The organism is Vibrio sp. AIC-3 (assembly GCF_013114515.1).
GTDB lineage: Bacteria > Pseudomonadota > Gammaproteobacteria > Enterobacterales > Vibrionaceae > Vibrio > Vibrio crassostreae_C.
Map to the genome: position 1 here is coordinate 57672 of NZ_VTXG01000004.1, position 115343 is coordinate 173014.

Sequence of the window (115343 nt, forward strand, 5' to 3'; positions counted from 1 at the left end):
AGATCTTCACGATCTGGCAGTTGCTCTTGCATCTCTTTAAGCTCAGCGACTAAGAACTTACGCGCATCGAGTTTACGTAGTACATGGCCTTTATCTTCCAGCAAGTCTTCGAAGTGATCATAGCTTTTCAGCCAGTCGAGCTCTTGCTCAAGCCACTTCAACTCTTGACGTAAAATAGCACTCGCACGTCTAGGGACAATGCCACCATAAATGGTGAAAGTCTGGCGGATAAAGCTCAGTGAATGACTGATCTCATGTAGCGCTTCAATCGATTGACGCTCAGTGAAAATCTGTTCGTGATAGTGCCAATGAGCGAGAGCATGCTCTAAAGATTGAATGAAACACGATTCAACGGTATCACTTTTGTCAGTATCAACTAAGGTCAAAGGAGTGACTTCATCTCCTTGATAACCTTGAGCAAGGCGGTAACCCTTAGCTGCTTTACTTAGGTTACCCAAACGCATGCCACCTTGTTCGCAGAATTGGCGAGACAATGTAAATAGCGCATCCGTTTGACCGGATTTAAGTTCCAATTCGACTTCGCAAATCGGTTCTTGCAGGTCGCCTGATTCAACAAAGCCTTGATCGAATGCGACCTCGACTTGGCTACCATCAGGCATACCAATCAACCACTGCTCACGCGTGAAGTTGGTAGAGAACAGAGGAGTCAGCTCAGCTTGCAACGTTTCGATGTCTTTACCTGCTGGCCAGATATCCTCTGGGTGCAGGGCTAACTTAGGTTCGTTGCTGTCGTGTTCAGCATTGTATTCAGGCCTTTGATGCAGGCCAGCAACCACACGACCAGCAGTCTTTACGGTTTGTACAAATACGTCATCAAAGCGTCGAATGCGTAAGCCTGTATCGTGCTTACGTAGCCAGTTGTCAGCGGTGTCAAAGTAGATGTTACCTAGCTCACGACAACTGTGCTGAAGTACTTTAGTTTCAGCAATTTTATTGCGTAAAGTCTCTGAAAATTCAGGAGAAACAAAAAACTTCAGTTCTATCTCGGTTTCCATAGTTATACCTTTCTGTGAAGATAGGGACAGGATATTGCCAATTTGAAAAGTCGGCAAGTCAGAAATATCGCCCTTATGATGATCTAAAACAGTTTTAATGAGAGATTGATTAGGTTAACATGCGCGACTTTGTAGCCATCGCTTAACATTTCACCATGAATATGGTGTATGTTGTTTTAAGGTTATTATTTATTAGGTTGGATGACCATGCCAGTAAATACAATTATGGGGTTATTTGCAAAGTCCCCAATTAAACCTTTGCAGCGTCACGTAGTATGCGTGAACGAATGTTGTTCTCACCTAGTTAATTTCTTTGAAGTTTCTTCAAAAGGTGACTGGGAAAAAGCATCAGAAATTCGAGCTCAAATTTCTCACCTTGAGAAAGAAGCTGACGTACTAAAACGTGAAATTCGCCTTAAACTTCCTCGTGGTTTGTTTATGCCAGTTGATCGCACCGATATGTTGGAGCTATTAACGCAACAAGACAAACTCGCAAACCTAGCGAAAGACATTGCTGGCCGTGTATATGGTCGTCAACTTGTCATTCCTGCTCCTATGCAAGAAAACTTCATCGCTTACGTTAAACGTTGTCTAGATGCAGCGAACCAAGCACAAAACGTAATCAATGAATTAGACGAATTACTTGAGACTGGCTTTAAAGGCCGTGAAGTAACACTCGTTGCCGAAATGATTCATCAATTAGATGTAATTGAAGATGACACGGATGCGATGCAGATCGAACTACGCCAACAACTAATGGCAATTGAAGGCGATCTGAATCCAGTTGATATCATGTTCTTATACAAAATTCTTGAATGGGTTGGTGGTATTGCAGATCAAGCACAGCGTGTAGGCGCTCGTCTTGAAGTAATGCTTTCTCGATCTTAAATCATACGTTAACCATATAACGAAGAGCATTTTTTGAACAAACCACTTATGCGCTGAGTATTCCTCTCGCTGAGCGGTTTTTTGCGTCTAAATTTGTTCCGCTTGTTATCAAACAACTAGGTATTACGATGGATATCCTTGCTAACTACGGCACTGTCCTGATTATTGTTGCAGCAGCTTTCGGTTTCTTGATGGCTATTGGTATTGGTGCAAATGACGTTGCGAACGCAATGGGCACCTCAGTAGGCTCTAAAGCTTTAACCGTTAAACAAGCGATCATTATCGCAATGATCTTTGAATTCGCAGGTGCTTACCTTGCGGGCGGCGAAGTAACAGACACGATCCGTAAAGGTGTTATCGAAACGTCTCTATTCGCTCATCAACCAGATGTACTTGTGTACGGCATGATGTCAGCACTTCTTGCTGCGGGTACATGGCTACTTCTCGCTTCTTACATGGGCTGGCCGGTTTCTACGACTCACTCAATCATCGGTGCAATCATCGGCTTCGCTTGTGTGTCTGTAGGTACTGAAGCGGTAGACTGGAACAGCGTTCAAGGCATTGTGGGCAGTTGGATTATCACACCGGTTATTTCCGGTTTCTTCGCTTACGTCATATTTGTAAGTGCTCAACGACTGATTTTTGATACAGAGAACCCGCTATTTAACGCGAAACGCTTTGTACCGGTATACATGTTCATTACAACAATGGTAATTGCACTTGTAACCATCAAGAAAGGCCTTAAGCACGTTGGTCTTCACCTAAGCAACACTGAAGCATGGGTTTGGGCTGCTGGCGTTTCTGCGCTTGTAATGATCGGCGGTTACCTATACATCCAGAAGAAATTCGCTAACCGCGAAGAAGACCACGGCTTTGCAGGTGTTGAAGGCATCTTCTCTGTACTCATGGTTATCACAGCTTGTGCGATGGCATTTGCACACGGTTCAAACGACGTTGCGAACGCGATTGGTCCACTGTCTGCTGTTGTATCAACCGTTGAGCACATGGGTGAAATCACAGGTAAGAGTACTATCGCATGGTGGATTCTTCCTCTAGGTGGATTCGGTATCGTTGTTGGTCTTGCAACAATGGGTCATAAAGTAATGGCAACCGTTGGTACTGGTATTACAGAACTAACACCAAGCCGTGGCTTTGCTGCACAACTTGCAACTGCATGTACGGTTGTACTAGCTTCAGGTACTGGCCTTCCAATCTCTACTACACAAACACTCGTTGGTGCTGTTTTAGGTGTTGGTTTTGCTCGTGGTATCGCAGCACTAAACTTAGGCGTTGTACGTAATATCGTGGCTTCTTGGATTGTGACACTACCTGCAGGTGCTCTACTTGCTGTTGTGTTCTTCTACGGAATTCAAGCTGCGTTTACTATGTAATCGCGACTGCGTTAGTGAATACTAGCGTCAGAACAGTGTGAGCTTCAGTAACGATATGTAAATGCCATGTCATTATTGACTCAAACGCACAGAAAGGGAGGCTTTGCCTCCCTTCTTTGTTGCACCGCATAAAGAAACTAAATATTATTTGCTGATTGAGGCTGACTCATACGCCTACCCAATTTGAATCGTTAAGGGATTTACTGTGAAAAAACTGATTAGCTTAGTTTTGTTCGCAATGCTTGCGGCTCCAGCTGCCTTTGCACAAGACCGTTATATTGCTGACAAACTATTTACTTATATGCATTCTGGCCCAAACAACACATTCCGTATCATCGGTAGTGTTGATGCTGGTGAAAAGATTACATTCCTACAAACTAACAAGAGTACGGGTTACACCCAAATTCAAGACAACCGTGGCCGTAAAGGTTGGGTTGAAAGCAAGTTTGTAAGCACTCAAGAAAGCATGGCACTGCGTATGCCTAAGCTAGAGAAAGAGCTGACGGAAGTTAAAGGCAAGCTAGCGAATGCTCGTCAGAGTGCTGACAGCGAAAAAGCTGGCCTAGCAAGCTCTCTAGATTCTCGTAACAAGCAGATTGCTGAACTAGAACAGAACTACAGTGAAATTAGCCAACAGCTAACGAGTTCTCAAACAGAGAACCGTGAACTGCGCGCTAAGCTAGACACTCAAAAAGACGACCTACTATTGAAGTACTTCATGTACGGTGGTGGTGTTGCGGGTATTGGTCTACTTCTAGGCCTTGTTCTGCCACACATCATGCCTCGTCGCAGAAAATCACCAAACGGTTGGGCGTAGACGTAACGCTTGTATTAGGTACAGTAAATTCAGTATCGAAGATCAAAAAGGAGCACCGAGGTGCTCCTTTTTATTTGTCTGTTATCTAAATACGTATAGAAATCGCTAACCTTTCCACTCGTACAGAGCCGGGATTTCTATCTTCTGTTGATTGAACTCTATGATCACTGATTGTGGCTTAATCTCTAGTAATTGAATGTCTTGTCCAATCCAATCTCCTTGCGCCACTTCTTGGCCGTTCACTTTTACCCAACGTTTGGTCTCGCTGCTCGAGTACATATGAGTTTGTAGGTCTAACTTAGGAAGGACTCCTGATAAGCTATTGGTGTGCGTTTCCAACTCAATAACCTGAGAGCCTCTTTGCCCTGCGGGTCTAGAGTCCATCGGCTCAGGAGTGCTTTGTTGCTCCCCCATAATGGATTCAAGCTTCAATGCCAAATCAGGTGGCAACTCACTGAGGTCTAGCCCTTGCAGCAGATCACTGTCCGATTGCAGAGCAGTGTTTTTATTGCTGACACCAGGCTGAACCTCAGGCTGAGCCAGTGACAGTTCTGATTCCTCTGACGCTCGAGCACTGCTCTCTGAGCTAGCCAAAGGCACAATAGATCCGCCTGCGACATTTGTACTTTCAGAGTCAACCTGTGCATACATCTCTTGACGTGGCAGAGCTTTCAAAGTTTGGCTAACTGGCGCAGGACGAACCACAAACAAGGGGTCATCTTTAACCTCTTCCACAGCATTCAAGTCTGCAGTATCCACATCAGAAATTTGAGATTCAATAACTGGCTGTGTTTGTGTATTAGGAAGCATCGCGGATAATAGCTGAGGCGCAGTTTGATGTTGATTGTATGATTGATAAACCAAGGTACCGCCTACCAACAAAGAAGGCACAAGCAAAAGAAGTAACCCCATGGCTAACGACGAACCACGTTTGTTACTGATGCCCTTTGCCGAGTTCGGCACATGATGATTTTGGTAGCCTTTAAAGCTAGGTTTATTGATAGATGATTGTGTAACCGAAGACTGATTCAGCTCGTGCATAATGCGTGACATTAGCTTGCCCCTCCACTTAATGACATCAACTTCGGAGAATCAAGCTGAGCTAATCTTTGCAACCTTGCTAATGTTCGTTGACCTGCGATGCCGTCGACCGACATACTTTGCCAAGTTTGAAACGCTTCAACCTTCATTTTTAATTCGTAATCAAATACATCACTACCAGACACAACCTCTCCCAACACCTCAGAAAGCAACAAATCAAGCAAAGCCACAGCTTCACCTTGGTAACCCTCTTTCAGCGTCTCTCGCAGCGGCTGTTTCCAAATCGCGACATAATCACCCTGCCAGATCTGCTCTAGAGATTGCTTCGGCATGACTAAGAGTTTTTCGTTAACCAGTAGTTCGACAGAATCTTGTGATACGCCATAAAGCACCGCAAACACAGATTCTTGTTCTATGTCTAAGTTCAACACCACAGGAACGCCTAACTCAAGTAAGTCATCCAAGCTAGATTGTTGCTGTTCACATACGAAAACACTTTGCGGCTCGCTTAGGCATAAACCGTCTCGCAATGAAGACTGGTATCCCCAAAGGGTGTATAAATCCTTGATAGCCAGCGAGCGGTTAGTCCCTTGCATCAAGTGTTGTTGAATATGTGGTGGCAGCGCGAACTTGTCTGTTTCTGGCTCAGCAACAGCCTTAGGCATATCCACCACTAACGACCGCTGCATCTTGGCTGAGCTTACTGTTTGGGCTTCATTTGAAGGCTCGGTTGTTAACCATGAATCTATGTACGTTGGGGCAAAGTTAAAAGTTGCCATCGCAAGTGCGACACTCAAGGTGGCTGCACCAGCGTACTGAACGAGCTTTGGTATCGCGCTCGCTGCGCGAGGTTTATCGACATGGTAAACCTCGGCTTGAAACGCCATCACCTGCTGGCAGGCTTTATTGACCGTTTCATTGCTCGGTGTTAGCTCTCCATCATGAAAAGCTAACTGTAGGGCCTTGTCGCACACCAAGTTAATGAGCCTTGGAATACCATGAGTATATTGGGCGATCAGCTTAACGGAGCGATTCGAGAACAACATCTGCTCGCCACCTGCCGTCTCCAGACGAAACGCGATGTACTTACCGGTCTCTTCAATATTGAGAGGCAATAAATGATAACGCCCTGTAATACGCTGCGCCAATTGACGCAGTTGTGTAGTCTGCAAATGCTGTTGTAATTCAGGTTGACCAACCAACAATACTTTTAATAGCTTACGACTGTCGGTTTCCAAATTAGTTAAAAGGCGAAGCTGCTCCAACACATCGGCAGCAAGGTGCTGAGCTTCGTCTATCACCAATAAGGTTTGAATGCCCTCTGCATGGCTATCCAATAAGAAGTAGTAAATCGCCTGACTCAGCTGCTTCAAGGATGCTTGTTCTGGATACTCGACCTCAAACTCATCGCAGATAGCTTCAAGTAAATCCGTATTGGAAAACGTAGGGTTAAGTATAAGGCCAGCCTGAGTATGACGATCCAAAGAAGACAACATCGCCTTAGCAACCGTTGTTTTCCCTGTACCCACCTCACCAGTGAGCATTGCAAAGCCCCCACCTTCGCCTAAACCGGCTTGTAGGTTCTGCATCGCTTCTTGATGGCGTTGACTCAAAAACAAATAGCGAGAATTTGGTACAATCGAAAATGGCATCTCAACGAAGCCAAAATATTCCTTATACATGTGCTGCCCTATAATTACGATTAATGGAAAGTACCATTGCTTGCCGTAAAGTCCAGCAGTGATAAAACATTTCGAGGTGATAAGTTGCAAATATACGATAGCCTACCAGAAGAGAATGGGCTACAGCGCTATCTAGTCGGTGGGGCAGTGCGCGATAAGCTACTCAATATTGATAGCTATGATAAAGATTGGGTCGTGGTCGGCAGTACGCCTCAACAGATGGAAAGCCTTGGCTTCACTGCGGTGGGTAAAGACTTCCCGGTATTCCTGCATCCAAAAACCAAGGAAGAGCACGCACTGGCTCGCACCGAGAGAAAATCAGGCTCTGGTTACACAGGCTTCGAATGTTACTTCGCTCCAGACGTGGGTTTGGAAGAAGATCTGATGCGCCGAGATCTAACCATTAACGCCATCGCACAAGATGATGCAGGCAACCTTCACGATCCTTACCATGGCCAACAAGATCTCTCCGATCGTATTCTTAGACACGTATCCGATGCCTTTGTTGAAGATCCGCTTCGTGTGCTGCGTGTTGCCCGTTTCGCTGCCAAGCTTCACCACCTAAACTTTACGATTGCACCTGAAACCATGACCATGATGGCGACAATCGTTGAATCAGGAGAACTGGCACACCTTACAGCCGAACGAGTTTGGCAAGAGTGGCACAAATCACTTAGTACGCCACATCCAGAAGTGTTCCTTTCAGTGTTGAAAGAGTGTGGTGCATTAGCGGTTGTTTTGCCAGAGATTGACGCTCTATTTGGTGTCCCTCAACCTGAAAAATGGCACCCTGAAATCGACACCGGGATTCACACACTGATGGTTGCTCAACAAGCTGCGCTATTAAGCCCATCGTTACCAGTACGCTTTGCTGCTCAAGTGCATGACTTAGGTAAAGGCGTTACACCTAAAAGTGAATGGCCAAGCCACAAAATGCACTGCCATACAGGTGTTAAGATCATCAAAAAGCTATGTGAACGAGTCAGAGTACCTAATGAGTTCAGAGATCTTGCGCTGTTAGTGTGCGAGCAGCATTCTAATATCCATCGTGCAGGTGAGTTAAAGCCAACCACCTTCCTTAAAGTTCTCAACAAGTTCGATGTTTGGCGCAAACCAGATCGACTTAACGACATCTTGCTTTGCTGCCAAGCTGACCACGCTGGCCGTAAAGGGTTACAAGATCAGCCTTACCCTCAAAAGGCTCGTTTTGAAGCAGCCTATAAAGCGGCACTTCAAGTTGAAGTCAAAGCAATCATTGCCGATGGTTTTAAAGGTAAAGATATTCGAGAAGAACAAGAGAAGCGCAGAGCAGCGGCCATCGAAAACGCGTTATCAGAACTCACTGATAATTAGTCTTCATTCCGTTAGTAAGCACGCATTAAAAAACCCGCGACTAGCGGGTTTTTCCGTTTCAATCTGTAAGAAGAAACATTTGTCTTCGAAAGTCGAGCGCTACTGCATCATCAAGAAAGCAAATAGACCAAAACCTAGAATCAGGCGGTAGATAACAAACGGTGTCATACCCATACGAGAGATAAGCTTCAAGAAGAAGTGAATACAGATATAAGCACTAATGAAAGAAACCACGATTCCCGTTAGCAAAGTGCCAGCATGGATTGGGTCACCACTGGTCACTAACTTCAGACCCAAGTAACCACCAGCCAGAGTGATGATTGGGATAGACATCAAGAAAGAGAATCGAGCTGCCGCTTCACGAGTAAAGCCAAGGTAAAGTGCTGCCGTAATCGTAGCGCCTGAACGAGAGGTACCAGGAATGATTGCCATTGCTTGAGCAAGGCCTATAAACAGCGCCTTTTTCCAACCTGCTTGGTATTCGTCATCACGCAAGCTTGAGTTCTTATCCACCCACCATAACAACAAACCAAAGATAATCGTTGTGGTTGCGATCACCCACGCACTGCGTAAGTAAAGCTCAACAATATCTTTTATCAACAAACCAAAGATACACGCTGGAATCGTCGCGAGAATGATCATCCACGCTAACTTCGCTTCCTTGCTGCGATCGCCTTTAAACACTGAACCAAAGAATGCGCTCAACAGAGAGACCACTTCTTTACGGAAATAGATCACTACCGCGGCCAAAGTACCGACATGGACAGCAACATCAAAAGCCAAACCTTGATCTTCCCAACCTAAAACAGCAGAAGGAAGGATTAAGTGTGCAGAACTGGAAATAGGTAAAAACTCAGTAAAGCCTTGCACCAACGCCAACATAAACGCTTCAAAATAACTCATTACTTACCTTAAAAATTATAGTTTTATATCTACGACAGAGAGCGAGTCTAATTGCTGCATCTTCTGCCATATTTCACTGACGGTTCTTCCGTCTTGCGGGATCACTCTCGCAGGACAAAGATCATAAAGCGGTTGTGTTACAAAAGGATATTTGTAGATATCACTGCGTGGTAATTCTGGTTCGCGCTCAGAAACCACCTCTCCAAACAGCACAATATCAAGATCGAGGTTTCGATCTTGAAGTTTGTGCGCATCTTGAGAGCGACCCCATTTAAACTCAATTTTACGCAGCTGCTGTGAAAATTCAGTCAATGAGAGTGACGTGTCGAGCTCTATCACAAAGTTATAAAACGGATGGCTATTAAAACCCACGGGCTCACAGTGATAGATTTTAGAGCATTTAAGGTTAGTCCCTAACGATTGAAGCTCTGTCCATGCCACCCTTGCATGCTTGTCGCGGTCTATGTTCGTGCCAACACCAACATAGGCTACTGTCATGCTCGGCCTCGTTCGATGATCACGCCAACAGCTTTTGCTTGTGGTACTGCGCCCGGTTTAGCCAAGCGGATTTTGATCCAAGGCACAGAGAATTGAGTCATGATCAATTCAGCGACTTCTTCAGCCACACGCTCCACTAGCAGGAATCGGCCATTCGCAATGTGGTCAAGCACGGCAGTACTCACAGTCGAGTAATCCAAAGCATCAACCACATCATCACTCTTACCTGCAGGGCGGTTGTCATGAGCCATTTCAATATCAAGCACAAGTTTTTGTTTAATCTCTTGTTCCCAATCGTAAACACCGATCGTTGTAATTACTTCTAGCTGTTCAATGAAAACTTTATCCAGTGCCATGACTTGTCCTTTTAGAGGTCGGATACCCATATTGGGGAAAAAAACGTATTATTTGCGTAATTCGAGATATGATATCAATTACTCTTGGATTGAGCATTATTTTCCCATCGTTAGGCTTATAACCGTTTAAGGAAAGACATGACCCCATTGGCACTAATCATGATCATTGCAGCCTATTTGCTAGGTTCAATCTCTAGTGCGGTCTTGATATGTCGAGTCTTAAGGCTTCCTGATCCAAGAACGGTGGGCTCCAATAACCCTGGTGCCACTAATGTACTGCGCGTTGGCGGTAAAGGCGCAGCTGCAGCAGTCCTCCTGTGTGACATGCTGAAAGGCACTACCCCTGTCTGGCTTGGCTACTACCTCAAGATCGACCCAATCATTCTTGGGGTTGTGGCAATTGCGGCGTGTCTTGGCCATATGTATCCGATCTTCTTCCACTTTAAAGGTGGTAAAGGCGTCGCAACCGCACTGGGTGCTATCGCCCCAATAGGATTCGATCTAACCGGTATGATCATGGCGACTTGGTTAGTTGTGGCGTTTTTGTTTCGTTACTCTTCTTTAGCGGCACTGGTTACTGTGCTACTTGCCCCTTTCTACGCTTGGTTAGTCAAACCTCAATACACATTGCCAGTAGCCATGCTGTGCTGTTTGATCGTGTTACGTCACCACCAGAATATCCGCCGCCTACTCGATGGCAGCGAACCAAAACTCGGACAAAAAAAATCGGCTTAAACTGTCACGTCTAAGCCGAACCATAGTATTCAGTATTTAAAGCTTACAGCAGATGTTTATCTAAAAACGTCTTCAGCATTGTGTTCACAAACTCTGGTTGCTCTAACGAGCTAATATGACCTGCGCTAGGAATTACCACTAATTCACTGCCCGTAATGCAATCGTGCATTAGGTATGACTCAAGTACCGGACGTGGTTTGTCTTCTTGTCCTACCGCAATCAACACAGGTAGCGCGAAGTTCTCTACTGATTCGATCATATCACGACGTCCAAAGACCATTCGACCGATGCGCGCCACTTCTTCCGCTTTATCACCCTTAAGTTCAGATAACTGCTGAGTAAAACCTTCCACTAAAGCTGGCGTGTGGGTTTGAGCATCGTTTGCGAAGAACAGTGGAACCACAGCTTCAACAATCGGTTGAGGAACCATCTTAGTTTGAGTGATGGTGTCTAACATGTGGAAGTATTTAGCGTGTGCAACTTCTGGCTCTAAACCCACAAAGGTATCCATTAATACCAATGACTTGATTCGAGCAGGTGCTAACTCCGCAAGCTCCGTTCCCCACATACCGCCAACCGATAAACCTACCACTGAGAATTCATCGATCTCTAAATGATCAAGCAGAGCCAAGACGTGCTGAGCGTAATCTTTCAAGTTACGCATCGAAGCTGGTGCAGCTTGAGATTCACCATGAGACCAAAGCTCAGGCACAATACAACGGTACTGAGTTTTCAACGCCTCAATCTGTGGCTTCCACATGGCACTATCCCAAAGGTAGCTGTGGCCTAATACAACAACAGGGCCTTGACCTTCATCTAGGTACGCCATCGATTGATTGTCTACTGTGAACTTGTTCATCTTCTTCCCTAATCTCTATCAGCAATTATTTATCGACATACAGTCGGTAAGCTAAGATATAAAAACGGCCGCACAAGGCGACCGTTTATCGAAACACTATATTCAATTACGCAATTGGCTCTAGCTGGTCAATAGGCCAACGCGGAGTGGCATGAACAGACAAATCAGCCGTTTCGCCATTCTTCAAGCGCTGCATACCCGCATAAGCGATCATCGCACCATTATCTGTACAGAATTCTGTGCGTGGGTAGTACACCTCACCACCGACTTTCTTAGCAAGAGCTTCAAGCTCAACACGCAGTTGTTTGTTGGCACTTACACCGCCAGCAATCACTATACGTTTCATGCCCGTTTCAACCAAGGCTCGCTTACACTTGATTACTAAGGTTGCACAAACAGCTTCTTGGAATGCATAAGCGATATCAGCGCGAGTTTGGTCATCATTATCGTTATCGCGAATGGTATTCGCTGCGAACGTCTTCAAACCAGAAAAGCTCATATCTAGACCCGGACGATCGGTCATTGGACGCGGGAACTTAAAACGACCCGGAGTGCCTTTTTCCGCCAAACGAGATAACAGTGGACCACCAGGGTAATCTAAGCCCATCAGTTTCGCGGTTTTATCAAACGCTTCACCCGCTGCATCATCAATCGATTCACCAAGGATTCGGTATTCACCAATGCCTTTCACTTCTACCATCATGGTATGGCCGCCAGAAACCAGCAGAGCCACAAATGGGAATGGTGGTGGGTTATCTTCTAGCATTGGCGCAAGAAGGTGACCTTCCATATGGTGAACAGGCACTGCAGGCACTCCCCACGCATAAGCAATACTGCGACCAATCGTTGCACCAACCAGCAGTGCACCCACTAAACCAGGGCCAGCCGTGTAAGCCACACCATCAATGTCTTTCGACGTTAGGTTCGCTTCAGCTAATGCCGCTTTAATAAGAGGAATTGTTTTTTTCACGTGGTCACGTGAAGCTAGCTCAGGTACCACACCACCGTAATCGGCGTGCAGCTTTACTTGGCTATATAATTGATGAGAAAGCAGCCCTTGCTCATCATCATAAATCGCGATTCCTGTTTCATCACAAGAGGTTTCAATACCAATAATGCGCATAATTTTCTCGGCACGCTTTCGTCTAAAATGGGAAATTAGCGCAATATTACCCTGCCTAAGCTCTTCAAACAAATATTGTACAGACTATAATCGACAAAGTGCTTTACAAAGCCACTGTGATCGGATTAAAATTCCGCACCATTTTTGATCAAGCTGGTTAATGGCCAAACGCGAATAGAGAGTTAGCTCGATGGGTAACTTCTCTGATTTGGTACTGAGTAGCCAGCGATAATGAATAACCCCTGAGGTGAAAGGCATATGCCAATAGTTAAAGTACGTGAAAACGAACCGTTCGACGTTGCACTACGTCGTTTCAAGCGCTCTTGTGAAAAAGCAGGTATCCTTTCTGAAGTTCGCCGTCGCGAGCACTACGAAAAGCCAACTACAGTTCGCAAACGCGCTAAAGCAGCAGCTCAAAAGCGTCACGCTAAGAAGCTAGCTCGCGAAAACGCACGTCGCGTTCGCCTGTACTAATAACTTAATCCATAAGGACTGAGTTATGGCTCTTATTGAACAACTCAAAGAAGAGCAAAAATTAGCGATGAAAGCCAAGGACAAACCGCGCCTTGGCACTATCCGCTTAGCTCTTTCAGCAATTAAGCAACGTGAAGTTGACGAACGGATCACTCTGAACGACGACGACATTCTTGCTGTATTAGTTAAAATGGTTAAGCAACGTCGCGATTCTGTTGCTCAATATGAATCAGCAAATCGTCAAGATCTTGCTGACGTGGAAAAAGCAGAAATTACGGTACTTGAAGGCTTTATGCCTCAACCGCTAACTGATGAAGAAGTTATTGCACTACTTGATAGCGCAATCGCCGAAGCTCAACCAGCGGGCATGCAAGACATGGGTAAAGTAATGGCTATCTTGAAACCACAAATTCAAGGGCGTGCAGATATGGGTAAAGTTAGTGGTTTAGTTCGTTCTAAACTCGCTTAATCCCAAATCAAATTGCAACAAGCCGTGCAATCCTTCGGAACGCACGGCTTGTTTGTATCTGTAACCTATTCAAACTATTATTATCCACACTCTCAGTTAGTGCATTTTTCTAAGGTTTTATGGCAGGACACATCCCGCGTAGTTTCATTGATGATCTCCTAGCGCGTCTCGACATTGTCGACATAGTGGACGCACGCGTGAAACTTAAGAAAAAAGGCAAAAACTATGGTGCTTGTTGCCCATTCCACAACGAAAAGACCCCTTCTTTTAGCGTAAGCCAAGAAAAACAGTTTTATCACTGCTTTGGTTGTGGCGTACACGGTAATGCTATCGACTTCATTATGGAGTTCGAACGCCTCGATTTTGTTGAAGCTATTGAAGAGCTAGCCTCTTTCTTAGGCCTCGACGTTCCTAGAGAACAGCGCAGCGGCGAGATATCAACAGCACCAAGAGCCAACAGCGAACAAAAACGTAACCTCTACGATTTGATGGGCGGCATCAGTAATTTTTACCGCTCTCAACTGAAAATATCAGCCAACAAACCTGCGATTGATTACCTAAAGAATCGTGGCCTTTCGGGCGAGATCGTCCAGAAGTTTGGTATTGGTTATGTGGCCGATGAGTGGGACTTAGTTCGTAAGAACTTTGGCCAACAGAAAGAAGCCCAAGACATGCTCGTGACTGGCGGCATGCTAATTGAGAACGATAAAGGTAACCGATACGACCGATTCCGTGGACGCGTAATGTTCCCAATTCGTGATCGTCGTGGCCGTGTGATTGGTTTTGGTGGTCGTGTATTAGAAGACGGCACACCAAAATACCTCAACTCACCAGAAACGCCTATCTTCCATAAAGGTAAAGAGCTTTACGGCCTTTATGAAGTGCTGCAAGCCTACCGTGAACCGCCGCAAATACTTGTGGTTGAAGGTTACATGGATGTCGTGGCACTCGCGCAATATGGTGTCGATTACTCAGTAGCATCACTGGGCACCTCGACAACCGGCGACCATGTTCAAATGTTGTTCCGTCAAACCAGCACTGTGGTTTGTTGTTACGATGGTGACCGAGCAGGTAAAGAAGCCGCGTGGCGCGCACTAGAAAACGCACTTGAGTATCTCAAAACCGGTAACACGCTTAAGTTTCTGTTCTTGCCCGACGGTGAAGACCCAGACAGCTATATTAGAGAGCATGGCAAAGCCGCTTTTGAACAACTGGTCCACAATGCGACGCCGCTTTCGACCTATTTGTTCGATAACCTGATTGAAATACACAAGTTAAACTTGGGAACAACCGAAGGGAAATCAGCACTGCGTGCACACGCCAGCGCCTTGATTAACAAAATTCCAGACAGTTACTTCCAAGAATTACTCGAAAAACTGCTCGATGAGCGAACTGGATTTGATAATCAATTGCGACGTGCGCGTGTTCATACACAGAACCCGACACCTCAACCGCATAAAGAGCTGAAGCGCACTCCAATGCGTGAAGTTATCGCTTTGCTTATCCAAAATCCGAGCTATGCTGATATGGTACCGGATTTATCAAGTGTCAAAGGCTTACAATTGCCTGGGCTAAGTTTATTCGTCGAAGTACTTGATAAATGCCACGCGCATCCCCATATCAACACAGGCCAATTATTAGAGCATTGGCGACACAACAAACATGAGGCTCTTCTGTCTCGTCTCGCGAGCTGGGAAATCCCCCTCGACGAAGACAATCAAGAAGACATATTTTTAGACTCATTGGACAATATACTTGCCCAGTGCGTTGAAAAACAAATTGAAAACCTGCAGGCCAAAGCAAGAAGCGTCGGTTTATCAGCCGAAGAAAAAAGGGAGCTACTAGCTTTAATGCTAGATCTAAAAGCGTAACCCTGTTTGATTAGTCAGCATTTAATAAATTTGTTAACATAATTGGTTTGCATTTGAGAATGCAACGTCCTTCACCAGACCTGAAGTTGGATATCATCTATGGATCAAAATCCGCAGTCACAGCTTAAATTACTTGTTATTAAAGGCAAGGAACAAGGCTATCTGACCTACGCCGAAGTAAACGACCACCTACCTGCAGAAATCGTGGATTCTGAACAGGTAGAAGACATCATTCAAATGATTAACGACATGGGTATCAAGGTAGTTGAAACTGCACCTGATGCTGATGATCTAGCACTTAATGATGACGATGCCAATATAGATGAAGATGCAGCCGAAGCTGCAGCTGCTGCGCTTTCAAGCGTAGAAAGCGAGATTGGCCGTACTACTGACCCAGTTCGTATGTACATGCGTGAAATGGGTACAGTTGAACTACTGACTCGTGAAGGCGAAATCGACATTGCGAAGCGTATTGAAGATGGTATCAATACAGTTCAACTATCGGTTGCTGAGTACCCAGGCACTATTCCATACATCTTGGAACAGTTTGACCGCGTACAAGCAGAAGAGATTCGCTTAACAGACCTAATCAATGGCTTTGTTGACCCAGACGACGATGGCACAGCTGCGCCAACAGCGACTCACATCGGTTCAGAACTTGCTGAAACTGATCTGGAAGACGAAGACAAAGAAGACGCAGAAGACGACGAGGAAGAGGAAGAAGAAGATACAGGTATCGATCCTGAACTTGCTCTTGAGAAGTTCACAGCACTTCGTACTAGCTACCAGAATCGTCAACTAGCGATCAACGAGTACGGCCATGAAAGCCCGAAAGCAATGCTTGCAACGACAATGATGCAAGACGTATTCAAAGAGTTCCGTCTAACACCAAAACAGTTTGATTTCCTAGTAAACGAACTGCGTAACTCTATGGATCGTGTACGTACTCAAGAACGCCTAATCATGCGTCAAACGGTTGAGTACGGCAAAATGCCGAAGAAATCTTTCATTGCTCTATTTACTGGCAACGAATCTAGCGAAGCATGGTTGGATGAAGTTCTTGCTTCAGACAAGCCATACGCAGAAAAGATTAAACGTAACGAGCACGACATCCGTCGCTCTATCCAAAAGCTGGATATGATCGAACGTGAAACGTCTCTTACTGTTCAAAGCATCAAAGATATCAGCCGTCGCATGTCTATCGGTGAAGCGAAAGCTCGTCGTGCGAAGAAAGAGATGGTTGAAGCGAACTTACGTCTAGTAATCTCGATTGCTAAGAAGTACACAAACCGTGGTCTACAATTCCTGGATCTAATCCAAGAAGGTAACATCGGTCTGATGAAAGCGGTAGATAAGTTTGAATACCGTCGTGGTTACAAGTTCTCTACTTACGCTACTTGGTGGATCCGTCAAGCAATCACTCGTTCGATTGCCGACCAAGCTCGTACTATCCGTATTCCGGTTCACATGATCGAAACGATCAACAAACTAAACCGTATCTCTCGTCAAATGCTACAAGAGATGGGTCGTGAACCACTTCCGGAAGAACTGGCTGAACGCATGCAAATGCCTGAAGACAAAATCCGTAAAGTACTGAAAATCGCTAAAGAGCCAATCTCAATGGAGACACCAATCGGTGACGACGAAGATTCGCACCTAGGTGATTTCATCGAGGATACAACGCTGGAACTACCTTTAGACTCTGCAACGGCAACAAGCCTACGCGGCGCAACTAAAGACGTTCTTGCTGGCCTAACGCCTCGTGAAGCTAAAGTACTACGTATGCGTTTCGGTATCGACATGAACACTGACCACACTCTTGAAGAAGTGGGCAAGCAGTTCGACGTAACTCGTGAACGTATCCGTCAGATCGAAGCAAAAGCACTGCGTAAACTTCGTCACCCAAGCCGCTCAGAAACTCTGCGTAGCTTCCTAGACGAGTAATCACATACTTTAGTGTGGTTAGCTTTTAAGCATAAATAAGAAAAGGTGAGCGTTGGCTCACCTTTTTTTTATCCGTGTGATTTAAGTGGCTAAGATGTAAGCGGAATTGCCCCTTATAGTGTCTAGACACCACTGAATGCTTCCCCTATAATCTATGCCCTACGGCCCCTTAGCTCAGTGGTTAGAGCGCACGACTCATAATCGTTCGGTCCCCAGTTCAAATCTGGGAGGGGCCACCAAATTAGAAAAGCCAGAACAGTTCACGCTGCTCTGGCTTTTTGCTTTTCTGATTCAGTACCAATCACACCCTGCACTTCCGAACCAAAAACGAATCATCCCGCACACAATACCAATTGCCTCTCTGTGACTAAACATACTTTTCTTTTATAAAAAAATCGGCAATATGAGAGTACATAAATCGCTCAATAGTTCAGGGAAGACTCATGAAAGACGAAACACTCTCGATTCACTTCGGTTACGACACTGATCCAACAACCAAATCGGTTGCCACTCCAATCTACCAAACCGTCGCGTACGAATTCGATGACGCACAACACGGCGCCGACCTCTTCAACCTTGCGGTGCCAGGCAATATCTACACTCGCATAATGAACCCAACCAATGATGTGTTAGAAAAACGCATGGCCGCCTTAGAAGGAGGTATCGCAGGCTTAGTGGTAAGTGCGGGCAGTGCTGCGATCAACTATGCGATTCAGACGTTGGCGCAAATCGGTGACAACATTGTTTCAACACCTCAGCTTTACGGTGGTACTTACACCCTATTTGCTCATATGCTGCCAAACCAAGGGATCGAAGTTCGTTTTGCTAAAGACGATAAACCAGAAAGCTTAGCGGCACTGATTGACGAAAAAACCAAGGCGGTTTACTGCGAAAGTATCGGTAACCCAGCAGGTAATATTATCGACTTAGAGCGTGTTGCTGAACTTGCTCACGCACAAGGTGTACCTGTGATTGTTGATAACACGGTGGCGACGCCTGTACTGTGTAAACCTATCGATTTTGGTGCTGACATCGTGGTGCACTCACTAACTAAATACGTGGGTGGTCACGGTACAACGTTAGGTGGCGTGATTGTCGACTCAGGTAAATTCCCATGGGCACAGCACAAGGACCGCTTCCCTGTGTTTAATCAGCCAGAGCCTTCTTATCATGGCGTGGTTTATACCGAGGCCTTTGGTGAGGCTGCGTTTATTGGTCGTGCTAGAACGGTTCCCCTACGTAATACAGGTGCAGCACTGTCACCAATGAATGCTTTCATGTTGATGCAAGGTTTGGAGACGTTGTCGCTACGCATGGAGCGACACACAGAGAATGCCTTGAAAGTAGCGGAATACCTCAAGCAACACGAGAAAGTCAGTTGGGTAAGTTACGCTGGCCTGCCTGATTCAGAATTCTATCCACTCGCTGAAAAGTACATGCAAGGTAAGCCATCGGCCATTCTATCTTTTGGTTTAAAAGACGGTTATGAAGCCGGTGTTCGCTTCTATGATGCACTGCAAATCTTCAAGCGCTTAGTTAACATTGGCGATGCGAAATCTCTCGCTTGTCACCCAGCTTCGACGACACACCGTCAACTAAGCGAAGCTGAACAGAAACAAGCCGGTGTATCACCGGAGATGATTCGCCTATCAGTAGGTATCGAGCACATTGACGATATCTTGGCTGACCTAGAGCAAGCACTAAGCGCTTAATGACGCTACAGCTAGCTCTAACACTGATCGTTAAGTAACAGACATAAAAAAGCCCATCACAGGATGGGCTTCTTATTATCTATTGTCGGTAGACATTAAAGTTTGATCAAAAAACTAAGCATATAGCTTTTCTAAGAAAGTGCTAATACCTATAGTTTGATCATTTCTGTATTAGATTACATGAACGAAAGCTCAATATCTGACAATAAAGTTTGATCAAAAATATGTTCCCGCATCGCTTTGTGATCACACAGAGGGATATTCATCAGTTAGATCATAAAATCTGAACAATCCTTTTTTCATTACATTCTTTTTACTAAAAGATATAACCATCAGGTTTTGCATTGACCTACTAATACGTGAATATTCAAAATGCAACGTAAAGCTTGCCTTTGTCGCGACTGATACCAGCCCTCCACTTTGCTTTAGCACAAGCTTAATTACCACTAACGCCGCATCTGCTGGGTACTTACCCAACAACACAACAAACATCGAACAAGATTACTTATTCTCGCTGGAACACTTTCCTGTTTAGTTAGCTCAATAGCCACTTTGCGCCAAGCATCGTCACCAAACTCACGAACCGAATACTCATTTTCAACCAAAGCACGATAGAAAGCTATCTCATCAACGGAAAGCTTCAACTTATCCAGAAGTTCGGAGCCCTCTTGCATCTCTTTCGCCCACAGGCGCAGTTCTTCAATGACCTAAACGGTTTCGATAATGCATTTGTGGTATTTGTTCAATGTTGTCAAAATGCGGTCTGAATATTTATTTGTCGCTGTGCCAAACGAATAGTACAACCAGTGAGAACAGGAGTAGCAAGTATGGCTATTAAAGCGGTCGGGATCGGTCAACAATAGTTCGCGAAGCTTAACGACCAAGATTCGACAAAAATAAAGCCAGTAATTCACACAGACTGGAAAGCGTAATTAATCTGTTATGGGGTCCGGCGAGGTAGCCTTTACATTCCCATACCGACAGAAATAAGTCCCTGCCAACAAAATAACCAAACCGATTAAAACAAACACGCTAGCGTCAGGCATCGAATCTGTCGTTATCGAGATTAATGCAACAAGAACGCCTAATATTTGACACATACGCCCAAGATAAGCCCCTTGTCGTGTATCCACTTTAGCCTCTTCGAACGGACTAATAGGTGTTTCTAAATTAGCTTTTAGCTGCGTGATTTCAGAGCCTCGCTCATCAGAAGACTCTCGATAGAACAATTGTGTAGAGATGAAAAAACCACCTGTAATCAGAATATGCGCCAATAATGTCATTGAAACGAGTAAATCAACCGACTCACGACTTGTAAATCTATCGGCATCGAACCAAGGCAGTAACCAATCCACATTGAACACAAACTGCATAAAGAACGACACTGCTAAACCTACGCAAATAGTCGCCCAGCCAGACCAATCTGGAGTTCTAAGCGTAACCAATGCCAGCAAAGATGGGATAGCCAACGGCGTTTGCAACAGAGCGCCAAATAGCATCATGATATCGAAAAAACTGTATTCCTTAATTGAGGCAAATAGTAAAGCCGCCAAGATACAGAGCAAACCATTAACTACGGTTGCCACCTTCCCTACTGACAATTGTTTATGTTCCGTGGTTGTAGGATTAAACACCGATTGATAAACATTTCGAACAAAAATACCCGCATTACGATTTAAAGCCGTTGTCATAGGAGCGATTGTGGCCGCAAGCATGGCAGCAAGGACCAAACCCAGCATGCCGACAGGTAGAAAATGATCAATGTAGTAGACATAAGCCGCGTTATTTGCACTTTCCGCAAGCTTGGGATAATACGCCACAAGATCCACTCCCATAGCGGCCGTCACCCAAGGAGGAATAAACCACATGACTGGACCGAATATAAACAAAACCCCAGCAAACAGTGCCGCTTTTCTAGCCTCTCGCTCATTCGTGGTCACCAAAAAACGATAGCAAGAAAGTGCATTGTTCGCGCTAATAGTCTGCTTTAGTAGCATCATCACTACCCAAAGCCAAAACACTTGCCAATAGCTAATGTCCGCCCCCATATAACTATCCGTTGGATAGCTATCAATGAGGGGCACTACCCCACCAACGTCCAGCAGCGCAAATCCTCCGATCGACATGGTAATTGCAACCAACAAAATTAACTGTATAACATTGGTTGCAGACACCGTCCATGAGCCGCCGCTCGCGGCAATAAAGGTTACTAATAGGCCAACACCAACGATCGTAACCACAAGTTCAATGTTAAAAACTGCGGCCGCGAAAAGCGCTAAACCGTTTAGCCATATCGCCGCTGACATGATTGTTAAAGGAAACGAGAGCCAAGTATAAACTTGCTCAGATGTACGTCCGAACCGAACCTTGATAGCTTCCATAGCCGTCTCAACGCGCATCTTGCGATAACGGACAGCAAAATACGAAGCCGCCACGAAAAATCCTACAGCGTTGCCCCAAAAAATGAACAACACTGTCAGTCCATCCTCGTAAGCCTTGGCAGCAGCTCCGGTGAAGGTCCACGCAGAAAACTGTGTCATAAAAGCAGTAGCACCCGCCATCCACCACATCATTGCTCCACCACCGCGGATGAAGCCCGAACTATCTGTAGTAAAGCGCTTGAAAGCCAAAGCGGCGAACAGTACAAAAGCAAAGTAACCGCCAACAATAACACTATCAATGAGTTCCATACTTCCCCTTCTGCATCAAAACCTATTCATTCACCGTGGTTAGTTCAATTAGTTTCATCTTCTATACAGGACTCAATGACACGCAACAATGAAACTCGACCTAAATCACACTTAGTCGCGTTAAGTAGAAATATTACTACCACGGCTTGAAGTTATACTGGTAAGTTTCATTACATTGAAACAGCGTTTCAAATAAAATATAATTGGCAAATTATTTACTATAAAGAAGCGGGGGATGGTAAACATGACACCCTTGGGTCAAAGCCTACGCTCTAGGCTTAGCAACACAACAAACATAGAAACAAATAGTTTCTCTTTTAAAGTTAGACATTTAATAAAACATCAACTCAGTGAATACTGATAAATCGAGTAACTCTCAAGCTGGATATTTGACTATGAGCCAATACAAAATAGCGATCATCGGTGAATGCATGGTTGAGCTACAACGCAAGAAAGACCTACTGAAGCAAAGTTTCGGTGGTGATACTTTAAACACTGCACTTTACCTTTCTCGTTTGACAGAAAATTACAACATTTCAGTGAGCTACATTACTGCACTAGGTAACGACCCTTTCTCGACTGAAATGCTAACAACGTGGTCGGAAGAAGGCATCGATACTAAGCAAGTACTACGTCTAAACGACAAAATGCCAGGCCTTTACCACATCGAAACAGATGAAACCGGTGAACGCACTTTCTTTTACTGGCGCAGCGACGCGGCAGCTAAATTTGTATTTGATCAGCCAGAAAGCCAATCCCTAGTGGAATCACTAATGGATTACGATGCGGTTTACTTAAGCGGCATTACCTTGGCTATTTTGACTGACTCTGGACGTGACACCCTGTTTAGCTTCCTAGAAAAATTCAAAGCCAAAGGCGGCAGCGTTTTTTTTGACAACAACTATCGTCCAAAGCTATGGCCAAACCGAGAGGCCGCTCAGCGCACCTACCTTGCGATGCTCAGATTCACCGATACCGCACTTCTTACGTTCGAAGATGACCAAGACTTATTTGGCGACACATGCTTAGAAGAGTGCATTGAGCGCACTCAACAAGCTGGTGTTACCGAAATTGCCATTAAGCGTGGCGCGAAAGAGTGTCTCGTACTCAGCGAAGGTCGCGCAGAGTACGTCGCGCCAAAACCAGTAAATTCCGTGATTGATACCACAGCCGCAGGTGACTCATTCAGCGCCGGTTATCTTGCGAAACGCCTAACCGGTGGTGACGCGTTTAACTCAGCAGCAATGGGACACAAAGTCGCAGGCACAGTGATTCAATATCGCGGTGCGATCATTCCTAAAACAGCAACGCCAACTCTTGATTAGTAGGACAAAGACAAATGACAACCTTAAACGAACAGCTAGCAAGCCTTAAAGTAATCCCTGTAATTGCAATCAACAAAGTTGAAGATGCTATTCCTCTAGGTAAAGCACTCGTAGACAACGGCATGCCATGCGCAGAAATCACATTCCGCACCGAGTGTGCAGCAGACGCGATCGCAGCAATGCGTCAAGCATACCCTGATATGCTGATTGGCGCGGGTACCGTTCTTACTAACGAGCAAGTCGATCAAGCGATTGAAGCTGGTGTTGACTTTATCGTAAGCCCTGGCTTCAACCCGCGCACAGTTCAATACTGCATCGACAAAAACGTACCCATCGTACCGGGTGTTAACAACCCAAGCCTTGTTGAGCAAGCCATGGAAATGGGTCTGCGCACACTGAAGTTCTTCCCCGCAGAGCCATCTGGCGGTGTGGGTATGCTAAAAGCACTAACCGCTGTTTACCCAGTGAAGTTCATGCCAACAGGTGGTGTCAACCTTAAAAATGTTGATGACTACCTATCTATCAAATCGGTACTAGCGTGTGGCGGTACTTGGATGGTTCCAACCAACCTTATCGACAAAGGTCACTGGGATGAGCTTGGCCAACTGGTTAAAGACGCGGTTGCGCACGTTAACTAGTTCGGTCTTCAATTAACGAAAATCAGCCCCACGAGCTTCGGCCGTGGGGCTGACTGTTTTTACAAGAACAAAAACGATACAAGGACGAGAAGATAACGAATGGTATGGAGAAAAGATGTCGCTAGATTTGTTGATAGCTGAAAACAAAAAAAGTATCCACCGACAAAGCCGGTGGTATCTCTAAAAGCATATGAATATGATCTGCACAGCACTCTGCTTCAATAATATTCACGTTTTTCAATTCACATAGTTTTCTAAGCATTTCGCCTACTGCCCTTCGTTTCTCTCCATAGAACACCTGACGTCTGTAATTAGGTGCAAAAACTACATGATATTTACAATTCCATCGCGTGTGCGCTAAGCGCTTTTCGTCCCTTATTGGGACCCGCTTTCAATTCTTAATTAGCTCTTGCAGTTAGCAGACCACAAGACGTTTTTATCAAATTGAAAGGGGTTATATAACTGGCTTATAGCTGTATGCTTTGCGGCCCCCCAGCCTAGCTGAGGGTGTACTCTATACAAAAAAAACCAGTGATAACACTGGCTGGAGTAATCCCGATATGGCCACCAAAACAATAAATAAAATGGCTACCAAGTGGTGCAACGTTTGATTAAAGTAACCCCAGAGACAAGGATTCTAGGGGGCTGAGGTAACTTGGAGTTAAATCAAACTAGTCAATCAAAGTGCGAACGTATTCTGCAATCTCAGTAACTTGGCAGTTTGCAAAGAAACACTCTTGGAACTGAACACTACCAACAGCTTGCTTAACAAGATCTTGGTCAATCGCACGTAGAGACTCAACAACGTCTTTACATACTGCCTCTTTCACGTTGTTCAGGATTTCAGCGTTCGCTTGCTGAGGTGCCGCACGCTCGATTGGGTAACCTTCGCCACGAGCGCCAGTGAACGCTTTTTCGAAGACGTAACGAACGTTCAGTTCGCCAGCCCAACCAAAGCCTTTTGCGAACGCTAGAGAAATCGCGTTGCCGTTGTTGATTTGGTTGAATAGGAATGCGTCAGATGGCTCTAAGCAGTAACCACATACCACACCTGGGTGTAGGTTGCTTGCCATTAGTGCGCCTTGACCTGTACCACAACCAGTCACGATGAAATCCACTGCCTTAGAGTTCAGTAGGATGCTCGCTTGGATACCTAGGTGGATATACGTTAGGTGATGATCGTTTTCGTCAGTCATACCTACATTGAATACTTCGTGACCTAAACCACCAGCAACCGTGTTTAGCTCAGCAGCAACCATAGCGTTTTTAGGTGCTTGGCTGTTTTCCATAGTTAGTGCAATTTTCATAATAGTTCCCCGACGAGAAGGCTCGTCAATAATTTAGTTTTAAACAAAATCTTTGCGCATTGGTGTGAACGTATCGATGAGCGTACCGGCCTCGACACAGACACAACCGTGTTCAATATCTGGCTGCTTATACATGGTGTCACCGGCCTTAACGATGTGTTTTTCATCGCCAATCGTGAACTCAAAAGCGCCAGACAATACGTAAGTAAGCTGCTCATGTGGGTGCGAGTGCATCGCGCCAATAGCCCCTTTCTCAAAGTGGACTTCAACTGACATCATGTTGTCGTTGTGTGCAAGCACCTTGCGGCTCACACCTTCACCTAAGTTTTCTAATTGAACATCTTTGTTGAATACGAACATGTGTATAAACCTATTATGTTTGTGATTCGCTAGATACCAAATCTGTTGATTTGCGTAATCGATAAATGGTGACTAGGTTCGTCACTATCAGCGTTGCTTCCAGTAAGGTGCCCCCAATTGAGCCAACCAAAATATTGTTGATTAACCAACATGTCGCCCCAACCAAAAAACCAACGCGCATTGCAACACCGCTAAGAACAAACATTGAGAATGTCCCGATCATTGTGCCAACGATGGACCATAACTGCCCGATACCATCAGCAATCCAATACCCAAAACCACCTGCAACAACAATGAAAACGGCTGCTACAAGTTTGGAACGTGTATGTATTGATGCCAAGGTTCTCGCTGCAGATAACCCGGCAGCCACGGCAGATACGGTTGAACCTAGTAATAAGTAATGAAGAAGATGATTGATATTAAAGACCAACATTAGTATTTTGAGCTGCCTGTCATTTTTTTGGTAAAAGGTCGAAATGCCTAAACCAAAACTCAAAAAGCCTAATACCTGTCCGACAGAAAATAGATCAATCATCCTCTCTCAGCCTATTAACGAGATAGCCAACCACCATCTACAGCAACAGTGTAACCATTGATGTAAGACGCAGCGTCAGACGCTAAGAATACACATGGGCCAGCAACATCTTCTGGAGTACCCCAACGGTCAGCAGGAATACGCTCTAGGATAGCTGCGTTACGATCTTCATCTGCACGTAATGCCGCTGTGTTGTTGGTTGCCATGTAGCCAGGTGCAATTGCGTTGACGTTGATGTTATGACGAGCCCACTCGTTTGCCATTGCACGAGTGATACCCATAACCGCACTCTTAGATGCAGTGTAAGAAGGTACACGGATGCCGCCTTGGAAAGAAAGCATAGAAGCGATGTTGATGATCTTACCGCCAGTGCCTTGAGCAATAAACTGACGCGCTACTGCTTGAGACATGAAATAAACAGTTTTCGAGTTGATGTTCATAACGTCATCCCAGTTTTGCTCTGAGAAGTCGATCGCATCTTCACGACGGATGATACCTGCGTTGTTTACTAGGATATCCACTTTACCGAATTCAGTCACAGTGCTGTCGATGATATGAGGGATATCGTCTTGTTTTAGTAGGTTAGCGCGAACATCTAGGAACTTGTAACCTGCTGCATTCATTTTTTCGATCGTTTCGGTTGGTTCAACATAGTTAACGCCAACGACGCTACAACCAGCCGCTGCAAGACCAAGTGCCATACCTTGACCTAGACCAGTATCACAACCAGTTACCACTGCTACTTTGCCTTCAAGGCTAAATGAATCAAGAATCATAGTCTGTTCCTTTGTAGTGAATGTGTGGTGAACAAATAAAAGGGGCTGCTCACTCTGTTAAAACCAACACTACACAAAAAATGACACCACTGAAAGTTATTTTTGAAATTGCGTTTTATTTTTTTGGATTCACCACCTCAAATGTGATTAATGTCTCAAGTGTTGGTTTTAAATAAATGAAATGGCTTTTCGAAACTACTGACTCGTCCAAGTATGTCAGGTATAATTTGACGTTATCAACAATGACTCAGAGCGTGAAATGGAAAAATCAACTCAACCGGAAGCTGTATCGTCAGTATTAAAAGTGTTCAACATTCTCTCAGCGCTAGCTGACCAAAAAGAGATTGGTGTATCAGAACTTTCTCAACGCTTGATGATGTCAAAGGCGACGACTTATCGTTTTTTGCAAACCATGAAGACACTCGGGTTTGTTGAGCAAGAAGGGGAAGCCGATAAATACTCCCTAACTCTAAAACTGTTTGAGCTGGGCTCAAAAGCTCTAGAGCATGTCGATCTGGTTGATCTCGCCAATGCTGAAATGGCGAAAATCTCAAAGATCATCAATGAAACTGTTCACTTAGGCTCCATTGACGAAGACTCTATCATCTATCTGCACAAGATAGACTCCAGTTACCATCTACGTATGCACTCACGCATTGGGCGTCGAAACCCGCTCTACAGCACAGCAATTGGTAAGGTATTGATGTCTCATATGGAAGACCAAGACGTTCGAGATCTTTTGGCTAATGTTGAATTTAAAAAGCACACACAGCGCACGCATGAGAATGTAGACCAACTACTTGAAGAGTTAGACCTTGTTCGTGAGCAGCACTTTGGTGAAGACAATGAAGAGCAAGAACCAGGTTTGCGTTGTATCGCCGTACCAATTTACGATCGTTTTGGTGATCCTATTGCAGCCATCTCCGTTTCGTTTCCTACTATTCGATTTGAAGAGAGCCGCAAGCGCGAGTACATCGCTCTTCTCCACTCAGCTGGTCGCAATGTATCGGAGCACCTGGGCTACCACAATTACCCTGTCTAAAAGTAATAAAGAAAAAAGCAGCATTCGTGCTGCTTTTTTTACCACCCAATAATTTAATGAAACACCGTTTCAACTAAGGATTTATATGGGCACTTCAGCTTCAAATAATATTTTCGACTTTTTGATTCACCTTGATCCCTTCGACCTTCTTCCAAGACAGGTAGTCAAATCACTGGCAAGCTCCGTAACGGTCAAATATCTCGCTAAGGGAGAATGTATTGAGTTTCACTCGATGTGCCAAAAAAGGTATCTATATGTAATCCGAAAAGGTGCAATCGAACAGCGAACCCAAATTAATAAACTAAGGGCTCGTCTTGGAGAAGAAGATCAATTTGGGTTTACTTTTCTGGAACCACTCAAAGAAGCAGAAGATGGCTATCGAGCAGAAGCTATTGAAGACTCACTACTTTACTTAATCCCCCACGCAAATATCCAAGAAACGTGCGAACTGCATCCCGAGTTCAAAGATTACTTTGCCGCAACCGCAAAAACGAGATTGAACTCTGCAATACGCTCTATCGTCAATAAAGAAGAGAAAAGCCTGTTCTTTCGAACGGTTGGCGAAGTTGCCAGCGAAAACATCACTGTTTCTGACTATTGCGACTCCATCATGGACGTCGCTAAAGCCATGTGTGGCAAACGCCGCAGTTCGTGTGCCGTCGTACTAAAAGGGCAAGAAATCGTCGGCTTAGTTACCGATCGAGATATGACACAACACGTTGTCGCTCGAGGGGTAGACACCCAGCGCCCAATTCATGAAGTCATGACGCGCAATCCCATTTTGATAAACAGCGAGGATAAGGTAATTCAAGCGATTTCACTGATGCTGCAATACAACATTCGCTGCCTACCAGTCATTGCCAAGCAAGAAGTAAAGGGCTTATTGACCACCACTCACCTAGTTCACAATCATCGAACGCAGTCGTTATTTTTAATTGAAAAGATCAAGTATGCGAACTCGATAAGTGCTCTCGCGAACCTTCGAGATGAAAAGGAAACCATTTTCCAGGCCTTAGTCGAAAGTGGCGTGAGTGCCGAGATTCATGGCCAAGTGATGTCGATGATCATGGATGCGTTCAATAGACGAATAATCCAACTAACCGAAGAGGTGCTCGGTCCGCCGCCTTGTGACTATGCATGGATGGTAGCCGGATCACATGCACGGAACGAAGTTCACATGCTATCGGATCAAGACAATGCTCTGGTTCTCGCGGAAGGTGCCACTGAGGATGACCGATTCTACTTCGCCTACTTTGCGATGCGCGTTTGTAATGGATTAGCGGCCGTGGGCTACCCTTTATGCAGCGGTAAATACATGGCCGCGACAGCCAAATGGAATCAGAATGTCGGTCGCTGGAAGGACTACTACACTAAATGGGTGGCGAGTCCTGAGTACAACAAACTGCTTAGTATCAGTGTCTTTATGGAGATACGCTGCGTTTACGGAAACGCGGAGCTAGTCGATACGCTTCAAAACCACCTGCACGAAACCATTCATGCAAATCCTCGCTTTATCCCAGCACTGACACGCGATGCTATCGAAACGTCACCCCCACTTGGCATTTTCAACAGTTTGGTTCTTGAGAAAAGCGGAGACAATACCAAATCACTCAATATCAAAAAGTTTGCCTTGAACCTAATTATCGACCTCGCTCGCATATACAGCCTATCAGCTGGAGGCTCTTTAACAGGCACGGAAGAGCGTTTTCGATATGCCGTCGAGCAAGGTACCTTATCTCAAGACAGCTGCGATAACATTATTGGCGCTTACCGTTTTCTTATGCAGGTGCGATTTAGACACCAACTCAACGCGCAGCTTCGTGGTGATTCTCCTGACAATAATATACGTCCGGACGAGTTCAGCAGTTTTGAACGCAAACACCTTAAAGAAGCCTTCAAGATCATTAGCGAACTGCAAGACGTCGCTAAACTCAAGTTCATGAGTGGGTTCTAACATGCTGGCCAAAACGTTACATAAGCTATTTTCTAAGGGCGACAACATTGAAGATTTGCACCAGTCCATGAGGGCCAAGCGTTGGCCATCTCGTGCACTAGAGCACTACTTTGCCCACCCGCTTCCCAATGCAGAGCGCCCAGTTTCCGAGCAACAGTTCGTCGCTCTCGATTTTGAAACAACAGGGCTGGAAGCAGACTCGGATCGAATCCTGTCTATTGGAACGGTGGAATTGAGCTACGAAGAGATAGAACTAACCAGTGTCAGCGAAGTGATTTTGCGCCAAGATGTCACTATCCGACCGGAAAGCGCGGTCGTTCATGAAATTATGCCAATGCAGGTTCAAGAACAAGGAGTTGAGGCTGAGCTTGCGCTCGATAGCTTGATCGAGCATCTTGCAGGTAAAATTATCATCGCTCATAGTGCATGCATTGAATATAGCTTTTTATCGTCGTATCTAAAAAGGCACTACCAACTGCAAAAACTGCCGTGCTATATGATAGACACTCTATTGCTTGAGAAGCGATTTAGCTACTTGGGTAAGAATCGCGGCCATGCCAGCTTCCAACTTGATGACCTGCGCCAACACTATAACCTTCCCGATTATCAAGCTCATTCAGCAGCCAGTGATGCACTCGGTTGCGCTGAGCTCTTTTTGGCACAAGTAAAAAGACTTAAACTCTGCCATCGCCCACTCACCGACGTGATATATAAGCCTTGTTAAGTGTGGCAGCTTGAGCTGCCACATGCTGTTATTTTTCAAAGCCATGGCTATTGGATTGTAGATCTTCCGATAGCTGTTTAAGCTCACTTGAGCTCAAAGAAAACTGTTCTATTCGGCTCAAGTTTGCCTCTTGAATCTTGAGAAGTTGCTCAATAGAAAGATAAACCTGCTCAGAAATAGCCAGCTCAGTCTTTGTTGACCGTTTTAAGTCAGAAACGATGCTCTGAACGTCACTCGCACCTTGCTTCACTTGACTAAAAATCACACCTACTTGTTCCGATTTCTCTTCGCTTTGAGAGATTTTTTCGAGAAGCGATCTCAATTCATTGGAAACATGTTCAGACTCCGACAAGATATGCGCGCTCATATTAGATATTTCTACCGTTGCATCGGACGTTCTGGCGGCAAGACTTCGAACTTCATCAGCAACGACAGCAAAGCCACGCCCCTGTTCGCCAGCTCTCGCGGCTTCGATCGCAGCGTTTAGGGCAAGCAAGTTTGTCTGTTCAGCGATGCCTTGGATCACCTCAACAACCCCGGTTATCTGTTCATACTTTGCTGCCAACAGGCCAAAGCTTTGTAGTGAACTATCAAGGCTAGTACGAATGTCCTCGACAGAACCCTCCATCAGTTGAATAGCCTCTACTCCTTCTTCAGACAATGATTGAGACTGCAAACTATTCGATTGTGCTTTATCAATGCCTGTATTGATTTCCTCTATACTCAGTTCAAGCGCTTTCATAGAATTGAGCGTATCATCCGAAATCGAGCGTATTTGCCCTAGGCTTTGCGTCGTCGCAACAACATTTCGATCTAGACTGTCTGTAGACTGATTAACCATTGATGAAACCGAGGCGATTTTATCAACAAACTGTTTGAGGGACGTTTGCATCTGGCCTACGGATTCTAAAATACTTCCCTGCGGAGCGGATTTCGTCACAGAGTGAGTTAACTGCCCATTTGCAATACGCTTCGTCAAAGAAACAACAACGCTTGGCTCTCCACCCACCGAGCGAAAAATACTGCGCGCAATAAGACTGCTAATCAGCAATATTACCGCTAGAATCCCACCACTGTAGATTAGAAGGCGCATCACGAGTTGTTGATAACTCTCTTCAACATCGTCCATGTAGATCCCAAGCCCCATAACCCATTTAAGCTCGGGAATCATGGTGATCGCACTCACCTTGGTCACCTTTTCCGACGAGTTAGGCTTACTCACTTCACCGATTACGTAATTGAACTCATTATCTTTAAGCAGATTTACATGGCGAGCGTAGGAGCTTTGAAACGTTCCCAGTTTTTCGCTACGTACATGCACGCGAGCAATGGCATTGTGGTCATTCGCCCAAATGTAAGCATTTCCCAGACGATAGGTAGACAACACAGTCATTACACGCTGCTCAGCTTCTTCCGGAGAACGACTTTGTAAAATAGCATCTGATGCTTGTTTCTTTGCAAATGAAAGTAACGAAGCAACTTCATGCTTTTTAGTCTCAACCAATGACGTCTTGATTGAGTCCAAGCTTACAAAAACAATCAGCGCGATGCCCAACATGGCTGTTACTAACAGCAGTGCACCTCTTTTTATTAGTGTCATAATCCCTCACAATAAAAAATGGCCACACTAACAACCTAGTGTGGCCAAACGGACAGTCAATTACAGCAAACGCCTAGAAGCTATAAGTAATGCCGATACGGCTTCGAAGTTGACGATCGCTTGAAGAGCTCGAAACTGAAACATTGGCGAACTCCACATATGGACGCCAGCTCCAGTCTTCGCCTTTGTAGCCAAGTTTGAAAAGTGCATCCCAATTGGTGTCGCCGTTATCAAAGAATACTTGATCATCCAAACCTTTCTCGTAGTTCGCTTCTAGACCAAACTGAAAACCGTTGTATTTGTAATCGACGTTGGCCGTGACTTTGCTCTTTTGCTCGGCAGAGCGATCATCAGAGAAGTTACGGAACTCATGGCGGTAGCGAAGCTTAGTAACAACCCCTGAATCAAAAGAGTACTGAGCGCGAAGCTGAGGTTTATAGGTCACGTGACCAGGGAAGAAGGTAATTGGCATACCTGGAATCAACATCCAATTATCATCAATTTTATATTTATAGCCGAAGTCAAATTCATTGCCTTTCGATTCCCATTCTGAAAACGGCTTACCTTTCTGCATTGCTTCAACACCAAAGTACATATTTCCTACGCCCGCACCAAGTTTAACGCGGCTCGCATAAGTTTCACTTTCGTGTTTGTATTCTTGACGAAAATCAAGAGATGCAGCAGAAACAGAGGCACTCGAAACTAATGCCAAAACCGCAATTGAAGCTATTTTATAAAACTTAGACACAGTATAATTCCTTTTTATTTAAACAATAGATTAGCTACTTTTTTGCTATTTACTTTCTCTTTACTTAATTCAGAGATTGCATCAGTAAATAACGGTTCACCGTATGCTTTTTGCGCATAAAGTAAATTTACGAAAGCTTTAGAACCATCAAATCCTTTTAGTTCTTTGTATTGCCATTTATCAGGTTGATTGGCATGCTTTGCAATATATTGATAACCTTTCGCTAGAGAGTGTTTATCAATTTCATAATTCCAAACATCAACACCGAGCTTATCTCCGAAGTGCCCTAGGTGATTGTAAGCTTCAAGATTGAAGTTTGAATAATGCCAAGGACGCGTGCGTTCTAGCTCTCCATGCTGACGACCATTCATATCAAACTGACTACCAATTCGGCGCATTTGTGTGATTCTCAGACGCTGCTTAGCAATATCGTCGTTACCCACAAAGATGGCAAAGGCAGCGACTTGAGCGTCATACCATGTGCCATGATTGTTATGCCAATTGTCCTCTTCAAAACCATGATTACTGGTTAGCAACCAGTGATTAAAATCACTAAACCAATCAACCATAGCCTGATAATCTTGTGGGGTAAGCTGTTGTTTTAAAATATTGATACTATCTAAAACTGGTATCAGCAAGCGGCTATCAATAATGCCGATACCACGCCCATCAACAATTCCAGGTATCGCTTGTGCATGATTTAAGTTTGGATTCATTCGTGTATTCGGGTCGACAAACCAGGCGATAAGCTGAGCTTTCGCTTTGTCAGCGTAGGCTTGATTGTCAGTGAAGTAATAAGCAAGACTCAAGTCTGTCACGTCTTTGGTAAAACGGATAAAGCGCTGTTTGTCCGTTGCTGCACTTTTGGTCGCCATATTATATTCACCGTCGCGGCGGACATAAGGTAGACCATCTTTGGTATCAGGATTCGGCCACCAATAAGGTCCGAAGCTGAAATAGTCATGCTTGTCGCCACTCGCCGGTAATAACGTTTTATTAGTCACAGGATCTATTGATGCAGCCAGTGCTTTTTCAGCCTTTGCGATTAACTCGTCAATTGAATCTTGCTTCACCGTTATATTTTGCTTGTTATATTCAAGTGCAACTTCATCGTATGAGATGAAATCTATATTACCAGCTATTGCCCCCCAAGAAAGAACAAGAGAAACAGCAATCATACTTTTCTTGATAATCATAAAAACCCCTTAATGAAATTAAATTCAATATTAATTGAAACAATGGTTCAAAAACACGATCAAGATCATTTAATTACATAGATGTTATATACACTCTAGTAATTGTGATTTTTATCAAACTTTTTAAATCTTATGAGTGGGGGTTATTAAATAAAAAAAGGAGCTCTCGATGAGCTCCTTTTTTATTTAATACCCATTTAAAATCAATAGGACCTAAACTTAACATACTGACAATTATTATTTTCTATCATTTTAATCAGCTTACCTGTAAGAACATTGCTGCTCACATAGTTTGACGTCACGCTAATTGAACCACTACCATCCACACTGGATAACATACCTCTGAAGTCACAACTACTGTTTGCATCACTATCCCAAACTTGTACCGTTTTCCCAGAGAGATCTCTATCAATCGCTATACAATTGGCTTGAGAAAGGTCTATTTCCATTTGCTGCTTCCAACTATATTGGGTCACCGAATCACACCCCTCAGAAACCGGCGGATCGACCGGATCAACAGGCTCTTCCGGATCCACACCTTCTGGTGGCCATGACCCGCCTGCAACGGTAACACCAGACTGCGGGATCTGCTGATAAACGCCCTCTGCCAATGTTTGATTCCAAGTCGCTATTGGCTCCCCGTTGATATTCAGGTGTTTATATTGGCTACCATCCCAATTGAGCGCGTACTCGACATCCGGTTCATCAAACAGCCCCCATCGAGTAATGCTGTCACCCGAGTTCTTTGCTTTCTTCAGCGTGTTATTAACTAGGACGTTATTTGGTCCAGTTGGCCCTGACCACTTGCTTGCATGATCGCCAGAGCCGACCCAAATAGGTTGCCACGTTGCTCCAGACTCTGGCGCTCCATTTGACCAACTGCGATGTTCAAACGGCACTGCAATATGATTAGAACGAACCAAATTGTTACGCTCCCAGCCGCCGTGGAAGTTCATATCAACATTCAGTGTATTGTTCTCAACGATATTTCCTGTTGCTGACCACTGTAGAGCAAGGTGTCGAATGTTTCGAATATCGTTATTGTGGATCCAGCTATTGTATAACTTTGAACCACGTACATAACCATTACCACCAGCGCCTTTGTTCCATGAACCGTCGATAGTATTGTTGGAAATGGTGACTGCTTTGGCAAACTCACTAACAATAGGGTGCGAGCCAATCATGTCGATACGGACATTATCGACCCAGCCGTTATACGCCCACTTGAGTATGATGCCGTGAATCGCATCTTGTGCACATACGTTCTCATAACGATACAAGACACCATTAGGGTTGCTTGCCGAGAATTGGTTGCGGTTGTACCCTTCACAGTGACTACCTTCTATGTCCATAGTTAGAAAGAAATCTTGCAAACCAAAATTTTCTATTGCACTCACTGGCATAACACGGCTGTTATAACCACCCTCATTGTTTAGCGGAATATCAAATTCAAGCGCGCCATCAAGGGTGACTGTATTACTGCTGGTATTTACCGCCGTTACTTTAAAAATCTGTGTGCGCATGTGCCCAGTTTTAATGTGACTAGCACTTCTTCTCGATTCCGGCACTTGTCCTTCATCCAAAAACGCTCGGTCAGTAGCGGCGCCAACATATATAAGATCACCCTGACTAAATTCGCCAACTTTTCCTGATTCTAAGACAATTTTGGTATCACCCATTTTCGCCGGCTGTGCAAACTCAATGCTATGTTTCCAATGAAAGTTAACACTCCCCTCGTAAGCAGGCTCTTTGGCATGTTTTTCTCGAGTCTCGACACGGAATACGCCAAAACCAGGCCAGTATTTCTTATCAAAATCAGGCGCATTGCTGGCATCCACTCCGTAAGGGGACCAAGATTTGACGACAATTTGCGTACCCGTATCGGGATCGCTGCCCGCCCCTTTGATTACCACCCCTGACTTGTCGATATGGATTTCATCGCTCAGGTTGATAGTGCCCTTTGGCAGTACAATCAAAGTATTGTTACTCGTCGAGGCAGTAACCTCATTATCGATGATGGCTTGCAGTGCTGCAGAATCATCGATCCCGTCATCTGCGATAATGCCATGATCAACAGCATAAATAGTGTTTGGAAATGTCGTAGGTAACGTTGCACCTTGTTTATAACCTGGAGCAGAAAGACCAGGGGCACTATATAGAGTAAGAGGTATAAGTATGGCGAGTGTGTTCACGTTCATTTTCACGTTTGGATCTCCCTTCCGTGTTTAAGGTGTACTTCGTTTCATTACTGGTTAAAAAAGGAGCTACTGTGAACTGCGTAGCTCCTCAATCGGGGTTAATCAGGCTATGTGGCACGACTTGCTGTTAGCTTATCCGCCTGTTTGGCACTCTTAAGAAGCAAACTACCTACGGTCACAATGACCGCACCACAGAAGACAAAGGCCATTCGTCCCCAGAATGGATTAGGGATAAGTACCATTAGTGTCACTAGAAGGCCAAATACAAGAATCAATTTGCCTAGCATATTGCGTTGTTGACGATCTAGCTCGTCTTGACCAGCTTCTTCTACAACTGGAGTCGCAACATCATTCCAGAACTCCGTCAGTTCAGACTTACGTTCACCCACTGGCTCTTTGTAGAATCGAGTTGTGAGGCAGAAGAAACCACCAGTGATGAATAGGTGACCCATAATGCCTAGTAGCACCTTAAGATCTTTCGCTTCACGACCGGTAAATGGTGTATCTAGGTTCAGCCAGTTTGCCACCACGTCAGCCGTAATCACAAAGCTAACTAGGTAAGAGACCACGATACCGACGGCCAGTGTCGCCCATGCAGCCCAATCTGGTGTCTTCTTAATGAAGATACCGAAGAATAGTGGTACAAGAATTGGCATCTGCAGCAATGTACTCACGTACATCATGGCATCAAATAGACTCAATCCACGAAGCGAGTTGATAAACAGTGCGACGAGAATAATAAGACCACCAAAACACATAGTGACAATTTGGCTTACGCGCATTAGTTTTTTGTCGTCAGCCTTTTTATTAAGGATTGGCGCATAGAAGTTGCGAACAAAGATGCCAGAGTTACGATTAAGACCTGAATCCATTGACGACATGGTCGCTGCAAATACCGCAGACATAAGCAGGCCAACCATACCAACAGGCATTGCGTTCTCTACGAACACTAGATATACCGCATCCGCAGCTTTTTTACCCAGTTCTGCAGCATGAACAGTAGCTGCATCTGGGTACATGACTGCCGTTACCCAAGGTGGTAGGAACCAAATTGCAGGACCAATTAGCATAAGAACAAACGCCAGTAGTGCGGCTTTGCGCGCATTGGTCGAGTCTTTCGCAGTTAGGAAACGATATGAGTCTTGCATATTGTTAATGTTTTGAAGCTGCTTAACAAACATGAAGATGAACCATGCCACGAACAGTAGTGGATAATTCATATCTGAACCCATAATTGAATCAGCGGGGAACTGCTCAATAAGGTTTGTTGGACCGCCAATCTTAACTAAAGCAGCAACGGCACAAACGACGGTGACCGCCATAATGACGACCATTTGCACAAAGTCGGATGCAACCACACCCCAAGCACCGCCAATTACAGAGATGAATAGAACGATAAGGCCGGTCACAACAATGGTTGTCTCGATGTCCACTTTAAATACCGCGCTTACGAAAAGTGCTAGACCGTTGAGCCAAATACCCGTGTAAACGATGCTGGTTGGCATGGTCGCCCACGTAAATACCTGTTCATTGGTGCCACCAAAGCGACGACGGACCCCCTCTATAGGTGTCACAACGCGCATTTGACGGAAACGGTACGAGAAAAACAACCAAGAAAGTAGGAAACCAAATGCGTTGGCCATAAAAACAACCATGATAGGAAAACCATCGGTAAAGGCTTTGCCTGCTGCTCCAGTGAACGTCCATGCACTGAATTGGGTCATAAAGGCCGTGGAGCCCACCATCCACCACAGCATTTTACCGCCGCCTCGGAAATAGTCGCTGGTGGAACTACCCGCAAAGCGCTTAAAGATGACGCCTATCGCTATCATGAAGATAAAGTAAACGCCCACGACGAGCATATCGACATTCATTCTGAACTCCTTTTACATTTCTTTATTTTTCAAGGTTAATTTTTAAAACTCCGTTTCATTATTTGGCAAATGACGTTTTTATAAAGCGCGTTTAGGTCATTATGTGACTTGTGTAACTAATTATTTCTGGGCGTGTTGTTTTATGTTAACTCGGTCAAAGAATGCGCAACATGCACAACCAGGCGTTACTGATACAGTTGTAAAAAGGTCAAATAGGCGTCCGCAAATGAGTCCGTACTGTGTAGTTAACGAGCAACATAAAAGAAAAGTACGAGTCTATTACTGCCTGTGTAACAACCACACCCAAGACTCATTGAGGGTAAAATTGGGGGATCTCTTTAAGTTAGACATAAACCATGAAAGAAAAAGCACCAATCCGACTAAAAAAAATGAAAAACCGTTTCATTCATCACAAAAGCGCACAGTTTTTTTGGTAATCAACACCTACCTGAAGCAATATTGAACCATCGTTTTATTTTTTAGAATTGATCAATTTAACTTTAGAGGTAAGTGTTATGAATATTGACATTGTTGTTGTCGGTGTCTACTTCGTCTTCATGATCGCTGTAGGTGTCATATTCAAGCGTCTAGCAGGCAACTCAACCAGCGATTACTTTCGTGGGGGAGGCAAAATGCTGTGGTGGATGGTGGGCTCCACGGCCTTTATGACCCAATTCAGTGCATGGACGTTCACTGGAGCAGCCGGCAAAGCCTTTACCGATGGTTTCCCTATCATGGTCATTTTCATGGCCAATGCATTCGGCTTCCTACTTTCTTGGTTGTTTTTCTCCTACCGTTTCCGTCAAATGCGCGTTGTAACTCCAGTAGAAGGTGTACGACGCCGATTTGGCACGACAAACGAGCAAGTCTTTACTTGGGCAACCATGCCAACCAGCATCGTTTACACGGGTATTTGGCTCAACGGTCTAGCGCTATTCGTTAGTGCAGTATTCAAAATCGATATTGAGACAACCATTGTTGTGACCGGTCTGATTGTTCTATTCATCTCTGTAATTGGCGGCTCTTGGGGTGTGGTTGCGTCCGACTTTGTGCAAATGGTCGTCATTATGGCGGTCACCGTCGTGTGTGCCGTTGCAGCCCTTATAAAAATTGGAGGCCCGAGTAATCTAATTGAACAGTTCCCAGCAGACTCAATTATGGGTGCGAACATGAACTACCCGTTACTGTTCGTGGCATGGTTCATCTTCATGTTTGTTAAGCAGCTTCAAAACATCAACAACATGCAAGACTCATACAGATTCTTGACGGCCAAAGACTCGACCAATGCGCGTAAAGCGGCGCTGCTAGCCTTCGTTCTTATGCTAATCGGTCCTGCGATTTGGTTCATGCCGCCATGGGTGACAGCGGTTCTTTACCCTGATGCTGCACTAGCCCACGCTGACGCGCTTGGCGGCAAAGCAGCAGATGCGGTTTATCTGGTATTCGTTGAACGTGTGATGCCTGTCGGTATGGTCGGTCTTCTTATGTCAGCGGTATTTGCGGCAACCATGTCGTCAATGGACTCAGGCCTAAATCGTAACGCGGGTGTTTTTGTTCGTAACTTCTACAGCCCAATCATCAACAAGAAAGCATCTGAGAAAAAACTGATGCGTGTCAGCCAGGGCGTCACCATGGTGTTTGGCGCTCTGATTATCGCGGTAGCTCTATTCATCAACTCGCTTCGTGGATTGAGCCTATTTGATGCCATGATGTACGTGAGTACATTGCTACAAATGCCTATCCTAGTTCCTCTGTTCTTCGGCATGTTCATTAAGAAGACACCAGATTGGGCAGCTTGGGCAACGCTAGCTGTCGGTATGGTGGTCTCTTACATGGTGAGCTTTGTCATCACACCAGATGTCATCGCGAACCTAATCGGTATCGAGGACGGCTTCACCAGTCGCGAGGCATCAGACCTAACGGTAATGAATGGCATCATCGGTCACCTTGTGTTCACTGGCGGCTTCTTCTGCCTAACCACTAAGTTCTACAAAGAGCCACAAGGCGAGCGTAAAACAGAACTTAACGAGTTTTGGACGGATGTGGCAACGCCTGTTATCGAGGAAGAGGGACAAGATGCAGTCGACCGCCAGCAGCGCAGCATGCTTGGTAAACTCATCTTAATCTTTGGTGTGTTGGTTGTCTGTATGGTACTGATACCAAATCCATTCTGGGGTCGCATGGCATTCTTGTTCTGTGGCGGCGTGGTACTAACCGTAGGTGCTTTACTGCTAAAAAGCGCCAAAGAGACCAAAGTACTCAACCTGCAAACTCAAAGTTAATCTAGTGATAAGGGGCTGGCCACCAGCCCCTATTTTGCGTTTAGCAAACCGCTAATGTCATCAAAGTATTTCGAGATGAAACCCATGAACCAATACATCCATGACGATTTTCTTTTAACCTCAGATTTGGCTCGCCGCTTGTTTCATGACTACGCCAGATCCATGCCGATTATTGATTATCACAATCACCTAGATGCGAAGCAGATTTGGGAAAACCACCGTGCGAGTAACATCGCTGAATGCTGGCTGCATAGTGATCATTATTTATGGCGAGCGATGCGCAGCAATGGAATAGAAGAGCGCTACATCACTGGCGATGCATCCGATAAGGAAAAGTTCGAAAAGTGGTGTCAAACGGCCCCTTATCTGCTCGGAAACCCACTTTATCAGTGGTCTCACCTAGAGTTGGAACGATTCTTCAACTGCTCACAGCTATTAAACCCAGACAATTGCGATGCTATCTGGTCACACTGTGAAGCCGCGCTTGCTACATCAACACTCACAACTCAGAATGTATTAAAGCAGTGCAACGTCACCGCCCTTTGCACGACAGACTCGCCACTCTCCGATCTTCGCTATCACCAACTGATTGCCGAGTCCGACTTTGACGTTGAGGTGCTTCCTACATTTAGAGCAGACGATCTCTTTGCGTTTGGCTCGCCAACTGCTTTTCGCAATATGATTGATAAATTAAGCACAATCACCGCTTTACATATTGCATCGATCAATGAGTTCCTCAACGCGATTTCAAAACGAATCGAAGCATTTCATGACTCTGGCTGCCGATTGTCCGATCTTGGGCTCACTCAGGTGAATTTTGTACCTTGCTCACACAAAGCGGCGCAGCAACTGTTTGAGAAACTGCTAACCGGGCAAGTCCTAAAAGATACCGAAAGCACACAGCTTAGCTCTTATCTTTTCAACCAATTGGGTCAACGCTATCACAGCCGTGGCTGGACAATGCAACTTCATATTGGCGTTCTGGTGAATGTCAACGAGCGCAGAAAACAGGAGCTTGGCGGTGGCACCGGATTTAGCGTGATGAATGATCGCCTCATTGCCGAGAATCTCACCCAGCTTCTCAGTCAATTAGATTTAACCAACCAACTGCCAAAGACGGTGCTGTACAGCATCAATCCGAATCACAATGCGTTACTCAGTTGTATTGCTGGCGCTTTTCAAGACAGTGACTCTGCCGCTGGAAAAATCCAATTTGGCGCAGCATGGTGGTTTAACGACCACAAAGATGGCATGGAAGCGCAGCTCACCACGTTAAAGAACCTAGGCGCCCTAGGTCGATTCATCGGTATGTTAACAGACTCTCGCAACGTATTTTCCATGAGCCGTCACGAATATTTCCGCCGTGTACTGTGCAACCAACTCGCATCATGGGTTGAAAATGGCGAGCTTCCAAATAATGACGCTCTGCTCAAAGAAACCATCGAAAACATCTGTTATTACAACGCAGAGCGCTACTTTAATTTTCCTCAATCCGAACTCACAGGGGATGCTCAATGATCCAGTTTAGCGAACAACAAATCCAATCCATCAAACAGCGCGCTTCTGAGCAAACCATCGCCCAACTAATAGAAGACAATAGTGTTGTGCTTAATAGCGACACCTTGGTTCCGCCTGATGGCCGTGCAACTTGGAACCTCTATTACTTTTGCCCTGACCATGGCGTTCGCCTGACCTGGGATCGTGAAAAGCCACTATCGCACTGCTGCCCTATTGACGGCAAAGAGTTCACGGGTGAACCTTATGACGGCGCTTGGTGGCGATGGCTAAATGGACTGAATGCAAAAGCGTGCTACGATCTCGGCTTACTGTGGAACCTAACCGGTGAGCAGCGTTTCTTCAACAAGGTAAAAGACATCCTACTTCAATCCGCTAAATACTATCCGGATTACGAAGTTCATGGCGGTATCCCATACAACGGCCCCGGTAAAGCCAATGCGCAAACCCTATGTGAGGCTAACTGTCACTTAGATCTTGCTCGCGGTTATGACTTTATTCGTGAGCAACTAACACCGGACGAGCAGTTGTACATCGAACAGCGCCTACTTCGTGAAGGGGCTGAGTTTTTAATGGAGTACCGAACTGACCAGATCCACAACCATGAGATGAAAATAAACGCCACCATTGGTGTAATTGGGCTCATCTTGGAAGAGGGCCGCTACATTGATTTTGCTCTGAATACTGACTACGGTATCCACTATCAACTCAACCACGGCTGCTCAGAAGAGGGGATGTGGTTTGAAGGCTCAATTCACTATCACTACTATGCCTTACAAGCGCTGTTGAACTTTGAAAAGATCGCATACTCAACGCCTCATTCAGTAAGCTCAAACCCTAACTTTGTAAAGATGCTCAAATTCCCACTTAACCTGGTGCTGAATACGGGTGACTTCCCCCGTCTCAATGACTGCATTGCCGGCCAAGAGCGTATTACTCATTCACATCTGTTTGAGTTTGCCTACGCGCAGTACCCTTGTGATGAGTTTGCGAGTGTTCTAACCAGCATCTATCAAAATATCTCTAGGGATAACATCGATGCATTACTTTATGGTGTCGATGAGCTTCCAAAGGCAGTGCCACTGCAATGTCAATCTATTCACACCGCTCAAGCGGGCGTGACGATTCATTACGACCAAAACAATGACCATTCACTGCTTGTTAAGCACAGTCCGTATGGTGGTGAACACGATCACTACGATCGATTAGGCTTGATCATTGTTCGCAATGGCAAGGAGATCCTGCCCGATCTCGGGACAACCGGATATGGCGCAGAGCTGCACTACGGCTACTACAAGAATACCGCTACGCATAACACCCTCGTTGTGAATCAACAGAACCAGTCGCCAATCAACCCTACATTGCTTCACTTCTCTGACTCACCTGGTTGCAAAGTTATTGATACGCTTGCCGATTGGAATCAGCCACCAGCGGAAGTCGATAGTCACACCATCGAGCAATGGGATAGTCAGGCATATCAGAACGTTATGTTCAGACGTATCTTGTTCTGTGTTGGCGAAGCATATATTGAAACCAACCTGATCGCCAATCCACATCAACAACAGTTGGATCTGACCTACCACATACGTGGTGAACATATCGATATGGACGATTTTGAGATCTGTTCCAATCCGTTGCCAGGAGCACTAAACCGAATGATCAATACACGTCAGTTAAGTTCGGTCGCGGCACATTCCCGTCGTTACGCCATTGAGGGACAAACACCATTTAACCAGAGGATGATGTTAAGCTCTCCGTGTGATATTTTGATTGGTGAAGCGCCTGATAACCCAGCAACATCAAACCTTGCGTATACTTTGATTCGCTCCAATGCAACCGCATTAAACACCGTAGTTCTTCACGACCTATCACACGACGCTAATCTTCTGCTTGAGGACGTCTCTTGGGGCGACACTGAAATCACATTCAGTATCAACCAAGATGGCAACAAAACCATCATCACCTATAACTTGCATTCGCATTCTTTGCGAACTGGCAGTTGGCAGCCAGAGAGCGACAGTTTAACGTTTAGTAAGTAACATGAAAGCCAGCTCTTTAGCGAGAGCTGGCTTAATTTTTTAGGTATCTTTGGCTAATCAAAGGCAGTACTTTCGGTATTACCGCTGTCACCTCCGGTATTTGCCCCAAGCACAACGACCATTTTGAATACATCACCAACTGCAATAGCCAGTAGCTTGAACTATATTGACTTTTTTACTGCATAGTTAGACCACAAACACTTACTTTCCTGAGTTATTGTTTTAATGCTCTATTAACGGCTCTATCCAAAGTTTCTATCCATGCTGTCTCATACTCACTTTCGGTTCTGAGGACAGTCTCACCTTCAATTTTTTTGGTTCTAGAAGGGTGCTTAATTTCAACCACTACTGAACAGTGTTCTTGGTTTGCTTTAGCATCCCATCGAACGCCTTTCTCGGAGCATGCTTTCATTACATGAGCCAATCCACCTTTACCACTTTCAGAAAACCCAAGTAGTCTAGATCCCAGACTGTGCTTGTCGTTAATATCGCTAATATCCACCTCGATGATGACAAGAGGGGTTTGTTGGTAATAGAAATACGCACAGTGAAAGGTTCGAGCCTCATGAGTGAGCTTGTTCTTGTATATCAAGGAACCATTGTCCGGCTTTGGCATCGCCAAGCACTGTGTACCTTTGTGTTCATAATCAGGAAGCTTCATAAGCTGCTTGATAACCTTTTCAAAAAGTTGAAAGTTACCTGTTGGATTAACCTCTTTCGGTGCCTCGGGACTAGTTGGATCATCGCAATCGCTGCGATTAATCGCCCAGTCTAGCTCTTGAGCCGATCCGTTTGCTGTTCCATGTCCGACTCCTGAAACATCAGGTTTTGCTTCGGTAGTATTCACATTAGGCACTACCCTTGATAGTGCTTTTCCTGGGGAGACTGTCACTTCATCTTCAGTATCACAGACAAATCGGAAGCCTTCTTCACTGAAGATATCCCTTTTTCTGTGACTACCTGGCGTAGCTTCGAAGTCCAACTGCGGATCTGGGTCTGTCCGGTTAATTTCTGGGCGCTTGCCGTTACTTGGCTCAACAGGAATAACATCGATTTTTTTTGGATGGTATATCGAGACTTTTTTTCCATAATTAAAACTCGACGAGTAAACTGTCTTGATTTCTTCAACATGGAATAACAATGGGTCACTTTCGTCATACTCACCAGCGAGCTTAAACCGCCAATTTTTTAGTGGTGGCGGTTCAAAGTTAAAGTTCCACCCCGAATTTTCATCTTGTTGTAACTTGTTATAGATGCTGTTGAAGCTTCTTGTTGCCTCAGGATTAAGCAACAACCACCTCAAGTGTTTACATGCATCCTTGGAGTTTAAATTCTTTAGGGGATAATCCGATGACCTATTGAATCGGATAAAACACTCTTTTCCACTATCATCCACAATTGCCATCCCCAATAACCCGTTTGGTCTTAGAGCTGTTCGTGTTAGGTGTACATTGTGTAAAAAGAGTGCTCGAGCGAGCTCTATACAAGGGACAACAGCCTTTAAGTTGCCCTCCCTTAAAATGATTGAATGTGATTTGTTTGAAAAGGCTCTTTGAAAATTATCTGATATTTTTATATCAATGACTTCGCGTTTATGTTGAACCGTGCGTTCTTTATTCGAGTAGTGAGAATTAACAACCAACATAGGTATCAGTTCCGCCGGCACACGACTTTTTGGGAAACCTGAAAATTGAACGTTGATATAAGGCCGGACTTTATTATTGAGGACGCGCTTGGTGTGAATACTTCCAATGTTGATTAACGGTACGTTTTCAGGAAAGTGCCGCAGCTCTCTGCCAGGCTGGGATGTCCAATCGGAGAATTTCCCGTGCAGGTTTCCTGCTACGCGCACGGCTGAGTCCAGCAAGTCGTTCAATCTCACATACAGGCCTTAAAACATCTTTACACTCAATGAGTTGAACCATAACACGGCTTAACCTCCTAATTTGGTACTCTTCTATAGATTCGCTATATCGATCAAAAAACAGACTGCAAAGCGGTAACTTATACAGTTTTTTCTCAATGAGACTCTTCTGCTTGATGCTGGATGCAAACCACGACTTAGAGTGGCGAGGGTCTTTTATCCTATTATCGACCCTATTTTTAAGTTTAATGAGTTTTTTAACTAGCAGCAGATCTCGAACCTCCCAGTCAACACGATTATTCTGGTAATTAGATGCATGATTGGGTTTGTGATCATTGAGCCACTTACGATCATATCTATAAAGCCAAGAATACAACCTAGCACCAAGAGCAGTGGTCCTAATATTTTTAAGTAATGAATTGGGTGAATATTTTAAAATCCCAAGCCATTGGACTCTCACTTCATCACGTTTGGCTATATTCTTCGTGAATACTATAGCTCGTGTATCGCGATTCACTGAAGAAAGTGCTCTCGCATGATTGAACTCCTCGCGTAGGTCAATAGAGGCATGACTAAACGACAACCAAACAACAAAATGCTGTAAGTAGCTATACGTTCTTCGGTGCTTTCTGAACATAGCAACTAGCCATGTATTGGCTCCAGAAAGAGCCAAGCCTTGTTGATGTAACCATTCATCAGACCAAGTTTTTCGCACTAAATTTGCGATTCCTTTGTGATCTATTCTTGCGCCATTCATCGCACCCTCACTTCTTGCAAGCTTCTGATAATAAAGAGTCCATTGTGCAGGAGAAACATAACCCAGATTAGAATTGAGTAAGATGTTTACCATACAGGCTAATTTCAATTCATATGGTTCAGCGACTTCAGATAAGTGACCAGAACACTTATAGCTACTAGAGCCAACAAAATGATGACGATGAGCAGAATGAATAACCAAGTTTGTATCTAGCAAAGTACACTGATGTTCAGGGCAAACTATCACTCCAGGGGATTGAAACAGTCGCTGCCAGTATGTGAACCCTAATGAATCAAGCTGCTTTTTCCTGCACTGAGGGCAAACTTTATAATTGCTAGGCCATTGAATTAGTGACGCATTGATACCCGCGCGAGACATGCTTGGATTTACATGACCAACAATTAGATCGGCTCTTAGCGTATTGTATCGACTAGTTGGAAAGAAAGGCTTAAACAAAGGAAGGAGGGAGTGTCTTTCAATTAGATCCAAAGGCTCAATATTCCAGACATGACCCACTTGATCAAGGAGTTGCTTTATATGCCCCTGTAAAAAGGCGGAAGGAACGACCATTCTATTATCAAATAGAATGTCTAATGCAACCTTGTCATCTTTGATTCCCATTTGCTGGATAAACCGAGCAAGGATACTTGTGAGCAACTCATCTTTTTGAGCAACAGGAAAGTGAGTCAACATCTAAATCCACCAAACAACTCGTTTCAATTACTTGAGTATAGTTGGCGGCTTCATACCTAGAGATATGGTGTGATGTCAAGAATCATGCCTTCACGTTTTAGGTTACTGTAGGTAGACATTGGTTCGTCACTTCTCAGTAACCGAAGATCGTTATCCACATAGCGAGATTCTAGCTTGGCTACTTTTGATTTTTCAGGCTTACTTTGTGTTGCTGGTTTATCCTCTAGTGATTTTATATGTGCAACTAATCCAAATAGATCCTCGCTAGGCTTTTCATCGATGGCCTGCCTCGCCGCTAGTTTAGCTACATCCTCACCCAGTCCCATGCGAATCAACATATCGATGAGGTCCACTAATTTATCATCAATTACCTCACTCGTAGCTTCAATATCATCCACATCGCTAGCGCCAGCTTGTCCAATGATACGAATTGAATCGGCAGGTAAGTCCAAGTCAGCATATTTGAGAATTTCTTCTTTTCGACCGCTTTGGAGCGCTCTGATCATCGGATGAATGATTGACAACTCTTCATTAAACACATCCTTTACTAACTTGAGAGTAATCACTTCTTTTCCTGCTACTACCGCTCTTGCTTGGCAAAGGTAAAACAATGAAACTACCACATGAGCGACACCTTGAGTGAGATCCCAAAACAACTCTTTCATAGGTGTAGTAAGGGGTGTTGGCGATTTAAACCATTGCAGTTTCCACAATCGTATAATAAACCGCTCCCACTCACTTTCCGTGTCATTTTTTGCAAGGTGTTCAAATCGATTCCAATTTAGGCTACCAAATTGAGAAGCACGCCTAGCCGAACGCATAGTAGGAGAAAACAAATCAAGAGCTTTGGGAGTACCAATAAACAAAACGGGGACTTTTATCACATTGGTTAGAGTAACAAAGAAGTTGAGTAATTTGCTCGCACCGCCGGAGCGCGCTGCACTAAGATGCTGAACCTCATCAATGACTAAGATACCGACAGAATGAAGGGCGCACACTCTAGCTATGTCACCCAACATAGACTCTGCTGATGATCTCGACTTAACGTAGAGCATTTCGTAGTCACTTCCAATCGCATCATCTACTGCGCGGAAAAAGTGGATACATAGACTCTTTGCCGAACCATCATGAGGACAGTCAATTTTCAGCCATACTAACTGTGTATGCTGATATTTTGGGTGATAAATGGCTTGATGCTCATATGAATCTAAGATCGCTTGAACAGCAGTAGTTTTGCCTGTGCCAGAACACCCAATGACAGTCGTCGCCAACGCTGCGCTACCCGCATTTCTTGATGCCGCAGAAAAGTCGACATTATCGACATCTAATAGGTTACGCTGATAGTCAATTGACGCGATGTTTCGACCAAGATATCCTCGGCGTATCATTCCTGCAATCATCTGTTCTAGTTGAAGATGAGCTTTTGTCGGGTATAGAAAACCATCAAGTATTCGCATCATCGCATGGCGACGGATGTATCCAGGTAAGGTTTTTTCCGAGTCTCGTACTTTAGGATAACGATTTAGCTCTTTGGCCGTATTCTGAGGTGAGTTCAATAAAGGTAGTGCATTGATCAAAGGTTGATCTCGATAATCTTCAATTTCAGGTGCTAAATATTCCGCATGGTGAATTTTAATCATCGTCATCTCCTAAAAAATCATCCAGTGACGGGTATTCAATGTTTTCTGAATTGTGACCCGTATGAATATCAAAGACTTCGGCAGTACTTTGCTTTGACTCAGGCTTGAGATTAATTGAGGTATTGCCTCGCTCAAATTCCCTCTCTTCATCTCGATTACCCTTAATTCCTGTCAATCTTTGTGAGTCCGTTAGTTTAGGTGTATTTGCCTTTTTGTCACGCTCTCGTTTAGCGATACTCTCCATCGTTTCCTGTAGGTCAGGAGCCTCAAAATCTTTATCTTGATTCGCTGAAGCCTCTGCAACTTTAGAAGACTTGAGAATACCCGCAGCATCCACGAAACTCATTCCCTTGTATCGACGGCTACGATCTGAAAGCTCACATATCCAATAGGATTGATAGCTGTTATCGGGCCTCAGATAAACAACATCGGTTCGACGCGGGTCAAAGGCCACCTCAACTTTCTTTGGTCTTGTCTGCTTAAATCGGTCAAACCAACCTTCAGCCATTGCTTCACGGCAAGTGTATTTCAGTCCTTTGAAACCAATACCGGCCTCAGAGACTGTCCCTTTTTCAGTGGGTAACAAGTTCACTTCAACCATATCTTTACTGCATGATCTTAACTTACCGGTGCGATTTTTGATTCCCCAGTTCCAAAGCTGAATAGGGACTGCGGGTAAGTCATCAGGCATATCTTCGGCAAAATCATAATCTTTAACTACGTGCCTAGTGTTGTAGTTGATAATGATGTGAATCACTGTCTCAGTGAATGCATGCAAGGTTAATTCTGCGTCTAGCTCATATCTGCGTCCTAAGCGCTTCTTGCCGTTAACTGGCTCGACAATACCACCGACATAAGGTCTGAATTTTGTTTGAAGAGTATTGAAATAGCGCTCCACACCGCCTTTATCATCCCCTCTGTAGGAACGCGAGTTACTCAATTGGATGTTAAATGCATTAACAAGGACGTCAGCTTGCCTATGCAAAAGCTCACCTTTATCCGCCATGATAGACGCAGGAATACCAATAGAGGGCCACATACTAGAATCGATTTCTATTCCATAGATCCGACAATACTCTGTTTTATCAAGAAAGGCGTTAGACATGGCCATCATCGCCGCAATCCATGATGGGTTTTCCAAACCGACGTAAAGCCCTGTAACCATGCGGCTAAAGACATCTTTAACCACGTAAACCACTGGCCTACCGATGATTTTATTCGGATCTTTCTCAGAAACTAAATAGAGATCCGCAATCGTTGCATCAATCTCATATCGCCCCCCTGGTCCGATATTCAAAAAAGCTGATGTACTCGTTAACGCTCTAATATCCTTATCGTATGCTTTGGATGGCGTTCTTCGTCTTACTACATCATGTTTCTTGTAGTTAGATTCATAGAAATAGCGAAATTGGCGAAGAGTCGGGATGGAAGTCTTATCAGAGTCGGGATATCGGGATTTATACAACCCAATTGCTTTATCTTTGGCGTCTTTGATAGAGAACTTATCGTTTTGAAGAAAGAAGCCATCAATTGCTAGACTGAAAATTTCTGCAACATCATCGGTAATGATTGCGCCTACACCTTCAGCGGTTGTTCGCTTCCGCCCGAGCTTTTTGCCCACGTCACGCCTAGGCTTACCTTTCCCACCTGACTTATGATAGTCAGGCAGCAATGCATTTGGCGTCATCCCTCTTTGCCAATATCGACGAAGTTGACGAATGAAGTAAATCCGGGGTTTTCCTGTCACTTCAACTGCGTTTCTAATTAGACGGTTGCGCGACGTCTTATCGAACAATTCACTGTGGTCTTTTAGTAGAATTTTAAGCAGCGTATAGGCTTCATCTCGCTTCAGAGCTTGTGCACCGTCGAGCTCAACATGAGAGAAAGCAAAAGGTTCACTGATGCACTCTATCGTTTGCGCTGCGATCAGTTCATGTAACTCAGAGGCAGGCATAAGTATGGGCCAAGCCGATTCATCATCGAGACTGATCAGCCAGATGAACTCTAGCGTTTCGTACACCACACGTATTCGCTCGTTTGAATCAGTGTATTGATAGACTTGATTAAGAAGCATTGCCGACCTCCAAATCTGTGCCATCGCTATCTACGAGCTCGACATCTTCGCACTTCCATTCAGTAAACGGAGTTTCAAGTGATGCTTTTAAATATTGATTGGCGATACCATAGCGAAATATTCCGATATGAGTGCCTTCCTCTAATTGGTATTGATCATCCAATTTTGCACAATGTCGGGCTACATAAGCTTTGGGTTGCTTCGCTAATCTAGCGGCAAGATCAATGACATCTTGCTTGGAGAATGGGTATTCGACTTCAGTGTCTAAATCGATAAGTGGTTTTATCCACTTCAGGTTCATTTTGAGTTCGCTGGAGACTTCTTGATCGGTAAAGATGGGACAGGGTACTTTTATTGCTTCCCAGTACGCTTTCTCTATTTGAAGCTTTTCGACAATGCGCTTGTCATCAAGCTTTAGAGCTGGTTTTACGGGGATCGCTAACTGGGAACCATCGGCAAAATCGATGAGTAAGTCCGTTGTCACTATTTTAAGCTCGCCCTTTTCTTGAGGGTGACGAATACCTAGTTGGCGGCAAATAATTAAAGAGTCAGCGAGAGGAATTGGGAACTGCTCTCGAATGTCGATGACCTCTTTGCACCAATCGAACACCAGAAATGCGGCTAGCTCGTTACCTGAGTGAAGGTGGTGTACACGGCCAACGGTGGCACTTTTGACACGAACGCTTTCGCCAGAGCTGCTGAACTCTCCAACTTTAATGAACGGAACATAATCCTTCCCTGTTCCTTCGCCTCGTTTTTCATCTAAACGCTTTTGGTCTTTCTTATTGAGTGGCTTATCTGCATCTGACATAAAAAAACCTCCGACTAAGCTAAACTTAGCAGGAGGTTAAAAAACGATCAATCTTTATTGTATATGATCAGACTTTATTGTAACTGATCAAACTTTATTGTCCGCCGACATCTATATCTTAGGTAAGCTGTCGATTACTCAACTGTTACCGCTTTCGCTAGGTTACGAGGTTGGTCAACGTCGGTACCTTTTATTAGTGCGACATGGTAAGACAGCAGCTGCATCGGTACTGTGTAGTAGATAGGCGCTGTTACTTCGCTTACGTGAGGCATCTTGATGATCTTCATGTTCTCATCGCTTTCAAAGCCCGCATCTTCATCAGCGAATACGTAAAGTAGACCGCCACGAGCACGTACTTCTTCAACGTTTGATTTCAGCTTCTCTAGCAAGTCGTTGCTTGGTGCAATAACGACGACTGGCATATCTGCATCGATAAGAGCCAAAGGACCGTGCTTAAGCTCACCAGCCGCGTATGCTTCTGCGTGGATGTAAGAGATCTCTTTCAGTTTCAGAGACGCTTCCATCGCGATTGGGTAGAACTCACCACGACCCAAGAATAGTGTGTGGTGCTTATCAGCAAAATCAGGTGCCAGTGCTTCAATTTCTTTATCGAACGCTAATGCTTTCTCGATATCAGCAGGCAGTTGGTGAAGTGCTTGAACGATTTCCGCTTCTTTTTCTTCATTGATACGACCTTGTAGACGACCAATTGACGTTACCATCATCAGCATCGCTGCTAGTTGAGTTGTGAAAGCTTTAGTAGAAGCAACACCGATCTCTGTTCCTGCGCGAGTCATGAAGGCAAAATCAGATTCACGAACCAGTGAAGAACCCGCAACGTTACAGATAGTCATTGCAGACATATAACCCTTCTCTTTTGCAAGACGAAGTGCAGCAAGCGTATCCGCCGTTTCACCAGATTGAGACAGAGTCACCAATAGGCTGTTCGGACGAACAACGAAATCACGGTAACGGAATTCAGAAGCAATCTCTACGTCACAGCTTACGCCAGCTAGAGATTCAAACCAGTAACGCGCTGCCATGCCTGAGTTGTAAGACGTACCACATGCGATGATCTGCACGTGTTCAACCTTGCTTAGGATCTCTTCAGCTTTAACGCCGATCGCGTTAGTGATAACCGAAGTGTCAGAGATACGGCCTTCCATTGTATTGATCAGCGCTGTTGGCTGCTCGAAGATCTCTTTCTGCATGAAGTGGCGGTATTGACCTTTGTCACCTGCGTCGTGTTCAGCGTTTGACTCAACGATTTCACGCTCAACACGCTCACCCGCTACATCAAATACCGTAACATCACGACGAGTTACCTCAGCAACATCACCTTCTTCTAGGTACATGAAGCGACGAGTTACGCTCAGTAGCGCCAGTTGATCAGAAGCAAGGAAGTTCTCGCCGACACCAAAACCGATAACGATCGGGCTACCAGAACGAGCTACAACGATACGGCTAGGATCTTTACGATCAACCGCAACCGTGCCGTACGCACCGTCTAATTGTTTTGCTGTTTTCTGTAGCGCTTCAACCAAAGAAGCTGAAGTGCGAAGTTCCCACTCAACTAAGTGAGCAATAACTTCTGTATCCGTTTGTGAAGTAAATACGTAACCACGCTCTTGCAGCATAGCGCGCAGTGCTTCGTGGTTTTCGATAATGCCATTGTGTACAACGGCAATATCACCAGACATGTGTGGGTGTGCGTTCGCTTCAGACGGCTCACCGTGTGTCGCCCAACGTGTATGAGCGATACCTGTACCACCAATCACTTGTTGCTCTTCTACTGCGTCAGCTAGCTCTTGTACTTTACCTAGGCGGCGTACACGAGTTAGGTTAGATTCAGTATCGACTACAGCGACACCAGCTGAATCGTAGCCACGGTATTCTAGACGACGAAGGCCTTCTACTAAAATTTCAGCTACATCACGCTGTGCTACTGCACCAACAATTCCACACATAGTTTCACTCCATCAATTTTGTTTTATTCCTATTGGCAGCAAGCAAAGGCCAAATCTTCATTAAGATCAATTATAGGAAGGTAAATGCATAATACTTAAATTTGTTTTTACGCTGGATCGGTCAGGATCACTCGAACATCATGTGATTCGATACTTGCTTTGGATTCTTCGCCTAAGTCTGTATCGGTAATTAAGATGTCAATGTGTTCCCATGCCAGCTCTAAGTTCGGGATCTTTCGTCCCACCTTTTCCGACTCAACCATCACGATCACTTCTCGTGACACTTCAGCCATTACTTTGCTCAGGCCAACCAGTTCGTTAAACGTGGTTGTGCCTCTATCGAGGTCGATACCATCAGCCCCAATAAATAGTTGGTCAAAATCGTAAGCACGAAGTACCGACTCCGCAACTTTGCCTTGGAAAGAGTCCGAATGGGTATCCCAAGTGCCGCCAGTCATTAATAACGTCGGCTCGCTTTCAAGCTCATTAAGCGCATTAGCAACGTGCAATGAGTTGGTCATAACAACCAAGCCACGCTTAGCATTAAGCTGCTGAATTAGAGCACCGGTCGTACTGCCACTATCGATCACGATGCGGTTATGGTCGCGAATTAAATCTGCAGCGGCTTTTGCCAATGAAATCTTTCGAGTCGAAACTTGTTGACCCAGCTCTTCGTTGACAACCTCTTTCGGTAACGAAATCGCACCACCATAACGGCGTAAAAGCTGACCGTTTTTCTCTAAAGACGCCAAGTCCTTTCTAATAGTGACTTCTGAGGTTTCGAACTTAGCGGATAATTCATCAACACTAACCTCCCCTTTTTCATTCACTAGGTTAGAAATTGCATGTCTTCTGAGCTGGGTGTTTCGTTTCGACATTTAAAAAAGGCCATTAAGTTTCGATATGAAACATATTATAGTTACAACGAAACTATTTAGTCCATTTATTTTGATCCAAAAAATTAATAAATAGCGATAAAACCTTGTCCTAAGACAATTGTTAAGCAGTGATATTGAACTCATTAGGTGGTAGAATCCGCACCCGAAAAGAAAAAAAATTACAAAACTGACTGTTATTTTTTTGCAACCTACCCCCTATATAGTGGGGTAAGTCACAGAAAACCGATATTGAATCAAAATCTTTTAGTCATAAAATGACTAAAATTGATGAAAGACTTACAACTCTGAAGGACATATTGGAAGTCCCGCGCTTTTACACAACAGGCACAAAATGTTGATGTAGCGGACCAATCTTCAGAACTTAAATAAATTTCAAATTGTAACAATACTTACCGGAGAGTACCTTCCATGAAAAAGACCAAAATCGTATGTACGATTGGCCCTAAAACTGAATCTGTAGAGAAGCTAACTGAACTAGTAGATGCTGGCATGAACGTTATGCGTCTTAACTTCTCTCACGGTGATTTCGCAGAGCACGGCACTCGTATCGCGAACTTCCGTAAAGTAATGGAAAACAAAGGTGAGCAACTTGCTATCCTTCTAGATACTAAAGGTCCAGAAATCCGTACTATCAAACTTGAAGATGGTAACGACGTAGATCTAGTAGCTGGTCAAGAGTTCACTTTCACAACTGACGCAACAGTTGTTGGTAACAAAGACGTAGTAGCAGTAACTTACCTAGGTTTCGCTAAAGACCTAACAGCAGGTAACACTATCCTTGTTGATGACGGCCTAATCGAAATGGAAGTTATCGCAACAACAGAAACTGAAGTTAAGTGTAAAGTTCTTAACAACGGTGCTCTAGGCGAAAACAAAGGTGTTAACCTTCCTGGCGTTTCTGTTCAACTTCCTGCTCTTTCTGAGAAAGACAAAGCTGACCTTAAGTTTGGTTGTGAGCAAGGCGTAGATTTCGTTGCTGCTTCTTTCATCCGTAAAGAAGAAGACGTTAAAGAAATCCGTGAGCTTCTAAACGCTAACGGCGGCGAGAACATCCACATCATTTCTAAGATTGAAAACCAAGAAGGTGTAGATAACTTCGATTCAATCCTTGAAGCTTCTGACGGCATCATGGTTGCTCGTGGTGACCTAGGTGTTGAAATCCCAGCTGAAGAAGTAATCTTCGCTCAGAAGATGATGATCGAGAAGTGTAACCGTGCACGTAAGATGGTTATCACTGCAACTCAAATGCTTGACTCTATGATCAGCAACCCACGTCCAACTCGTGCTGAAGCGGGTGACGTTGCGAACGCAATCATGGATGGTACTGATGCAGTAATGCTTTCTGGTGAAACTGCTAAAGGTAAGTACCCAGTTGAAGCTGTTACTATCATGGCTCAAATCGCGAACCGTACTGATTCAGCTCTTAAAGCTGAGCTAGGTTCTCGTCTAGACAGCCCACGTCTACGCATCACTGAAGCAGTATGTAAAGGCGCTGTAGACACAGCAGAGAAGCTAGCTGCTCCTCTAATCGTTGTTGCAACTGAAGGCGGTAAATCTGCACGTTCAGTACGTAAGTACTTCCCAACTGCAAACATCCTAGCTCTAACAACTAACGAAAAGACAGCTGCACAGCTAGTTCTTACTAAAGGTGTTAAGCCAGTTCTTGTTGACTCTATCGAGAACACAGACGCGTTCTACATCAACGGTAAAGAAATCGCTCTACAATCTGGCCTAGGTAACAAAGGCGACATCGTAGTTATGGTTTCTGGTGCTCTAGTAGCTTCTGGTACTACAAACACGGCATCTGTTCACGTTCTATAAGAATGAACCGATTCGCATAAAATATAAAAGAGGGCTTCGGCCCTCTTTTTTTATGAAACAAAATCTTGCCTAACTTTTCAGTACGCTGTATTATCAATCACAATAGAACTACGTACTGTTAACCTCCAATTGACTCTTTCTAAGAGACGGATTAGCAGACTAGAAATCATATATAGATGAGGTTTGTAATGTCTAGTCCTACGCTCACTGAAAAAGTATCAAAGATGATTCGCCAAGATATTCTTAATGGTGAGTTAACCCCAGGCCAAAAGCTTGTTGTTGCTGATCTAAAAGCACGCTACAACGTTGGCGCATCCCCTATTCGCGAAGCCTTGGTACAGTTATCTTGGAGCAAATACGTAAAGCTAGAGCCACAAAAAGGCTGCTGGGTATCTCCTGTATCAAAGAAAGAACTGAATGACCTATACGAAAGCCTTCGTGTTGTATCATCGGTTCTGCTTAAAAAAGCGATTGCAGCAGGTGATGAGAGCTGGGAACTGGATGTACTAACGTCTTACCATAAACTATCGCGAGTACAGTACGTATCTGAAGAGTTTGACTGTGTAGAATGGGAAGAGCGCCACCAGCAATTCCATGTCGCACTGCTTGAAGGTGCAGATTCAGAGAACATGTTTAAGTTCTTTGATGACCTAATTAACCAAGTGAAACGTTACCGCTTCCTCGCTATGTCTGCAGAAAGCGCATCAGATGATCTGTTCAATATTGATGAGCACGAAATGATAATGAAACTAGTACTCTCTAAGAATGTAGAACAAGCAACAGAACTGCTTGATCAACACTTACTAGGTTCAATGAAACGAATTGAAGAAGTTATCGAAGCGGCATGATGCCAAGATAGATTCTAACCAAATAAAAACGGAGCCCAGCGGCTCCGTTTTTTTGTTTCCAGTACCACGACTGAACTACCACCCAAAAAACTCTTTGTGATGAGTATTGAGCAGCACAACCATAGGTAAAAAATACAATGCACTAAGTTGAAAGCCAAGAATGGCTAATGTGCCTATGGTTAACCTCACTAAAAAATCGACAAACATACCACGCCTCTTTTAACCAGACTGTATGATCCCCAAACTATTGCTCCAGCTAACCTAATTCTACTGCTGCCTTTCAAGTTATTGATAAGGCTAGCTAACCAGCTGAATTAAGTTAACGGTGTCATCCTTTTACATCTGGTAAACACTCTATTTATTACATCGTTTAACACGATGTAATCTGAAGCAAAGTAGTTTACTTACTGTTAATTTTAGCTCAAATTTCCACCAACATTAGACTTTAGTCTAACTGTATAGATTTTGTGACACAGGTCGCTCAAAAGTGAGATTCCTAATAAAAAGAGGGAAAGGAGTCGGGGCGCGACTTGAAGAGGTGAAGCAAATAGAAGACAGGACTAGATAGAAGCGAACCTAAGCGACATCATCGTAGCTAGGACACATAGAGACCGTATTACGACCAGACGATTTAGATTCGTAAAGCGCAACATCGGCACACTTGTATGAGCGAGTACTGTTACTTGTTAAATCAGTAAAGCCAACACTCACCGTTACCTTAGTTCCGGCTGCCAGTTCAATCTCTATTCGCAAGCGATCCAATACGCGCTTTGCTTCTGGCAGAGACGTGTGTGGCATCAAGAGTGCAAACTCTTCTCCTCCGACACGTGCAACAAAGTCAGTCCCGCGAAGGCTATCTTGCAGAAGCTTGGCGACACTTGCTATCACTCGGTCGCCTTCGTCATGACCAAGTTCGTCGTTGATTCGCTTGAAGTTATCGATATCGACTAAAGCTAAGCAAGTCGTCGATTCATTAGGGTAACGCTCAACCAAGCGAGAATAGTAGGCCAACTGCTCTTCGAACTTTCGTCTGTTCCAGAGGTTACTCAAAGAGTCACGTTCACTTAAGATCCTCAAACGCACCTCAAGCTCCTTCCTTACGGAAATATCAACCAACGAGGTGATGTAGTAACTGACTTTGCCTGAATTGTTTTTGACCGCATGCACTCGCATGATCGCAGTAAAAGGAATACGCAGCTTGTTCTTACACTGAACCTCCCCTTCCCATACTTCTTCTTGCTCTAAATGACTCCAAATAGCCGAGCTTGAGAGCACTTGGTCGGTATTCTCAAGCAGCAACTGCAATGCATTTTGACCGATCACCTGTTTTTTGCAGTACCCAGTCATGTTCTCAAATTCGTTGTTGATCATCATTGTGCGGTGCTGCTTGTCAGAGATCATCACTGCCGACATACCATTCAATGCGGCGCGTGCCAATTTACTCTCTAGGCTTCGGCGTCGGCAGTGCGTCACCAGGTAAGCAAACGGGAAAGCGAATATCAGCACCGTAATCAGAACAATGATCTCTTCATGGGCCAAATCATCTAGATCACGCTCAGCCCGATCCATCAGTTGCTTTTGATTAAGTTGAATCAGTAAATGGACCTTTTGACTGTTCGCGAGCATAACCGTGTTAAAGGCAAACAAATTACCATCTTCAAAAACGTATCCCACCTGATCATTGGAGATCGCATCCCACGTCTTCGGCGCGATATTTTTCAGGTTATAGCCTTTTCTTTCAGGAATAGAGTCTCCGAACAACTTACCGCTGTTGTTACTCGCGATGAAGTAACCCGCGTCATTGAGAACTTCTGCTCTAAGATCGTTATCTGGTGAAAAGCTCAGACGCGACGATAAGCCCCATACATCAAGATTGATGACGAGGTAGCCTACTCTTTCGTCAGGGGTTTCTACTGGGGTAAAGACACGGATTACCGGCGAATAAGGGAAGGTGACTTCACCATGCTCAGTTTCAAGCTCAATACCCCAACCGCCAATCTGTTCGGCTTCTAGTTTTTGAGCGTATTGGAAGTAGTTAGAATCCGACCTATCTTGCAGCTGTTGAGGAAACGTCACTCTACCGGTATCAGAGGAATAGTTAACACGCACCAATTCTTTGCCAGTGACATCTAACAGATGGATTTGTGTATACCACTTCTGGTTCACGAGAACAGATTGCCAGACCTCTTCAAGTAGATGTTTGGTTTGGTCTGAGGGAGAGGAAGCAAAGTTAACCAAGCTCTGGCTATGACTGAGTAGCTCCATGACCGAGACTAACTGAGTCTTGAGAAGATCATAATCTCGCTTGGCATACACTAACTGATGAACGGCTTGCTTAGCTGAGTAGTCAAAGCTCTGCTGTTTTACTTCTTTGTAGCGCTGCAAATAATACAGACATACTGCAGAAGACAATATGATAGAGATAATCAGCAATGTAATTATTGATTTTTTATTTCGCATTGCTAACTCAGATGAATGGAAGTGCAGCGCGGGATTATAGCACTCTAAAAAATTAACAAAATAAAAGCCGCTTAAAAAAGCGGCTTTAAAGTTATTTTTTAAAGACTTATCGTCTAGGCTTTCAACGCACGTTCGCCTCGTGCGATGCCAACAACACCACTTCGAGCTACTTCAAGCACTTCCGTCACTTCAGACAGCGCCTGAATGAAGGCATCCAGTTTCTCGCTAGTACCCGCCATTTGAACCGTATATTGAGAAGCCGTAACATCAACGATCTGACCACGGAAGATATCCGCTGTGCGCTTCACTTCCGCACGAGCAAAGCCGCTCGCACGTACTTTTACCATCAACAGCTCACGTTCAATGTGTTCAAGTTCAGACACTTCTTGTACTTTAAGTACGTCGATTAGCTTATGCAGTTGTTTCTGAATCTGCTCAAGCTGCATTTCGCTCGAGTTAGTAGTGACGTTCAAACGAGACAGCGTCGGATCATCGGTTGGAGATACGTTCAAAGACTCGATGTTGTAGCCACGCTGAGAAAACAAGCCAACCACACGAGAAAGCGCACCAGGTTGGTTTTCCATTAGTAGTGAAATAATGTGTCTCATATTATGTTCTCTCCGTTTTGCTTAGCCACATGTTATCCATACCCTCGCCTTTGATCTGCATTGGGTATACGTGCTCGGTGTCATCCACACTAATATCGACAAATACCAAACGGTCTTTCATCGCCAGTGCTTTTTCCAAACCTGATTCCAATTCATCCGGAGATGAAATGCGCATACCAACGTGGCCATAAGCCTCAGCGATAGCAGCAAAATCAGGAACAGAGTCCATATATGAGTTAGAGTAACGGCCTTGATAAACAATGTCTTGCCACTGTTTTACCATGCCTAGGAAACGGTTGTTAAGGTTAATAATCTTAACCGGGATATTGTATTGTAGCGCAGTCGACAGCTCTTGGATATTCATTTGAATGCTGCCGTCACCGGTTACCACAACCACCTCTTCATCTGGCTTAGCAAACTTAACGCCCATACCAGCAGGCAGGCCAAAGCCCATCGTGCCTAGACCACCAGAGTTAATCCAACGACGTGGCTTGTTAAACGGGTAGTATAAAGCAGCAAACATTTGGTGTTGACCTACGTCAGAAGCAACATAGGCATCGCCATTGGTTACTTTATGCAGTGTTTCAATTACTTGCTGTGGTTTGATGCGCTCAGACGATTTCTCGTAAGCTAGGCAGTCACGCTCTTGCCACTGCTTGATTTCACTCCACCAGCTTTCAATCGCTTCTGCATCGTTAGTGCCGCCTTGCTCAACGAGCAAGTTCACCATGCTCTCTAGAACCTTTTCAGCAGAACCTACAATCGGTAGATCCACTTTTACGTTCTTAGAGATCGAAGATGGGTCGATATCAATGTGCATGATCTTCGCATCAGGGCAGTACTTATCTAGGTTATTAGTCGTTCGATCATCGAAACGTACGCCAATACCAAAGATCAAATCCGCATTGTGCATCGCCATATTGGCTTCATACAAACCATGCATGCCTAACATACCCAAAGAGTTCTTATGGGTGCCAGGGAAAGCGCCAAGCCCCATTAGGGTGCTTACCACAGGTAAATTCAGTGCCTCTGCTAATTTTAACAGCGGCTTATCTGCCTCAGAAATAACCGCACCACCACCGACATAAAGTACCGGCTTCTTCGCTTCAAGAAGGGCTTTTAGCGCCTTTTTGATCTGACCTTTATGACCCGTAACCGTTGGGTTATACGAACGCATTTTGAGCGTTTCTGGGTATTCATAAGGAAGCTTGATTTGTGGGTTTAAGATGTCTTTCGGCAGATCAATAACCACAGGACCGGGACGTCCTGTCGTTGAAATATAGAATGCTTTTTTAACGACTTCAGGGATATCTTCCGCTTTCTTAACTAAGAAGCTGTGTTTAACGATCGGGCGTGATACACCCACAATGTCACACTCTTGGAAGGCGTCGTTACCAATAAGGTTATTTGGTACGTTACCAGAAATAACAATCATTGGGATTGAGTCCATGTAGGCGGTTGCAATGCCAGTAACGGTATTGGTCGCACCTGGACCAGAACACACAAGTACTACACCCGGTTTACCAGTAGAACGAGTATAGCCATCTGCCATGTGGGTAGCGGCTTGTTCGTGTCGTACTAATACGTGTTTAATTTTAGCAGTTTTAGCATGCAGCGCATCGTAGATATCAAGTACAGAACCACCTGGATAACCAAAGATTTGTTCTACACCCTCTTCAATTAGAGACTGCACCACCATCTCAGCGCCGGATAACATTTCAGCGCCGGATGACATGGCTGTTTCAGGTTTTGTTGTCATATTGCTCTCCTCACCAGTTTCCAATCATATTTGGTGAACATGTTGGGCTGGTTTTTCATAGTCTAGGGCTTATTCGTAGCCTAATTCGAAATACTTCCACTTTTTCGGCTATGGCTGTCTGTCGAGATAACAACAAACAGTAATACGAAACAACTTTAACGCTTTATTATCATCTGGTCTAACACCTGTTATCCGACAATCATGCCAAAAAACCAACTATTAGCTTAAAGCATCAAATAAAACCCAAACCAAGATTAATAACTAGATATTAAAACTAGAAAGAGAACGAAAAAAAGCACTTAATATTTAAATGAATCGCTAATTATCGATAAATAACGAGCTTATCTGTGTGCGCTTTCGCACATTGTGCTTGATCACTAGATACAAAAAATCCCCCTAAAAATGCAATCACATTCGTAGGGGGATTTTTAAACAACTGAAAATTTATCTAAGCAGAAAACTACTTATCTTTAGGCTTTTCGTTGTACATTTCTTCGATTTCGTCTTGATACTTATCGTTGATAACTTTACGACGCAATTTTTGAGTTGGTGTCAGTTCACCATCATCCATAGAAAATGCTTTTGGTAGCAGTTTGAATTTCTTCACTTGCTCAAACTTAGCCAGTTCTTGCTGTAGGTCATTCACACGCTTTTCTAGCATCTCGACGATTTGGTGATGCTTAACCAGCTCAACGCGATCGTGATACTTGATATTAAGCTCTTTGGCGTACTCTTCTAGCGAGTCATAACAAGGAACAATCAGCGCAGAAACGAATTTGCGTGTATCAGCGATAACAGCAATCTGTTCGATAAAGTGATCTTTACCAATCGCACCTTCAACCACTTGCGGGGCAATATACTTACCACCAGAAGTTTTCATCAGCTCTTTGATACGATCAGTAATGAACAGGTTACCATTTTCATCAAAATGACCCGCATCACCGGTTTTCAAGAAACCGTGCTCATCGAATGTCTTAGCTGTCTCTTCTGGCATCTTGTAGTAGCCACGCATCACCATTGGACCGCGAACAAGAATCTCGTCCTTAGCACCAATTTTTACTTCTGCGCCCGGCATCGACATACCAATCGAATCAGGGTTAAAACAGCGATCATCCCAACAAGATACTGTTGCCGTGGTTTCTGTCATGCCGTAGCCAAGTTTTACGTTGATGCCGATAGCATGGAAGAAACGACCAATCGTCTCATCAAGCTTCGCGCCACCACATGGCATGAAGTTGATGTTACCGCCGAGTAGAGCGCGCAGTTTAGATAGCACAAGCTTATCAGCTAGCGCATGGCTCTTCTTCAGCATCAACGATGGAGTACGACCTTCTTGGTGACAAACTGAAAGCTTTGCTCCCATGTTCACCGCCCAAGTAAATAGCACTTTACGAATAAATGGTGCTTTAGATACCTTCTCGTGAATCGCAGAGAAGATCTTCTCGTAGAAGCGTGGAACCGCACACATTACAGTAGGTTTCACATCACTTAGCGCATCACGCACTTGCATCGTATCTTGCAGGTAGCAGTTGGTTGCGCCTTTATAAAGAACGTAGAACGTCCAAGCACGCTCAAATACGTGTGATAACGGTAGGAAACACAATGAGACATCGTCTTTGCTCAGGCTAAGGCGCTCATCGTGGCCTTCTAACTGGTAGCCAATGTTGGTGTAATCAAGCATTACGCCTTTTGGCTGACCTGTGGTACCAGAGGTATAGATAAGAGTCAGCAGGTCGTCCATGCTTGCATCAGCAAGACGCACGTCAAGTTCAGCTTGTTGTGCTTCAACGCCACGCGCCATGAAGTCATTCCAAGATACGGCAAAGCTGTGTCCTTGCAGGTCGATGTCATCAGACATAGCCACAACAACTTCTAGCTGCTCGCACTCTTCAAACAGGCTAACCGCCGCATCGAATTGAACTTGCTCACCAACGAATAAGATCTTCACATCTGCATTTTGGATGATGTAAGAAGACTGTGCTGCTGTGTTCGTTGGATAAATCGGCACAGTCACAAGACGTGCTTGTAACGATGCAAAATCTGCCACGGTCCATTGAGGCATATTGTTCGAATAGATACCGATCTTATCCTGAACTCTCAGTCCTTGAGCCAACAGTGCTAATGAAAGCGTATCGATTTGTTGTCCAAACTGTTCCCAGCTAATGCCTTGCCATACATTGTCTACTTTGTGCTTCAAAGCTGTACGGTTGCCGCCTTGGGCAATTTGGTCACGAAGTCTTTTTACGATATGAAAATCTAAATTGGCCATCTCTTTACCTTTAGGCTTACACCTGTAAGCTTTTTTGAGCGCACAAGTGTACCTCTGATCATGGAAAAGGCAACTGATGAAGCTCAAAGTTATAAGTAATAGTACGTCTAACGCTAAGTTTTCTACCTACTAAAATAGCGCGCATAAAAAAGCCCTAGGCCAGTCTCCTAGCTTAGGGCTTATAAATCATAGGGATTAGTGTCTAGTTAAGTGCCACTACTTCGCCACAGATCATCATTAACTGATCTCGTAACCAAATGTGTCCTTTATCCTTTTCACTTGATTCGTGCCAGCTTAGGAAGCCAGAAATCGCCGCATTATCGAATGGGAAATCTAGAATCTGAAGCTGCTCTTTGTTTGCTGCATGTTCTACCATCCAACGAGGAGCAATTGTTACTAGTTCAGATTGGCCTACAACGTAAAGAACGTTGCTTAAGCTCGTACCTTCGTAGAAAGGCGTGCAATCTAGGTCACGGTAAGCTTGCTCAGAGAAGCTACGTTGACCATGGATGCGAGACAGTTTTGCGTGCTTTTCGTTAAGCAGCTCTGCCGCAGAAACTTCACCGTTGATACGTGGGTGAGAAGCAGAAGCAACCACAACTAATTCGTCTTGGAAGATTTCAGTGCTTGAGAAGCCTTGCTCATCAAAACGAGCGTAATCAATAACGAAGTCGATTTCTTGGTAGCGCATACGCTCAGAAAGTTGACGATCGAATTCAGCATCCATGTGCAGTTTCACGCTAGGTGCTTGCTCGTTGATTGTCGACATAATCTTAGGAGCAAAACGCATATCACAAGGGCTGCAAATCGCTAGTTTGAACAGGCGAGAAGACGACTCTGGAGAGAACACAGAACTTGGTAGTTCGTTGCGTACTAACTGTAGCGCTTGGCGGATTGGACCAAACAACTGACGAGCACGTTGAGTCGGTTGAATACCACGACCTTGACGCATGAATAGTTCGTCGTTAAACATCACTTTTAGACGAGCAACAGCGTTACTTACAGCAGGCTGAGACATACCCAGATTGTGAGCTGCACGTGTAATGTTTTGCTCTTGCATGACTGCATCAAATACAGTCAAAAGATTTAAGTCGACTCCACGAAGTGTGCTTTCCATTCTGTAGCTTGCAATAGCACTCATTGCGTCTTTCTTATCTAACATTCAAGTTGCCTCTTGTCGGTTCGACAGCGTTAAATTGGTAATGGTATGAGAATAGATAACCACTAATTCTTATATTTATCAGACCGATGTTTTTCGGATTGACATTACTATTAACCAATGCATCTCGAGCTACCAACAAGATTGATAAAGAATAATTTTATTTTACCTTAATGATTAAACAACATCTAAAAATCAATTATTTATAGAGTTATAAAAAAACATAAAATGCGTCACTTATGAGTTTAATTTCGACTTATTTAGCTGTTCTATCGTTTGGTTACATTTGTTACAATTTATTGAACTCGTGAATTGTTCAACCGGTCAATTCAGAAATAGCACTTATGAGTTAGGTGAGCGATGCATAACTTGGAAAGTCGACCTTGTCCCAAAGTTGCTTTCTTAAATCATCTTGATTAGACCAATTCCCTGCTAATACCCACTCAACGAGTGCACTTGCCACGTCTGGATAGGTGACCACTTCGGCCTGTTTTTCACTGAGCCAAGCGCGCAAGATAGCCGCATCTAAAAACGTCATGGTTTGAGCTAACCCAAGGGCCTCTAGCGTCGCCACATTGCTCTGTTGTTCGAACTGTCCTTCGAGTGGTTTGAGAAGCAATTTCTTCCCCAAAGTTAGGGCTTCAGATGGCAATTCAAAGCCGCCATTTGCGACCACACCAGAGCACTGATTGAGGTCGAATTGAAAGCCCGCATGACTCAGTGGTTTGAACTCAATATTTTCAACTCGGCAATGCTCAATCACATCCGGGTGGTAACAGACAAAGTTTTGCGAAATGAACTTCATCAGCAGCTCTGAGATCGACTCAAGATCCTCAAATGGCAAATAGACCAACGTAAAGTCTTGTGTTGTTTTTATTTGTTGCTCACCAACCAACGTGTGAACGATAGGCGGCAAAATCGGCTGTTCAAAGTGATACCAGTGCAAGCCAATAGAGTGCTCGGTTGGGGCGAAATGTTGAATCACTGAATGTTCAATCCAGTTGCCCCCTTCTTTGGGTACATCATAACGAAACGCATTCTGGTGGCTTATCCCAATGCATGGCACACCTTGTCTCTTAGCCGCCCATGCAGTGACAGGCTCAAAATCATTAATCACTAAGTCATAAGGCGTAAGATCGATCTGGTTAATCTCACGGAGAAATCGCCAGATGTTGTTCTTCATGAATGTTTTGCCGTATTTAACCTGCCCCTGCTCGCTGTAAAAAGTTAAGCCGCTGCGGGTCTGATAGTTGCCAAACGCTTCCATCGAAAAGTATTTGCTCTCATCTCGCCCAGAGAACAGAAAATCGACATCAATATTTTGCTGACGAAAAGCGACGGCCATTGCTCTCGCTCGAGCGATGTGCCCATTTCCTGTGCCTTGTACGCCATATAAAATTTTCATGCATGTTCCTTTAAATTTACCACTTAAGCTCGGCAGTGGTTGCCAACAAAATAATTACAGGATGAAGCTGATAGCGAGGCTGGTACAAGCGATGCCCAAGGCTGCGCCAATCAGTACGTCCGTTAAAAAGTGCACACCGAGCAGGATTCGAGAGCCTGCAATCGCAGTTGCCCACACCAAGCTAAAGAGGTACAAGCTCGGATAGAAATGCCCGATTAGGGTCGCCATAACAAAAGCAGCAGCGGAATGCCCTGAAGGCAGACTGTATTTATCGGATGGCACAATATGAGAGTGAAGTAGTGAAGAGAATTCAGCTGGTCGACGGCGCTTGAGGGTATTTTTAGCAAACCAGTAAATAGGCAGTTCGATTGCGAAGGCGGTTAAGCCCACCAAAAGAAAGTCTCGACCGGTGTTGCTATCGACCAGCAGTGCAATCAAGGCAATCAAAACATAAAGGTGTCCATCTCCAGTATGAGACACCGCTTTACTGAGCGTTGCATGTTGCCCGCCATAGCGGTTGTTTAAACAGAAAACAGAAAATGCCACATCCCAGCGGACAATAGGTTCGATAGTACGCATACGATCTCCTTAACAATCCTTATTCAGTTAAGGCTCAAGTTATGCTCAACAAATGACAGTTAAGTGACGTTTTGAATGAACTAAAATGAAATTTCCCATGCTTGATAGGCAGGTCAATGGACCAAGTCAGGATAGCAATTGAAGCGACCGATACAAATAAAGCGGCCCAAGGCCGCTTTATTCATCTATGTTTTTACTTCTTTATATAAGCAAGCAAACACTACTTCTATCGTGTTAATGGTTATAGCGTTCGCTAATGATAATAGAGCTCGCTAATAATAGTAGTACTCGCAAATGATAATAGCGCTAAAGGCTATAGCGCTAGTGGCTCGTGCTTTTTAACCAAACCGAAATCCGCCAATATCGCGTAAGCAGCAGGGGTCATAAACAGCACCAGTAAGGTCGAGGCAAATATGCCGAATACGATCGAAATAACCAATGGCTGGATAACCTGAGCCTGTAAGCTGGTTTCCGTCAACAGCGGTAGCAAACCTGCCGCAGTCGTCATTGAGGTCAAGAATACCGCTCGGAAACGCTCGCGACTGGCTTTCACCACCGAGTCATGCACGCTATCTCCCTCATCGACATGGTGACGAATGTACTGCACCAACAAGATGGAATCATTAACCACAATTCCGGCAAGCGACACAAAGCCCATCATGCTTGGCATACTCAAAGAATGGCCAAGTATCCAGTGACCAACGACCACCCCAATAAAAGCGAGTGGAATCGCTAACATCACGACCACAGGCTCTAAATAGCTTCTGAACTGATAGCTAAGAATCGCAAACACGCCGAATAAGCCGAGCAAGAATCCTTTGCCCATCGAAGCGCCAGTCTTGGCTGCATCCTTGGCCTCCCCTTCGAAATCAAAGCGTAAACCCGGGTACTTCTGAATAAGTTTGGCGGCTTCATCTTTTTGGAACTGAGCCAAAATCGCGGATGAACTCGCTTTCTTATTATCAATATCACCAAAGATACTGATGGTTCTCAACCCATCGATACGTTGGATTCGCACATAGTTACGCTGAAAATCTAACGTTGCCAATGTTGCTAATGGAATCTGACTGCCGTCTGCAGTGATGATTGGGAAGTTAGCCAGCTGCTGTAAATCACCCGCTTGTTCTTTATCAAGACGAACTTCAATCGAGATATTCTCAACACCGATTTGAATCTCATCCGCTGTCTGACCAAAGAAAGCCGCACGTAATTGGGAAGCGATCATCTGCCCATTCACATTGTAGGTTTCGGCTCCAGGGCGCAGCTTCACCAAGATCTCTTCTTTACCCATGCGCATGTCATCAAGCACGCCATGCACCCCATCAAACTGATTAAGGTACTCCTGAATATCCAAAGAAGCGGATTTCAATGCGCTCAGGTCATCGTGTTTGGCGCGAATTTCAATAGCACGACCGCCCGGCCCCATAGTAGGTTGCTTGAACACCAATGAAATAGGATCCGCCAAGTCACCGATATCCTCTCGCCATGCATCAATGAAATCATCGATAACCGTGTTACGGCTCTCTGCTCCACGCAGATCTAAACGCACTGTGGCTAAGTGTGGGCCTGATTCATTGGCATCGGCGTTGGCATTGAATTGGCTGGTGATATGCTCGACCAGTGTATTGCCTTCTTCAACCTCTTCGCTCCATTGTTTGTTCAAGCGCTCAGCCGACGCGACAATTTTGTCGACCACTTTCTCGGTTTGAGACAGTGATGCGCCCGGCGGAAGAATGATTCGCGCTTCGGCAATATCACCATCCAGCTCAGGGAAAGGTTGAAACTTAACAACCCCGCCAGCAATCAAGGCGACTGAAAGCAACAATAGCGTAATCACTCCGCCCATAAAGGCGTAGCGGAACGTCACGACTTTCTCAACCATGTTCATCAAAGTGGTATTACGGAAGTTCTCAAACTTCTCAAGCAACACCACTTTAAAGCGCAGCGCTGGCTTGTCATTTTTTTCTTTGTGTAATGAATGAGATAGGTGATTAGGTAGAATCAGGAAGGCTTCAATCAAGCTCAACGACAGCACCAAAATCAATACTTGAGGAACGGCCTTAAGCACAGCGCCCATCTCGCCATCAAGAAACAGTAAGCTACCGAAAATACACACCGTGGTTAAGAAAGAAGACAGTACTCCGGGAAGCACTTTCTTAACGCCGTTGTACACCGCATCATCGACGCTTTGTCCCCTATCTAAGTGGGAGGCTATCGATTCGGCGATCACGATGGCGTCATCCATCATAATACCGATTGCCATTAACAACCCGACCAGCGACATAATGTTGATCGACAAACCAAGGTTGGCCATTAAGAACAAGCCACCAAGGAAGGCCACTGGCAACCCTGCCGCCACCCAAAATGAATAACGTAAGCTGAAGAACAGCCACATGGTGGCGAACACCAGCACAATACCTTGCCAGCCGTTGCGTACCATCATGGTTAGACGATCCCAAAGTACAGATGAGAGATCGTTGGTCATTTGTAGTGTCACGCCATCAGGAGCAATCGCGCTTTGATCTTCAACGAATCGTGTTACGTTCTCTTTGATTCGCAGCGCATCGTCTTCTTTGTTCTTACTGATCTTAAGCAGCGCTGAAGGCTTGCCATCAAATAGCACCTTTTGCTCATCAAGCTCAAAGCGGTCGGTTATTTTGGCTATGTCTCTCAAACGAATCACCGAGCCATTAGGCGCAGATCCAACCACGATGCTTTCCAGCTCAACAGGCGTAACTCGTCTCTCGTCGAAACGAATCAGAAAGTTTTTGTCTGGTGTTTCAACGTTACCACTCGGCAGTTTTACATTCTGTCGACCAATTTGATCCGCGATATCACCGACACTCAAACCCAACTGACGAATAGCTTGGGTATCCAGTTCCACTCGATATTGATGATCCGAGAAGCCGCTAACCTCGACCAAAGAGACATCGTAATCAAGCTTCATGGTGCGCTTAAGATCTTCCGCGTAGGCCTTAAGTTCTGGCCACGACGTTTCGGCTGTTATAGCGATATCGACAACCGGTTCATTCCAATCTAGCTCTTGAACAACAGGCGATTCAATCTCAGTTGGGAAATCATTGATCGAGTTGATCTGGGTTTGCACATCCACCAGCATTCGGCCGATGTCCGCTTTTTCATTTAACTTTAGAATTAAACGAGCGCTGCCTTCGATGGCTTCACACTGAGTTTCTTCAATGTTGGCTAAGCCGTCTACTGCATCTTCCATTCGCACACACAAGCTCTCTTCCACTTCTTTTGGAGAGGCGCCGGGATAAACAATCGCAGCCATAATGTAAGGCGGATCGTAAGCGGGGAAGGTTTCACGTTTGATGGTTGATAGTGAGCTTATACCCAAGATCAACAACCCAAGCATCAACAAGTTTGCTGCTGTTGGGTGCCGAGAGAAAAACTTGATCATGACGCACTCTCCTGAGTATCTGATTCAAGCTCAGCCTCTTCAGAGTTGGACTCTCTCAGTAACATGCCTTCTATTGCTGGCAGGACATCATTGAGAACCAGTTTATCTCCAGTTTGTAGCTCTCCACTCACAACCACTTGATTGTCTCTGCGATAAAGCACTTCAACATTGACCACTTGCAAACGCTGGTTGTCATCCATCAGGTAAACCTTATCACCATGCAGTGCTCGCTCTGGAACCACCCAACTTAGATTGGCGACACCCTCAATCTCAGCTTTGACAAACATACCGTTAACCAAAGGCGTCGCGCTGTCTGGTTGCAATTGTGAGTAATCTTGAGCGATCTCGAGAATAATCCCCGCTGTCGCTTGGTTTTCATCAACTGTTTCGCTGATTCTTGCCACCTTCGCTGGCCAACTGAGGTTCAGGTTGCCGCTGTTAAGTTGAATGCTTGCTTTGATTGGCGCTTCATAAGGATTAGGGATTCCTGCAGCATCGCGAGGAAATTGGTTAAAGCTGGAGGCTAAAGTTTGCATATCGTGAATAGAAAGTTGCGCCTCTACTTCCATGACATTAATCCCGTGAGCAATAAACATCTCCTGCTGAAGGTTAACTACTTGATTTTGTTCGATATCAACCTGAGCAATTCGCATCGCTCTTGGCAAAGTGATCGTGGTCTTATCGAGAGAGCGCTGCGCCTCTTTTACCTTAGACACGTTGACCTTAATCACCGCTTCCGCAACACGCTTTTCATCTGGCATCAACGCGATTTGGTTCGCGATATCTAATACCAACTTCTGCTGAGACAATGCGCTTTGTTGTTGCAGGTCGACATCCGATTGAGAGGTGAGCCCTTTCTTACGCAGATCCTGTTTACGTTGTAGCTCTTTATTGCTGATCACCAAACGATTCTTTTCGATCTTAAGAGTCTTATTAAGGTTGTCTTCTTCTTGATTCAATTTCGCTAATGAGGTTTGGCTTGATTTTAGATCCGCCTCTGCTTGTATCAGTTTCAATTCGTAATCCAATGGATCAACCTTGAGCACGACCGTTCCTGCAGGGATCACCTGGCCTTTTTCAAGATCTGGATGTCGATACACGATCTGTCCTGTCACCTCAGCAATCGCTTTCCATTCAACTTTAGGCACCACTTTGCCAAAGCCGACCGCTAACGGCGCTATCAGTTGTTGTTCTAGGCTCACAGTATCAACTAAGCGAGCCCTATCACCCGCAGGTTTGGTTGGAAGATCCGGCTTCAAGTTAATCGCGGCGACAAGGCCAATCACACCAACCGCAAGTGCTGGAAAGAAGAGTAGTTTTTTATTTATTTTCATTATCTTTGGTCCTGCACGGAAGAAGGGCTCGGCGCGTTGATAAAGCCTTCAGTCATCAGTTGAATGTTGTGTTCGATTAAACGATTAAGAAATTCTTCATTAATCTCAATCCCATGAATTGCCAATAAAGGCGGCGGAGCGATGAAAGGAAACACCATCAAGCTTACATACGAAATACGGCACAATTTTGGATCCATGTTCTGTTTTAAGATGCCTTGTTCAACCAACTTTTCAAAAATGACATCTTGGGCTGGCTTTGCAACATCGAGGAAAACCTTTTCGAGCAACTCTCTTTGCACTTCAGAGGGAGGCATATTCATCACTTGGGCTATCAAGCGAGGAAACTTCGGCACCTTGACCATCTCTTTGTAGTAAGTCCGCATTAAATCAAGAAAGTTCTCATGACTGCTTTCATCAACGAGTCTCTGCATTTGTAATTGCATCGGTCGTAGCGTTTCACGCAGCATCGCCTCAAACAATCCGGCTTTACTGCCAAAGTAATAGCGAATCATCGCAATATTCACACCCGCTAGCTCAGCAACTAAGCGAGTCGATACCTTGTCGTACGGTTGAACCACGAACAGATCTCGAGCGTGCTCAATGAGTAACTGCCGTACATCTAGATTCTGTTGAGGTCGCCCTGCTTTACGCGCTGCCATCACTGAGACCTATCCCTATAATTAATCACACGATTAATTATAGGGATAAATCGACATGGTTGTAGAAGATTAATTACTCACTATTTAATCAAATGATTAATTAATTTAGCCACCCTTTTAATTTTATTGGTGAATCGTTCCATCAAAAAGATTTACTACAAAGTTTTAACCTACACATCAGCCAAACGATAAACTAACCGCCCAGTACAAAACACTCAATCAGCGGATAACACCAGCAAACAACACGCAAGCAGCACAAACCAAAAAAAAACACCGCCAAAGCACGCTGATATTGGATTTTCTTGTTTGACGCTCAGAATAAATTGCGGTAAATATGGTGTTAACAGTTTATTTACGGATATTTGTGTAATGATTTTTTCTTCTTCTCGACTGCTGAAACTTCTCCTTATCGTGAACCAATCGCGCGGGTAAGTTGTGGGTCAAGAACTACACAAATATTAAAACCCGCGCTGAGCGGGTTTTTTTGTAACTGGCACTTTTAAAAGAACATCATTCTTAATAATAATTTGGATAGCAATCGATTCATTATCGATATAAGGAAGCACCCATGAACGATCAAGTGATAATTTTTGACACGACCTTACGTGATGGCGAGCAAGCGTTGGCTGCAAGCTTAACGGTAAAAGAGAAATTACAGATCGCTTATGCACTTGAACGACTGGGTGTAGATGTTATTGAAGCGGGCTTTCCGGTGTCATCACCAGGCGACTTTGAGTCAGTACAAACCATCGCAAAAAATATTAAAGACAGCCGAATCTGTGCACTTTCTCGTGCTGTAGCGAAGGATATCGATGCCGCTGCAGAAGCGTTAAAAGTCGCTGAGCAGTTCCGTATTCACACCTTCATATCTACATCAACGGTTCACGTGCAAGATAAATTACGCCGTAGCTACGACGATGTTGTCGATATGGCAGTAAAAGCGGTAAAGCATGCGCGCAACTACACAGACGATGTTGAGTTCTCTTGTGAAGATGCAGGTCGTACGCCTATCGATAACCTATGTCGTATGGTTGAAGCGGCAATCAACGCGGGCGCGAAAACCATCAACATTCCAGACACAGTGGGCTACACAGTACCTAACGAGTTTGGTGGCATTATCAAAACGCTATTTGATCGCGTTCCAAACATCGACCAAGCAATCATCTCTGTTCACTGTCACGATGACTTGGGTATGTCGGTTGCTAACTCAATTGCTGCGGTACAAGCCGGTGCTCGTCAAGTTGAAGGTACTATTAACGGTATCGGTGAGCGTGCGGGCAACTGTTCTTTAGAAGAAATCGCAATGATCATCAAAACTCGTCAAGAGCTATTAGGTGTTCATACCGGTTTGGACCACAAAGAGATTCACCGTACCAGTAAATTGGTTAGCCAGCTTTGCCATATGCCAATTCAAGACAACAAAGCAATCGTTGGTGCTAACGCGTTCAGCCACTCTTCAGGTATCCACCAAGATGGCATGCTTAAGAACAAGAACACTTACGAGATCATGACACCTGAGTCTATTGGCTTGAAAAACAAAGCATTGAACCTAACAAGCCGCAGTGGTCGTGCAGCCGTTAAGAGCCACATGGACGCAATGGGCTACAAAGACAATGAGTACAACCTAGATTCATTGTACGAAGACTTTTTGAAACTGGCTGACCGTAAAGGCCAAGTATTCGATTACGACCTAGAAGCACTAATGCACTTCGCAAATCTACGTGACGAAGATGACTTCTATAAACTTAACTACCTAAGCGTACAATCTGGTAGTGTTATGTCTACCACCAGCATCAAGCTGCAATGTGGTGATGAAGAGAAATGCGAAGCGGCTGTCGGTAACGGCCCGGTTGATGCTTTATACCAATGTATCTACCGCTTAACGGGTTACGAAATTGCATTGGATAAATTCGACCTTACCGCGAAAGGTGAAGGCGAAGATGGCTTAGGCCAAGCTGATATTATTGCGAACTATAAAGGCCGCAAGTACCACGGTACAGGCGTTTCAACGGATATCGTTGAGGCCTCTGGTCAGGCGCTACTGCACGTTATTAATAGCATTCAACGCGCAGACACCATTGCTGAAATGAAACAGCAAAGAATCGCAACAGTTTAAACACCCAATAACAGAGCCCTAGAGCCGATGTTATTGGCTTTAGGGACAAAATTTAAAACGAGCGAAAGAGCTCAGTAACAAGAATTAAAGGATTAACATGACTGATAAATCATACAAGATTGCCGTACTACCTGGTGATGGCATTGGCCCAGAAGTAATGCAGCAAGCACACAAAGTGCTAGACGCGATTGAAAAGAAGCATGCGATTAGCTTTTCTCGTGAAGAGTATGATGTTGGTGGTATCGCAATTGATAACCACGGCTGTCCACTTCCAGAAGCGACAGTAACAGGCTGTGAAGAATCTGACGCAGTACTATTTGGCTCGGTTGGCGGCCCTAAATGGGAACACCTTCCACCAAACGATCAACCAGAGCGTGGTGCCCTACTTCCTCTACGTAAACACTTCCAACTGTTCTGTAACCTACGCCCTGCGCAAATTCACAAGGGTTTAGAGTCTTTCTCTCCACTTCGTGCTGATATCTCCGAGCGCGGTTTTGACATCGTGGTAGTACGTGAACTAACTGGCGGTATCTACTTCGGCCAACCTAAAGGTCGTGAAGGCGAAGGCGCAACGGAAAAAGCATTTGATACTGAGGTTTACCACCGTTACGAGATCGAACGTATTGCCAAGATTGCGTTTGAATCTGCACGTCTACGTAACAAAAACGTTTACTCAATCGATAAAGCAAACGTTCTGCAGAGCTCTATCCTATGGCGTGAAGTCGTTGAAGAGATCGCAAAAGATTACCCAGATGTAACGCTAAACCACATGTACATCGACAACGCGACCATGCAGCTAATCAAAGACCCATCTCAGTTTGACGTAATGCTATGTTCAAACATCTTTGGTGACATCATCTCTGATGAGTGCGCAATGATCACTGGCTCTATGGGTATGCTTCCTTCTGCAAGTTTAAATGAAAGCAACTTCGGCCTATACGAACCAGCAGGTGGCAGCGCACCAGATATCGCAGGTAAGAACATCGCAAACCCAGTCGCGCAAATCCTTTCTGCAGCCCTAATGCTTCGTTACAGCCTAGGCGAAGAAGCGGCAGCACAAGACATCGAAGCAGCGGTTTCTAAAGCACTTTCTGCAGGCGAGCTAACGGCAGACCTTGCTGGCAAAAACCAAGCGCTGACTACCTCTGAAATGGGTGACAAGATCGCTGAGTACATCTTAGCTTCATAAGCTAAAGGCTCCGATTAGAAGCAAGTACATAAGAATAATATCAAGCCAAGTCAGCGTAAACCGCATGACTTGGCTCGAAACAAACACTGGGACTGATGCTCCCAAGGAAGAAAAGCTATGTCGACAAACCAGCACGCAAAAACCTTATACGAAAAAGTTTATGACGCTCACGTTGCGGTTGCAGCGAAGGGCGAAACACCAATTCTTTATATCGATCGTCACTTAGTTCACGAAGTAACGTCACCTCAAGCCTTTGATGGCCTACGTGAGAAAGGCCGCAAAGTTCGCCAAGTTGGCAAGACTTTCGCGACCATGGATCACAACGTATCGACACAAACTAAAGACATCAACGCTTCTGGTGAGATGGCTCGTATCCAAATGGAAACGCTATCGAAGAACTGTGAAGAGTTTGGTGTCACGCTTTACGATCTAAACCACAAATACCAAGGTATTGTGCACGTAATGGGTCCTGAGCTAGGTATTACGCTACCGGGCATGACCATCGTATGTGGTGACTCGCACACGGCTACACACGGTGCATTTGGTTCACTAGCATTTGGTATCGGTACTTCAGAAGTGGAACACGTTCTAGCTACGCAAACGCTAAAACAAGCTCGCGCTAAAACCATGAAGATCGAAGTAAAAGGCAAGGTTACTCCTGGCATCACTGCAAAAGACATCGTGCTAGCGATCATCGGTAAAACAACGGCGGCTGGCGGTACTGGCTACGTAGTTGAATTCTGTGGTGAGGCAATTACCGACCTTACGATGGAAGGTCGTATGACAGTATGTAACATGGCAATCGAGCTTGGCGCTAAAGCAGGCTTAATCGCTCCAGATGCAACGACATACGAGTACATCAAAGGTCGCAAGTTCTCTCCAGAAGGCGAAGACCTAGAAGCAGCAATCGAATACTGGGATACGTTAAAAACCGATGCTGATGCAGAATTCGATGCAGTTGTTACATTAGAAGCGGCAGACATCAAACCACAAGTCACTTGGGGTACCAACCCAGGTCAGGTTATCTCAGTAGACACACCAATCCCTGCACCAGAAAGCTTCGCAGACCCTGTAGAAAAAGCATCAGCTGAAAAAGCGCTGGCTTACATGGGTCTTGAAGCCGGTAAATCTCTATCTGATTACAACGTAGATAAAGTGTTCGTGGGTTCTTGTACTAACTCTCGTATCGAAGACATGCGTGCAGCAGCAGCGGTAGCGAAAGGCCGTCAAGTAGCGAAACATGTTCAAGCGCTTATCGTTCCGGGTTCAGAGCAAGTTAAAGCACAAGCTGAGGCTGAAGGCCTAGATAAGATCTTCATCGAAGCAGGCTTTGAATGGCGTTTACCGGGTTGCTCTATGTGTCTTGCGATGAACAACGACCGTCTAGGTCCACAAGAGCGCTGTGCTTCTACATCAAACCGTAACTTTGAAGGCCGCCAAGGCCGTGATGGTCGTACGCACCTAGTTAGCCCAGCAATGGCAGCCGCAGCGGCTATCGCTGGTCACTTTGTCGATATTCGTGAACTTTAATTAGAGGATTTAACATGTCAGGTTTTCAACAACACACCGGATTAGTCGTTCCTCTAGATACGGCCAACATCGATACTGATGCGATCATTCCAAAGCAGTTTCTACAGAAAGTAAACCGCATCGGTTTTGGTAAGCACTTGTTCCACGATTGGCGCTTCCTAGACGATGCAGGCCAACAGCCAAACCCTGATTTTGTAATGAACGAAGCTCGCTACCAAGGCGCTTCAATTCTTTTAGCTCGTGAAAACTTCGGTTGTGGTTCATCTCGTGAACACGCACCGTGGGCGCTTGCCGATTACGGTATCCAAGTAATGATCGCACCAAGCTTTGCCGACATTTTCTACGGTAACTCGATCAACAACCAAATGGTGCCAGTTCGATTGACTGAGCAAGAAGTGGATGAGCTATTCCAATTCGTTGAAGCGAATGAAGGTGCAGAAATTACGGTTGATCTAGAAGCAATGAAAGTCAGCGCGAACGGCAAAGAGTACTCGTTTGAAATTGATGAGTTCCGTCGTCACTGCTTACTGAATGGTTTAGATAATATCGGCCTTACACTTCAACATGCCGATAAGATCTCAGAGTTTGAAGCTAAGATTCCTAGCTTCCTAAAATAATGAGACGTTTCTGAATAAATCTAAAGGTTGGCCAAGTGCCAACCTTTTTTATTTGGCTAAGCTTTTAACTTAACTTCATATGTTTATTTAAATGAAGAGCAATGAAAGAAAATGGTAAGCCTTAAGGTCTTAGTAGTCAGTCATCAGGAGAATGCCATGAAACAACTACTTTTTATTGTCAGCCTACTTTTCTCAACCTTAGCTTGGTCTGCGCCTAAATCCGATCTTTGGCCATACTGGAAGCAAAGCGACGAAACCAACCTAGAACAGGTATCTCATCAAGATTGGCAGCAATTCCTCGATAGCTACTTGGTTAAACAGGGGCAAAATACGTTAGTTAGCTATACAGCGGTGAACACTGCCGATAAGACCAAACTTAAGCAATACATCAAGCAACTCGAACAGGTGAATCCGCTCAACTATTCAAAAGCGGAGCAGTATGCCTATTGGGTTAACCTATACAACGCCGTGACTGTCGATTTGATTCTTGATGCCTACCCGATCAAATCCATAACTAAACTTGGCGGACTATTTAGTTTCGGTCCGTGGGGAGATGATGTGGTAGTCGTTAATGGGAAATCACTGACACTCAATGACATTGAACACCGAATCCTAAGACCAATTTGGCAAGATCCTCGCACGCATTATGCAGTGAACTGTGCCAGCCTAGGTTGCCCTAACTTACAACCTGACGCTTTTACCTCTAAAAATACTGAAGCCTTGCTAGAGCAAGCTGCAACTGAGTTTGTAAGCAGTGACAAAGGCGTGATGGTTACAAACAATAAGCTTCAACTATCATCGATTTACGAATGGTTTGCTGTGGATTTTGGTACGAAGAAACAGCTTATTCAGCACTTAGAACAATATCGAATTGAAGCAGTAACCAATACTCAAAACATCAGTTATGAATACGATTGGTCGCTCAACCAAGCAAACTAGCTCTAAGGCTAAAGTTGATCACTAAAGTAAAAAAGAGGCGAGAGGTTTTTATTAACCTCTAGCCTCTTCTCAATTCTTTGACCGTATTTCTACAATTAAAAGCTTGAGCCCGGTTGCTGCAAGAACTCAATCTCTTCGGGAGTCGAAGCTCGCCCTAACACCTCATTACGGTGCGGATAGCGACCAAATCGCTCAATGATAACCTTGTGCTTAAACTCAAAGTCCAGATTATGCTCTAATCCCGTTTGAGAAAAGAGTTCCACGGCTTGTTCATGGACTAACAAAGATTCACTGTGCATATAAGGCATATACAGGAAGCTTTTCTGTTGCTCGTTAAGCTGGTGATCAAAACCACCCGCTACCGCCTCTTGGGCTAGAGCCAACGCCATCGGATCAGCAGAAAATGCTGTCGGACTTTTTCTACCAATATTTCGAGAAAACTGATCAAGTACGATAATCTCAGCCAATCGTCCTTGCGCAGTTTGGCGCCACTCAAATAGCTCGCCTTGAATGGCTGCTTTATGCAATTCAGAAAATCGAGACTCTATCAAAGTGTCAATCTCGGCGCCGCCAGTAAACCAATCTTTAGGCGTCAACTCATCGAACCAAAACTCTAGAACATCCTGATACGTTACCGTCATATAATTCCCTTTAATAAAAAACCGAGTAACTTTGTTATTACTCGGTTTAGTGTTCAATTACTTAAAACCTTTTACTTTCTTTATCAGGTCATAAGCATTCTGAATTTCTTGCGATTTCTCTTTCGCAACATTCATCATCTCAGGCGGTAAGCCCTTCGCCATCAGTTTATCTGGGTGATGTTCATTCATCAGCTTGCGGTAGGCTTTCTTCACCTCTTTACCGTCAGCACTTTCACTCACACCAAGAACCTTATATGCGTCGCCAAGTTGGTTCTGTTGCGAAGCCTGTTGCCAACCTGATGATCGCCCATGACCCTGATGGCCACCAAAGCTTCCACCTTGCTGTTGGAAACGGAACGCAGCTTCTTGCATCTGCAAGCGGCGTTCTAGTTGTGCTGCCGAAAACCCAAGCCCTTGCGCTATTTTATGCAGAACTTGACGTTCACTCGGGTGCAAACTTCCATCCGCAAATGCGGCAGATACCTGAAGCTCTAGAAAGAACTGCAGAAGATCAAAACGACCACCCGATGAGATTTTAACTCGCTCAAGTACGTCGTTCAGAGGGAAGTCGCTCTCTTTGCCGTCACGGAATGCATCTTGCGCTGCTTTACGCTGTTCGCCATGCAGGTTCATACGCTCCATCATGGTAGAAGCGAGTTGAATCTCTTCTGGCGTTACCTGCCCTTTCGCTTTAGCAACGTGCCCCATAACCGCAAAAGCGGATTTAAAAAACTCGTTCTGTCTTTCTGCTTGGCTTGGACCTCGACCAAAACCAGAGCTATTGAAGCCTGATTGGTTCAATCGGCGAGCTTTATCGAATTGGTGTCCTAAAAACAGACCAAAAACTAAACCGAGTGGCCCTCCAAATAAAAAGCCAAAAAACGCGCCCAAAATTTTGCCAAATATTTGCATTATGTGTTCTCTATCTATGAATTTTATCTGAGTAATGCTGTCTGATGATGCTGAATGCTATTATTTCCTTTATCATAAGGAAAATGCTTTATTAATTGGATTGATACTAGATCAACCCTTCATCTAGTGACACAGGATAGTTCAACTTCATGCAATCTTTTTCCCGCACCTTGTTAGCCGCGTCTATAAGTACGGCGTTATACGTGTCGACAACTCAAGCTGAAACAATCACCGATAGTAGTGTGCAGGAAATGCCCTCTATAGATCAATGCTTGATCGAACCCGCTGCAGAAAACGAGACACAGCTACCCGCTCACGTTGAGTCAGATCGCTTAGAAGCTATCAATGGTGAAAAGGCAATATATTCAGGAGATGTAAGAGTTACGCAAGGGAACAAGACCATCCTTGCAGATAACGTAACCCTGCACCAACAAGAAAATATCGTTGTAGCTGAAGGCAACGTAAACTTTAGTGATGGTCAAATCAAATCTATCTCAGACAGAGCGACCAATAATCTGACTACAGATGAAATGACGCTTGAGAACACCGATTACGAATTCCTTTGCGAGCCCGGTCGCGGAGATGCTGTTTATATAGCAAAAACAGGTAAAGCGGTTTATGAGATTGAAGATGGCTCGATTACCTCTTGCCCGATTGGTGACAACGCGTGGCGTCTGAGAGCATCAAGCATCGACGTAGATCAGAATGAAGAACAAGCCACTTTTTATAACCCACGTTTTGAAATTCAAAGTGTTCCTGTCTTTTACCTACCATACCTGACCGTTCCTATTGGTGACACACGTAAGACTGGTTTCCTATACCCAACAGTGTCATACGGTTCAAGTGATGGTTTTGAAGCTGAAATCCCAGTTTATTGGAACTTAGCACCAAACTACGACTTAGAAACCACCTTCAAGTACATGCAAGAGCGTGGCACTCAACTCAACAGTAAATTCAGATATTTGAGCGACTTTGGTTCAGGTAGCATCAAATCAGAATACCTACCTGATGATAAGAAGTTCAAAGATAAGGGTGACCGCTGGGGTGCACAACTCCAGCACTCAGGTATATTCCAACAGTCTTGGTTATTCGAAGTCGACTACTCAAAAGTGAGTGATATTGATTACTTTACTGACGTTAGCTCAAGCAGCATTGGTAACCGTGAAGATGGCCAACTATTGCAGGAAGGCCAAGCGACTTACCGTTCTCACAATTGGGATGCGTCAGTGCTTGTCCGAGACTTCCAAGTCCTAACAACCAGTAACAACCTACCTTACCGCCTAATGCCGCAGCTTGAATATAACTACTACGCTCCTGAGGTAATGGAATATTTAGATTTCGATATGGTCAGTCATGTATCGGCATTTGATACTGACGCCAAAGGCAAGCCATCTGCGACTCGCGTCCATATCGAACCGGGTATTACTATACCTGTTGGAAATACTTGGGGAACGTGGACAACTGAAGCTCGACTACTTGGTACATACTACCAGCAAGATCTTGATGGCGTTGATACAACAAGTGACGAGTACAAAGATTTAGAAGAATCGGTAAGTCGAGTTATCCCTGAATTTCGAAGCCATGCCGGTATCATTCTTGAGCGTGATACCGTTATCGTTGGTAACTACACTCAAACACTCGAGCCACAGGTTCAGTATTTGTATGTACCAGAGCAAGATCAAAGTGATATTGGCTTGTACGACACTACACTATTACAAACAGATTATTACGGCTTATTTAGAAGTCGTAAATATAGTGGCGTAGACCGTATTGCTTCAGCAAACCAAATCAGCTACGGCGCCTCATCTCGTTTCTTTGATGATGAATATAAAGAGCGCCTCAATATCTCTTTCGGTCAAATTTTTTATATCGACAAAGATACAAAACAGACTTTAGACAACGACGATTCAGGCAAAAAAACTAATTACTCGTCTTGGGCTATTGAAATGGATTTCAACTATGATGACTACCTGTTCTACCATGGTGGCGTGCAATACGATATCGATACTACTGCAATGCAACTTGCAAACAGCACATTAGAATATCGCTTCGCAGGCGGTTACATACAAACCAACTACCGCTATGTAACAGAAGAGTACATAAATGAAACTGTAGATTTTGACGTATCATCCATAACAAGAGATGGTATTTCGCAAGCGGGTTTACTTGGTTCCTACCAAATTTCACCGAAATGGAGCACCAGTGCTCAATATTTCTATGACTTAACCACACAAGAAGATCTAGAGTGGTTAGCTCGTTTAAACTATAGATCGGATTGTTGGTACATCGGCTTTACCTATAGTAACCGTTTGACAAATAACATTAGTGACCCGAATACCACACCTGAATACGAAAACAACTTCAGTGTGAACTTCGGTATTGTTGGCTTTGGTACCAATATCGGATCTGATTCCGGCGCTATTGGTGATAGCAGTTCAGATAACTCTTTGAGCTACGGTCGCCCATTCTTCTTAAATAACTAATTTTCTTTATTGATAAAACGTCAGTAAATTTAAAGGATTACACATGACATTGTGGAAACGCACATTAATTGCTATCGCAGCGACTTGTACTTTATCAACAAGCTTTGCAGCGCCAGTCGAGCTAGACAGCGTAAAAGTTATCGTTAACGAAGGCGTTATCTTACAAAGCGACATCGATGCCTCGATAAAGACGCTGCGCGCAAACGCTAAGAAAAGCGGGCAAACATTGCCATCGCAAGATGTGCTCAATGAGCAAGTACTAGAAAAACTGATCATCGATACTATTCAAACTCAAGAAGCAGAACGTATCGGTGTTCGTATTGATGATGCTCGACTTGATCAAGCAATTGAAGGTATCGCTAAAGACAACAACCAAACGGTAGAACAACTTACCGCATCGGTTGCTGAAGAAGGCCTTAGCTACAATGCATTTCGAGAGCAAGTAAGAAAAGAAATTGCGGCAAGTGAGGCTCGCAATGCTCTAGTTCGCCGTCGTATTAACATCCTTCCTGCAGAGGTCGATAACCTAGCGGATATCTTAGCGCAAGAGACTAACGCAACCGTTCAATACAAGATTGGACACATTCAACTTCGCTTCAATGATGACCAAACCAAAGAAGAGCTAGAAGCCCAAGCTAAAGAACTTGTCGAAGAACTGAACTCAGGCAAAGATTTCAGCACCATGGCATATACTTACTCTAAGGGTCCTAAAGCGCTGCAAGGTGGTGATTGGGGTTGGATGCGTAAAGAAGAGATGCCAACCATTTTTGCTGACCAGATCAAAATGCAAAATAAAGGCAGCATCATCGGTCCTTTCCGTAGCGGTGTAGGTTTCCACATTCTAAAAATTGAAGATGTGAAAGGCTTAGAAACCGTAGCAGTAACGGAAGTGAATGCTCGTCATATCTTGATTAAGCCAACCGTAATCTTGAGTGACGATGGCGCGAAAGAACAACTTGAAAAGATCACGCGCCGCGTAAACGCAGGTGAAGCGAGCTTTGGCGACCTTGCACAGCAATACAGCCAAGATCCAGGTTCTGCAGTACAAGATGGTGAGCTAGGCTACCAAACACCAGATTTGTATGTACCAGAATTCAAACACCAAGTAGAAACGCTACCAGAAGGCAAAATCAGTGCGCCATTCAAAACCGTACACGGTTGGCACATTGTTGAAGTACTAGACCGTCGCGAAGTCGACCGTACCGATTCAGCTTTGAAAAACAAAGCTTACCAAATTCTATTTAACCGTAAATTCAACGAAGAAGCTGGTGCTTGGCTACAAGAAGTAAGAGCAAGTGCCTTTGTTGAGATGGTTGAGGACGACCAAGATGACAACAACTAAACGTATTGTCATAACCGCAGGTGAACCAGCAGGGATAGGCCCAGATTTAACTTTGGCTCTATCTCAAGAAAGTTGGCCTCATCAACTCGTGGTTTGTGCTGATAAAACACTGCTATCCGAGCGAGCTAAAATTCTTGGTATCGAAGTCGATCTTCTGGACTACGATGCAAATGCAGCTAAGCAACCGCAACGCGCTGGCACACTGGTAGTGAAACACGTTCCACTTGCTGAAACGGCAGTTGCAGGTCAACTCAATGAGGCTAATGGTCATTACGTATTAAATACTTTAGAAACCGCAGCAATTGGCTGTATGAATGATGAATTTGATGCTATTGTCACCGGCCCCGTTCACAAGGGTGTAATTAACCGAGCTGGCGTTGCTTTTAGCGGCCATACCGAGTTCTTTGCAGAGAAGTCCAATACACCACTGGTGGTGATGATGTTGGCAACTGAAGGGCTGCGTGTTGCGCTAGTAACAACGCACATCCCACTAGCTTATGTATCTCAAGCTGTGACCGAAGACAGATTAGAGCAAATTATTGCTATTCTAAATAAAGACTTGGTTGAAAAATTTGCTATTGAGAAACCAACTATCTATGTGTGTGGCTTGAATCCACATGCTGGTGAAGATGGTTGTTTAGGGCGTGAAGAGATTGAAACCATCACCCCGACGCTAGAAAAAATTCGCCAAGAAGATGGCATCAATTTAGTTGGCCCATTGCCAGCAGACACCATCTTTAATGAAAAATATTTGCAAGATGCAGATGCTGTTTTAGGTATGTATCACGACCAAGTACTCCCGGTATTGAAATACAAAGGGTTTGGTCGCTCAGTGAACATCACGCTTGGCTTACCGTTTATTCGCACATCAGTCGACCACGGTACCGCCTTAGACTTGGCAGGGAAAGGCCAAGCCGATACAGGGAGCTTTAGAACAGCGCTCACGCACGCCATTGAATTAGTAGAGAAAAAGCAATGAGAAATGATGTCCACTTAGGGCACAAAGCGCGTAAACGTTTTGGTCAAAACTTCCTTAACGATCCATACATTATTGATGGCATCGTATCGAGCATTAACCCACTACCAGGTCAAAACCTAGTAGAGATCGGCCCAGGCCTTGGCGCAATTACTGAGCCGGTAGGTAAGCTTGTCGATAAATTTACTGTTATCGAATTGGATAGAGACCTTGCAGAACGTCTTCGTAACCACCCGGACCTAGCAGATAAGCTGACGATCCACGAAGGTGATGCGATGAAGTTCGACTTCGAGCAACTTGTTAAACCAAACAATAAGCTTCGTATCTTTGGTAACTTGCCATACAACATCTCGACACCGCTGATGTTCCACCTTTTTGAATTCCATAAAGACATCCAAGACATGCACTTTATGCTACAAAAAGAAGTAGTGAACCGCTTAGCTGCAGGCCCTGGTAGCAAAGCATACGGTCGTCTGACGGTAATGGCTCAATACTACTGTAAAGTCACACCAGTACTGGAAGTACCACCAACGGCTTTCGTTCCGCCACCGAAGGTAGATTCTGCAGTTGTGCGTCTTCAGCCATATGAAGTGCTGCCTTACCCGGCTAAAGACCTAAAGTGGCTAGATCGTGTATGTCGTGAAGGCTTTAACCAACGTCGTAAAACCGTTCGTAATTGCTACAAGAGTTTGATTGATAAGGACGTATTGGAAGAGCTTGGCATCAACCCAAGCATGCGCCCTGAGAACCTAACACTCGAACAGTTTGTCGATATGGCAAACTGGTTGTACGACAGTCACAACGCTGACAAATAAATAAAAAAGGCTCCTACACTTCGGTTAGGAGCCTTTTTTATGTAATACTTTAATTACATTAAGTATATCAACAACAAAAGGTGCGAATATGGATATATCTACGCCTTGTATCAAATGCCAAGTTCACTCTAAGTACATAGAAGAACAATCTGAGCCAACGAAGAACCGTTATGTCTTCGCCTACATCATTACTATCAAAAACCTGAGTAAAAGTACGGTTCAACTCATATCACGTCGTTGGTTAATTACCGACTCTAACGGTAAGCAACTGACGATTGAAGGCGATGGCGTGGTTGGTCAGCAACCGATTATCGAGTCCAATGACGAATACACTTACACCAGTGGTACTGTTATCGAAACACCCGTGGGTGTCATGCAAGGTCACTATGTGATGACCGATAACAAGGGCATCGATTTTATTGCCGAAGTTGACCCATTCAGACTCGCAATCCCTAATATTCTTAATTAGCCGTACATCCGTATCTACAGGAAATTATTGTGTCGAATTACATTGTCGGAGACATCCAAGGGTGCTTCGACGAACTTCAAGGACTACTTGAAAAAATTAACTTTGATAAACACCAAGATACTTTATGGGTCGCCGGAGACTTAGTTGCTCGAGGCCCTAAATCATTGGAGACGTTACGCTTTATTCGTAACCTTGGTGACGCAGCTAAGGTTGTATTAGGCAACCACGACTTACATCTTCTGGCGGTGTCCTTAGGACTATTTCCAGCGAAACCAAAAGATAAGACTCAAGCGATTCTTGATGCTGAAGATCGTGAACTGCTAATCGAATGGTTAAGACAACAGCCTTTGCTTCAAGAACACCCAGAGTTCGTGATGTGCCATGCGGGTATCTCACCGCAGTGGAATCTAGAAAGAGCACGTGTTGAAAATCGAGAGATCGTATCCTTGTTAAAGTCCGATAAATGGCAATGGCTAATCGAAAACATGTACAGTAACGCGCCTGATTTATGGCATCAGGATTTACATGATATTGAGCGCTATCGCTATGCGATCAATAGCCTGACAAGAATGCGTTTCTGTTTTGAAGATGGCCGTCTCGACATGGCATGTAAGCTACCACCGAATGAGATTACCGATGAACCATTAGTGCCATGGTTTGACCTTCCGCAACGCATAAAGCTCGATAAAACCGTTGTTTTTGGACACTGGGCTGCGCTTGAAGGCTATAACGGAAAAGACGTAATTGGACTTGATACTGGATGCGTCTGGGGAGGTGAATTGACAATTCTTCGCTGGGAAGATAAACAGTTTTTCACTCAGAAAGCGCTATAAAGATACGAGAAACTTGCGCTACCTTGGTAGGGTAACGCAAGCATTTTTCAGAGACTAGCTATTGATAACCACAGTTAACGCTCGAGAATCACAAACTCCATGTTGTGTTTGTTTTTCTCGTCAGCTTGATAGCTCTCGTTAAAGCTCTGCTTCCAACCTTCACCCCAGTCAGGAAATTGTGTATCTCCATCGACGGCGAAATCGATGTAAGTCAGATACAACTTGTCCGCTTTAGGTAAGCAGCTCTCATAAATAGAGCCGCCACCAATGATCATCACCTCTTCAACATCACTGAGTAGCTCTAGAGCCTGTTCAATAGAAGTTACCGTCGTTACACCTTCAATCTTTAAACTCTCATCACGGCTGATTACGACATTCAACCGACCCGGCAAAGGGCGTCCAATAGAATCGTAGGTCTTACGTCCCATCACGACTGGTTTACCCATAGTCGAGCGTTTAAACCATGCAAAATCCGCAGGTAAATGCCAAGGCATCTGATTGTCTTTACCAATTATACGGTTGTTTGCCATTGCCGCTATCATGCTGATGATCATAAATCGAAAGTCCTGTCCCTAAAAAGAAAATTAACGCTAAACGATAGGTCTACGGCGATAGAATAACAGCCCTGGCACAGCTAAGCCAACCGCCAACCCTGCGATAATGAACATCGATTTTAAAAAGTTCTCCATCAACATTGCCAACAACTCAGGCGTGTAGCCTGCCCTGTTAATCTCCACCATCGCAATCATCGCCTTGAAGGCGAACACACCTGGCACCATAGGAATTAGAGCTGCAACCGTAAACACCTTCGGATGTGCTAACAGTTTATGTGACCAATGAACCCCTATCATACCAACCACGGTTGCGGCGAAGAACGTCGCCCATTCGATTGGAATACCAAAGTGCATCATCAGATACCGGCTACCATGACCGATAGAACCACCGAGTGCACAATAAATTAAAGCACGTTGCGGAACGTTAAACACCAATGCAAACCCAACCGCAGGAATAGCGGCGAAAAACATATCGTTGAGCAGACCTAAAAACAGTTCGAAAATACTCATTAGCTTGCCCACCCCCAAACATCTGATAGACTCATCGCCGCGACAATGCCCAAGCACGTCGCCAGAGTTAATAAGCTGGCCATGGTAAAGCGCGCTAACCCCATATTAATATGGCCTTTAAGCATATCAGCGACGGAGTTAATCAGAGGAAAACCAGGTACTAACATTAATACAGATGAAGCCATCACGATCGTGGGTTGGCCGCCAATATTGTAAAGTACGGCTTGAGCTGAAATGGTCGTGGTAACGAATGCTGTGATAGCAAAGTTTAATAGCGGATTGAAATGGCGGTGCCCAATCTCTTGCCTGACGATCATACCGCAAGCTGAAGCAATAAAAGTCATCATGAAGACTTGCCAGTCTCCGCCCGCAAGGTGGCTAAAAGAGGCGCACGACAACCCTATCATCACAACCACTAACCAACGGTTGTAGCGCTCGGGGCTGATGTTTTGAATCTTTTTATACGCCAAATCATAATCGAGAATTCCCTTCTCCATCATGATGCAAATGCGTTGAATGTCGGTGATAACCTGCATGTTAATGCCACGATCAGCACAACTTCGAGTAGTGGTAATACAGTGATCATCCATTACGGTAGTTACAACAAGCGCATTGGCTGACAGTGCGACTTCAACCTCATTCACCCCACAAGCAATACCGATGCGACGCATGATATCGCCGACCAGTGTGCTCTCTGCCCCGTGCGCCAATAACATTTGTCCTGATTGAGCGACGAGTCTTGAGATCGCTCTTTGCTTTGATGCCATGATTTCCTTCCCATAGGCGTTAATTATCTAAAGATAAATTTTGCATAAAAAACAGTAAGACGTCATGATTTAGATACAAAAAAACCGCAATTTTCATTGCGGTTTAATAAAACTATCAGTGTACTTGTAAGAAGCGACCGATGCGTTATGAGAAACTAAGAGGATTAGTCACGAACATAGATAACATGGCCGTCATCCTCTTCGTCATCCCAATCGTCCCAATCGTCGTCATCTTCAGTAACGACATTCTTACCGCTCATCGCATCTTTATGGTAGTCATCCCACATAAAGTCTACTTTTTCTTCTTCTTCAACTTCTACAACTTCGCGAGGTAGGTTTTCCATAAACTCACCAAGTTTGAAGCAAAGATCTTTGGTGCCGATTTTATTCACAGCAGAGATCTTGAAGTACTCGCCTTCCCAACCCAAAGCATCGATGATTTCTTGAATCTTTTCGTCTGCTTCGTCTTCTGGCATTAGGTCAACTTTGTTGAACACTAACCAACGAGGTTTCTGTGAAACTTTTTCACTGTATTGCTCAAGCTCATCGATGATCGTTAGTGCATTCTGAATAGGATCGGATTGATCGATCGGCATAATGTCGATCATATGCAGCAGAACACGACAACGCTCAAGGTGCTTAAGGAAGCGAATACCAAGGCCAGCGCCATCAGCAGCGCCTTCGATTAGACCTGGGATATCGGCAACAACGAAGCTCTTTTCAGGGACAACACTTACCACACCCAAGCTTGGGATCAAAGTAGTGAACGGGTAATCAGCCACTTTTGGTTTCGCAGCAGATACTGCACGAATAAAAGTAGATTTACCTGCGTTTGGTAGGCCAAGCATACCAACGTCAGCTAATAGAAGAAGCTCTAAACGCAGTTCACGAACTTCGCCTTTAGTACCCATTGTCTTTTGACGAGGAGCGCGGTTAACAGACGATTTAAAACGCGTGTTACCAAGACCGTGCCAACCACCTTTACCAACCATTACTTTCTTGCCGTGTTCAGCAACTTCAGCAACGATTTCGTTGGTGTGGATATCAACTGCACGCGTACCAACTGGTACTTTCAGCGTAATGTCTTTACCACGTTTACCAGTACAGTTACCGCCGCGACCATTCTCGCCACGCTCTGCATTGTAAAAACGTTGGAAACGGTAATCGATCAGTGTGTTTAAGTTCTCATCCGCTTGGATGTAAACATCACCGCCGTCACCACCGTCGCCGCCATCAGGACCACCTTTAGCGACGAATTTTTCGCGCCAAAAGCTAACTGTACCATTACCGCCATCACCGGCTTCTATTTTTACTACCGCTTCATCAACGAATTTCATTTTTTAACTCCGCACTTACGTTGCGTTACCACTCATCAAGGAGTGATATAAATTCTAGCAGATCCGTGTTTAGATCGATCACCTAAGATCTAGGCCGACCTGCAACCAAGGAACAAATAAGGAGAGGTTCTTTGCTTCTTATTTCTTAAAAACAAACGGCTTCTTAAAAACTAATCTGTTTATCAAAAAATAAAACGGCTTCTCAAAACCAAAACAAGAGCGTCTGCTTTTTTATTCTTGCTATAAATAAAAAACCCTGCCGAATCGGCAGGGCTTTTGAATTCAGCTTGAAAGCTAATAAAATAATCTAGTTAAAGATTAAATTACTCAGCTTCGATGCTTACAAACTTACGGTTTTTAGGACCTTTAACAGCAAATTTCACTTTACCTTCAGTAAGAGCGAAAAGAGTGTGGTCTTTACCGATGCCAACGTTTGTGCCAGCGTGGAACTTAGTACCACGTTGACGAACGATGATGTTACCTGCAAGAACAGATTCACCACCAAAACGCTTAACACCAAGACGTTTGCTTTCTGAATCGCGGCCGTTATTAGTAGAACCGCCAGCTTTTTTATGTGCCATTGTTAAACTCTCCTAATACTTAAGCGTTAATGCCAGTGATTTTCACTTCAGTGAACCACTGACGGTGACCAGCTTGCTTACGCGAGTGCTTACGACGACGGAACTTAACGATTTTTACTTTATCGCCACGACCGTGTTGTACTACTTCTGCAGTAACCTTGCCACCTTCAACAAGAGGTGCACCAACAGCGATTTCTTCGCCGTTAGCAACAAGAAGAACTTTATCAAATTCAACAGTTGCACCAGTTTCAACGTCTAATTTCTCTAAACGAAGTGTTTGACCTTCGCTTACTCGGTGTTGTTTGCCACCAGATTGGAAAACAGCGTACATATTTTACTCCGCTTTTTCCGCACAGCCTATGGTTGTTAATTGTACAACTCGGGTGTGCGCTAAACTAATCAATAGGGCGCAGATTCTACGGGAATCATGGCGCTATGACAAGCCATATTTTTAAAAAATTGGCGAAAACCTGTTCGCCAAAGAAAAGTGCGGCAATCATGCCCTTTAGCGATGTATTAATCAACGTTTTTTAGTGTATTATTCAACAATTAAATACAACGTATAAGCCTTACAGGGTCTAACTTCAGCCGGATGAACAATGGATTTTAAAGCTATCCAAACGCTTACTGCCAATGATATGGCAAAAGTGAATGAAACAATTCAAGCCCAACTTAATTCTGACGTAAGTTTAATCAACCAGCTTGGTTTTTATATCGTTAGCGGTGGTGGCAAACGCCTACGCCCTTTGCTTGCTCTTTTATCTGCTCGCGCACTTGGTTATCAAGGTGAAGCTCATATCACCTCTGCAGCCTTTATCGAGTTTATTCACACCGCAACCCTGCTTCACGACGATGTTGTCGATGAATCGGACATGAGACGCGGTAAAGCGACGGCCAATGCCGCTTTTGGTAATGCCGCTAGCGTTTTGGTGGGTGACTTTATCTACACACGCTCATTCCAAATGATGACAACGCTAGGATCTTTAAAGATCCTTGAGCTAATGAGTGAAGCGGTAAACGTGATTGCCGAGGGTGAAGTTCAACAATTAATGAACTGCAATAACCCAGACACCACAGAAGAAAGCTACATGCAGGTGATCTACTCTAAGACTGCTCGTTTGTTCGAAGCTGCGACCCAAATCGGTGCGATTCTTACTGAGTCATCACCAGAGATCGAAACAGCAATGCAGAACTATGGTAAATACCTAGGCACCGCTTTCCAACTGATTGACGATGTGATGGATTACACTGCAGATGGTAAAGAGATGGGTAAAAACGTTGGTGACGATCTAGCCGAAGGCAAACCAACACTGCCTCTACTTTACGCAATGCATAATGGCTCTCCTGAACAAGCAAGCATGATTCGTGAAGCGATTGAGAAAGCGAACGGCATGGAACGTCTTGACGATATTATGGCTGTAATGAAAGAGACAGGCTCTTTAGAGTACACAACAAATAAAGCCTACGAAGAGGCCGATAAAGCCATCGCTGAGCTTTCTGTACTTCCTGACTCAGAATATAAGCAAGCGCTAACCACGCTCGCACACTTAGCTGTTAAACGCAGTAAGTAAGCAGGTTAATAGACAACTCGCTTCTAGCTTCTATATAAATAACAAAAAGAGCCTCAGGGCTCTTTTTTTTGGTTTTCAACAAATATTTGTAGGTGAGCCAAATTCAATATCGACTGGCTTCTAATGATAACGGCAGTTGTGCTTCAATCTCTTCAAGCTCTTCCATTGGCACCGCGTACTGCTCATGCCCGTTGTAAGTCTCTACTAGCGCGTACTGCTCTTGCTCATCAATTACCAATACTTTTCCTAAGTGCCCCAAATATTCGACATTCATACCCTTCTGAACAGTAGCCATAACATTTACCTTCACATTAATTGTAAAGCTAAATACGAGTAGCTTGAACTTCAGGATCAAAAAAGCCGATCATAATGACCGGCCCTTATTAATTAGCTTAAGTCTGAGTTAAATAGCGTTTTGCTTATTTAGCGAATTCAACACCAATCTCGATGTCGCCATTTAGCGTTTCAAGCATGCTATCTAAAGCGTTACGTTCGAAGTCGCTCAGTTCACCGTAGCTAAGGATCGCTTCAGCGCCCTCTTTGCCTAGTTTAACTGGCTGTGCGAAGAATGGAGCGTGCTCGCCTTCACCTTCAACGTATGCACATTCAATCACGTTTTCTTCACCTTGAAGTGCTTTAACTAGTGCAAGACCGAAACGACAAGCCGCTTGACCCATAGACAGTGTCGCACTGCCGCCGCCAGCTTTAGCTTCTACTACTTCCGTACCTGCATTTTGGATGCGAGTCGTTAGCGCTGCAATTTCTTCATCAGTGAACTCTACGCCTTCAACTTGAGAAAGTAGAGGAAGAATCGTTACGCCTGAGTGACCACCGATAACAGGAACACGGATGTCGCCTGGATCTTTGTCTTTTAGTTCAGCAACGAACGTTTCAGAACGAATCACATCAAGAGTCGTAATACCGAATAGGCGACGCTTGTCGTAAACGCCCGCTTTCTTAAGTACTTCAGCAGCGATTGGCACTGTTGTGTTTACTGGGTTAGTAATGATACCAACACAAGCAGTAGGACAAGTAACTGCGATTTTCTCTGCAAGAGACTTAACAATGCCAGCGTTCACATTGAAAAGATCCGCACGATCCATACCAGGCTTACGAGCAACACCTGCTGAAATAAGTACAACATCCGCACCTTCTAGTGCTGGTGTTGGATCTTCACCCGCGTAACCTTTGATCGAAACAGGCGTTGGGATATGGCTAAGATCGGCAGCAACACCCGGTGTTACCGGAGCGATGTCGTAAAGTGCAAGATCTGAACCAGCAGGTAGGCGGTTCTTAAGTAGTAGGGCTAGGGCTTGACCGATGCCACCAGCGGCACCAATAACAGCTACTTTCATTGTTATTCTCCTTGAGAGCTTTCTCTTATAGATTCTTTGTAGGGTAATTCTTGAGCTAAATCTAAGTTAAAAAACTATATTAATCACAAAGTGATTACAATCAATTAACGCTAGCTTTGCGACTTCGCGCAAGTCAATAAAACCGTGCTACACAGCAAGTTCGCATTATGGCGATAATCGACTGAAATAACAAAATAAGTCGTCGCAAATAACACATTATTCCATTAAATATTTACAGTGATATGACTAACAAATTACAGGGATGTTTTGGCTAAAATTGAATATGTATGCGAGAATATGCAAACATCTTTGTTAATGAATAAGAATGACATATGCGCAATACAGAAAAGCAAGACAACTTAGTTCGTGCATTTAAAGCCTTACTAAAAGAAGAACGTTTTGGCTCACAAGGCGAAATTGTGGATGCCCTAAAACACGAAGGTTTTGAAAGCATCAACCAGTCTAAAGTCTCGCGTATGTTAACCAAGTTTGGTGCCGTTCGAACTCGTAACGCAAAAATGGAGATGGTTTACTGTCTTCCTGCTGAGCTTGGTGTTCCGACCGTTTCTAGCTCTCTAAGAGAATTAGTACTAGATATTGACCACAACAATGCATTGGTGGTGATACACACAGGTCCTGGTGCGGCTCAGCTGATTGCGCGTTTATTAGACTCACTAGGTAAGTCGGAAGGCATACTGGGCGTAGTCGCAGGTGATGATACTATCTTCATTACCCCAACGTTATCGGTTACCACTAAGCAACTGTTTGATTCAGTGTGCGAACTGTTTGAATACGCAGGATAATTGATCTCTGTTTCATAATTATCAACCTTACTGTTGGATCACGAGTATCTATTTGCTTCGTGATCCAAATCACATCCTAGAATATCCATACCTCCCTTCCAAAATCACACTAAACCATTGATTTTAAAAAACTCAGTAGCAAATCAAACACGAGATCCAGACATCATTTGTTAGATTTTTCAGCTATATCTTTTAACATTCGAGTAATTTTCTGCCAATTTTTGATATTATTCAGCCACTTTTTCATCACATGGATTGAAAAAGGTGCCGTTTCCAAATAGGAAACTCCTGAAGCAACTACACTTGTTTCAGGGTTAATAATGAATAAAGGAAGGGAAATTCATGGCATTTACCAAACTTATTAAAGTTGGTGCTATTGCAGCTGCTGTAATGGGCGCTGGCGCTGTTAACGCTCAAGAGTTCATCACGATTGGTACTGGTTCAGTGACGGGTGTTTACTACCCAACTGGTGGTGCGATTTGTAAACTAGTGAACAAGGGCCGCAAAGACCACAACATTCGTTGTTCTGTAGAATCTACTGGTGGTTCAATCTACAACGTTAACACCATCCGTGCTGGTGAACTAGATTTCGGTGTTGTTCAATCGGACTGGCAATACCACGGCTACAACGGTACAAGTAAGTTCAAAGATCAGGGCGAATACAAGAAACTTCGCGCTATGTTCTCGCTACATACAGAACCGTTCAACATCATCGCTCGTACTGATGCTGGCATCAACAATGTGTCTGACCTAGCAGGTAAGCGTGTAAACATTGGTAACCCAGGTTCTGGTGACCGTGCAACTATGGGTGTTGTAATGGACGCTATGGGCTGGACTAACGACAGCTTCAAGCTTGCTTCTGAACTTAAAGGTTCTGAGCGTTCACAAGCACTTTGTGATAACAAGATTGATGCATTCATCTACATGGTTGGTCACCCGAACGGATCAATCAAAGAAGCAACAACGTCTTGTGATGCAAAACTGGTTTCAGCAACAGGTCCACAGATCGACAAGATCGTAGCTGAAAACCCATACTACGCTTACAGCACAGTTCCTGCTGGTATGTACCGCGGTACTGACGCTGACGTAAACAGCTTCGGTGTTGCAGCTACTATGGTAACAACTTCAGACGTTTCTGAAGAAGTTGCATACAACGTTGCTAAGGCAGTATTTGAAAACTTTGACACTTTCAAACGCCTACACCCAGCATTTGCTAACCTGAAAAAAGAAGACATGGTTAAAGCGGGTATCTCTATCCCTCTTCACCCAGGCGCAGCAAAATACTACAAAGAAGTGGGCCTTCTAAAGTAACTCTACTTTAAGCCTACTACACCAATAAGGAGGCTAGCCCTCCTTATTGGCTTTTCACGTTTTATAAAAATAATTTAAGTGAAAAGAACAGCCCTTTAAGTTTCTCCAATTTGGCGGACTTACCTTCGTATCAAGCCTAAGACAAAGACGAGCAAAAAACGCATTTCCCTATCCATTCACTACACTAGATAGGAAAGAAATAACGTCTCGTTGTTCGTAAGAAAGGCAGACCATCAATAATAAGGATAAAGTACATGACGCAGACAACATCACCGTCTCCAGATGTGCAAGAAATGGTGGCACAATCAGACACTGGTGCGCGTAGCCCTCGCGGTATCCAAGGCCGTATTTTATGGTTTGTGCCTCTATGTTGGTCACTGTTCCAACTTTGGTATGCATCTCCGCTGCCGTTCATTTTTAACTTCGGAATTTTAAACGACACTGAAGCTCGAGCAATTCACCTTACCTTTGCTATTTTCCTAGCATTTACCGCTTATCCAGCAATGAAGAACTCGCCGCGGGACTATATCCCGGCAGTCGACTGGGTATTAGCGCTTGTAGGTAGTTTTTCAGCTTCTTATATCTATATTTTCTACACTGAACTTGCCGGTCGTTCTGGTGCTCCCACAACATTTGATATTGTTGCAGCGGTGTTCGGTATGGTTCTACTGCTTGAAGCAACACGACGCGCTTTAGGTCCACCTCTTATGGTTGTGGCGGCAGTATTCCTACTTTACACCTTTGGTGGCCCTCACATGCCAGACGTTATTGCCCACAAAGGTGCGAGCCTGAACAAGGCAATGTCGCACCTGTGGCTAACAACTGAGGGGGTATTCGGTGTAGCGCTTGGCGTATCAACGTCATTCGTATTCTTGTTTGTACTGTTTGGTGCAATGCTAGAGCGCGCGGGTGCTGGTGCTTACTTCATCAAGGTTGCATTCTCTCTGCTTGGTCACATGAAAGGCGGCCCAGCGAAAGCAGCCGTTGTGGCGTCTGGTTTATCTGGTCTGGTATCAGGTTCTTCGATTGCAAACGTTGTTACCACAGGTACCTTTACTATCCCGCTAATGAAGCGTGTTGGTTTCCCGGGCACAAAAGCAGGTGCAGTAGAAGTAGCAGCTTCAACCAACGGTCAGCTTACACCACCTATCATGGGTGCTGCGGCATTCTTGATGGTTGAGTATGTGGGCATCTCGTATGTAGAAGTAATCAAGGCGGCGCTATTGCCAGCTCTGATCTCTTATATCGCTTTGATTTACATTGTTCACCTAGAAGCATGTAAAGCGGGTATGACTGGCCTACCTCGTCGTCACACGCCAACCATCGTACAAAGCCTACTGTCTTTCACCGGTACCATTTTAGGTCTATGTGTTATCAGTGCCGCGGTTTACTACGGTGTGGGTTGGACGAAAGATGTATTTGGCGAAGCAGCAACACCAATCGTTACTGTGGCGCTATTAATCGCTTATGTTGCTCTGGTTCGCGTATCAGCAAAATACGCAGCTGAAGGCGGCATGGAGATCGATGCGGATCTAAAGGAAGTTCCAGATCCAGGCCCAACGATTAAATCAGGTTTACACTTCCTACTGCCTATCGTAGTGCTAGTTTGGTGTCTGACGGTTGAACGTTTCTCACCTGGTTTATCTGCCTTCTGGGCCACAGTGTTCATGATCTTCATCTTGATCACCCAGCGTCCTTTGATGACTCTGATGAACAAATCAGACGATCTTGCAGAGCAAACCAAAGCTGGTTTCGTTGACCTAGCAGAGAGCTTAGTTTCAGGCGCGCGTAACATGATCGGTATCGGTGTCGCGACAGCGGCTGCTGGGACTGTTGTAGGTGTGGTGACGCTAACGGGTATCGGTCTAGTAATGACGGACTTCGTTGAGTTTATCTCAGGCGGTAGCATCATTCTTATGTTGCTATTCACTGCAGTAATCAGCTTGATCTTAGGTATGGGCTTACCAACCACAGCAAACTACATCGTTGTATCAACGCTGATGGCGCCGGTAATCGTTACTCTGGGCGCTGCGCACGGTCTTATTATCCCACTGATTGCGGTGCACTTATTCGTGTTCTACTTCGGTATTCTTGCGGATGATACACCTCCGGTAGGTCTCGCGGCGTTTGCAGCAGCGGCAATTGCGAAATCAGATCCGATTCGTACTGGTATCCAAGGCTTCACCTATGATATCCGTACCGCAATTCTACCTTTCATGTTCATCTTCAATACTCAACTACTACTGATGGGCATTGATTCTTGGTGGCACTTAGCACTGACTATCTTCTCATCTGTGACTGCGGTACTTATCTTCGCAGCTGCAACACAAGGTTGGTGGTTCACGAAGAACAAGTGGTGGGAAACGGTGCTGCTTATTGCATTAACCTTCACTTTCTTCCGCCCTGGCTTCTGGTGGGACATGATTTACCCAGAGAAAGTTCTTTCACCTGGAGTTGAGATTGCTCAAATCACGGAAAAGCTGGATGTGGGACAATCACTTGAACTTAGAGTGGGTGGCGAAAACTTAGAAGGTGACTATTCTGAAAAGACAGTTCGCCTGCCGTTTGAAGATTCTGCGACCTCAAGTGAAGATCGTATTGCCTCTATGGGTCTAATGCTGACTGAATCAGAAGGCAAGATGATTGTTGATATGGTTGAGTTCGGTAGCCCAGCAGAAGCGGCTGGTATTGATTTCGATTGGGAAATCAAATCCGTTATCCAAGATGCAGATCGACCAATGAAAGAGTGGGTATTCTTACCAGCTCTGATCATTTTGATTGGTTTAGCGATGAACCAAAGAAGACGTGCTCGTAAGGATGAGATTAGCGCGTAATGGATAAGGCTGAGTAGTGCTTAGCGCTATTTGGCTTTATTACATGGAAAGGATAATTACAGTGCTAAGTGAAAGCTTAGCGCTGATTAAAAAGAGACGAATACATGTATAAACAAATCCTTGTTCCTGTTGATCTTAATGACAAAGGCTTTTCTGATAAGGCAGTCGAACTGGCGGTATGGCACGCAAAACACAGCAATGCTGAAATCCACATTCTGAACGTACTACCAGGCATTCACATGTCGATGGTGGCGTCTTACTTCCCGAAAGATGCAGCGAACCAAATGAAGCTTGATGTTAAAAATCAGCTGAAAGAGTTTGCCGACAAACACATCGACGATGAAGTGGTTTACAAAGTTCATGTTGCTGAGGGTAAAACCTACGCGACGATTCTTGATTACGCAGAAAAGCTTGGCGCCGACCTTATCGTGATGCCTAGCCATAAGCGTTCAAAAATCGACAAAGTGGTACTTGGCTCGGTTGCAAGCAAAGTAGTACAGAACTCACCAATCAATGTATTGGTGGTTAAACCGCAAGGTTAAGTCATTTAATCGACACACAATCTAAAAAGGTTGGCCTACAGGCCAACCTTTTTTGTTTTAATTCATGCTACATAGCTTTAGAGTCAATTCACTATGTTTTGCGGGCTACCCGCAATAAAGCCTTCAATATTATCCATTAAGATATCAGACAGTTTTTGAATCGAGCTGTCGCTGCCCCACGCCACATGTGGAGTGAGTAATAAGTTCGGTAAGTGGCTATTAGCCAATAGTGGATTTGAGTTGTCGGCTGGCTCTTGTATAAACACATCCATACCTGCGCCTGCAATCTCATGTTTTTTCAAAGCCTCAACTAGGGCTTGTTCATCTACTAGACCTCCGCGCCCGGCATTAATTAATACCGCGCTCGATTTCATCATTGTGAGTTCTCGCTCTGAAATCAGATTTTGGGTCGCGTCAGTCAATGGGCAATGTAGACTGATCGCATCCGCTTGCTTCAATACCGTATCAAAAGGTAGATACCCTTCTCGACAAGACTCTGCTCCTTTTCGCTCGGCAAACATCACCTTCATACCAATCGCTTTGGCTAACATTGCGGTGGCTTGACCTAAGCTGCCACTCCCCATCAACCCCAGTGTGCTGCCAGCCACATCTTGAATCGGATGAGTAAAGAAGCAGAACTGCTTGTCCTTTTGCCACTCACCTGCCTCAATGTCTTTGTGATAACCAACAAGGTTTCGTTTAAGTGCAAACAGCATTGCGATGACATGTTCAGGAACCGATTGAGTCGCATAACCTTGTACGTTTGTCACTGCAATGTTTTTAGATTTGCAGTATTCCACATCGACATTATTGACACCGGTCGCTGAAACCGCGATCAACTTGAGTTTTTTCGCACCAGCGAGATTCGACTCATTGAGCACTACCTTGTTAGTGATCACCACATCAGCTTCTTCAACTCGCTCTGATACTTGCTCAGGAGCTGTGAAATCATACTCTACCCATTCATGCTCAAAGCTCAGAGGCTTTAAATGAATTTGAGATGGGATAGTCGCTCTATCGAGAAACACAACATTCAGCGTTGGCATTCTTCTTCCTTGGTTAGATCTATGAATCAGTCCATTCTAAGCTTTTAGCTTTCTGTAGTCTGGAAGCTCTGGCGCAATTTCAAAGTGCTGTTCAATTTGTGGTGACGCTTGAGGGTAAAATTCACAAGGAACAAAGGCTTTGAACAGTTGGTTGTTCTCCGGATGATAGAAGCTCAGTTCACACGCATGTAAAGCTAATCTATCGCTATACTCAAAAGCTTCAGGCGTTGCATAAAACTCGTCGCCAACAATTGGGTTCCCTATTTCCATACAATGCACACGCAACTGATGAGAGCGACCGGTAATCGGCAGTAACTTCAACAAAGTGGTTTGAGTCTCTTCTTGCTCTACCACATAACGAGTCTTTGATGGCTTGCCATCATCAAAACACACTTTCTGCCTAGGGCGATTCGGCCAATCACAGATGAGTGGCAGATCAATAAGCCCTTCTTTTTCTTCTACTGCCCCCCACACTCGTGCGTAATAGAGCTTATGTGTCAGTCGATATTGGAACTGCTTCTTCAAATGCCGCTCAGCCTGCTTATGTTTAGCTAACAACATCAAGCCTGATGTCGACATATCCAACCGATGCACAACCTGAATCTCCGGAAAATCCACAACCAACCGACTCCACATACTGTCGTAGTGCTCTGGCAGTCTCCCCGGTACCGAAAGTAGGCCTGCTGGCTTGTTAACCACAAGAATATCATCATCTTGATAGACAATATCAGTCCACGGTTCACGTGGTGGTGTGTACTGTTCTAACGCCATTAGAGCCTCTTAATTGCTAGTGAATAAATAATTTACGGTTGATTCGTTTATAAATAAATACAACTTTCAACATTTTCGTACATAAAAGTTGACGACTTTACAAAACATGGTATTGATAGGGTAACGGATAATAAGAAGTCAACATCAAAGGAAAAACGATGGACAGTACGGTTAAAACCACCAACACAAAAACACCAACCTCAGCTCCCCTATCAAGTTTAATTAAGTCTCTTGGCCCAGGCGTTATGATGGCCGCAGCGGCTGTAGGTGGTTCTCACTTAGTCGCCTCAACCAAGGCGGGTGCGATTTATGGTTGGCAGCTTGCCGCTCTCATTATCCTCGTTAACGTATTTAAATATCCATTCTTCAGAGCCGGCATCCAATACACGCTAGGAACGGGTCAAAGCTTGGTGGAAGGTTACTCTAACCTAGGCCGCCCATACCTTGTGATCTTTTCGATCTTGAGTGCCATATCTGCGGTCGTGAATACCGCTGCCCTGCTATTATTCAGTGCAAGCCTACTCAGTTACTTTGTTCCTTTCGATTTAGCCACTAGCACCTTGTGCATGATCGTTTTAGCGACCTGTTTGATCATTCTGTTTGCTGGCCATTATCGTGCTCTAGATACACTATCTAAAGCGATCATGGCGATCTTAACCATCACAACCTTAGCTGCAGTCGCCATTGCTATCGGCTCTCCAGTCGAACCTGATACTGCTTTTGTTCCACCGTCGCCTTGGTCATTGGCTGCTATTGGTTTTATCGTGGTGACCATGGGTTGGATGCCTGCGCCTATCGAAATATCAAGCATCACCTCTATGTGGCTAAAAAGCCAAAAAGAGAAGCAGGAAGTAACCGCACAATCAGCGCTGTTCGACTTTAACGTTGGCTACATTGGTACGGCGCTGCTTGCTTTAGTATTCGTTGCGTTAGGCGCGCTAGTACTTCACGGTTCGGGAGTTGAACTGTCTCGCTCCGGTGTTGGCTTTACTCATCAATTGGTCGGCATCTACGCTTCGACAATTGGTGAATGGTCTCGCCCGTTAATCGCTCTTATCGCTTTCTTCTGTATCTTTGGTAGCACCATTACCGTTATCGATGGCTACTCACGCGTGCTTGCTGAATCACAACGTCTATTATTCAAAAAAGATTCAAGCCCAAGAATGCTGCAAGGCTGGATAATCATTGTCTCTATCGCGGCACTCGCGATTGTGATGTTCTTTAGCGCAGCACTGATGCCTATGCTCGATTTCGCAATGGTACTCGCGTTTGCAACAACGCCATTCTTCGCTCTGCTTAATTTCATCTTGGTCAACAAAGCTAAGCTTCCAGAAGCGCTAGCCATTGGCAGCAAACTAAAATGGTTGTCTGTAGCAGGTCTTGTTTACCTATTTGGTTTCCTAGCGGTATTTGTTTGGTGGAAGTGGTTAATGTAACCAGCTACTTGAATTGTTAATTAAGCTACAGATACAAATAAGGCCTTCATAATGAAGGCCTTATTTCGTTGAAGCATTTCGCTAATTCAAAACTAGTTGTGAGAAACCACAATCAAGCGTAATGAATCTAGCTGAACCTGAGCTTTGCTGATGTAACCGGTCAGTTCATTGATTTGAGCTTCGATTACCTCTAGCTCTTCATCACGAATATTAGGATTCACGGCTTTAAGCGCTTGTAGACGCTCTAATTCACCGTTCAGGTTAGTCTGCATATCTCGTTGAGCTTGTTCACGCACTTCTTCCACTTTAGGAAGTACGTGCGTCTCACCCGCTTCGATTAGCTTGTGAATTTCACCTTGTACCGAGTTAACTAGCTTGCTCGCTAAGTGACGGTTTACAGGGCTTAATTGACGGTTAAAGTTGTCGAACTCAACCTGAGCTGATAAGTCATTACCACGGCCATCCATCATCAAACGAATTGGCGTCTTAGGCAAGAACTGGCTGATACCGCTGCGTTTCGGCGCTTGCGCATCCACAAGGTAAACCAGCTCAAGCAGGATAGTACCCACTGGCAGCGCTTTGTTTTTCAGTAGTGATACCGCTGATGCACCAACACCTTCACTCAGTAGCAGATCGATACCGCCCTGAATCATTGGGTGTTCCCAGCTAATGAAGTTCATGTCTTCACGAGAAAGCGCAGTATCACGATCAAACGTGATGGTTGCGCCTTCGTATGGTAAGCCTGGGTAGCTTGGCACCATCATGTGCTCAGACGGCGTTACAACCAGAGCATTCTCACCCTTGTCGTCTTGGTTCAAGCCAATCGTATCGAACAGGCTTAGTGCAAACGTTACTAGGTTAGTGTCGCCGTCAGTCGAGGCAATCTTCTCTGCAATTTCATGCGCTTTGTCGCCGCCGTTTGAGTGCATTTCTAATAGGCGATCACGGCCTTTTTCTAGATCTGATTTCAGGCTTTGATTTAGCTTGGCAGACTCTTCAATCACTTCATCAAGTTGCTCAGTGTTACCAGAAGCCAGCATCTCGATAAGAACATCTGAGTACTTATCGTAAACCGTGCGACCCGTTGGACAAGTTTCCGCAAATGCATTCAGACCTTCATCGAACCAACGCGCAAGGATCGCCTGTGATGTGCCTTTTAGGTAAGGAACATGAATGTCGATATCACGCAGCTGACCGATACGGTCCAAACGGCCAATACGTTGCTCAAGCAAGTCTGGGTTGAATGGAAGATCGAACATCACAAGTTGGTTAGCGAACTGGAAGTTACGACCTTCAGAGCCGATTTCACTACAGATAAGAACCTGAGCGCCGCCCTCTTCTTGAGCAAAGTAAGCCGCAGCTTTATCACGCTCTAGAATCGACATGCCTTCGTGAAATACGGTTGCACGCACACCTTCACGCTCACGCAGTGCTTGCTCTAATTGAAGAGCCGTACTTGCACGAGAGGCGATCACTAGGATTTTCTCGCTGCGCTTGTCTTGGATCTTTTCAATCAACCAGTTAACGCGTGAGTCGAACTGCCACCAGCTTGAATCTTCACCTTCAAACTCTTGGAAGATCTCTTCTGGATACAGCATCTTCATTGCACGAGCTTCGGGAGCCATTTTGCCACCGATCATGCCAGATACACGCATTGAGGTTGTGTACTGCGTTGGAATCTCCATCGGCAGTAGGTTTACATTACGCTTAGGGAAGCCTTTGATTGCAGCACGTGTGTTTCTGAAAAGAACACGGCCAGTACCATGGCGATCCATAAGGTTATCAATCAATTCTTGGCGAGCTAACGCTTGCTCTTCTTCGCTGCTATCACCTTCGATAACGCGGAATAGAGGCTCAACATCTTGCTCAGAAAGCAGTTCCGTAATCTGGTTCTTCGCGCTGTTTTCAAGCTTCACTCCAGAGAACAATGCCGTTACTGCATCAGCAACCGGTGCGTATTGGTCTTCTTCTTCAACGAATGCTTCGTAATCGTAGAAGCGATCAGGATCAAGCAGACGCAGACGTGCAAAGTGACTCTCACGACCTAGTTGTTCAGGCGTTGCTGTTAGTAGTAGCACACCAGACGTATTTTCCGCTAAGCCTTCAACCACTTGGTATTCGCGGCTTGGTTTGTCTTGGCTCCACTCAAGGTGGTGCGCTTCATCGACAACCAACAAGTCCCACTCGCCTTCAAGTGCTTGCTCGTAGCGCTTACGGCTCTTACGTAGGAAGTCCAAAGAACACAGAACGTACTGCTGGGTATCAAACGGGTTGTCTGATTCAGCAAACGCTTCAATACAACGCTCCTCATCGAAGATAGAAAAATGCAGGTTGAAACGGCGCATCATCTCTACTAACCATTGGTGTTGTAGAGTTTCAGGAACCACAATCAGAATGCGTTCAGCACGGCCAGACAGCACCTGTTGGTGGATGATCATGCCCGCTTCGATGGTTTTACCTAGGCCCACTTCATCAGCCAGTAAAACGCGCGGAGCGTGACGACGACCCACTTCATGAGCGATGTATAGCTGATGAGGGATCAAGCCAGCACGCATACCACACAAGCCACGCATCGGGCTCTTGTGTTGTTGGTACTGGTTGCTTAGCGCACGGTAACGCAACACAAAGTTATCCATACGGTCGATTTGACCTGCGTATAGCTTATCTTGTGGCTTGTTAAAGCGGATCTGGTTGCTTAAGAAGATTTCACGCAGAGTGACTTCTGTTTCTTGGGTATCTTCGCGAGTACCTAAGTAGGTTAGCAGCCCTTTGTCTTCGATAACTTCTTCGACAGACAGAGACCAACCTTCTTGGCATTCGATGACATCGCCTACATTAAACGTTACTCGGGTTACGGGAGCATCAGTACGTGCATAAACACGGTTTTCTTCTGACGCTGCAAACATTAGTGTCACTGTGCGAGCATCCATTGCTACAACGGTACCTAAACCTAAATCGCTCTCCGTATCGCTTATCCAGCGTTGCCCCAAAGCAAATGTCATGAATCGACTACCTCAATCTTATAGTTGGAATTTGGTCTTCTTAACTGCAGTTTTAAACAAGAACATTATCGCTCCTGAACTAAAAATATAGCCAAAAATGTCTAGTTTGCAGCCACTTTTTAAGTGCGCTCTCAATAATAAATATCTCGAGAAAATGGTGCAGAAAAAGGTCGCTAATCTTACTCGATGCTGTGATTTAGGTCACGCCTAAAGGAGATGATTTCATGCTTTTTTTCTGTTTTCGCCAGTGCAATCAAACTGTCAAAAATTCATGGTTAATCTATAGGTAGCAGATTGCTGCTCTCAAACGAATACACCATATTCACTCGTAACGATATGGTGCTGTTCCTCTAGATGAAGTTTAGGTGAGTAGTTGACTATCACCAGAATCAGATACTAATCTTTATATGAGCTTTATCTACGTTCAATGAATGCAAGGCAAGCCGCACGTCGGCAAGGAGATGCTATGGGCGAGACCAACCGGAAGCTATTTGTTTTAGACACCAATATCCTACTTCACGAACCCTTCGCTATATTTTCTTTCCAAGAGCACGATGTCGTTATCCCCATGACAGTGCTAGAAGAACTCGACAGAATCAAAGACAGTAAAAGAGACGTTGCTCGAGATGCGAGAATTGCGATTCGAACGCTCGAAGACCTGTTCAGGGAAGCCACACCAGACCAAATATCGGAAGGCATCCCTTTTTCTAAAGACATAAATGCATCTGGCAGTATTTCAATACTCGCTGACTACGAACTTCAAGAAAGCATCAAAGCCTTTGCCGATGACAAGGCGGGCGATAACCGAATCCTCAACGCTGTCCTCTATCTTCAAAATAAACGCGCACCACGCGAAGTGGTTCTCATCACCAAAGACATCAATATGCGTTTACGAGCAAAAGGCGCCGGTGTACGTTTTGTTGAAGACTATCAAACTGACCAACTGATTGATGATATCCAATACCTCACCAAAGGCTTCCAACAACTGGAAGGCTCATTTTGGGATGGTATCGATAATGTCGAGAGCAGAAGTTTAGGCGGCAAGACGCTGCACACCTTAGCAAGAGCGCCGTTCGAGCCAACCTTCCTCAACCAATATGTGATTGACGAAGAAAGTGACTTTGCCGCTCGAGTCGAGGAGATTGAGCCGAAAAGCATAACCCTGAGAGACCTCAGCCGCGAAAGATTGATGAATCGCAGAGCATGGGACATCACACCAAAGAACGTCTATCAAGGCATGGCGATTGATGCGCTGCTCGACCCTGATATTGATCTTGTGATTCTCACTGGCGCCGCAGGTAGTGGTAAGACACTGCTTGCTATGGCTGCTGCACTTGAACAAACCATTGAACGTAAGCAATTCGATAAGATCATCGTAACCCGCAACACCCCTGATATTGGTGAATCGATAGGTTTCCTTCCGGGTACAGAGGAAGAGAAAATGTTGCCTTGGTTAGCCGCAGTGACCGATACACTGGAAGCGCTGCACAAGAACGACCACTGCACAGAAGGCTCGATGAAGTACATCTGTGACAAAGCCAATATCCAGTTCAAATCAATCAACTTCATGCGTGGCCGCTCGATTCAAAATGCCTTTGTGCTTTTGGATGAGTGTCAGAACCTCACCGCTTCACAGATAAAAACCATCATCACCCGTTGTGGTGAAGGTACTAAGATCGTCTGCTCAGGTAACTTAGCGCAGATAGATTCTTCTTACCTAACCCCTGTGACTTCAGGCTTAACCTACATGGTTGAGCGTTTTAAAAACTTCGAAGGCAGTGCCAACATCCACCTCAATGGTGTGGTGCGTAGCCGACTAGCTGAGTTTGCGGAAGAGAACATGTAGTGACTCTATACGCTCACTGAATCAGTAATCTAAAAACAAAAAGCGCCTCACATTGGAGGCGCTTTTCAATTTAATATTTTGAAGTAAGTCGGCAGAGGTTAGTCTGAATTACTCAGTACCACCAACGGTTAGCGAGTCTAGTTTCAATGTTGGTTGACCAACACCCACTGGCACACTTTGACCAGCCTTACCACACACACCCACACCACGGTCGATGCTTAGGTCGTTACCCACCATAGACACCTGCTGCATCGCTTCGATACCAGAACCGATTAGCGTCGCGCCTTTCACTGGGTGAGTGATCTTACCGTTTTCAATCATGTACGCTTCAGACGCTGAGAATACGAACTTACCTGATGTGATATCGACCTGACCGCCACCGAAGTTCGGTGCGTAGATACCTTTCTCAACCGTCGCGATGATCTCTTCCGGTGTGTGTTCGCCCGGTAGCATGTATGTATTCGTCATACGTGGCATTGGAAGATGCGCGTATGACTCACGACGACCATTACCTGTCGGTGCTACACCCATTAGACGAGCGTTCAGCTTATCTTGCATGTAACCTTTTAGGATGCCGTTTTCGATCAACGTATTGTACTGACCGTTAACACCTTCATCATCGACGTTCAATGAACCGCGTAGATCCGTTAATGTACCGTCATCGACAATCGTACATAGGCTTGAAGTTACTTGCTCACCAACTTTTCCAGAGAATACTGACGACTCTTTACGGTTGAAGTCGCCTTCTAAACCGTGGCCTACCGCTTCATGCAGCAGAACGCCCGGCCAACCAGAACCAAGAACCACAGGCATGGCACCAGCAGGCGCTGCAACCGCTTCAAGGTTAACTAATGCTTGGCGAATCGCTTCATCCGCAAATTGGTAAGCAACTTGAGTGCCTTTGTCATCACTTAAGAAGAAGTCGTAACCAAAACGGCCACCACCACCAGCGCTACCACGCTCACGACGATCACCCTTCTGTGCAAGTACGCTAATAGACAAGCGAACCAGCGGACGAATATCACCAGCGTAAGTGCCATCAGTCGCAGCAACCAGCATCTGCTCATGCACACCACTTAAACTCACCGATACTTCAGTCACCATCGGCTCTTTAGTGCGAATGTAAGCATCTAATGATTTTAGTAATTCTGTTTTCTGCTGTTTTTCCCAACTCGCAAGCGGGTTAACTGCATCATAGTAAGCTTGATTAGAGTTGCGTTTGAACGCTTGAACCTTGCCGTTTTGACCTTGTTTAGCAATACCACGAGCCGCAATTGCGCTCTGCTTAAGACCATCCAATTGGATTTGGTCAGAGTAAGCAAAACCAGTCTTTTCACCAGATACTGCACGAACGCCAACACCGCAATCGATATTGAAAGAGCCGTCTTTAATAATGCTGTCTTCTAGCACTAAAGATTCGTGCCAGCTTGACTGAAAGTAGATATCAGCATAATCAATTTGGCGGGTAGCAATACTCGCCAATGTATCTGCGATATTTTGCTCCGTAAGCCCTGTCGGGTTCAGTAGCGCTTCTTCAATTTGATTAATGCTCATAGATGGCTCTTGTTTGTAATTAAAATTGATTGGTAAATCGAGAGTGTTGCGCGATGGGCATATTTTGCCTAATGGACTCGCAACTGGATGTGTCTATCTCAACCACCATACTTTTAGGATCTTGGTCTAACTGTGCGACCACTCGTCCCCATGGATCAACCACCATTGAGTGTCCCCATGTTTCTCTTTGGCAAGGGTGTTTTCCGCCTTGACCTACCGCGACAATCCACGACTGTGTTTCAACCGCGCGGCATCTTAATAGTACTTCCCAGTGCGCTTGACCCGTTACCGCTGTAAAAGCCGCAGGCACCACAATGATTTGTGCCCCTTGCTTACGTAACTCTGAATACAAGTGTGGAAAGCGCACATCATAACAAATACTCAAACCTAAGCGACCAAAAGGCGTTTCCGCTGTCACAACTTGGTTGCCCGGAGTGAAAATATCCGACTCTCGATAGCACTTATGGGCGTCAGCGACATCCACATCAAACATGTGTAGCTTGTCGTAATGAGCAACGAGGCAACCAAAATCATCAATCACCAAGGTGGTGGTCGTCACTCCGTTAGTTGTGCTTATCGGCATACTGCCAATGACGATCCAAATTCTGTGAAGCTTTGCTAGCTCAGAGATTTTCTTTTGCAGTGGACCATCATTAAAAGGCTCAGCACACTGGTGATAGTCGGCTTTACTGCCAAAAACTAACGCGTTTTCAGGGCAAACAACCCACTTAGCCCCCAACTCTTTGCACTTTGCAACTTCTTGAGCAAGGTACTCAAAGTTCAATTCAGGGCTGGGGCCAGATGTCATTTGAATCAACCCAACACAATCCATGTGTATCGCTCCTCCATTCATTATGATTCAGAAATCAGCATTTCACCGTATATTCGCTGACTCGGGCATAAGGTCTTTTCGGCTAATTTAAGGCCTATTCGGCTAATTTTCTCAGCTTCTCTGGCAGCTGAAACTCGCCAGAGCTACGAGAAAGTTCGCTCACCGTTGGTGAATCCAATGGTCCTTTCACCGAATAATTTACTTGGGTAAAGACTTCCACAACTGGCGAGATAACCGTGGTCACCGCCAATACGTACAGCGCCGTTTGAGGGGTTACCGCAAAGGCCGTTAATACGGGAATACCCGAGGTAATATCTGGGGTAAAGTTCACCTCAGCATCAACCTGACGCGTGTTGAGGTTAGCGATACCTTTGATTTTCATCTCACCTGCGACCGCATCCATGTTCAGATCATTGGTCAGGAAGATACCATTTTGAATCTCGCCCGTTCCGGTGATGCTGTTGAAGGCCATACCTTTATCAAACACATCTGAGAAATCGAGCTGCATCTTGCGGATGATCGAATCTAGGCTAAACAGGCCAAGTAATCGAGCTGCGCCGCTCACATCCGAGATAATGCCTTTACCAAACTTGGTTTTAACGTTGCCATCAAGGGTATCCATTTTGATTCCCCAAGGCGAACCATCCCAATTTAGTTGACCTTCCAACGCGAATGGCGCTTTTTGAATCCCGGAAGTAATACCAAAGCGCTCCATGAGCTCGCTGTTGTTTTCACCTTCAACATCAACGGTTAACGATGAATGACTCTTGTCACCTTGCAGTTCCCACCAGCCACTCACATCCGCTTTGTTACCGCCGCTTCGCACCTGGATTTTGTTCCACTCGATACGATCTTCGTTCCTCGTCATTTCAACATCGACCTTACCCACCTTGTAGCCTTGCAGCCAAAAGTCGTTCAGCGTCAGGGTCAGGTTTGGCATCGCATCGTGGATCTCTCTATCCAATTTGGATATCAATGGCGCAGCTTGTTCTTTACGTTGCAGCAGTTGCTGATCTTGGTTGTTCTTATCACTCCACTCAGGAACAAACAGATGCAGACGATCCAGTGAAACTGTCAAATCATAAGGAGGCAGGTAGTTAATATCCCCTTCTAGCTCTTGGCTAGACACTTCCATTTGCCACGCCTGTTTGTTCTTACTAGCACTAAAATCGACGTCATTCCAAGAGATACCACCCAAGATCAGCTCTTTACTCTCAAAGGTAATACGGCTTGGCGCAGGTATGGTTGGCGTGTTCATTTGACTAAGTACAGCGGTTGACGGCTGTACAGGTTCCATCACGACAGATAACCAATCATCCGCATTAAACTTGTCAGTACGAATCAGTGCATGATGACCCACAACAGGGCTAATTTTATAGCCACCACGACCCAGAACTAAGTTAGTCGCCGTTAACTCAGGCACGTCGCCTGTGATATCAATCTCAGCTTGGTACTTGGTGTTTGGCAATTGCAGGCGCGCGGTAATCGTCTCTTGGTTACCCGATGCCTGTAGCCTTGCAGAGCCACTTTCTAGTGATTTTTTCGCCAATGGATATGGGTAATCACTCGCCAAGTATTTTAGGTCTGACTGTAAGTCTAGTTGGTAGGTAAAGCCGATATCATTCAGCTGGATATCAATCTGGCTTTGCCATTGCGCATGACCTGATAAGCGGCTTAACCATTGCTCACCGATGTAAGGTTTTAGAGGCTTGACGTCCCAATCACCTAACACATCAATATCAACTGCATAGCCAGGACCATCATTAAGGCCCTTAAAATCAAGCGAGATACCTTGGTTAAGCAGATCCGCAGCGAGGCCATTTGCCGTCACTACGTCATTATCAAATTCAATTCGACCCGTGGTGTTCTCGAGCACCATTGGCGGCGCTTCAATCTCAACATGGTTGCCACTTAAGTCGGCGTAACCCCATGCTCTTGCTTCTTTTTCAGAATCAAACGGAATATTCAGCTGGAACTCAGAAGAGACATCACCACTCACTTGAAGTGCGGTTAAGGCTGCGCCTACCGAGCCCACCAGTGGCGAAGACGTCATGTAATCGCGTACTGCGTTGCCAGACGCCGTCGCTTTAGCTTCAATTTCAATATGGCCGCCTTCCCCTAAATAAGGAATGCGTCCTGTGATTCGATCTGCCGTCACATCCATCAGTTGAGCTGAGCGAGAATCCAGATGCATCGCATCATTTTCAAACAACAGATCAAGCTGAAGATCAGTAATCAGTGGCCACGCGGTATCAAAGCTGAATTTCGCATCTTCTAAGCCAACCCAAACCTGGAAAATACCATCGTGGTTAGTGTATGGGTATTGAGACAAATCACCATGCCACAACAGTTTTACGGTATCCGCTTTACCGGCTTGAATCGCAGTTGAAAGGTAGTCTGTTAGATCTTGCCCAAGAGCCAGTGTAGGTAAGTAGCGCCATGTTTCACCGACATTGTAAGCGTCCGCTTCACCGTAGAACGATAAAAATGGGCTCGCATCATTTGGGAAGTCTAAGCGGAATGCACCTAGTACTTGTAGATCTGGCGTGGCTGCCGTGACTTTGTCAGACCAAAGCCTCCAGCCGTTTTCATCTTGCTGCCAAACAATATCAACCTGACCTTGTTTGATATTCAAAGGCGCTTGGAATACGTCACCGTAAGGGAATACATCGTCAATAACATGCAGGCTTGCTTTCGCTTCTGATGCAGAGCCAAACACGCTACCGGACACTTGGCTAAAGCCTGGGACTAGTTCCCATTGCTCGATAGCAAGATCAGAGAAGCTCGCTGAATAACGCAGACTCTCGATACCTGAATCCATGGATACGCGAAGATCAGAAACAGAGCCGCCCGGTGACAAGACATTTATCATTTTGGTGGATTGTTCTGAATCAGGCAGTAGCTTAATCAACGGAGTAATAGTCGCAATATCCAGCTCAGAAATGTTGAGTTGCCATGGACCTTGATTCCACTTGAACGCTACGTCGAGTTCCGGCCAAGGTGTGTCATCCGTTCTAAGGTTTAGTGAGTGACCATTTACTTGCCAACCATCATCAGTCGGCGACAACTTAAAGACACCGGACTCAAGCATGAGGTCATGCTCGCCATCTTCGTTCCACGCCAGTTCTGAGGGTAAAACCTCAACATAAGCGCTCACTGGCTTGCTATTTCGCAGCGTAAGCCAGCTATTCAAGCTCACAGTACCCGTTTCAATGCCGGATTCCGCCTGCATATAATGCGTAAGCCATGGCTTAACAGAAATGCTGTCGGCACTGACATAAAACTCACCAGTCACATCAGTCAGTGACCCACCATCAATAAAGTTAGCACTCACTGACAGAGAGTTTAGATTGGCATCTTTGATACTCACCACACCTTCAGCAAGGTGATGTTTGTCTGAATTTTGCCATTTTAAGGTTTCTATATCGAGCTGACGTTCTTCACCCGAAACAGAGTGATAAAGAATAGAAGAATCTTTTGCAGTTACATCGACGAGTGTTTTTAGCAGTAAATTATCGAGCTCTTGTATCACTCGCTTGGAAGACTCGGGATCTGTAGGTTCGTCTTTGCCATTTTGTCCGGCAAACAGATCAATTGAGCGGATATCAAGATACATTTGATTCATGACTAGATCGGCCACAACCGGGCGCATCTGCACGAGCGATTGAATCAAGTCAAACTCGACTTCAACACGCTCAACAGAGAAGGTCACATCTTCTGCATTGAGGAGGCTAGCTTTAACGCCTTGCAGAGCAATAGAGGGGTGAGTGTTACGCCAAAAACCGCCCACGTCTTGAATCGAAAAATCAAAACCGGAGTGTTGGTTTACCCAAAGCTCAATTTCAGATTGATACTTGTTTAAATTGGGCAAGGCTACACGCAGTGTAGTAACGGCAATGGCTAGCGTTACTAAGAGAGTAACCACTAACCATAAACATGCACGTAGAATCAGAGTAACGCTTGAGCTCACAAAATTTCCATTACATCATAACAACATCAAACTGCTCTTGTATGTACAGAGGCTCAGCCTGGATTTTAACTTGCTTACCAATAAAGACTTCAAGCTCCGCAAGCGCATGAGATTCATCGCCCTCTAACGCCTCAGCTACGGCAGCTGCCGCATAGACCACAAATTTATCGGCGTCGTACGCACGATTCACTCGCGTGATCTCTCGAAGAATTTCATAACAAACGGTTTCAACTGTCTTCACACTGCCGCGGCCTTCACAAGCAGGACAGCTCGAACATAGGATATGCTCAATACTTTCACGAGTACGTTTACGAGTCATCTCAACCAACCCAAGCTGCGTGAAGCCATTAATATTGGTTTTCACACGGTCTTTGTCGAGCGCAGCCTCTAAAGAAGTTAGTACTCGCTTACGATGTTCCTCAGACAACATATCAATAAAGTCGATAATGATGATGCCACCTAAGTTACGTAGACGCAGCTGACGAGCAATCGCTTGAGTCGCTTCTACATTGGTGTTGAAAATCGTCTCTTCTAGATTACGACGACCAACAAACGCGCCAGTGTTGATATCAACCGTGGTCATCGCTTCAGTTTGGTCGATAATCAGATATCCACCAGACTTTAATTCGACTTTACGATCCAATGAACGCTGAATTTCGTTCTCGGTATCGTACATATCAAAGATAGGCTTATCACCTTCATACAGCTCAAGCTTGTCTGTCAGCTCAGGCACGTATTCAGAGGTAAACTCTTTTAGGTTTTCATATTCTAGACGAGAATCGACCTGAATCTTGCTCAGCTCAGTACCGACGAAGTCACGTAAGATACGTTGGCTTAAGCAAAGCTCACCATACAAACGAGTACGCGCCTTGTGCTTACCACGACGCTCTAATACTT

90 protein-coding genes, 1 tRNA gene and 2 pseudogenes (2 of these 93 cut by a window edge) are annotated in these 115343 nt (G+C 44.8%); 39 read left to right on the forward strand and 54 right to left on the reverse strand.

Annotated elements, in window-relative coordinates; translation table 11 throughout:
- On the reverse strand, positions 1-1016 hold the 5' portion of the coding sequence (locus F0229_RS04550) for an inorganic triphosphatase (RefSeq protein ID WP_171732338.1). 502 nt of this gene lie to the left of the window's left edge; the window shows 1016 of its 1518 coding nt (coding positions 1-1016); the start codon lies at positions 1014-1016; its stop codon lies off the left edge, out of view.
- Positions 1017-1223: 207 nt separating this feature from the next.
- Between F0229_RS04550 and F0229_RS04555 the strand changes: the two genes are divergently transcribed.
- The 3 genes from F0229_RS04555 to F0229_RS04565 all read left to right on the forward strand — a co-directional run bounded on the left by F0229_RS04555 (position 1224) and on the right by F0229_RS04565 (position 4112).
- Positions 1224-1904, forward strand: coding sequence for a TIGR00153 family protein (locus tag F0229_RS04555; RefSeq protein WP_010434644.1), 681 nt, complete (start codon positions 1224-1226; stop codon positions 1902-1904).
- 128 nt (positions 1905-2032) lie between these two features.
- Complete coding sequence (locus tag F0229_RS04560; protein ID WP_017062916.1) at positions 2033-3295, forward strand: inorganic phosphate transporter; 1263 nt, start codon at positions 2033-2035, stop codon at positions 3293-3295.
- A 205-nt stretch (positions 3296-3500) separates the two neighbouring features.
- Complete coding sequence (locus tag F0229_RS04565; RefSeq protein ID WP_017062917.1) at positions 3501-4112, forward strand: TIGR04211 family SH3 domain-containing protein; 612 nt, start codon at positions 3501-3503, stop codon at positions 4110-4112.
- A 105-nt stretch (positions 4113-4217) separates the two neighbouring features.
- Here the strand turns inward: F0229_RS04565 and F0229_RS04570 are convergent, their stop codons facing one another.
- A complete protein-coding gene (locus F0229_RS04570; RefSeq protein ID WP_171732339.1) occupies positions 4218-5165 on the reverse strand; it encodes a general secretion pathway protein GspB in 948 nt (315 codons plus the stop codon).
- The gene (locus tag F0229_RS04575; protein WP_171732340.1) at positions 5165-6835 is read right to left on the reverse strand and encodes an ExeA family protein; all 1671 of its coding nucleotides are present in this window, start codon (positions 6833-6835) and stop codon (positions 5165-5167) included. Before F0229_RS04575 ends, F0229_RS04570 begins: the two co-directional genes overlap by 1 nt.
- 36 nt (positions 6836-6871) lie before the next feature.
- Here F0229_RS04575 and F0229_RS04580 point away from each other — a divergent pair, with 36 nt between their 5' ends.
- The gene (locus F0229_RS04580) at positions 6872-8188 is read left to right on the forward strand and encodes a multifunctional CCA addition/repair protein (RefSeq protein WP_171732341.1); all 1317 of its coding nucleotides are present in this window, start codon (positions 6872-6874) and stop codon (positions 8186-8188) included.
- Between the two features lie 99 nt (positions 8189-8287).
- Here F0229_RS04580 and F0229_RS04585 read toward each other — a convergent pair whose 3' ends face one another.
- From F0229_RS04585 to folB, 3 genes are read right to left on the reverse strand one after another with little or no spacing between them, the layout of a single operon-like run.
- Positions 8288-9091 carry an undecaprenyl-diphosphate phosphatase gene (locus F0229_RS04585; RefSeq protein ID WP_171732342.1) on the reverse strand — a complete coding sequence of 268 codons (804 nt, stop codon included), beginning with the start codon at positions 9089-9091 and terminating at the stop codon, positions 8288-8290.
- Positions 9092-9106: 15 nt separating this feature from the next.
- Entirely contained in the window at positions 9107-9589 is a 483-nt protein-coding gene (folK, locus tag F0229_RS04590; RefSeq protein ID WP_171732343.1) for a 2-amino-4-hydroxy-6-hydroxymethyldihydropteridine diphosphokinase, read from the reverse strand.
- A complete protein-coding gene (gene folB / locus F0229_RS04595) occupies positions 9586-9945 on the reverse strand; it encodes a dihydroneopterin aldolase (protein ID WP_055319014.1) in 360 nt (119 codons plus the stop codon). The genes folK and folB overlap by 4 nt, the downstream gene beginning before the upstream one ends.
- Positions 9946-10083: 138 nt before the next feature.
- On the opposite strand from folB, the gene plsY reads away from it, so the two are divergent.
- Positions 10084-10680, forward strand: a complete 597-nt coding sequence (plsY, locus tag F0229_RS04600; RefSeq protein ID WP_171732344.1) for a glycerol-3-phosphate 1-O-acyltransferase PlsY — start codon at positions 10084-10086, stop codon at positions 10678-10680.
- Positions 10681-10723: 43 nt separating this feature from the next.
- On the opposite strand, the gene F0229_RS04605 is transcribed toward plsY, so the two are convergent.
- Together F0229_RS04605 and tsaD are read right to left on the reverse strand one after the other, a co-directional pair.
- Entirely contained in the window at positions 10724-11539 is an 816-nt protein-coding gene (locus tag F0229_RS04605) for an alpha/beta fold hydrolase (RefSeq protein WP_171732345.1), read from the reverse strand.
- 106 nt (positions 11540-11645) lie between these two features.
- Complete coding sequence (gene tsaD, locus F0229_RS04610) at positions 11646-12662, reverse strand: tRNA (adenosine(37)-N6)-threonylcarbamoyltransferase complex transferase subunit TsaD (RefSeq protein WP_017061410.1); 1017 nt, start codon at positions 12660-12662, stop codon at positions 11646-11648.
- A gap of 258 nt (positions 12663-12920) precedes the next feature.
- Between tsaD and rpsU the strand changes: the two genes are divergently transcribed.
- From rpsU to F0229_RS04640, 6 genes are all read left to right on the forward strand, one after another.
- Positions 12921-13136, forward strand: a complete 216-nt coding sequence (rpsU, locus tag F0229_RS04615) for a 30S ribosomal protein S21 (protein WP_004396009.1) — start codon at positions 12921-12923, stop codon at positions 13134-13136.
- A 25-nt stretch (positions 13137-13161) separates the two neighbouring features.
- Complete coding sequence (locus tag F0229_RS04620; RefSeq protein ID WP_017069475.1) at positions 13162-13605, forward strand: GatB/YqeY domain-containing protein; 444 nt, start codon at positions 13162-13164, stop codon at positions 13603-13605.
- Between the two features lie 119 nt (positions 13606-13724).
- Positions 13725-15476 (forward strand): DNA primase, encoded by a 1752-nt coding sequence (gene dnaG / locus F0229_RS04625; protein ID WP_017069474.1) that lies wholly within the window; start codon positions 13725-13727, stop codon positions 15474-15476.
- 99 nt (positions 15477-15575) lie between these two features.
- Positions 15576-17420, forward strand: coding sequence for an RNA polymerase sigma factor RpoD (rpoD, locus tag F0229_RS04630; protein WP_017069473.1), 1845 nt, complete (start codon positions 15576-15578; stop codon positions 17418-17420).
- 163 nt (positions 17421-17583) lie between these two features.
- Positions 17584-17659: transfer RNA gene (locus tag F0229_RS04635), tRNA-Ile, on the forward strand.
- Positions 17660-17863: 204 nt separating this feature from the next.
- Positions 17864-19132, forward strand: a complete 1269-nt coding sequence (locus tag F0229_RS04640; RefSeq protein ID WP_017061406.1) for an O-acetylhomoserine aminocarboxypropyltransferase/cysteine synthase family protein — start codon at positions 17864-17866, stop codon at positions 19130-19132.
- Positions 19133-19549: 417 nt separating this feature from the next.
- Here F0229_RS04640 and F0229_RS21845 read toward each other — a convergent pair.
- A pseudogene (locus tag F0229_RS21845) lies at positions 19550-19905 on the reverse strand (type I restriction enzyme endonuclease domain-containing protein); the annotation flags it as partial.
- A 159-nt stretch (positions 19906-20064) separates the two neighbouring features.
- Complete coding sequence (locus F0229_RS04650) at positions 20065-21822, reverse strand: transporter (protein ID WP_171732346.1); 1758 nt, start codon at positions 21820-21822, stop codon at positions 20065-20067.
- A 395-nt stretch (positions 21823-22217) separates the two neighbouring features.
- Between F0229_RS04650 and F0229_RS04655 the strand changes: the two genes are divergently transcribed.
- Both F0229_RS04655 and F0229_RS04660 read left to right on the forward strand, forming a co-directional pair.
- Positions 22218-23147, forward strand: coding sequence for a sugar kinase (locus tag F0229_RS04655; protein WP_171732347.1), 930 nt, complete (start codon positions 22218-22220; stop codon positions 23145-23147).
- A 14-nt stretch (positions 23148-23161) separates the two neighbouring features.
- The gene (locus F0229_RS04660) at positions 23162-23785 is read left to right on the forward strand and encodes a bifunctional 4-hydroxy-2-oxoglutarate aldolase/2-dehydro-3-deoxy-phosphogluconate aldolase (protein WP_171732348.1); all 624 of its coding nucleotides are present in this window, start codon (positions 23162-23164) and stop codon (positions 23783-23785) included.
- Positions 23786-23933: 148 nt separating this feature from the next.
- Here F0229_RS04660 and tnpA read toward each other — a convergent pair.
- The 5 genes and pseudogenes from tnpA to kduD all read right to left on the reverse strand — a co-directional run.
- Positions 23934-24164 (reverse strand): annotated as a pseudogene (gene tnpA, locus F0229_RS04665) (IS200/IS605 family transposase); the annotation flags it as partial.
- A gap of 292 nt (positions 24165-24456) precedes the next feature.
- Complete coding sequence (locus F0229_RS04670) at positions 24457-25092, reverse strand: RpiB/LacA/LacB family sugar-phosphate isomerase (RefSeq protein WP_171732349.1); 636 nt, start codon at positions 25090-25092, stop codon at positions 24457-24459.
- A 39-nt stretch (positions 25093-25131) separates the two neighbouring features.
- Positions 25132-25452: a cupin domain-containing protein gene (locus F0229_RS04675; protein WP_171732350.1), complete on the reverse strand. Its 321-nt coding sequence runs from the start codon at positions 25450-25452 to the stop codon at positions 25132-25134.
- Positions 25453-25465: 13 nt separating this feature from the next.
- The gene (locus F0229_RS04680) at positions 25466-25987 is read right to left on the reverse strand and encodes a YgjV family protein (protein ID WP_171732351.1); all 522 of its coding nucleotides are present in this window, start codon (positions 25985-25987) and stop codon (positions 25466-25468) included.
- Between the two features lie 14 nt (positions 25988-26001).
- Entirely contained in the window at positions 26002-26763 is a 762-nt protein-coding gene (gene kduD, locus F0229_RS04685) for a 2-dehydro-3-deoxy-D-gluconate 5-dehydrogenase KduD (protein WP_171732352.1), read from the reverse strand.
- Between the two features lie 259 nt (positions 26764-27022).
- Here kduD and kdgR point away from each other — a divergent pair, with 259 nt between their 5' ends.
- The 3 genes from kdgR to F0229_RS04700 all read left to right on the forward strand — a co-directional run bounded on the left by kdgR (position 27023) and on the right by F0229_RS04700 (position 30483).
- Positions 27023-27805 carry a DNA-binding transcriptional regulator KdgR gene (gene kdgR, locus F0229_RS04690; protein WP_171732353.1) on the forward strand — a complete coding sequence of 261 codons (783 nt, stop codon included), beginning with the start codon at positions 27023-27025 and terminating at the stop codon, positions 27803-27805.
- Between the two features lie 85 nt (positions 27806-27890).
- A complete protein-coding gene (locus F0229_RS04695) occupies positions 27891-29759 on the forward strand; it encodes a DUF294 nucleotidyltransferase-like domain-containing protein (RefSeq protein WP_171732354.1) in 1869 nt (622 codons plus the stop codon).
- 1 nt (position 29760) lies between these two features.
- Positions 29761-30483, forward strand: a complete 723-nt coding sequence (locus tag F0229_RS04700; protein WP_171732355.1) for an exonuclease domain-containing protein — start codon at positions 29761-29763, stop codon at positions 30481-30483.
- 28 nt (positions 30484-30511) lie between these two features.
- Here F0229_RS04700 and F0229_RS04705 read toward each other — a convergent pair whose 3' ends face one another.
- The 5 genes from F0229_RS04705 to F0229_RS04725 form a co-directional block, all read right to left on the reverse strand.
- Positions 30512-32083, reverse strand: a complete 1572-nt coding sequence (locus F0229_RS04705; protein ID WP_171732356.1) for a methyl-accepting chemotaxis protein — start codon at positions 32081-32083, stop codon at positions 30512-30514.
- A 73-nt stretch (positions 32084-32156) separates the two neighbouring features.
- Positions 32157-32831: an oligogalacturonate-specific porin KdgM family protein gene (locus tag F0229_RS04710; protein ID WP_171732357.1), complete on the reverse strand. Its 675-nt coding sequence runs from the start codon at positions 32829-32831 to the stop codon at positions 32157-32159.
- 14 nt (positions 32832-32845) lie between these two features.
- The gene (locus F0229_RS04715; protein WP_216606073.1) at positions 32846-34027 is read right to left on the reverse strand and encodes an alginate lyase family protein; all 1182 of its coding nucleotides are present in this window, start codon (positions 34025-34027) and stop codon (positions 32846-32848) included.
- 203 nt (positions 34028-34230) lie between these two features.
- A complete protein-coding gene (locus F0229_RS04720) occupies positions 34231-36225 on the reverse strand; it encodes a right-handed parallel beta-helix repeat-containing protein (RefSeq protein WP_171732401.1) in 1995 nt (664 codons plus the stop codon).
- Positions 36226-36332: 107 nt separating this feature from the next.
- Complete coding sequence (locus F0229_RS04725; protein WP_171732358.1) at positions 36333-38099, reverse strand: sodium:solute symporter family protein; 1767 nt, start codon at positions 38097-38099, stop codon at positions 36333-36335.
- Positions 38100-38614: 515 nt separating this feature from the next.
- On the opposite strand from F0229_RS04725, the gene F0229_RS04730 reads away from it, so the two are divergent.
- The 3 genes from F0229_RS04730 (at position 38615) to F0229_RS04740 (ending at position 43935) form a co-directional block, all read left to right on the forward strand.
- Positions 38615-40381: a sodium:solute symporter family protein gene (locus F0229_RS04730; protein ID WP_171732359.1), complete on the forward strand. Its 1767-nt coding sequence runs from the start codon at positions 38615-38617 to the stop codon at positions 40379-40381.
- 75 nt (positions 40382-40456) lie between these two features.
- A complete protein-coding gene (uxaC, locus tag F0229_RS04735) occupies positions 40457-41899 on the forward strand; it encodes a glucuronate isomerase (protein WP_253820972.1) in 1443 nt (480 codons plus the stop codon).
- On the forward strand, positions 41896-43935 hold the full coding sequence (locus tag F0229_RS04740) for a heparinase II/III family protein (protein ID WP_171732360.1): 2040 nt from the start codon (positions 41896-41898) through the stop codon (positions 43933-43935). The genes uxaC and F0229_RS04740 overlap by 4 nt, the downstream gene beginning before the upstream one ends.
- Before the next feature lie 214 nt (positions 43936-44149).
- Here the strand turns inward: F0229_RS04740 and F0229_RS04745 are convergent, their stop codons facing one another.
- The 7 genes from F0229_RS04745 to F0229_RS04775 all read right to left on the reverse strand — a co-directional run bounded on the left by F0229_RS04745 (position 44150) and on the right by F0229_RS04775 (position 54619).
- Complete coding sequence (locus F0229_RS04745; RefSeq protein ID WP_367613536.1) at positions 44150-45787, reverse strand: hypothetical protein; 1638 nt, start codon at positions 45785-45787, stop codon at positions 44150-44152.
- Positions 45708-47249, reverse strand: coding sequence for a TnsD family Tn7-like transposition protein (locus F0229_RS04750; RefSeq protein ID WP_171732361.1), 1542 nt, complete (start codon positions 47247-47249; stop codon positions 45708-45710). Before F0229_RS04750 ends, F0229_RS04745 begins: the two co-directional genes overlap by 80 nt.
- 56 nt (positions 47250-47305) lie before the next feature.
- Positions 47306-48889, reverse strand: a complete 1584-nt coding sequence (locus F0229_RS04755) for an ATP-binding protein (RefSeq protein WP_171732362.1) — start codon at positions 48887-48889, stop codon at positions 47306-47308.
- The gene (locus tag F0229_RS04760) at positions 48882-50963 is read right to left on the reverse strand and encodes a Mu transposase C-terminal domain-containing protein (RefSeq protein WP_171732363.1); all 2082 of its coding nucleotides are present in this window, start codon (positions 50961-50963) and stop codon (positions 48882-48884) included. The genes F0229_RS04755 and F0229_RS04760 overlap by 8 nt, the downstream gene beginning before the upstream one ends.
- Positions 50953-51774 carry a TnsA endonuclease N-terminal domain-containing protein gene (locus F0229_RS04765; protein WP_171732364.1) on the reverse strand — a complete coding sequence of 274 codons (822 nt, stop codon included), beginning with the start codon at positions 51772-51774 and terminating at the stop codon, positions 50953-50955. Before F0229_RS04765 ends, F0229_RS04760 begins: the two co-directional genes overlap by 11 nt.
- A 134-nt stretch (positions 51775-51908) precedes the next feature.
- Positions 51909-53741, reverse strand: coding sequence for a glutamine--fructose-6-phosphate transaminase (isomerizing) (gene glmS / locus F0229_RS04770; RefSeq protein ID WP_017061405.1), 1833 nt, complete (start codon positions 53739-53741; stop codon positions 51909-51911).
- A 107-nt stretch (positions 53742-53848) separates the two neighbouring features.
- Positions 53849-54619, reverse strand: a complete 771-nt coding sequence (locus F0229_RS04775; protein ID WP_017061404.1) for a DeoR/GlpR family DNA-binding transcription regulator — start codon at positions 54617-54619, stop codon at positions 53849-53851.
- A 429-nt stretch (positions 54620-55048) separates the two neighbouring features.
- Here F0229_RS04775 and pykF point away from each other — a divergent pair, with 429 nt between their 5' ends.
- A complete protein-coding gene (gene pykF, locus F0229_RS04780) occupies positions 55049-56461 on the forward strand; it encodes a pyruvate kinase PykF (protein WP_017061403.1) in 1413 nt (470 codons plus the stop codon).
- 176 nt (positions 56462-56637) lie between these two features.
- Entirely contained in the window at positions 56638-57309 is a 672-nt protein-coding gene (locus tag F0229_RS04785) for a GntR family transcriptional regulator (protein ID WP_136979312.1), read from the forward strand.
- A 576-nt stretch (positions 57310-57885) separates the two neighbouring features.
- Here F0229_RS04785 and F0229_RS04790 read toward each other — a convergent pair.
- The 10 genes from F0229_RS04790 to F0229_RS04835 all read right to left on the reverse strand — a co-directional run bounded on the left by F0229_RS04790 (position 57886) and on the right by F0229_RS04835 (position 72962).
- Positions 57886-59769 (reverse strand): diguanylate cyclase, encoded by a 1884-nt coding sequence (locus tag F0229_RS04790; protein ID WP_065584697.1) that lies wholly within the window; start codon positions 59767-59769, stop codon positions 57886-57888.
- 113 nt (positions 59770-59882) lie between these two features.
- A complete protein-coding gene (gene ilvN / locus F0229_RS04795; protein WP_008219984.1) occupies positions 59883-60377 on the reverse strand; it encodes an acetolactate synthase small subunit in 495 nt (164 codons plus the stop codon).
- A gap of 1 nt (position 60378) precedes the next feature.
- Complete coding sequence (locus F0229_RS04800; RefSeq protein ID WP_171732365.1) at positions 60379-62136, reverse strand: acetolactate synthase 3 large subunit; 1758 nt, start codon at positions 62134-62136, stop codon at positions 60379-60381.
- A gap of 460 nt (positions 62137-62596) precedes the next feature.
- Complete coding sequence (locus F0229_RS04805) at positions 62597-64405, reverse strand: long-chain fatty acid--CoA ligase (protein ID WP_017062927.1); 1809 nt, start codon at positions 64403-64405, stop codon at positions 62597-62599.
- Positions 64406-64607: 202 nt separating this feature from the next.
- The gene (gene leuO / locus F0229_RS04810) at positions 64608-65567 is read right to left on the reverse strand and encodes a transcriptional regulator LeuO (protein WP_017061397.1); all 960 of its coding nucleotides are present in this window, start codon (positions 65565-65567) and stop codon (positions 64608-64610) included.
- A gap of 346 nt (positions 65568-65913) precedes the next feature.
- Positions 65914-66969 carry an MJ1255/VC2487 family glycosyltransferase gene (locus F0229_RS04815; protein ID WP_171732366.1) on the reverse strand — a complete coding sequence of 352 codons (1056 nt, stop codon included), beginning with the start codon at positions 66967-66969 and terminating at the stop codon, positions 65914-65916.
- A 54-nt stretch (positions 66970-67023) separates the two neighbouring features.
- Positions 67024-67548 (reverse strand): phosphatase PAP2 family protein, encoded by a 525-nt coding sequence (locus F0229_RS04820; protein ID WP_017062930.1) that lies wholly within the window; start codon positions 67546-67548, stop codon positions 67024-67026.
- A gap of 313 nt (positions 67549-67861) precedes the next feature.
- Positions 67862-70969, reverse strand: coding sequence for an efflux RND transporter permease subunit (locus F0229_RS04825; protein WP_171732367.1), 3108 nt, complete (start codon positions 70967-70969; stop codon positions 67862-67864).
- A complete protein-coding gene (locus F0229_RS04830) occupies positions 70966-72303 on the reverse strand; it encodes an efflux RND transporter periplasmic adaptor subunit (RefSeq protein ID WP_017062932.1) in 1338 nt (445 codons plus the stop codon). The genes F0229_RS04825 and F0229_RS04830 overlap by 4 nt, the downstream gene beginning before the upstream one ends.
- A complete protein-coding gene (locus tag F0229_RS04835) occupies positions 72303-72962 on the reverse strand; it encodes a TetR/AcrR family transcriptional regulator (RefSeq protein WP_171732368.1) in 660 nt (219 codons plus the stop codon). Before F0229_RS04835 ends, F0229_RS04830 begins: the two co-directional genes overlap by 1 nt.
- 568 nt (positions 72963-73530) lie before the next feature.
- On the opposite strand from F0229_RS04835, the gene leuA reads away from it, so the two are divergent.
- From leuA to F0229_RS04860, 5 genes are all read left to right on the forward strand, one after another.
- The gene (gene leuA, locus F0229_RS04840) at positions 73531-75078 is read left to right on the forward strand and encodes a 2-isopropylmalate synthase (RefSeq protein WP_171732369.1); all 1548 of its coding nucleotides are present in this window, start codon (positions 73531-73533) and stop codon (positions 75076-75078) included.
- Between the two features lie 97 nt (positions 75079-75175).
- Complete coding sequence (gene leuB / locus F0229_RS04845) at positions 75176-76267, forward strand: 3-isopropylmalate dehydrogenase (RefSeq protein ID WP_171732370.1); 1092 nt, start codon at positions 75176-75178, stop codon at positions 76265-76267.
- 117 nt (positions 76268-76384) lie between these two features.
- Complete coding sequence (leuC, locus tag F0229_RS04850; protein WP_017062936.1) at positions 76385-77797, forward strand: 3-isopropylmalate dehydratase large subunit; 1413 nt, start codon at positions 76385-76387, stop codon at positions 77795-77797.
- A 14-nt stretch (positions 77798-77811) separates the two neighbouring features.
- A complete protein-coding gene (leuD, locus tag F0229_RS04855) occupies positions 77812-78414 on the forward strand; it encodes a 3-isopropylmalate dehydratase small subunit (protein ID WP_017062937.1) in 603 nt (200 codons plus the stop codon).
- A 156-nt stretch (positions 78415-78570) separates the two neighbouring features.
- Positions 78571-79353: a DUF547 domain-containing protein gene (locus F0229_RS04860; RefSeq protein WP_171732371.1), complete on the forward strand. Its 783-nt coding sequence runs from the start codon at positions 78571-78573 to the stop codon at positions 79351-79353.
- Positions 79354-79448: 95 nt separating this feature from the next.
- Here F0229_RS04860 and F0229_RS04865 read toward each other — a convergent pair whose 3' ends face one another.
- On the reverse strand, positions 79449-79994 hold the full coding sequence (locus F0229_RS04865) for a DUF924 family protein (protein WP_017061386.1): 546 nt from the start codon (positions 79992-79994) through the stop codon (positions 79449-79451).
- A 57-nt stretch (positions 79995-80051) separates the two neighbouring features.
- Positions 80052-80906 carry a co-chaperone DjlA gene (gene djlA, locus F0229_RS04870; RefSeq protein ID WP_171732372.1) on the reverse strand — a complete coding sequence of 285 codons (855 nt, stop codon included), beginning with the start codon at positions 80904-80906 and terminating at the stop codon, positions 80052-80054.
- A gap of 149 nt (positions 80907-81055) precedes the next feature.
- Here djlA and lptD point away from each other — a divergent pair, with 149 nt between their 5' ends.
- From lptD to F0229_RS04900, 6 genes are all read left to right on the forward strand, one after another.
- Positions 81056-83389, forward strand: a complete 2334-nt coding sequence (gene lptD / locus F0229_RS04875; protein WP_171732373.1) for an LPS assembly protein LptD — start codon at positions 81056-81058, stop codon at positions 83387-83389.
- A gap of 43 nt (positions 83390-83432) precedes the next feature.
- The gene (gene surA / locus F0229_RS04880) at positions 83433-84731 is read left to right on the forward strand and encodes a peptidylprolyl isomerase SurA (RefSeq protein WP_171732374.1); all 1299 of its coding nucleotides are present in this window, start codon (positions 83433-83435) and stop codon (positions 84729-84731) included.
- Positions 84718-85710 carry a 4-hydroxythreonine-4-phosphate dehydrogenase PdxA gene (gene pdxA, locus F0229_RS04885; protein ID WP_102398245.1) on the forward strand — a complete coding sequence of 331 codons (993 nt, stop codon included), beginning with the start codon at positions 84718-84720 and terminating at the stop codon, positions 85708-85710. Before surA ends, pdxA begins: the two co-directional genes overlap by 14 nt.
- Positions 85707-86522, forward strand: coding sequence for a 16S rRNA (adenine(1518)-N(6)/adenine(1519)-N(6))-dimethyltransferase RsmA (rsmA, locus tag F0229_RS04890; RefSeq protein ID WP_171732375.1), 816 nt, complete (start codon positions 85707-85709; stop codon positions 86520-86522). Before pdxA ends, rsmA begins: the two co-directional genes overlap by 4 nt.
- Before the next feature lie 88 nt (positions 86523-86610).
- Positions 86611-86991, forward strand: coding sequence for a Co2+/Mg2+ efflux protein ApaG (gene apaG / locus F0229_RS04895; protein ID WP_171732376.1), 381 nt, complete (start codon positions 86611-86613; stop codon positions 86989-86991).
- 29 nt (positions 86992-87020) lie between these two features.
- Positions 87021-87824 (forward strand): symmetrical bis(5'-nucleosyl)-tetraphosphatase, encoded by an 804-nt coding sequence (locus F0229_RS04900; protein ID WP_017062943.1) that lies wholly within the window; start codon positions 87021-87023, stop codon positions 87822-87824.
- Between the two features lie 74 nt (positions 87825-87898).
- Here the strand turns inward: F0229_RS04900 and folA are convergent, their stop codons facing one another.
- The 6 genes from folA to rplU form a co-directional block, all read right to left on the reverse strand.
- Complete coding sequence (gene folA, locus F0229_RS04905) at positions 87899-88378, reverse strand: type 3 dihydrofolate reductase (protein WP_017062944.1); 480 nt, start codon at positions 88376-88378, stop codon at positions 87899-87901.
- A gap of 36 nt (positions 88379-88414) precedes the next feature.
- Entirely contained in the window at positions 88415-88888 is a 474-nt protein-coding gene (locus F0229_RS04910) for a threonine/serine exporter family protein (protein ID WP_017062945.1), read from the reverse strand.
- A complete protein-coding gene (locus tag F0229_RS04915) occupies positions 88888-89655 on the reverse strand; it encodes a threonine/serine exporter ThrE family protein (RefSeq protein WP_171732377.1) in 768 nt (255 codons plus the stop codon). Before F0229_RS04915 ends, F0229_RS04910 begins: the two co-directional genes overlap by 1 nt.
- Before the next feature lie 164 nt (positions 89656-89819).
- Positions 89820-90992, reverse strand: a complete 1173-nt coding sequence (cgtA, locus tag F0229_RS04920; RefSeq protein ID WP_171732378.1) for an Obg family GTPase CgtA — start codon at positions 90990-90992, stop codon at positions 89820-89822.
- Between the two features lie 323 nt (positions 90993-91315).
- Entirely contained in the window at positions 91316-91573 is a 258-nt protein-coding gene (rpmA, locus tag F0229_RS04925) for a 50S ribosomal protein L27 (RefSeq protein ID WP_004735905.1), read from the reverse strand.
- Between the two features lie 19 nt (positions 91574-91592).
- Positions 91593-91904 (reverse strand): 50S ribosomal protein L21, encoded by a 312-nt coding sequence (gene rplU, locus F0229_RS04930; RefSeq protein ID WP_004740823.1) that lies wholly within the window; start codon positions 91902-91904, stop codon positions 91593-91595.
- 268 nt (positions 91905-92172) lie between these two features.
- Here rplU and ispB point away from each other — a divergent pair, with 268 nt between their 5' ends.
- Positions 92173-93144: an octaprenyl diphosphate synthase gene (ispB, locus tag F0229_RS04935; protein WP_017061376.1), complete on the forward strand. Its 972-nt coding sequence runs from the start codon at positions 92173-92175 to the stop codon at positions 93142-93144.
- Positions 93145-93247: 103 nt separating this feature from the next.
- On the opposite strand, the gene F0229_RS04940 is transcribed toward ispB, so the two are convergent.
- Positions 93248-93439: a hypothetical protein gene (locus tag F0229_RS04940; protein WP_017061375.1), complete on the reverse strand. Its 192-nt coding sequence runs from the start codon at positions 93437-93439 to the stop codon at positions 93248-93250.
- Between the two features lie 124 nt (positions 93440-93563).
- Complete coding sequence (mdh, locus tag F0229_RS04945) at positions 93564-94499, reverse strand: malate dehydrogenase (RefSeq protein ID WP_009847834.1); 936 nt, start codon at positions 94497-94499, stop codon at positions 93564-93566.
- Between the two features lie 332 nt (positions 94500-94831).
- Here mdh and argR point away from each other — a divergent pair, with 332 nt between their 5' ends.
- From argR to F0229_RS04965, 4 genes are all read left to right on the forward strand, one after another.
- Entirely contained in the window at positions 94832-95302 is a 471-nt protein-coding gene (gene argR / locus F0229_RS04950) for a transcriptional regulator ArgR (RefSeq protein ID WP_004740827.1), read from the forward strand.
- A 342-nt stretch (positions 95303-95644) separates the two neighbouring features.
- Positions 95645-96613 (forward strand): TAXI family TRAP transporter solute-binding subunit, encoded by a 969-nt coding sequence (locus F0229_RS04955; RefSeq protein WP_017061374.1) that lies wholly within the window; start codon positions 95645-95647, stop codon positions 96611-96613.
- Between the two features lie 254 nt (positions 96614-96867).
- Positions 96868-99447, forward strand: a complete 2580-nt coding sequence (locus F0229_RS04960; RefSeq protein WP_171732379.1) for a TRAP transporter permease — start codon at positions 96868-96870, stop codon at positions 99445-99447.
- A 104-nt stretch (positions 99448-99551) separates the two neighbouring features.
- Positions 99552-99989 carry a universal stress protein gene (locus tag F0229_RS04965; protein ID WP_004740830.1) on the forward strand — a complete coding sequence of 146 codons (438 nt, stop codon included), beginning with the start codon at positions 99552-99554 and terminating at the stop codon, positions 99987-99989.
- A gap of 83 nt (positions 99990-100072) precedes the next feature.
- Here F0229_RS04965 and F0229_RS04970 read toward each other — a convergent pair whose 3' ends face one another.
- Both F0229_RS04970 and F0229_RS04975 read right to left on the reverse strand, forming a co-directional pair.
- Positions 100073-101035, reverse strand: a complete 963-nt coding sequence (locus F0229_RS04970; protein WP_171732380.1) for a D-2-hydroxyacid dehydrogenase — start codon at positions 101033-101035, stop codon at positions 100073-100075.
- Positions 101036-101071: 36 nt separating this feature from the next.
- Positions 101072-101806 carry a pseudouridine synthase gene (locus F0229_RS04975; protein ID WP_108020404.1) on the reverse strand — a complete coding sequence of 245 codons (735 nt, stop codon included), beginning with the start codon at positions 101804-101806 and terminating at the stop codon, positions 101072-101074.
- Positions 101807-101964: 158 nt separating this feature from the next.
- Between F0229_RS04975 and F0229_RS04980 the strand changes: the two genes are divergently transcribed.
- Positions 101965-103242 (forward strand): NRAMP family divalent metal transporter, encoded by a 1278-nt coding sequence (locus F0229_RS04980; protein WP_171732381.1) that lies wholly within the window; start codon positions 101965-101967, stop codon positions 103240-103242.
- Positions 103243-103334: 92 nt separating this feature from the next.
- On the opposite strand, the gene rapA is transcribed toward F0229_RS04980, so the two are convergent.
- On the reverse strand, positions 103335-106244 hold the full coding sequence (gene rapA, locus F0229_RS04985) for an RNA polymerase-associated protein RapA (RefSeq protein WP_171732382.1): 2910 nt from the start codon (positions 106242-106244) through the stop codon (positions 103335-103337).
- 466 nt (positions 106245-106710) lie between these two features.
- Between rapA and F0229_RS04990 the strand changes: the two genes are divergently transcribed.
- Positions 106711-108090: a PhoH family protein gene (locus F0229_RS04990; RefSeq protein WP_171732383.1), complete on the forward strand. Its 1380-nt coding sequence runs from the start codon at positions 106711-106713 to the stop codon at positions 108088-108090.
- A 108-nt stretch (positions 108091-108198) separates the two neighbouring features.
- Here F0229_RS04990 and tldD read toward each other — a convergent pair whose 3' ends face one another.
- The 4 genes from tldD to rng form a co-directional block, all read right to left on the reverse strand.
- Positions 108199-109644, reverse strand: coding sequence for a metalloprotease TldD (gene tldD / locus F0229_RS04995; protein WP_017061366.1), 1446 nt, complete (start codon positions 109642-109644; stop codon positions 108199-108201).
- A 19-nt stretch (positions 109645-109663) separates the two neighbouring features.
- The gene (locus tag F0229_RS05000; RefSeq protein WP_017061365.1) at positions 109664-110476 is read right to left on the reverse strand and encodes a carbon-nitrogen hydrolase family protein; all 813 of its coding nucleotides are present in this window, start codon (positions 110474-110476) and stop codon (positions 109664-109666) included.
- A 94-nt stretch (positions 110477-110570) separates the two neighbouring features.
- Entirely contained in the window at positions 110571-114446 is a 3876-nt protein-coding gene (locus F0229_RS05005; RefSeq protein ID WP_171732384.1) for a YhdP family protein, read from the reverse strand.
- Positions 114447-114456: 10 nt separating this feature from the next.
- A protein-coding gene (rng, locus tag F0229_RS05010) for a ribonuclease G (protein WP_017061363.1) crosses the window boundary here: on the reverse strand, positions 114457-115343 show its 3' portion. The gene runs 583 nt beyond the window's last position; the window shows 887 of its 1470 coding nt (coding positions 584-1470); its start codon lies beyond the right edge, outside the window; it ends in the stop codon at positions 114457-114459.

What these genes read in the sequence shown, in the direction of transcription:
- F0229_RS04790 (WP_065584697.1), bottom strand. Translation starts at nt 59,769, where the DNA reads ATGCGAAATAAAAAATCAATAATTACATTGCTGATTATCTCTATCATA.
- glmS (WP_017061405.1), bottom strand. Translation starts at nt 53,741, where the DNA reads ATGTGTGGAATTGTTGGTGCAGTAGCACAGCGTGATGTAGCTGAAATT.
- F0229_RS04955 (WP_017061374.1), top strand. Translation starts at nt 95,645, where the DNA reads ATGGCATTTACCAAACTTATTAAAGTTGGTGCTATTGCAGCTGCTGTA.
- F0229_RS04820 (WP_017062930.1), bottom strand. Translation starts at nt 67,548, where the DNA reads ATGCGTACTATCGAACCTATTGTCCGCTGGGATGTGGCATTTTCTGTT.
- rpoD (WP_017069473.1), top strand. Translation starts at nt 15,576, where the DNA reads ATGGATCAAAATCCGCAGTCACAGCTTAAATTACTTGTTATTAAAGGC.
- F0229_RS04650 (WP_171732346.1), bottom strand. Translation starts at nt 21,822, where the DNA reads ATGGAACTCATTGATAGTGTTATTGTTGGCGGTTACTTTGCTTTTGTA.
- argR (WP_004740827.1), top strand. Translation starts at nt 94,832, where the DNA reads ATGCGCAATACAGAAAAGCAAGACAACTTAGTTCGTGCATTTAAAGCC.
- tldD (WP_017061366.1), bottom strand. Translation starts at nt 109,644, where the DNA reads ATGAGCATTAATCAAATTGAAGAAGCGCTACTGAACCCGACAGGGCTT.
- kdgR (WP_171732353.1), top strand. Translation starts at nt 27,023, where the DNA reads ATGGAAAAATCAACTCAACCGGAAGCTGTATCGTCAGTATTAAAAGTG.
- F0229_RS04785 (WP_136979312.1), top strand. Translation starts at nt 56,638, where the DNA reads ATGAGGTTTGTAATGTCTAGTCCTACGCTCACTGAAAAAGTATCAAAG.
- rsmA (WP_171732375.1), top strand. Translation starts at nt 85,707, where the DNA reads ATGAGAAATGATGTCCACTTAGGGCACAAAGCGCGTAAACGTTTTGGT.
- ispB (WP_017061376.1), top strand. Translation starts at nt 92,173, where the DNA reads ATGGATTTTAAAGCTATCCAAACGCTTACTGCCAATGATATGGCAAAA.
- F0229_RS04860 (WP_171732371.1), top strand. Translation starts at nt 78,571, where the DNA reads ATGAAACAACTACTTTTTATTGTCAGCCTACTTTTCTCAACCTTAGCT.
- tsaD (WP_017061410.1), bottom strand. Translation starts at nt 12,662, where the DNA reads ATGCGCATTATTGGTATTGAAACCTCTTGTGATGAAACAGGAATCGCG.
- F0229_RS04700 (WP_171732355.1), top strand. Translation starts at nt 29,761, where the DNA reads ATGCTGGCCAAAACGTTACATAAGCTATTTTCTAAGGGCGACAACATT.
- surA (WP_171732374.1), top strand. Translation starts at nt 83,433, where the DNA reads ATGACATTGTGGAAACGCACATTAATTGCTATCGCAGCGACTTGTACT.
- F0229_RS04990 (WP_171732383.1), top strand. Translation starts at nt 106,711, where the DNA reads ATGGGCGAGACCAACCGGAAGCTATTTGTTTTAGACACCAATATCCTA.
- leuA (WP_171732369.1), top strand. Translation starts at nt 73,531, where the DNA reads ATGAACGATCAAGTGATAATTTTTGACACGACCTTACGTGATGGCGAG.
- F0229_RS04660 (WP_171732348.1), top strand. Translation starts at nt 23,162, where the DNA reads ATGACAACCTTAAACGAACAGCTAGCAAGCCTTAAAGTAATCCCTGTA.
- F0229_RS04830 (WP_017062932.1), bottom strand. Translation starts at nt 72,303, where the DNA reads ATGAAAATAAATAAAAAACTACTCTTCTTTCCAGCACTTGCGGTTGGT.
- F0229_RS04560 (WP_017062916.1), top strand. Translation starts at nt 2,033, where the DNA reads ATGGATATCCTTGCTAACTACGGCACTGTCCTGATTATTGTTGCAGCA.
- dnaG (WP_017069474.1), top strand. Translation starts at nt 13,725, where the DNA reads ATGGCAGGACACATCCCGCGTAGTTTCATTGATGATCTCCTAGCGCGT.
- ilvN (WP_008219984.1), bottom strand. Translation starts at nt 60,377, where the DNA reads ATGAGACACATTATTTCACTACTAATGGAAAACCAACCTGGTGCGCTT.
- F0229_RS04720 (WP_171732401.1), bottom strand. Translation starts at nt 36,225, where the DNA reads ATGAACGTGAACACACTCGCCATACTTATACCTCTTACTCTATATAGT.
- F0229_RS04675 (WP_171732350.1), bottom strand. Translation starts at nt 25,452, where the DNA reads ATGTTCGTATTCAACAAAGATGTTCAATTAGAAAACTTAGGTGAAGGT.
- F0229_RS04730 (WP_171732359.1), top strand. Translation starts at nt 38,615, where the DNA reads ATGAATATTGACATTGTTGTTGTCGGTGTCTACTTCGTCTTCATGATC.
- F0229_RS04640 (WP_017061406.1), top strand. Translation starts at nt 17,864, where the DNA reads ATGAAAGACGAAACACTCTCGATTCACTTCGGTTACGACACTGATCCA.
- cgtA (WP_171732378.1), bottom strand. Translation starts at nt 90,992, where the DNA reads ATGAAATTCGTTGATGAAGCGGTAGTAAAAATAGAAGCCGGTGATGGC.
- plsY (WP_171732344.1), top strand. Translation starts at nt 10,084, where the DNA reads ATGACCCCATTGGCACTAATCATGATCATTGCAGCCTATTTGCTAGGT.
- pykF (WP_017061403.1), top strand. Translation starts at nt 55,049, where the DNA reads ATGAAAAAGACCAAAATCGTATGTACGATTGGCCCTAAAACTGAATCT.
- F0229_RS04740 (WP_171732360.1), top strand. Translation starts at nt 41,896, where the DNA reads ATGATCCAGTTTAGCGAACAACAAATCCAATCCATCAAACAGCGCGCT.
- F0229_RS04705 (WP_171732356.1), bottom strand. Translation starts at nt 32,083, where the DNA reads ATGACACTAATAAAAAGAGGTGCACTGCTGTTAGTAACAGCCATGTTG.
- folA (WP_017062944.1), bottom strand. Translation starts at nt 88,378, where the DNA reads ATGATCATCAGCATGATAGCGGCAATGGCAAACAACCGTATAATTGGT.
- mdh (WP_009847834.1), bottom strand. Translation starts at nt 94,499, where the DNA reads ATGAAAGTAGCTGTTATTGGTGCCGCTGGTGGCATCGGTCAAGCCCTA.
- F0229_RS04980 (WP_171732381.1), top strand. Translation starts at nt 101,965, where the DNA reads ATGGACAGTACGGTTAAAACCACCAACACAAAAACACCAACCTCAGCT.
- pdxA (WP_102398245.1), top strand. Translation starts at nt 84,718, where the DNA reads ATGACAACAACTAAACGTATTGTCATAACCGCAGGTGAACCAGCAGGG.
- rpsU (WP_004396009.1), top strand. Translation starts at nt 12,921, where the DNA reads ATGCCAATAGTTAAAGTACGTGAAAACGAACCGTTCGACGTTGCACTA.
- F0229_RS04680 (WP_171732351.1), bottom strand. Translation starts at nt 25,987, where the DNA reads ATGATTGATCTATTTTCTGTCGGACAGGTATTAGGCTTTTTGAGTTTT.
- F0229_RS04805 (WP_017062927.1), bottom strand. Translation starts at nt 64,405, where the DNA reads ATGGCCAATTTAGATTTTCATATCGTAAAAAGACTTCGTGACCAAATT.
- F0229_RS04575 (WP_171732340.1), bottom strand. Translation starts at nt 6,835, where the DNA reads ATGTATAAGGAATATTTTGGCTTCGTTGAGATGCCATTTTCGATTGTA.
- apaG (WP_171732376.1), top strand. Translation starts at nt 86,611, where the DNA reads ATGGATATATCTACGCCTTGTATCAAATGCCAAGTTCACTCTAAGTAC.
- F0229_RS04910 (WP_017062945.1), bottom strand. Translation starts at nt 88,888, where the DNA reads ATGAGTATTTTCGAACTGTTTTTAGGTCTGCTCAACGATATGTTTTTC.
- uxaC (WP_253820972.1), top strand. Translation starts at nt 40,457, where the DNA reads ATGAAACCCATGAACCAATACATCCATGACGATTTTCTTTTAACCTCA.
- F0229_RS04555 (WP_010434644.1), top strand. Translation starts at nt 1,224, where the DNA reads ATGCCAGTAAATACAATTATGGGGTTATTTGCAAAGTCCCCAATTAAA.
- lptD (WP_171732373.1), top strand. Translation starts at nt 81,056, where the DNA reads ATGCAATCTTTTTCCCGCACCTTGTTAGCCGCGTCTATAAGTACGGCG.
- F0229_RS04865 (WP_017061386.1), bottom strand. Translation starts at nt 79,994, where the DNA reads ATGACGGTAACGTATCAGGATGTTCTAGAGTTTTGGTTCGATGAGTTG.
- F0229_RS04765 (WP_171732364.1), bottom strand. Translation starts at nt 51,774, where the DNA reads ATGTCAGATGCAGATAAGCCACTCAATAAGAAAGACCAAAAGCGTTTA.
- rapA (WP_171732382.1), bottom strand. Translation starts at nt 106,244, where the DNA reads ATGACATTTGCTTTGGGGCAACGCTGGATAAGCGATACGGAGAGCGAT.
- F0229_RS04585 (WP_171732342.1), bottom strand. Translation starts at nt 9,091, where the DNA reads ATGAGTTATTTTGAAGCGTTTATGTTGGCGTTGGTGCAAGGCTTTACT.
- F0229_RS04825 (WP_171732367.1), bottom strand. Translation starts at nt 70,969, where the DNA reads ATGATCAAGTTTTTCTCTCGGCACCCAACAGCAGCAAACTTGTTGATG.
- leuD (WP_017062937.1), top strand. Translation starts at nt 77,812, where the DNA reads ATGTCAGGTTTTCAACAACACACCGGATTAGTCGTTCCTCTAGATACG.
- djlA (WP_171732372.1), bottom strand. Translation starts at nt 80,906, where the DNA reads ATGCAAATATTTGGCAAAATTTTGGGCGCGTTTTTTGGCTTTTTATTT.
- F0229_RS04775 (WP_017061404.1), bottom strand. Translation starts at nt 54,619, where the DNA reads ATGTCGAAACGAAACACCCAGCTCAGAAGACATGCAATTTCTAACCTA.
- folB (WP_055319014.1), bottom strand. Translation starts at nt 9,945, where the DNA reads ATGGCACTGGATAAAGTTTTCATTGAACAGCTAGAAGTAATTACAACG.
- F0229_RS04620 (WP_017069475.1), top strand. Translation starts at nt 13,162, where the DNA reads ATGGCTCTTATTGAACAACTCAAAGAAGAGCAAAAATTAGCGATGAAA.
- F0229_RS04750 (WP_171732361.1), bottom strand. Translation starts at nt 47,249, where the DNA reads ATGTTGACTCACTTTCCTGTTGCTCAAAAAGATGAGTTGCTCACAAGT.
- rplU (WP_004740823.1), bottom strand. Translation starts at nt 91,904, where the DNA reads ATGTACGCTGTTTTCCAATCTGGTGGCAAACAACACCGAGTAAGCGAA.
- F0229_RS04800 (WP_171732365.1), bottom strand. Translation starts at nt 62,136, where the DNA reads ATGACAACAAAACCTGAAACAGCCATGTCATCCGGCGCTGAAATGTTA.
- F0229_RS04725 (WP_171732358.1), bottom strand. Translation starts at nt 38,099, where the DNA reads ATGAATGTCGATATGCTCGTCGTGGGCGTTTACTTTATCTTCATGATA.
- F0229_RS04715 (WP_216606073.1), bottom strand. Translation starts at nt 34,027, where the DNA reads ATGATTATCAAGAAAAGTATGATTGCTGTTTCTCTTGTTCTTTCTTGG.
- F0229_RS04570 (WP_171732339.1), bottom strand. Translation starts at nt 5,165, where the DNA reads ATGTCACGCATTATGCACGAGCTGAATCAGTCTTCGGTTACACAATCA.
- F0229_RS04605 (WP_171732345.1), bottom strand. Translation starts at nt 11,539, where the DNA reads ATGAACAAGTTCACAGTAGACAATCAATCGATGGCGTACCTAGATGAA.
- F0229_RS04695 (WP_171732354.1), top strand. Translation starts at nt 27,891, where the DNA reads ATGGGCACTTCAGCTTCAAATAATATTTTCGACTTTTTGATTCACCTT.
- F0229_RS04960 (WP_171732379.1), top strand. Translation starts at nt 96,868, where the DNA reads ATGACGCAGACAACATCACCGTCTCCAGATGTGCAAGAAATGGTGGCA.
- kduD (WP_171732352.1), bottom strand. Translation starts at nt 26,763, where the DNA reads ATGATTCTTGATTCATTTAGCCTTGAAGGCAAAGTAGCAGTGGTAACT.
- folK (WP_171732343.1), bottom strand. Translation starts at nt 9,589, where the DNA reads ATGACAGTAGCCTATGTTGGTGTTGGCACGAACATAGACCGCGACAAG.
- F0229_RS04760 (WP_171732363.1), bottom strand. Translation starts at nt 50,963, where the DNA reads ATGCTTCTTAATCAAGTCTATCAATACACTGATTCAAACGAGCGAATA.
- F0229_RS04940 (WP_017061375.1), bottom strand. Translation starts at nt 93,439, where the DNA reads ATGGCTACTGTTCAGAAGGGTATGAATGTCGAATATTTGGGGCACTTA.
- rpmA (WP_004735905.1), bottom strand. Translation starts at nt 91,573, where the DNA reads ATGGCACATAAAAAAGCTGGCGGTTCTACTAATAACGGCCGCGATTCA.
- F0229_RS04915 (WP_171732377.1), bottom strand. Translation starts at nt 89,655, where the DNA reads ATGGCATCAAAGCAAAGAGCGATCTCAAGACTCGTCGCTCAATCAGGA.
- F0229_RS04655 (WP_171732347.1), top strand. Translation starts at nt 22,218, where the DNA reads ATGAGCCAATACAAAATAGCGATCATCGGTGAATGCATGGTTGAGCTA.
- F0229_RS04975 (WP_108020404.1), bottom strand. Translation starts at nt 101,806, where the DNA reads ATGGCGTTAGAACAGTACACACCACCACGTGAACCGTGGACTGATATT.
- F0229_RS04970 (WP_171732380.1), bottom strand. Translation starts at nt 101,035, where the DNA reads ATGCCAACGCTGAATGTTGTGTTTCTCGATAGAGCGACTATCCCATCT.
- F0229_RS04815 (WP_171732366.1), bottom strand. Translation starts at nt 66,969, where the DNA reads ATGAAAATTTTATATGGCGTACAAGGCACAGGAAATGGGCACATCGCT.
- leuB (WP_171732370.1), top strand. Translation starts at nt 75,176, where the DNA reads ATGACTGATAAATCATACAAGATTGCCGTACTACCTGGTGATGGCATT.
- F0229_RS04755 (WP_171732362.1), bottom strand. Translation starts at nt 48,889, where the DNA reads ATGATTAAAATTCACCATGCGGAATATTTAGCACCTGAAATTGAAGAT.
- F0229_RS04670 (WP_171732349.1), bottom strand. Translation starts at nt 25,092, where the DNA reads ATGAAAATTGCACTAACTATGGAAAACAGCCAAGCACCTAAAAACGCT.
- F0229_RS04835 (WP_171732368.1), bottom strand. Translation starts at nt 72,962, where the DNA reads ATGGCAGCGCGTAAAGCAGGGCGACCTCAACAGAATCTAGATGTACGG.
- F0229_RS05000 (WP_017061365.1), bottom strand. Translation starts at nt 110,476, where the DNA reads ATGGATTGTGTTGGGTTGATTCAAATGACATCTGGCCCCAGCCCTGAA.
- F0229_RS04965 (WP_004740830.1), top strand. Translation starts at nt 99,552, where the DNA reads ATGTATAAACAAATCCTTGTTCCTGTTGATCTTAATGACAAAGGCTTT.
- leuC (WP_017062936.1), top strand. Translation starts at nt 76,385, where the DNA reads ATGTCGACAAACCAGCACGCAAAAACCTTATACGAAAAAGTTTATGAC.
- leuO (WP_017061397.1), bottom strand. Translation starts at nt 65,567, where the DNA reads ATGTTAGATAAGAAAGACGCAATGAGTGCTATTGCAAGCTACAGAATG.